This is a genomic window from Nocardia sp. NPDC023852 (genome assembly GCF_040639505.1).
GTDB lineage: Bacteria > Actinomycetota > Actinomycetes > Mycobacteriales > Mycobacteriaceae > Nocardia.
On the sequence record NZ_JBFAAB010000015.1, the window covers coordinates 52,373 to 167,460 of the forward strand.

The following is a 115,088-nucleotide window of genomic DNA, read 5'->3' on the forward strand; positions in this document are numbered from 1 at the left end:
CAGGACACAGGAGGCGCGGTGAGGCACAATCGCGCAGCGCTTATCGGGCCGACGGGGTGCGGGAACTCCCGCAGGACACAGGAGGCGCGGTGAGGCACAATCGCGCAGCGCTTATCGGGCCGACGGGGTGCGGGAACTCCCGCAGGACACAGGAGGCGCGGTGAGGCCAGGAATGCCGAGTCCCGGTGCACCGGACGCCAAGGCGAAGTCGTTCGGTCCTTCGCTGCGGCGCTTGCTGCGCAGGCTCGCTCCCGAACGGTTCAACGTCGGGCTGATCATCCTGCTCGTCGTCGTATCGGTGGTACTGAACACGCTGGGCCCGTACATTCTCGGAAAGGCGACCAACCTCGTCTTCGACGGCGTGGTCGGCAAGCAACTACCGTCCGGCGTCACCAAGGATCAGGCGATCGAGGCGCTGCGGTCCAAGGGCGACAACACTCTTGCCGACATGCTCGGCGCGATGAACGTGATCCCGGGCGTAGGAGTGGATTTCGCCGCGGTCGCCAAGGTTCTCATCCTCGTGCTCGTCCTCTACCTCGGCGCCGCGCTGTTCGGCTGGTTGCAGGGCTATCTGCTCAACATCGTCATCAATCGGACAGTGAAGCGGCTGCGCAGCGACATCGAGGACAAGATCCACCGGCTTCCGTTGCGCTACTTCGATTCCGCGCCACGCGGTGACGTGCTCAGCCGCGTCACCAACGACGTGGACAACATCTCCCAGAGCCTGCAGCAGACCATGAGCCAACTGCTGACTTCGGTGTTCTCGGTGCTCGGCATCCTGATCATGATGTTCTGGATCTCGCCGCTGCTGGCGGTGATCGCACTGCTCACCGTGCCCGCCGCCGTCGTGATCACCGCGCAGATCGCGAAACGTTCCAAGCCGCACTTCGTCAACCAGTGGAAGTACACCGGCCTGGTCAACGCTCAGGTCGAGGAGGCGTACACCGGGCATGAGGTGGTCACCGCATTCGGCCGCAACCGCGAGGTCGGCAAGGAGTTCGACGAGCGCAACCAGGAGCTCTACCAGGCCAGCTTCGCGGCGCAGTACATCTCCGGTCTGATCATGCCCGCGATCATGTTCCTCGGGAACGTGAATTTCGTGCTGGTCGCGCTGGTCGGCGGCTTGCGGGTGGCGACAGGCAACCTGTCGCTCGGCGAGGTGCAGGCGTTCATCCAGTACTCCCGCCAGTTCAGCCAGCCGCTGACCCAGATCGGCGCAATGGCCAACCTGTTGCAGTCCGGCGTCGCCTCGGCCGAGCGGATCTTCGAGATTCTCGACGCCGAGGAGCAGAGCCCGGACCCGGCGATGGCCGACACCCGCCCGGTGGATCGCGGCCGGGTGGAATTCGAGGCCGTCTCATTCCGCTACGAACCGGACAAGCCGGTGATCGAGCGGCTCTCGCTGCTGGTCGAGCCAGGTCATGTGGTCGCCATCGTCGGCCCGACCGGCGCGGGCAAGACCACACTGGTGAATTTGGTCATGCGGTTCTACGAGCTCGACGCGGGCACCATCACCGTCGACGGCGTCGACATCACCGAGATCACCCGCGACCACCTGCGCTCCCGCATCGGCATGGTGTTGCAGGACACCTGGCTGTTCCGCGGCACCATCCGGGAGAACATCGCCTACGGCAACCCGAACGCGAGCGAACAGGAGATCATCGCGGCCGCGCGCGCCGCGTACGTGGACCGTTTCGTGCACGCGCTGCCCGACGGTTACGACACGATCATCGACGAGGAGGGCTCCGGCGTCAGCGCGGGCGAAAAGCAGCTGATCACCATCGCGCGAGCGTTCCTGGCCAAGCCGTCCATCCTCATCCTCGACGAGGCGACCAGCTCGGTAGACACCCGTACCGAGCTGCTGGTGCAACACGCCACCGCCGCGCTGCGCCGGGACCGGACCAGTTTCGTCATCGCCCACCGCCTCTCCACCATCCGTGACGCCGATTTGATCGTCGTCATGGAGGCGGGCCGGATCGTGGAACACGGCACGCACGAACGCCTGCTCGGGGAGCGCGGGGCGTACTACCGTCTGTACAACGCCCAGTTCGCCGCGGCTCTGTGATGTTGGCAATGCTCGGTCTCGCTTCGCTCGGAAGTGGGGGTCGGGCGAGTGGTTGGGTTGGGAGGCGATCGCTGTGGGGATTTCTGGCCTGCGACGTGGCGGTGTTCGCGGCGGGCCGGGCCGTGAACGGGCAATGCTCGGTCTCACTCCGCTCGAAAGCCGCGAGGTTCGTGTGGTGCGCCGGGTGGTAACCGGGGAATCGACCGACGATGTCGGCACTGCGCAGACGGCGCGGGCAATGCCGGCCGAGGGATCGGTGGCCTGCTGCGGTCGGCGTGCGCTGGACTGGGAGGATGGCTGGGTGTCCGGTCCTGAATCCTTCTCTTTTACCGTCGGTACTCGCCTGGACGGGCGGCACGGCCGGTCCGGCATGGTCTGCACGCCGCACGGCCCTATCGCCACGCCGGCGTTCATCCCGGTGGGCACAAAGGCGACAGTGAAGGCGGTGCTGCCGGAGACCATGAAGGATATCGGCGCGCAGGCGCTGCTGGCCAACGCCTACCACCTGTACCTGCAGCCCGGCGCCGATATCGTGGACGAGGCGGGCGGACTCGGCATATTCATGAACTGGCCCGGGCCCACCTTCACCGACAGCGGCGGGTTCCAGGTGATGTCGCTGGGCGTCGGATTCAAGAAGGTGCTGGCGATGGAGGCGGTCGACGTCCGCAGCGACGACGTGATCGCTGCGGGCAAGGAACGGCTCGCCACCGTAGACGACGACGGCGTCACCTTCCGCTCACACCTGGACGGCTCCGAGCACCGGTTCACCCCCGAGGTCTCGATGGGCATCCAGCACGAGTTGGGCGCCGACATCATGTTCGCCTTCGACGAGCTCACCACGTTGCTCAACACCCGCGCCTACCAGGAGAAGTCGTTGCAGCGCACGCACGAGTGGGCGCAGCGCTGCATCGATGCGCACGAACGGCTGACCGCCGCGCGCACACACCGCCCGTACCAGGCACTGTTCGCCGTCATCCAGGGCGCGCAGTATGAGGACTTGCGGCGCAAGGCATGTCGAGGACTCGAATCGATCCGGGGAAGTGCGGGAACATCGTTCGACGGCTACGGTATCGGCGGTGCGCTGGAGAAACACAACCTGGGCGCTATCGTCGGCTGGTGCTCGGACGAGCTGCCCGAGGACAAGCCGCGTCACATGCTCGGCATCAGCGAGCCGGAGGACATTTTCACCGCCGTCGAGAACGGTGCGGACACCTTCGATTGCGTGAACCCGTCACGGGTCGCCCGCAACGCCGCGATCTACGTCGACGAAGGCCGGTTCAATATCAACACCAGCCGCTTCCGCCGCGACTTCACCCCGATCGACGAGACCTGCGACTGCTACACCTGCGCCAACTACAGCCGCGCCTATATCCACCACCTGTTCAAGGCCAAAGAGATGCTCGCGGCCATGCTGTGCACGATCCACAACGAGCGGTTCACGGTGCGGCTCGTCGACCGCATCCGGCACAGTATCGACGGCGGCTACTTCGACGAGCACAAAGCCGAGGTCCTGGGTCGCTGGCGGGGCCGGATCCGGACGCCATAGAGCCTGCTGGACCACATCGTGGATTCCGCTGACCCACGACATCTTTCATCGGAGCAGAGCGGGAACCTCGCTCGGTGCGTAGCTGGGTTCGTGCTTCTTGAGCCACGTGATCACCCGATAGGTGATCGGCAGCACGATGACTTCCGCCAGTGTCTTCCAGAGGAAGCCGACGATCACGAAATTGATGAACTGTCCCCAGGAGTCGATGCCGATCGCGGTGGCCGCGATCGAACAGAAGATCAGCGTGTCGCCGAACTCGCCGACCACGGTCGATCCGATCAGGCGCGCCCACAGGTGCTTCTCTTTGGTCCGCTCCTTGATCAGCACCAGTGTCGCCGAATTCAGCATTTCGCCGACGAAATAACCGGCCAGACCGGCGGCGACGAGCTGCGGGGTTGTTCCGATGACGGTACGGAAGGCGTCCTGGTTCTCGTAGAAGGTCGCGGCGGGTAGTTCGACGGCGATCTTGAAGCACACCACGGTCAGCAGCAGCATGGCGAAGCCGTAGTAAATTGCCCGGCGCGCGGCGCGGAAGCCATAGATCTCACTCAACACGTCGCCGACGATGTAGGCGAGGGGAAAGAGGAACCAGGCGCCGTCGGTGGTGATCGGCAGAATCTCCAGCGGCCCCAGCTTCACCGAATGGTCGGTGAAGAACTGCACGCCCTTGGTCGCGCAGATGTTGGAGATGATCAGCGTCGCGGTGAACACCGCCACGATCGGTGTGTAATACCCCCGCGCTACCTGGGCGAATGCCGCATGCTCTGGCGCGGGGTGTCCAGGTCCGTGTTCTTCGGTTGTCTTCGGCTCACTCACCTGCATCATCCAACCAGGTTGTGGAATACGCTGTAGCAATGACGAATCCCGGCGATTCCGACGAGTGGTGGAAGCAGTATGGCGGCCAAGGTGTGTCGCCGGAGTCCGGTGGGCAGAGTTCGGTCCCGCAGTACCCGAACGCCGAGGCGCCTTCGGGTTATCCGTCGGCGCCGCAGCACCCGGTGCAACCGCCGTCGCAGCCGATGACGCCGCCTCCGCAGCCGCAGTACCCGTCCTACCAGCAGCCCGCGCAGCCCTATCCGCAGCCGAACTACGCCTACCAGAGCCCCTACCAGCCCTATGGTGCTCCGGTGCAGGGCACCAACGGCATGGCGATCGGCGCGCTGATCTCGTCGCTGGTCGGGTTCGTCACCTGCGGAATCGGCTCGCTCGTCGGCATCATCCTCGGCGCGGTCGCGTTGAACCAGATCAAGCAGTCCGGGCAGGAGGGGCGCGGCATGGCGCTCGCCGGCATCTGGATCGGTGTCGGCGCGATCGTGCTCGTCATCTTGTGGTTCGTCGTCGTGATCATCGTGGGCTCGACGAGTTCGTAGCGGCAAGGGCCGGGAAAGCAGCAGGGGCGCACCCGAATCGGGTGCGCCCCTTGTGCTTCGTACCGCTGTCGCGTGTCAGGCCTTGACGACCTGGGTGCCGCCGGCGAACTTGTCGTGCCAGCCCTGCTTGTTCGGGTCCTGCGAGATGGTGACCATGATGTAGATCGCCAGCCCCAGTGCGACGAGGCCGCCGACGCACGGGATGATGTTCGCCGCGAGGAAGAGATTGCGCTTCAGCGAGGTGCCCGGGTCGATCTTGGCGGCGCCGCCGGGGGCGAGCACCTTCAGGCCGAGAATCTTCTTGCCCAGCGTGGTGCCCTGCGTGGTTTCCATTCCGACGAAGTAGCCGACCTCCACAAGGGTCCAGACCAGGCCGAGGCCGATGGTCAGGCCGAGTGAGTTGTTGACCAGGATGTACAAGATGAAATACGGGATCATCAAGATGAGCCCGTCGATGACGCGGGCCCCGATGCGGGTGCCGAGGTCACCCGGCTGACCGCCGTAGCCGAAGTTGCCCGGCTGCTGCGGGTACGGCTGCTGACCGTAGGGGTCCTGCCCGTACTGCGGCTGCTGGCCGTACTGGGGCTGCTGCTGCCCGTACTGGGGGGGCTGCTGGCCGTACTGCTGCTGCCCGTACTGCGGCTGCTGCTGGCCGTACTGGGGAGGCTGCTGCTGGCCGTACTGGTCGCCGCCTTGCGGGTACGGCTGCCCGTACGGCTGCCCGCCCTGCGGATACTGGTTGGGGTCGTACCCACCGCTTGTCATAGTTGTTTGTCCTCGTCGCGTGATCGGTAGTTCGGACGTTGCGTACGTTACGGACATCGACTGCGTTGCAACAACCCACTCACGTCGAGTATCCAAGGTTCCCAGGGCAGAAGCCCGGCGTCGAAATGTGCGAGTAGCTCGGATGACGATGTCGCGGAGCGGGCGAGTGAGGCGGCGAGGGGCGCCACGACCTGTTCGACCGTGTTGCCGAACGCCCGTTGGTCGGCCAGAGTCACCGCGCCGTCTCGCTTCGCCAGCCGATTCCCGTTCGCATCGAGCACAAGCGGGACATGGGCATAGCGGGGGACCGGGAGACCGAGCAGCGTCGCGAGATAGGCCTGTCGCGGTGTCGAGGGCAACAGGTCGTCGCCGCGCACTACCTGGTCGATGCCCTGCGCCGCGTCGTCCACGACGACCGCGAGGTTGTAGGCCGGAACACCGTCGCCGCGGCGCAGCACCAGATCATCGACCGGTCCGCGGTAAAGCCCGTGCAGTTCGTCGACCACCTCGAAATCGGTCGCCTTCGCGCGCAAGCGCAGAGCGGCCGGGCGGCCACTGGTACGCAGCCTGTCGCGCGCCTGTGCGGTCAGTGTGCGGCAGGTGCCGGGATAGGCGCCCATCGGTCCGTGCGGCGCAGTCGCGGCCTGCTGAATTTCCCTTCGGGTGCAATAGCATTCGTAAGTCAGTCCGGCGGCGGTGAGGCGTTCGATCGCGGCCTCGTAATGTGGCAGCCGCTCGGATTGCCGCACCACCGGTCCGTCCCAGTCCAGGCCGATCGCGGCGAGGTCGTCCAACTGCCGCTGCTCCGCGCCGGGTCGAACCCGGTCCAGATCCTCGATCCTGAGGAGGAAGCGCCGACCCGTGGAGCGGGCGAACGCCCAAGCGAGCAGGGCGGTGCGGAGGTTGCCTAGGTGCAGGTCCCCGGACGGTGTCGGCGCATACCGGCCCGCGCCGACCTCAGACACGAGACCGGCTGGAGAACGATGAGGTGCGCACGGTGGCCATGGTAGGGGTGTGCGATCAGCCGCGGAGGCGGGGCTTGAGGTTGTCGGCGGCCGGTTCGACCCCTGCGTCGAGTGCGGCGAGCAGCGATTCGGCGTGGGCGATCAGTCCGACACGGTCGATGCCGTAGGGCACTTGGCCGGCTTCCGGCCGATACGCGGTCAGCCGGGTCACGGCCCGGTCGAGCAGTGTACGCGCCCCTTTGGGATTTCCGCGTTGTATGTGGGTAAGGCCGACAGCGAACTGCGCAAGCGCCTGCCACAGCATCCGCTCAGCGAACGGACCGTTCTTCCATGCCGCCTCTAATACCTCATGTGCATTGAATGCGAAACCTTCGTCCAGCAGTTGCTGGGCGAAGGTGAGGGTTTGCTGCGGCGGCAGGTTCAGATCGTCCGGAATTCGGGCAACTCCGGCGCTTCCCGGCGGCAGCGGGCGCCCGAGGCGATCGCGCGGACGGGAGCTACGGGCACGACCTGCATCGTCGCGATCGCGTTCCACCATAGGTTCCATGATGCACGGCTGTGGTGGCGGCGTCGACGGGGCACTGCTCGTCGGCGAATTGTCCGAGTGATAACGGAGTAATTACATCCGTTTAAAAGATTGTGGCACGCCGGTGTTTGGAATGAATGTCTCGGGCTGGCAATGCTCCCGCAACTCTCCTCCTTCGCAAACCTGCGTGGTTGCGACGATTGAATAGGCAAGAGACGGGCAAACTTTCGATGGACCTGCTAGTGTTTACCGCACGGGGACAACCCCGCACGAGGTGAATTCCTCTCGAACTCGATGTGCGATATCGACGCACCGGGAAAGTGCGCTCTCCCGAAGAGCGTTCTACGGGATTCGGCGGCTCCGCCGGGTGCCGATGCTAGCTAGAACGATGTCAGGAGAAATCTCGTTCTCGACGCAGCAAAGGAGCTAGTGCCGTGAAGGTTGATCTGACGGACGCTGTGTGGCGCAAGAGCAGTTACAGCGGTCCGGATGGGAACTGCGTGGAAGTTGCCTTTCTCACCGACGGCAATGTAGCGGTTCGTGATACCAAGGACAGACGTGGACCGGCCTTGGCCTTCGCGCCGGGCGAGTGGGATACATTCCTAACGGAGCTCTCGGCGGGAGGGTTCCGGCGCAGTTGAACTGTTCTGGAAACGCCTGAATAAGGCAAGCGGGCCCCGGGGCGGGATGGACTCGGGGCCTTCGCGGTACTCGGGTACATGCGATGCGATCCCGAATCATCAACCGGAGGAGCCGTTTCCGCGGCCGTTCGTCCGCTCCTGATATCTGCGCAGCACGGCAAGCTGCTTGCGTTCTTCTTCGTGCTCCAGTGATCGGTTCCGCTCCGACTCCTGCCGCGGGTCCGCGCGCAGGAAGCTACCCGTGCCCGGCTTGCCCGCCGCACCCAACTTGCTCATCTTCTTCGGCACCGGGGCACCCTGATACTCCAGCGGAATCGGATGGCCGTGCTCGTCGACCGGGCCGAGCGGCTGGTGCACCTCGATGTACTCGCCGTGCGGAAGACGCTTGACCACACCGGTTTCCACGCCGTGCTCGAGCACCGCACGATCACTGCGCTGCAGGCCGATGCAGAACCGGTAGGCGAGGAAGTACGCGATCGGCGGCGCAAGGAGGAGCCCGATCCGGCCGACCCACGTGGTGGCGTTCAATGAGATGTCGAATTTGTAGGCGATGATGTCGTTGACGCATGAGAGCGTGAGTACCACGTAGAACGCGATGGACATGGCGCCGATGGCGGTGCGCACCGGCACGTCGCGGGGACGCTGCAGCAGGTTGTGGTGCGCGCTGGTGTCGCCGGTGAGCCGTTTCTCGATCCATGGGTAGGCGATCAACACGGTGAACACCAACCCCATGATCAACGCGACCCAGAACGCCGCGGGCACCGTGTAGCGACCCAGATACAGCTCCCATGGCGGCATCAGACGCGCCAGACCGTCGGTCCACATCATGTAGAAGTCCGGCTGCGATCCCGCCGACACCTGCGACGGGTTGTACGGGCCGAGGTTCCAGATCGGATTGATCTGCAACACCCCGCCCATGATGCCGACGATTCCGAGGGTGAAGGCGAAGAACGCACCCTGATCCGCGGCGAACACCGGCACGATACGGGCGCCGACCACATTGTTCTCGGTGCGTCCCGGCCCGGGGAACTGGGTGTGCTTCTGGTACCAGACCAGCGCCACATGCGCGGCGATCAACGCCAGGATGATGCCAGGGAACAGCAGCACATGCGCGATGTAGAGGCGCGGGATGATGATCTCGCCCGGGAAGTCACCGTCGAAGATCAGCCAATGCATCCATGTGCCGATGATCGGAATACTCATCGTGATGCCCGAGAACGCCGCACGCAGACCGGTGCCGGACAGCAGATCATCCGGCAGCGAGTAGCCGAAGAACCCCTCGAACATCGCCAAGATCAACAACAGCGATCCGAGTACCCAGTTCGCCTCCCGCGGCTTGCGGAACGCGCCGGTGAAGAAGATGCGGAACAGATGCACGATGATCGACGCCGCGAACAGCAGCGCGGCCCAATGGTGGACCTGGCGGACGAACAGACCACCACGCACCTCGAAGGAGAGGTCCAACGCGGTCTCGTACGCGCGCGACATGGTCACCCCACGCAGCGGCTGGTAGGCCCCGTTGTAGACCACCTCGGCCATCGACGGATCGAAGAACAAGGTGAGATACACACCCGACAGCAACAAGATGATGAAGCTGTAGAGCGCGATCTCACCCAGCAGGAACGACCAATGGGTCGGGAAGACCTTGTTGATCGACCGCTTCAGAAACGCGGCGGCGCGATAGCGTTCGTCCGCCTCGTTGGCTTGCGCGCCTATTGTGCGAACCAGTTGTGTAGCCATGGCCGACACCCCGCCCTTGGTGAGAGTGGTATCTGTTCCTACTACGGACGGTAGCAGACAGGATGCGCGGAATCGAGGGGGGTTTCTGTCTCGATTGTGGAACAAGATCATTCACATTTGTTCGACGTCACCGATGCCGTCGCAATCAGAGCCGATATCGTTCCATCTGTGAGCGCGATGGCACCGCAGGACGCGACGATGTATTGGTTGTCGAAGCGCACGCGCAACGACTTGTTTCTCTTGTATTGCTTCCATGACGAAGGGCGCTCGACCGAGGAACTGCGTGCCTCGGTCGCCGAACGCAGTGCGCGAATCGACGATCTGCGGGTCCGCCTGCGCGAACTGCCCGCGGACATCGATTACCCATCCTGGATGCCCTGCGAATTCGCTGCCGAGCAATTCGTCGTGCATCGACTGGTGGAGCCGAATTGGATGAATCTGCTGGACGCTCTCGGGGAGGTGCTCGGGACTGGCGTGGATGCCGCCGTACGTCCCTGGCGGGTGCACGTGTTCCGGGGGATCGTCGATGCGCCAGGGCCGGCAGAGGGGCCCGCACTGGTGGCTGTGTTGCAGATGTCGCATGCGCTGGCGGATGGGCGGCGGGCGGCGGCCATCGCGCGTTCGCTGTTCATCGAGTCCGATGCACGGAACGGGGATGTTCCGTCTCCGAGCTGTCACCGAGCGGGTCCGGTGGCGCTGAGCGGCCGCGGTGCCGGCGGTACCGGAGTGGTGGATGGGTTCGCCGATGCGGGGGTGAGCGGTGTCGGCCGCAGTGAGATTGCGGGTGGCGGGCCACGGGCGTTGTCCACCCTGCTCGCTCGGGGGCGTGAGGTCGGATGGGCGGTGGCCACCGGGGGGCTGTCGATCGGTTCTGCGGTGGCGGCCCGCGGGCAGATGGTCGCGGGCCGGCGGATACTCACCGGGACACTGGTCGATTCGGCGCTTGGTCTGCTGTGCCTTCCGGTTCGGCTGGCTTCGACCGCGCTGCGCGGTTATCGAGCCTTTCAGGCGCAGCAGCAGCTGGCGCACTTGACCGATACCGGTCAAGTGCCGCCGCCCGGCGTCGGTTTTCTGCCAAGCCAGGTGAATCGAACTGTCGCAGAGGGCGTCTCGCTACACCAAGTGCGTATGCTCGTGTGCGCTGGCGAACGTCTTCGGGCCCCTGGTGACACCGTGACCGTAGTGGTCCTGACCGCGGTGTCACTGGCGCTCGCACGGTATCTGGCCGACCGGGGTGAATCCGTCGAGCGTCTCGGCGCACAGGTTCCGATGGCGCTGCCCGAGCTGTCCGCCGGAAGCGAGAGCGATCCGCGCAACAACTACCGCAGCGTTGGCGTCGACCTGTTCGCCGACGAACCGGACCTGCGCCTGCGCGCCGACAAGATCGCCGCGGCACTCGCCGACCGCCGTCTCCGGGCGCGGCACCCTTTGCTGTCGGCCCAGGACCGGGTCACCGCGACCGTCCCTGCCCCGCTCCTACGCCGCGACGTCGACCGCTATCCCCTCGACACCGTCCCCGACTCGATCGCGGGCCACACCATTGTCTCCAGCGTCGATCGCGGGCCCGCCGACCTCACCTTCGGTGGCGGCCGTGTCCGCTTCACCGCCGGCTTTCCCGCCCTCGGCTCGGTCATGCACCTGACCCACGGCGTACACGGCCTCGGTGACACCATCACCCTCTCGCTGCACGCCGATCCCGCGGTTCTCCCTGACCTCGACACCTACGCGTCCCTACTCCGCTCCGCGATAGACGAGGTCATCGCTGCCCTCTGAACCTGCGAGCCACCGGGTACATCCGGCAAACGCTGACTCTCCACACCGGAGGCGCGCTTCGCACGGCTCACACACAACCTGCGTGCGGAGCGTCCTGTGGTGGCGAAGAGGAACCGGTGGATCAGGTTCGGTTGAGAGCCAGTTCGGGCGAAGCCGAGTGGAGGTCGGTGGAGATTTTGATCTCGAGCTCGACGCGGGTGGCGTTGATGACCGAGCGTTCTTCCTCGACGGTGTTCTCGATCGCCCTCGACCACAGCGCTCGAATTTCGGAGATCTCCTCACCGGTCGCCTCGGGGTCCATTTCGATCCTGCGCCGCTGCAAAGAAATGTTCAGCGCCGCGGTGAGGGTCCGCGCCAGGTCCTCGCAGCGATTCGGGATCTTCCGATGCGCCAGGACGCGCAGGTTGCTGATGTATTCCCTTGTCCCAGAGATGTTTTGGATCACGTCCTCGCCGATCTCGTCCAGCTCGTCGGCCTCCCAGCGGTCACAGTACAACAACTGCTGACGGACATCGGTGGAGATCGCCAGCACGGAAGCCACTGCGGCCAGCACGGATTCACGCCGCCACTTATCGTGCTCGCGGCGTTCCGCGGCCGCGTTCGTCAACTCCACATTCCGCTGCGCCGCGTCGAGCGTGACCCGGTTGCGCTCGTCCGCAGCGGTCACCGCCGCGCGATTAGTGCGGTTGTTGAGAAGAACGCCGACCACCGCCGCAATGGCGACGACGAGGGAACCGAGGAGTGGAAGCCACTGAGTCACCGGGAAATCATCGCATCGCGATCGTGGCTCGCACAGCCGACGAAGTGCGAATCCTTCTGGATTCCGCTGGATGCTTCCATGGCGTGCAAGCGGGGCAGATGCGCTACTCGGTCGGCTTGTTCGCTGAGTCGGGTCGTGTGGGACTGGGCTCATGGGGCTACTACGCCCATTTTCGCAGGTGAACTCTTTGTCCAGTGGATCGACAATGGTGGTATGGCCACGGTCCTGCTCGGTGGCGACGTCATGCTGGGCCGCGGTGTGGACCAGATCCTGCCGCATCCCGGCGATCCAACGCTGCGCGAACGCTATGTCGAGGATGCGCGGACATATGTCGAGTTGGCCGAACGCGTGCATGGCGAATTTGCCCGTCCGGTGGATTTCCGCCGACCATGGGGTGATGTCCTGTCGATCCTCGGGCAGGTCCACCCCGAGGTGCGATTGATCAACCTGGAGACCGCCATCACCGCCGACGGTGCGTTCGCCCCTGCGAAGGGCATCCACTACCGGATGAACCCCGACAACCTGCCGGTGTTGACCGCGATCGCACCGGTCGTTTGTGCGCTGGCCAACAACCACATCCTCGATTTCGGTATCCACGGGCTGGCGGACACCCTCGAAGCACTCGATACCGCGGGCGTCTGCGGCGCCGGAGCGGGCGTGGATCTCGACGCCGCCCAGGCACCGGCGATATCGGAACTCGACGACGGACGCCGGGTGGTGATCGTCTCGGTAGCCGCGGGCTCGAGCGGGGTTCCGGAATTCTGGGCAGCGCGTCGCGATCGGCCCGGGTTGTGGCGGGTCGGCGATGCACCGACGGTTCGTGCCGCCGACGAGGTGGCGGCAGAAGTGCTGGCCCACAAACGCGACAACGATATCGCGATCGTCTCCGTACATTGGGGGCCCAACTGGGGTTACGGGGTGACACGGAGCGAAACACAGTTCGCTCATCGGTTGGTCGATGCCGGCGTCGACCTGGTGCATGGTCATTCCGCGCATCATCCGCGGCCGATCGAGATCTACCGGGGCAAACCGATTCTGTACGGGTGTGGCGACGTTATCGACGACTACGAGGGCATCCGCGGTTACGAGCGGTACCGCCCCGATCTTCATCTGCTGTATCTCGTGTCCATCGATCCCGGTGCGGTGGAGGTACGAATGATTCCGCTACGGGTACGGCGCATGCGCCTCGAATCGGCGGCGCAGAGCGAATCCCGATGGCTGTGCGAGACGATCGAGCAGGTCAGCCGCCGCTTCGGTACCCGAGTCGCATCCCGGCCCGACGACCTACCAGTGGTGTTCAACGCCACACAACGCTGAGATGGCGGCGGAACCAGTCGCTGGCCAGATCCGCCACTTGCTCGAGTGCGCCGGGTTCCTCGAACAGGTGGGTCGCACCAGGGACGACGTCGATCTCGCTCGGACACGGCATCCGCAGCCGTGCCTCCCGATTGAGCTCGAGCACCTGTTGGTCGTTCCCACCGACGATGAGCAGCGTCGGTGCGTGGACCAGCGCCAGCCGGGGACCGGCCAGGTCGGGGCGGCCGCCGCGAGAGACGACGGCCGCGATCTCGGTTCCGGGTTCGGTGGCCGCCCATAGCGCGGCACCGGCACCGGTGCTCGCGCCGAAATATCCGGTAGGAAGGCCGTTCAGATCCGATCGGGTGCGCAGCCAGCGGGTCACTTCGACGAGACGATGGGCAAGCAGCTCGATATCGAAGACGCGCCTACGGTCGCCCTCCTCGTCCGCGACCAGCAGATCGACCAGCATTGTCGCGAGTCCCGCCCGATTGAGTACGTCGGCGACAAACCGATTCCTCGGACTGTGCCGGCCACTTCCGCTCCCGTGCGCGAAGACGATCAGGGCGGTGGAGTTCTCCGGGACGGCCAGTACCCCCGCCAGCCGGATCGACTCCGACGGCACGATGACCTCGTCTGTCCGCGTCATGGGATCGGGTGTGGAGGACGGCATCGAACACCTCCTGATATCCGGCATACCCGATCGTTTCGGTCATATGCAAGAGGCCCGGAGCCTCCGTAGGTACGGCCGATGACGATCTACAACTACGTCAACGGGCGAGGGGACTCGAGCAGCTGGTCACCGGGCCCGTGATGCCGCGTGGACGGTCGAACCAGCCGGCCACTGGACCGAGGAGATCCTCGCGGTGGCCGAAGGCATGTAGTGCGCCATTCGGGCCCACCCTTGCACGCCATACCCTCCTTACGCACGCGCCGCAGCCTCGACCTGCCCACCTTCGTCGATCGCGGAGACGGGCTGAAACGGGCGCGCAATCATCGAGGGGTAGTCATTCGATCTGAGTCAGCGGTGGCAGATACCCTGCGGTACGCATGCCAAATGCGGCGCCTGACAGCGGTTTCGACGCCATGCCTCGAGTGCCGTCTGCTCCAGTCCGGATACGACCTCCTCGCTCTGTGCGCCGATCAGCCGCGCACGATCCGCCAATGGGCCAACCGGGCATGCCTGGCTGCCGGCCTGCCCTGGGTGGTTCCCCAGCGCCGGTATCAGATGACTCGGGTCGATCAGCGATGACAAGCTCTTCCGCGGATTGCCTTGTCGGTCTGCTGAACGCGGCTGGCGTCGACCGTCAACAGACGGCGGCAGGCCATGACAAAACCCTGCGACCAGCCGGTTGGAAACTCGTGTTCGATGACAAACGCATTTCGTGGCTCGGGCTGATCACCAGACGATCAGGGTTGGATGGATTACCGCGGTGCTTTGTGCGCGAGATGTCGGCTCAGCAGGCGAGTAGCGGTCGCCGCCACGGGGTGAAATGCCTCGAGCTCGAATCTATACGCCAAGGCCTGCTTTCAGGGTAGGCCAGGATTTGGGCAGGGCTGCCTTCCAATACGGCCACGAGTGGACGCCGATGGCGGCCCAGTCGGTTGAGACATCGGCACCGGCGAGTCCCATGGCGGTCCCGGTGACGCCGGTGCAGTCATGGGAGACATGTTCGATCTCGCTCGCCCGAAGCGGGTCCTCGGGCCATGACCAGTTTCCGTCGAACAGGGCATCATCGGGGCCGGGCACGCCGGTGCCGACGTACAGGTGGACTGGTTTGCCGCGCAGCGCGTCGAGGTGTTTCATCGGGTCGTGCGCGTCCCACTCCGGATTGCCTGCGGTACCCCACATATTGTCCGGGTTTCCGCCTTTCGCTTCGACCACGGGGCGTACCGAGAGTTGCCCGATACCGTCGGCAGAGTAGCAACCGCTGAAGGCTGCCAGGGCCCGGAACATGCCGGGGTGTCGTGCGGCCAGAATGGCCGCCGCTCCCGCTCCCATCGACAGCCCGCCAACAGCGTAGGTCCCGTTGCCTTTCAACTCGCGGTCGATCAACGGCGGCAGCTCCTCGGTGAGGAAGGTCTCCCACTTCTGGTGTCCGAGTACGGGGTCGTCTTTCAACCAGTCGGTGTAGTACGTTCCTCCACCGCCGACTGGCATCACCACATTGACCGGCTTGTCGGCGAAGAACTCCTTGGCGCCTCCGCGTAGCGTCCAGGTGCTTTTGGGCTGGGATTCCTTCGCCCCGTTTCCGTCCAGCAGCAGCACCGTCGGCCGGGATTTCGACTGATTCGCCGGCACCAGCACGTCGAGGTGAATGGTCCGCTTCATCGCCGGGGAGCGGATGTACATCTGCCATTGCTGCCCATCGCGGTCGATCCGCTCGACGACGGCCGCCGCGTTCGCCTGCGGAGTCGCGATGAACATCGGTGCGACAGCGACCACTGCGGCTGCTGCGACAGATCCCATCAGTCGGTACCCCCGGCGTCCTCGCAACACCGACATGCGCAAAACCATGATACGAACCTCATCGACGTTTGACCTCCACCGGAGGTCGTGACTGTTTCCCGTCGACAATGCCATGAAACTCGTTGACCGTCGCGCCAAGGCAACGCAATGCCATAGTGACTAGCTGGTAGAGGACTTGGAATTAGGAACCGCCGCGGGCTTGGTGTGTTCGCGAATGCTCGACACTCGTCACCTCGAGGGGTAGCGCCAAACATGGTGCGCCGTAACCCTCAGATCCCGCGGTTTGTCGACCGCTAGTCGGAGGCGGTGCAAAAACCGCCCCCGACCCGCAGGCTCTCTGCGGAGGATAGGGGACTGGAGATGCGCATCACCTACTGGCTGGCGCCGGGGCGGCGGGTGGTGCTGCTGACGGTCTTTCGCAAGACGCGAATGCGGGAAACTTTGGAAGTCGATCGTGCGAAAGTGCTGCGCAAGGTGTGCGAAGTGGAGCATGAGCACGCCAGAATCAGCTTTGTCGCCCGGTTCGAGAAGCCTGACGCAGCATGAACAGCGCGGTGCACACCTGCGGAGATCATCGCCGCCAACCTTGAAAACCTGAATGCGTGATCGCGGCTTTTCGCACCCGTCTGGCAGCGCTACCCCGTCCGAATTCAGCGTCGCGGCCAACTTCCGCGCACTGTCTGGAAGCCCGAAGCGGGTCACCGCTCGCCAGTACAGATTGTCCTCCGCCTGGGTGAGCGCCAGTGACTGGGCTCCGAGCCCCTTCGACGCTGGCGATGCAAACGTTAGGCTCAGGTGTTGACTCGGTCAACACCTGGCAGATGATGTTGCCGTCGGACTGCACGCTGCCGTCGGCTCAGCTCAGCCTGCTGGAGCGGAAGGCCGAGTAGATGGAATGTCCTGCGGCGGAGGCTTTCCACCGTTCGCACACACAGTTCGGCCAGCAGTGTCATGTTCGTCCGGTAGGCACCCGGCAGCGCGGCCATCGGGACGCGCACTATCGACTCGGTGGCCATCGTCGGATCGTGTCCACAGGCGGTCAGCACTCATCGGCCGCCTCGAGCGCGGTACTCGGTGGCGTCGTACAACAGCCTGAGTGACTGGATCTTCCCGCCGTCGAGTTGGAAGAACTCGGCGAATCGGACGGTACCATCGGGCATCTCGGCGTCGTAGAGTGTGGCCGCCGTGCTCTCGGCACGCAGCTGATGCAGCATCGTCAGGCTCCGCATTGTGTCGATGAATCCGAAGACTCCTTTGATGAACGGTTCCGCTCCGACGACGTGGCCGGCGATCGGACCCTCGAAAACGAGGTCATCGGCCAGTATTGCGCGCAGCCGCCCCTCGTCGAATTCCGTCGGGCCTGCGGTCAGAATGTTGTAGTAGGCCTGCACAGGCTGGCTGACGGTGTCATTGGTGTCGATCATGGGACCCTCCTCTAGCAGTTGCTAGTAGTTAAGACACCAACTGGCTGGCGAACGGAACGGTCGTGGTCGGGTAAACGAGGACAGTGGCATGATCGGACGCCATGAGTTCCTCGGTGCTTCAGCTCGCACGATCGGGTGACGAACAAGCCTTCGCCGAGCTGATGGAACCGCATCGTCGCGAGCTTCACCTGCACTGCTACCGGATGCTGGGGTCGATCACCGACGCCGATGAACTCCTGCAAGAGACGATGATCGCCGCATGGCGGGGCCTCGGCGGCTTTACGGGCCGCTCGTCGCTGCGGACATGGTTGTACCGGATTGCCACCAACCGCTGCCTCAACTACATCCGTGACGGCAAGCGCCGTCCCCCACCCGTGCCAGTTCCGCCGTTCGCGGTGCCCGAACCCTCCCGCCGAGAGGAGGTCACTTGGCTGCAGCCCTATCCCGACGCGTGGCTCGACCCGGCGCCGGGCCCCTCGGCCCGTTACGAGGCCCGGGAGGCCGTCCGGCTGGCGTTCGTCGGCGCGTTGCAGCGGCTTCCGCCCCGGCAGACAGCAGTACTGGTCCTCTGCGACGTACTCGACTTCTCCCTCGCGGAGGTGGCGACGATGCTGGAGGCGACTCCTGCGGCGATCAAGGGCTTGCTGCAACGGGCCCGGACATCGCTCGCGCGAGGGCATTTCACCCGCGCGGACCGCGAGTCCGGTTCTCACACCGAGGCGGACCTGGCGCAACGTTTTGCCGACGCCTTTTGCGTCGACAACGTCGACGCAGTGGTCGCACTACTTACCGACGACGCCTGGCTGGCCATGCCGCCCGCCCCGCACGAGTACCGTGGAGCGGAGGCCATCGCCGAGTTCCTCCGGGCGACCGCGGCTGGACGAGCTGAGCGGCGCTTCAGGCTTTTGCCCACCCGGGCCAACGCCCAACCCGCCTTCGCGTGCTATCTCGGACAACCGAACGATCCTGCGGCTCAACCATCCGGTCTGATCGTCCTCACCCTCTCGGGAGACCAGATCGCAGGTATCACCCATTTCCTAAATCCCGAACTGCCCTCGATCTTCGGCTTCAGGAACTCCCCGGCTGGCTCTGTCAACTGAAAACGTGACCAGGAAACGCCTGTCGTCCCACACCCTCGGAACATCTGAGACCGATCAGGCTGCATGTCGGCTGCCCGGTAGCAATAATGCGACAGTCGTGGCGCTGCCTACGGGCGCCGACTGCGCCTTTTGTGGCGGACGCCGCAGAGGATAGAGGAGCGAACCCCTATCCCGAGGCATGTTGACGCGGTCAACACGGCCTCTACCTGCGGAAATAACTGTAAGCGGCCCTGAACAGGCCTTATGGTCATCAACACTGGGCGTTTGCCAGAATAGATGGGATATTACGAAAAACGCCCCTGACTAGCCATTGAGATCCAGTCAGAGGCGTTTGCCGTGGCGGAGGATAGGGGATTTGAACCCCTGAGGGCGTTAACCCAACCCGCGTTCCAGGCGAGCGCCATAGGCCACTAGGCGAATCCTCCGTGCAGCAGCATACCGGTAGCCCCCGGTGAGTCGCCAAATGGCCCCGGTCGATCGGGCGAAGTGCCTGGTGGGCCACGGTTGGTCGACCCGAAGATCGGCTTTCGCGCGGGAGCCGCTACACTGGCCTACGGATCCCGCGCGGCGCGCATCCTGTGAACCCCCCCAGGGCCGGAAGGCAGCAAGGGTCAACGGGCTCTGCCGGGTGCGCGGGGTCCCCTTTCAGAGGGATCGCGCGGACGGATGTCCGGCTGTCGAATAACGCCTCCAATTCCGAGCAACGCACGGGTAACGTGAACAGCGTCCGCGGACGCGCGTGCGTCCGCACGGACAAATGATCGGTCGCGGCCACACATCGGCCCGGCCTTCCACGTCCCTTGCTGCTTCGAAAGGCTGTCCAGGATGCCCCGGCAAACGCAGATCGGTTTGATGAGCCACGAGGAGCTCGTGTCCGAACACGAGACCCAGTCCGCGAACTACGCGACGCTCCGGACCGAGAAGCTCACGCTGGATTTGACACGGGGAAAACCTTCACCGGAACAACTCGACCTGTCCGCCGAACTGCTGACCCTGCCCGGCGAGGGCGATTTCCGCGATGGCACCGGCACCGACTGCCGCAATTACGGTGGTCTGCATGGTCTCCCGGAGCTCCGCGCGATCTTCGGTGAACTGCTCGGTATTCCGGTGGACAATCTGCTCGCCGGCAACAATGCGAGCCTCGAGCTGATGCACGACGTGATCGCCTACGCGATGCTCTACGGCACTAACGACTCCGAGCGCCGCTGGGCCGCCGAGGACACACTGAAGTTCCTGTGTCCCGCCCCCGGCTACGACCGGCATTTCTCGATCACCGAGGCGCTCGGCTTCGAGATGATCCCCGTCCCGATGCGCCACGACGGCCCGGACACCCACGCCATCGCCGAACTGCTGGCGAACGATCCGCAGATCAAGGGTCTGTGGGCGGTGCCGAACTACTCCAACCCGACCGGTGTCGTCTTCTCCGAAGATGTTGTCCGGGAGCTGGTTTCGATGCCCACCGCTGCGCCCGACTTCCGGCTGTTCTGGGACAACGCCTACGCGGTGCATCCGCTGACCGACACGGCGGCGCCGGTGCTCGACGTGCTCGGCCTGGCCGCCGCGGCTGGAAACCCGAACCGCCCCTTGGTGTTCGCTTCCACCTCGAAAATCACCTTCGCGGGCTCGGGTGTCAGCTTCATCGGCGGCTCCACGGCGAATCTGGACTGGTACCTGAGCCACGCGTCGAAGAAGAGCATCGGCCCGGACAAGATCAACCAGCTGCGTCACCTGCGTTTCTTCAAGAATGCCGACGGCGTGCGCGCGCACATGCAGAAGCATCGCGCCATCCTGGAGCCCAAGTTCGCCCTGGTGCTGAAGATCCTGGAAGACCGGCTCAGCGCGTCCAAGGTGGCGTCCTGGACCGAGCCGAAGGGCGGCTACTTCATCAGCCTGGACGTGCTCGAGGGCACCGCGGCACGCGTGATCGCGTTGGCCGAGGAGGCGGGCATCGCGCTGACCGCGGCGGGCTCGGCCTTTCCGTACCGAAACGACCCGGAGGACAAAAACATTCGGATCGCACCGAGCTTCCCGAAGCTGCCCGAGCTGGAGAAGGCGATGGACGGCCTGGCCACCTGCGTCCTCCTCGCGGCCACCGAGAAGCTGCTCGGCAAGTAACGAGAAGCTGCTCGGCAAGCAATTGGACACAACGCGAGCGCCCGGCACGAATTTCATGCCGGGCGCTCGGCTACGCGGCTGCCTCGCCGTCGCTCGGCCCGGCGCATAAGCGGCTGCCTCGAGCCGTCGCTCGGCCCGGCGCATAAGCGGCTGCCTCGAGCCGTCGCTCGGCCCGGCGCAGTCGGAGGGCGGACTGGGTTCCGGCTGTGCCGGCTACCGCGTCTCCAATAGCGTCTTCAGCCGTGCGAGGTCGGCGTGATTGGCCCGTCGGATCGCGGCTTCCAGTATGGGTGCGGCGATTTTGCCGAATCCGCTCGGTTCGCCGCGGTTGCGCAGTGTCATGCGTGTGCCGCCCTCCGGGGTATCCACCCAGGTGTACGTCGTCTCCATCGGAAAAGGACCCGCAGGGGTTCGCATCACCAGCCGCTCGCCGGGTGCGTAGTCGATCACCTCGTAGGTGTAGGCCAGCCGCCTGCCGAGGAAATGCGCGACGAAGTCCATCTGCGAGCCCACTCGCAGCGGTGGTGCCGTGCGCCAGTCGACGCCGCGGATTCTGGCGTACCAGGCGGGAGCGTTCGTCGGGTCGCCCGCGAACGCCGCGACCAACTCGCGCGACCGGTCGATCACCACCTCCGTCAGCACGTCGACGGACACCGGCAGCCTCAGCGCGGCTTGTGCGCGAGAATCGCGAACATGGTGACCGAGAGGTGGATGTCGCCGCTGTCGGCGCCCGCCTGCAGGTCGGCGATCAGCTGATCCCGCTGTGCCTCGCTGATCACGCCGCGCGCGACCGCCATCGCCGATATCCTGTTGACCAGCGAGCCTGCGCCCACACTGCGCTCCTGCACCAGGGCTTGCGAGCCGATATCGTCGATCACCAGACCGGCCTTGGTGAGCAGGCCGGGGATGCGGCGCCCGGCGAGCGGATTCGTGGTCGCCGACACCAACGTGTCGATTACCTCGCGCACAACCTGCCGGTTGCCGGGGTGCACGATCGCGGTGCCCCAGTCGCTGTCCACCACAACGACGCGGCCGCCGGGGCGCAGCACGCGCGCGATCTCGTTCGCGGCGCGGGCAGGGGCGGTCAGGTGCTGGAACACCCGCTCGCACAGGGCAGCATCGAAGCTGTCCGCGCCGAATGGCAGGCCGTAGGCGTCGCCGGAGTGGAATTTAGCGGTGGAGCCGGCCTGGGTCGCGCGGCGTTCGGCGGCGGCGAGCAGGTGCGGGTCGGGCTCGACACCGACCGCGCTGCCGTCCGGGCCGACCGCTTCGGCGAAGGCCATGACCTCGGAGCCGGTGCCGGAACCGATATCCACCGCGTTCTCGCCCGGTTGCAGCGCGAGGGCTTCGTGTGCCCAGGTTCGCAGTCGGCGGATGCCGGGGAGCGCGGCCTGGAGGTCGCGCACGTCGACGAGCTGATCCTGGCCTGCTCGGTCGAACCGATCGGGGCGCAAAGTGTAGGTGTGCATGGGCCCGTGTCCATCCGTGGCCGTTGTGGGTGTCGCCGTCGTCTGAGGCATAGCCAGGAGCCTACGCGGGGCGCCATCTACCCGCGCGTAAGATCTGTGACTCGAGTCACTGTGTGGAGCGCTGGCGGGTGCCCATGTCGTCGGCGCCGATGAGATGATCGAACCCGGCAGGAGCACACACCGTGGGAGCAGGAGGTAGGCGATGAGTCGCAAGCTTTGCCTCGCACAGGACGTCGAGGCGGACGAACTACTGACCGAGGACCACTTCGCCACCCTGCTCGGGATGCTTCTGGACCAGCAGTATCCGATGGAGCACGCGTTCCGCGGCCCGAAGAAGATCGCCGACCGGATGGGTGGCTTCGACATCCACCGCATCGCCGAGGCTGATCCGCAGGAGTTCGAGGATCTCGCCGCGACCCCACCCGCCATTCACCGCTACGGCCGCTCGATGGCCCGGCGGGCCCAAGAGTTGGCGCGCTACGTCATCGAGAACTACGACGGCGAGACCGAGAACATCTGGATCAAGGGCGACCCGGATGGCGCCGAGGTGCTGCGCCGACTGAAGGACCTGCCCGGCTACGGCGAACAGAAGGCCAAGATCTTCCTCGCCCTGCTCGGCAAGCAGCGCGGCGTGCGGCCGGAGGGTTGGCGCGCGGCGGCGGGCGCGTACGGCGAGGAGGGGTCACAGCGGTCCGTTGCCGACGTCACCGACGCCGAATCCCTGACTCGAGTACGGGAATTCAAGAAGCAAGCGAAAGCCGCTGCGAAAGCGAAATAGCGAGCGGCTGACGCCCAGTGAAATCTACCAGCGTTTTCCCTCGTTTCCGGTCGCGATCGGGGCTACTTCACGACGATCAATCGGCCGTTCGTCGCGCCGAAGTAATCCTTCGCAGCGAAAAGACCTCGCCCAGTCGGCTTGTCCACCGGGCGAGATTCTTGTGCCTGTCACCTGGGGAAACTATGTGCGCATGCACACAACGGCGCGTCGGGGCTTGGTGCGTCGCGGAAATCGGTGTTAACTTTATCGACATGTCTGCTGGCCGATCGAACTCGCTGCGGGTCACTTATGTGACTGCCGCACTGGGTCTGCGGCTGCCATTGACACGGGAACTGTGTTGTACCTCTTGCTGCGGCTGAGCCGGTTTTCCAGCTCGTTTGCTGCTTCGTCGCCCATGTAGGCACGTCCCGTTCGGTTGCGGGACTTCGGCAAGGATCTGCACAATGTCCCTCCCTACCCTCGAACGATCCGTCCCCAGGGTTGCCGCCGGTCGTACTCGTGTTCAGCGTCCGGTGGTCGCTCCCGAACTACGGATCGCCGACAACCCGGCGGCAGCGGTTATCCGCGCCGCGACCGGTGGTCCCGTTTCGCGTGACAATGCCGCGCGCACAACGGGTTTGAGCATCGCGACGGTCAACCGTCAGGTGTCCGCACTACTCGCCGCCGGTTTGCTGCGTGAGCGCCCGGACCTGACGGCCTCGGGTGCGGTCGGACGTCCCCGGGTGCCGTTCGAACTCGACCACGAGGCCTACCTGACCATCGGTATCCACATCGGTGCCGCGGTCACCAAGATCGTCGCGGCCGACCTGCGCGGCCGCATCCTAGGTGGCCTCGCCATCGCTACCCCGCAGACCGGACAGGAGTTCGCCACCACCACCGTCGCCCGCAGCGCCAAGGCGTTCCTGCAGCGCTGGCATCGGCGCAAGGCGCTATGGGCAGGCGTCGCGATCGGCGGCCGGGTCGATCCGCTCACCGGCGTCGTCGACCACCCCAAGCTGGATTGGCGTGGTGCGCAAGTCGGTTCGGTGCTCGGCGAGGTGCTCGAGCTGCCCGTCTCGGTGGCGCCGCACGTCGAGGCGATGGCCGGCTCGGAGCTGTTGCTGCGCACCGTCGAACCGCGCGACCAAGCTCGCGTGGAGCGTGGCAGCAGCCTGTACTTCTACGTCCGCGAAACCGCCGGTGTAGCTGTGACTTTGGATGGCCGCGTGCACACGCCGAGCAACGGCCCCGGCTCGATCGCGCATCTTCCCACCGGCTCGGACGTCGAATGCGCCTGCGGACGGCGCGGCTGCCTGGAGGTAACCGTGGGTGATCGGTCACTGCACTCCAGGGCCGTCGGTCGCGGAATCATCCCAGCGCACAACGGAACCGCGGGATCGACCATCGCGGACCTGTACCGGGCTGCGGAGTCGGGCTCGGAGCCCGCGCGTGAACTGCTCGCCGAGCGCGCCACCATCCTCGGCCACACCGTGGCGATGGTGCGCGACATGCTCAACCCTGATCGCGTGATTCTGGGTGGCCAAGCCTTCACCGGCTACCGGCCCGCGGTCGGGCATGTAGCGCGTGCGTTCAACCAGGGTTCGACCCTGCCTCCGACCGATATCCGAATCAGCGGATTCGGCGGCAAGGTGCAGGAATTCGCCGCCGTGGTCACCTCGCTGAGCGTGCTGTACGCCGATCCGCTCGCCGCGATCCGGCGCACCACACTGGGCGACTGAGAGATCGAGAGAGGGCGACCGGCCGCTGTCGCTGGTCGCCCTCTCCTCATCGGCGTGCGGCACTACCGATGTGGATGTCCGGTGGCGAACAGACCTTCCAGCGCGGTGATGAAGAATGGGAAGTGTCCCGCGAAGCGCTGCAGGTTGCGGTCGTGTTCGAAGCCACCGAACCAGTAGAGGCCGGGCTGCGAGTCGGCCGACGGGTCGAGGTCGCGGAAGGCACGAATCCAGTTGTCGGCGCGTCCGCCGATCACCATGAACGGCAGGGCACGGGAGAACACCGTCTCTTGGTCGAGCGGTGGGATCTGGTCGCGTCGAGTCGCTTCCAGGCCGCGCTGCAGCGCGCGGATCTGCCTGGTGAGCTCCACTCCGCGCGCGGTCCTGACCGGCAGGTACTTCGGAAGCAGGACGGTCGCGACACCGGCGAGCGCGATGGCGACGCCGACCAGGGCATGCCCGGAGGTGAGCGCGAGCGCGACGGTCGCGGCGATGCCCGCGACGATCAGCGCACCGCCCAGCCATACCGCGAGGCCGGGGCGGCGGCGGTCGGTGAAGCTACCGCGGGTGACGGCGTCGGCCAGCAAGGCGGTGCGCACCGGACCGGATTGCACGCGGCCCGGGTTGCGTAGGTCGGTGACGGTCACCGTGTCGGTGCCGTCGGGCAGCAACGCCCGGTAGACCGCCTTCTCGTAATCCCGCAGCTGGTCGTCGGGGGCGTTCACCCGGTTGATCCGCCAGTCGGTGTCGCCGAGCGGGGTGATCCAGATATACCGGCGCACTGCGAGATCCACCACTGTCGCGGCGATATCGACCGGATCGACGTGCCCGTCCAGCAGCAGGCCCGCCTCCCCGGGCAGCGCTCCGTCGGGCGAGATGAACTGCACACGGTCACCCTCGCGCAGCAGCGGATCGATCGTGTCCGAACCACCGCCTGCTGCGACGTCGCGGCGCCGGGCCCGCAGCGCGAAGGCGATCACGCCCGCCAGTGCGAGCAGCAGCACACCGAACGCGACCAGCGCAGGCATGGTGATCGTGAACGGGCCCGCGTCGCCGCTGCCGCGCACGTCGGCGTTGCTCGGCACGGTGCCAGGCGGCAGTTGCAGGGTCAGATCGATGACGTCGCCCTTGTGCAGATCGGTCTGCTCGAGGAAGAGCACACCGTCGGTCTCGATCTTGACGTCCGCGCATGGCCGGGCGTTGCCGGGCGGGCCGAGTTTGCAGTCGACGATGCCCATCTCGAAGCTCGGGCTGATCAACGAAGCGCTGATCGAGGCGATGTCGGTGTTCAGTACGCCGAGCCAATGGAAAACCTGGGTACCCGGCGCTTCGCTGACGGTGTTGCGCACCGAGTACTTGAAGGTGGATTCGCCGGGTCGCGCCTCGATGGTGAACTGGTCGCCGGCCACCGTCGCCGTGCCCGTGCCCTCGGTGTTCACGTCGGTGACCTGGAAAACCCGCTCGACGTCGTCGCTCACCTGCAGCCGCAGTGGAAGTGACATCCGGAAGGCGCCGTCCGGTGGCACCGCCACCTGCTCTACTACCTCGAGGACGCCTTCGCGGCTGAGTTTCAGGTCGGCGGTGATGGTCACACCGCTCGGTGCGGGCTCCGTGTGGGCGACCGGGGCGGTCGCGAGCATCCCCGCGGTGGCGAGAAGAAGCGCGCCCACGGCGCCCCCCCGAAAAGTCAGCATGGCTGCCTACTCTAGACAGCTTGCTATCCTGCGTCAGCGGCTGTCGGCGATCATGAGATGAGGGGGTACGGGGGCGTGACACAACCACCGTACGGATACGGACCGGTTCCGCATGGCGGGCGCCCGATTCCTCCCCAGCCAGGCTACGGTCCGCCGCCTGCTTATGGTTCACCACCGGCGTACGGTCCGCCGCCGGGTTATGGTCCGCCGCCCGGTTATTCGCCTCCCGCTTACGGTCCACCACCGGGTTATCGCCCGCAGATGCCGCCGCCGATGCCGTACGGTCCGCCCGGTCGACCGCCGTATCCGCCGCCACGCAAACGAGGTAGCGGTGGATGGGTGGCGCTGTTGATCGTCGTCGTGTTCCTCGTCGCCGGAGGGCTGGTGCGCAACGCGATCTCGGTCGGACGGAACAACAGCGGCCCGTCCGGTCCGCAGCCCACCTTCACTTTCGCTCCTCGACCAGACGGCTCGGCGGGTCCGGCCGAGACGGGCAGCAACCCGCTGCTCACAGACCCGAACGCGACGCTGCTCCCGGCGCGGTGCGCCTACTCCCCGTGGGGCACGCAGGTCGACGCCGCGCGCAAGTTCTTCGAAAGCGCCGCGTCATGCCTGGAGGTGGCGTGGAAACCGGTGTTGCGAAAGGCGAATCTGCCGTTCCAGCCGCCCGCGCTGAATGTCAGCGCGACCACGACGGGCATCACGACGCCGTGTACCGGGTCGACGAGCAATTTCGCCGCATTCTACTGCCCGGCGAACAAAACCATCTATATGCCGATCAGCCAGCTGCAGACCGACTACTTCAAGGACAACTGGGTGGTTTACCTGTCGGTCTTCGCACACGAGTACGGACACCACGTGCAGGCGATGTCCGGCATTCTGCGCAAGGCCAACAGTGATCGGGCCGACGTGGGCCCGCGCAGCCCCAAGGGGCTGGAGTTGTCCCGCCGAGTCGAATTGCAGGCCAACTGCTTCGACGGCATGTACCTCGCGTCCTCGGCCAGAGGTGGCTCGCTGACCAACCCGCAACTCACCTTGGCGCGTAAGGACGCGTACGGTCGTGGTGACCAGGCAGGTGACATGCGCGACCACGGCACGTCTGAGAACGGCGGCCAGTGGTTCGAGACAGGGTTGGACAAAAACCTTGCGGCCCAGTGCAATACGTTCACCGCATCCCCGGGCGAGGTGAACTGAGATGATGGCGCCACCCGTCCGCGCCGAGCGCAATCACGGCCTTCCGGCAACCACATAAACCGCCGCTCCGCGGTGATCAACGCTCCTGGATCGTCCTCGGCGTGGTGTGGACGGTCGGTGGGTAGGCGGCCGAAGTGACCCCCACGCCGATCCGGCGCGGCCCGAACGGTCACCTACGGCCGTCCCGTCGAGCGGCGGCTGGTCAGGTGGGGGAACCGTGGTGCCGTAGACGGCCGAGCCAGGCGGTAACCGTTTCCGGTGTCGGCAGGTCCTCGCCGATCAGGTCGAGCACGCTGTATCCGATGCACGCGGCGCCCATCACGCGCGACGCGGCCGCTTCCGCGTCGCCCCAGGGCAGGTAGGGCTTGGCGATCAGCAAGGAAGCGATGCCGTGGGCGACGGACCAGAGTTCCAGCACGACGGGCAGCGGATCGCGCGGTGCCATCGTCCCCTCGTCCATGCACTTGTGCACAGTTGCCGCGAAATGCTGGAACGCTCCACTGGTGAGCACTTGATCGACCGCGCCTCCGCTCTTCGTGGCCGCGGTCGCCAGCCGGTACTGCTCGGGATGCGCGAGGGCGAACCGTACGTAGGCCATACCCTGGTCACGCAGCTGGGTCATCGGCGGGCTCGCCGGATCGGTGGCCGTCCGCAACGCCTCGGCGAGGTCCTCGAAGACCTGGGCAACGACGGCTTCGATGAGCTCGTCCTTGTCCGCGAAGTGCCTATATATCGACGGCGCGCTCACCCCGACCAGCTCGCTCACCGCGCGGATCGACACCGCCTCGGCGGCACCGGTGCGTGCGAGCAGGTCGGCTGTGGCGCGCAGGATCTCCTCGCGTAGCCGGGCTCCGGAGCCGCGCGGCGACCGCGGCCGGTGCGAGCCGATCACGGGCGATCCGCGGTTTCGAACTCGGGTGTCGCGGACGTGTGGTCGCTCTCGGTCAGCCCGATCTTGGCGTGCAGGCGGGCAAGCGGTTGCGGCGCCCACCAATTCGCCGGGCCGAGCAGCCGCATGAGCGCCGGTGCGAGCAGGCCGCGAATGATTGTCGCGTCAGCGAGCACGGTCAGTGTGAGGCCGAGCCCCATCAGCTGCATGAACGACACCTTGGAGGTGATAAGGGCACCCAGCACGATGGCCATCAGCACGGCGGCCGCAGTGAAGATGCGGCCGGTGCGGGCGACGCCGATCGCGACCGCGCGGGTGTTGTCGTGCCCGGCCAACCACTCCTCACGCACGCGCGAGAGCAGGAACACCTCGTAGTCCATCGACAGGCCGAAGGCCAAGCAGAACATCAGGATCGGCATGGTCGGCACCAGATAGCCGACCGGGGTGAAGCCCAGTAGCCCGGACAGGTGGCCATCCTGGAACACCCATACCATCGCACCGAACGCGGCGGCGAGCGAAAGAGTATTCAACACAAGCGCTTTGAGTGGAAGCACGACGCTTCCAGTGAACAGGAACAGCACGACGAAGGTGGTCAGCGCGATCAGCGCGCCCGCGAGCGGCAGCCGGGCGGCCAGTGCGTCCAGCGAGTCGGCGTTGATCGCCGCGGCGCCGCCGTAGAGCGCGGGGCCAGGCGCGGGTACCGCCCTGATCGCTTGCAGCTGCCGCTCACCCGCGGGGGAGAATGGGTCGAGCTCGGTGGCGACGTTGAGGTAGGTCCCCGTGTCATTGGCCATACCGGGCGTGGCCGTCGCGAGACGCAATCCAGAGACGTAGATCCCGGCGCTGGACTGCACCGCGGGCACGCCGTCCACCTCGGATAGCTCGGCGGCGTACGCGCCGATCGCCGCGGTATCGCCGCGGTAGCCGTCCAACACGATCGTTGTAGTGGCAGCCGGGTCCGCCTGTGGGAACTGGCTGCGCAATGCGTCACCGACCTGACGGCTGGCCGCGCTGACCGGGAGCACCCGGTCGTCGGGGTAGCCGAACTTCACCGAGAGGAACGGTGCGCCGAGCGCGAGCAACACCACGATGAGCACGACCGCGACCGGCGCCGCATGCCGCATCACCGCGGTGACCGTTCGGTACCAGCGGGTCTCCTCCGGCGCAGGCGTGGCCGGCGCCGGAGTGCCGGGACGGAACAGCCGACGCAGGGGAACTCGCAGATCGAGGGCGTTGACCCGATGGCCGAGCAGCACGAGCGCGGCGGGCAGGATCAGGATCGAGGCGGCCGCGGCCGCGACGACCACGGCGACGCCCGAATAGGCGAAAGACTTGAGGAAGTACAGGTCGAACACGCTCAGCACGGCCATCGAGAGGGCGACGGTGAGCGCGGAGAACAGCACGGTTCGTCCCGCGGTTTGTACGGCGCGGATGGTGGCCGCGGTCGGGTCGAGACCGTTGCCCAGTTCCTCCCGGTAGCGGCTCACAATGAACAAGCTGTAGTCGATGGCCAGCGCGAGCCCCATGGCAGTCGTCATGTTCAGCGCGTAGATCGAGACATCGGTGAACTGCGTGCACAAGCGCAGAATGGCCAGCGTCGCCGCGATCGCGAACAAGCCGATCGCCAGCGGTAGCGCGGCGGCGATCACGCTGCCGAACACGAGGATCAGCACGATCATCACCAGCGGCAACGCCACGCCTTCGGCAAGGGCGAGGTCTTGTGTGGTCTGCTTGGTCACATCGTGGTAGATCGCGGCGATGCCGCCTTGGCGGACCGTGACGCCGTCGGAGGTTCCGGCGAGCTGATCGGTCAGCTCGCCCGCGGTCTGTTGGACGTGGGATTCGTCTCCGGTGAGGAAGGCGACCACCAGGGCGCTCTTGCCGTCGCCGCTGCGCAAAGCGGTGGACAGCGGCGGCGCGGCGGTCCAGTAGGACTGGACGCCCTGCACGTCAGCGCGCGCTTTCAGGGTGTCGGTCAGCCCGATTCCCGCTGCCTTGGTAGCGGGATCGTTCGCGCCGGCGTCGGAGCTGACCAGCAGCACGAAATTGGGCGCGGCGCCGCCGAAGTTGTCGGCGATCAGCTGGACCACCCGTACGGACTCGGCGTCCTCAGAGGTGAATCCGCCGGACTTCAGATGCGCGGCCGCGGTTGCGCCGAAGATGCCGCACAGCACGGCGAGAGCGAACGCGGCTGCGAGCACGGCACGGGGGAATCGGGTGGTGAATCGGGCTATCCGGGTCAGCATCGGGGCGCGCTCCGCTCGATAGGTTAACGGCGTTAGACTAACGCCGTTAACCTATGGGTGTCGAGAGATCGGGATGCGCCGCAGGTCAGCTGCGGGACTTGCGGATTGCCCGAATTCCCCTGCGACCGGGGACGGGGGAGTCGTCGTGCATCGTGACCCACTCCGCCGTGGTCAACCAGAGTTGCTGAGCGCGGGCGTCGGCGGTGTTGTGGAAGATCCGGCGGCCTCGGTCGTCGCGCAATTCCTGCGTGACCACCGACCAGCGTGGCGGGTGTCCGTGCTCGGCCAGGTAGTCGTTGAGATAGGCCGCGACCGCGGTGCCGATGGTGTTGACCGGGCGCAGCGATACTCGGTTGCCGTACTGCGCGGCATGGAAACGCCTTGCGGCACAGAGGGATCCGGGATTTGCATTGGAAGCGATCCAGCCTGCGCGCTGCGCCCGCTCGATCAGCCAGAGGTGCTTCACGGCCGATGGTGCGATATCGCCGATGCGGGTGCGGATCAGGGTCATGATCTGCTCGGAGCACAGCACGTCGCGGCGCGTCGGCCCGATGCCGTGCGAGGTCCAGTGCGCGTCCGCCAGTCTGGCGAGTACCCGGCCGAAGTCGTCGATGCTGCGCTGGGCGCGCCGCCCGAGCCGCTCGATGCGCTCGGCCTCGCGGCGCATCTCGTTCTGGGTGGTCAGGGTGCGGATCGCGGCGATGGTGGGCACCTGACCGCGTTCCAGGAGTTCGAGAATGGCGGCGGCGGTGGCCGGGTCGGCCGCGGCGGTCACCGGCAGTGAATCGCGCCTGATCGCGAAGTCCTGCGGGCTGATCGCCCGGCTCAACAAGGCGACGGCGGAGTGATCGCCTGCGAAATCGGTACTGGACAGCCAGGCGGCGGCGATGTCGTCACACGACGGCACGGTGGAATTTCCTCCGGTGGAAGTGTGGGAATTGGTTCTGGTCACCGTGGGCCGAACTCGGTGGTTGTGCCCCGGTCGGGATGAGGGACCGGCCGGGGTCACCAACCTGATGAAGGTTTGGCTACCGAAGTTGCCGACTGCCACGTTAGCCAGACGATTGCGCTTATGTCACCAACGGTGACTTTTTCGTTATGTCCACAAACTTGCGGCGTAGCGGGGTGTGAGTACATGTTTTCGCGCTAGGAGGGAGGGCGTGATGATAAACGCCCCGGTTCGGTTAGCGGCGATGGGTGATTGCTGACACATTGCCGTCTATATCGCCGGAGAGTGGGGTAGAAGAAGTCACGACGTATTCTGTGATCTATATCACATATGCTGTGGGCAATGTACCCATGCCGGGCCGCTCCGGGCGCGAATGTTCTTTGTCGGCGCTCGCCGGTAACCTCTGGCCGTGGCTCTGTACCGAAAGTACCGACCGGCAACATTCGCTGAGGTGGTGGGTCAGGAGCACGTTACCGACCCGCTGAGTATCGCGCTCGACACGGGACGAATCAGTCATGCCTACCTGTTCTCTGGTCCGCGGGGCTGTGGCAAGACCTCTTCGGCGCGCATTCTCGCCCGGTCGCTGAACTGTGTGCAGGGTCCCACCTCGACGCCATGCGGTGTCTGCCCGTCCTGCGTGGCGCTCGGTCCCGGTGGTCCGGGCAACCTGGATGTGATCGAGCTCGACGCCGCGAGCCACGGCGGTGTCGACGACACCCGCGAACTGCGCGACCGCGCCTTCTATGCCCCCGCCGAGTCCCGGTACCGGGTGTTCATCGTGGACGAGGCACACATGGTCACCACCGCGGGCTTCAACGCGCTGCTGAAGATCGTCGAGGAGCCGCCCGCCCACCTGATCTTCATCTTCGCGACCACCGAGCCGGACAAGGTGCTGCCCACCATCCGCTCGCGCACGCACCACTATCCGTTCCGGCTGTTGCCACCGGCGACCATGCGCGGGCTGCTGGGCCGGATCTGCGAGCAGGAGCACGTGCCGGTCGAAGAAGCGGTATATCCCTTGGTGATTCGCGCGGGCGGTGGTTCGCCGCGCGACAGCCTGAGTGTGCTCGACCAGCTCGTGGCCGGCGCGGGCCCGGAGGGCGTCACCTACTCCCGCGCGGTGTCTCTGCTCGGCGTCACCGACGTGGTGCTGATCGACGACGCCGTCGAGGCGTTGGCCACCGACGACGGGGCGGCGCTGTTCGGCACGGTGGATCGGGTGATGGAGGCGGGACACGACCCGCGCCGTTTCGCCGTCGACCTGCTCGACCGCTTCCGTGACCTGATCCTGCTGCGCGCGGTGCCCGATGCCACCGATCGCGGTTTGGTCACCGGCCCCGGCGACGTGCTCGACCGCATGCGCGATCAGGCCGAGCGTCTCGGTTCGGCCACCTTGACCCGCTACGCCGAGCTGTTGCACGAAGGGCTCGGTGAGATGCGCGGTGCCACCGCGCCCCGACTTCTGCTCGAGGTCGTCTGCGCTCGCATGCTGCTGCCCTCGGTCTCCGACGCCGAATCCGCCACGCTGCAGCGCCTGGAACGATTGGAGCGGGGGGTCGCGAGCGGCGCCCTCGCGGCCGCGTCTCCGGCACCTGCCCGGCCCGCGCCTGCGAGCGCATCGCCGTCCGATCCGACGCGGCGCCGCGGCGCGGAGGCACTGGCTGCTATTCGCCGGGAGAACCAAGGCGGCAGCTCGCCTGCCGGTACGGCCTCGGCTGCCGGGTCCGCCGCATCTGCGGATGCTACTGGAACCGATGGTGCCGCGTCGGTTGGCGATAGCCCGCCCATCGGTGCTGCGGTGCCTACGAGCGGTACGGCACAGTCCGAGGGTCCTGGTGGTGCGGCGTCTGTCGATACCGGACCTGTCGATCGCGCAGTGCATATCGCCGGCGAGGATTCCGCAGAGGGTGGGACGCATCTCGGATCCGCCGGTCGTGGTGCGTCCGGCGTGTCCTCGGCTGGTGGCGAGTCCGCCACCGGGGAGCCGGCCGGCAGCGCGTCTGACGTTCGAAGTGATGGTCCCGAGCAGGAAGACGGTCGATCCGCACAGGTCGGTGTATCCCCGTCGTCGGTCGTAGGAGCGGAGGGTGGTCGGAATGCCGCCGCTACCACCGGACCGGGTTCGTCGGGTGCCGCGCCGGACGCATCGGATGGCTCATTCGGAAGTAGCGCGGCGCTTTCGTCGCCAGGCGGACCCGCCATGTCCACCGAGTCGAGACCTGTAGCCGCCCACCCGGGCTCGGTGGCCGACTCCGCGAACGCTCCAGGTGGTTCCGCGGCAGCAGCCGAACGATCCGGTTCGGCACCCGCCGGCGCCGAATCGGGCGCGAGTCGCCGTCCTCCCGCTGTACAGAACCCGGACTCCGCGGCGGTGCAGCCTATTTCCGCAGGCGATGCGGCTGAGGGTCCTTCGTCCGCCGCGAACGCCCAGCCGACGGGTACGTCCGCTGCGCAGGCCTCGGAGGCGAATACCGCATCGGCGGATCGGGCCACGCCGTCGACTGCCGGGTCCGCGTATACCGCACCTGCGGAAGCTCGCTCGACGCACGAACCCGGACAACCGGAACCCGGCGCGCAGAGCGGTGACCTGCTGCGCGAGGTGGAAGCCGCCTGGGCGGAGATCCGCACCACGGTGCGCGAGTTCGGCGCGGCCGTGCAGGCGATGCTGGCAGGCGCGTCGGTGTCGCGCGTCGAGGGCGATGTCATCGTGCTCACACATCAGCACGCCCCACTGGCGCAGCGATTGTCTGATCCGCGGAATGTGGAAGCGGTGCGGTCGGCGGTGCGTGCTGTGCTCGGTCGCGACCATGAGGTGCGCTGGGAAGCGGGCGGTGCGGCGCCGCGTCCCGCCGCGGCGCCCCGGTCCGGCGGTGGGGGGAACCGGCAGCGCGGATCGGCGGGCAACCAAGCCTCTGGACGTGAATCGGGCAATGTGTCGGGACGTGGTTCGGATGCCGCCGCGCCGCCACGTTATTCGCGCCCGAGTCAGGCCAGGAACGCAGGCGGGGACCAGCCGGCCGGTGCCGGCAGGTCGCGCCCCGGTCGCTCCGACTCGCGTCCGTTCGGCGGAGATGACGATATTCCACCGCCCGACTACCCCGATCTGCCGGACGATCCCGGCCCCGCGGACTCCGCGCCATTCGATGCCGCTGCGAGCGGAAACGAAGTCCGGGCCAGCAGCGGATGGGACAACGACGGGGTCGTTCCCGCCTCGACGCCGGAGGAGGAGCAAGAGATGCTGGCCGCCGCGGCGGATCCGGTGGCTCCCGGCGACCGGCGTGATCCGGACGAGGTCGCTCTCGAATTGCTGAAGAGTGAGCTCGGTGCCACACGGTTGGATGGTTGACAACCACCGCTCAGACGACGTTAAGTTAACCGCAGTTCGCACATCGCCGGTAGTATGAACGGGTGGCCGTGAGCTTCGGTATGACGAGGTTCTATGGTGGGCGCAGGCGTACGGGCGACCGGGAGCATGCGTTCGCTATTGCTTGCCCTGTTTTGTACAGCGTCAGGACGGTCGGTCGCACGACCGGTCGATGAGGTCAGCCGCAGCCATGCCGCAGCACGCGGTGTTGCCGCACAGAGCGCCCGGACGGACGAGGGTCCGGCCGCGCACCTTTAAGGAAGGAACACTCCGATATGACCACAGAGGCCTACATTTACGAGGCCATCCGCACTCCGCGCGGCCGCGGCAAGAAGAACGGCTCGCTGCACTCGGTCAAGCCGATCGACTTGACTGTTGGTCTGATCCAGGAGCTGCGCGGCCGCTTCCCGAACCTCGACGAGGATCGGATCTCCGACTTGATTCTCGGCGTGGTCGCGCCGGTCGGTGACCAGGGCGCCGACATCGCCCGCACGGCGGTGACCGTGGCCGGACTGCCCGACACCGTCGGCGGCTTCCAGCTCAACCGCTTCTGCGCCTCCGGGCTCGAGGCGGTCAACCTGGCCGCGCAGAAGGTGCGCTCCGGCTTCGACGATCTGGTCCTGGCCGGCGGCGTCGAGTCCATGTCCCGCGTGCCCATGGGTTCGGATGGCGGCGCGTGGGCGCTCGACCCGGCCACCAACTACGACACCTACTTCGTTCCACAGGGTGTGTCCGCCGACCTGATCGCCACCATCGAAGGCTTCGACCGCGACGACGTCGACGCCTACGCGGTGCGCTCGCAGGAACTGGCCGCCAAGGCCACCACCGGCGGCTACTTCGCCAAGTCGATCGTTCCGGTCAAGGACCAGAACGGCATCATCGTGCTGGACAAGGACGAGCACATGCGTCCCGGTACCACGGCCGAGGACCTGGCAAAGCTACAGCCGTCCTTCGCCGTGATCGGTGAGATGGGTGGCTTCGACGCGGTGGCGCTGCAGAAGTACTACTTCGTCGAGAAGATCAACCACGTGCACCACGGCGGTAACAGCTCCGGCATCGTCGACGGTGCCGCGCTCGTGCTCGTCGGTAGCAAGGAAGCGGGAGAGGCGTCCGGTCTCACCCCGCGCGCGCGTGTTGTCGCGACCGCCACCAGCGGCGCCGACTCGACCATCATGCTGACCGGTCCGACCCCGGCCGCCAAGAAGGCGCTGGCAAAGGCCGGCCTGACGCTAGATGACATCGACCTGGTCGAGATCAACGAGGCGTTCGCGTCCGTGGTGCTGAAATTCCAGAAGGACCTGAAGGTCCCGGACGAGAAGCTGAACGTGAACGGCGGCGCGATCGCGATGGGCCACCCGCTCGGTGCGACCGGCGCGATGATCACCGGCACCATGGTCGACGAGCTGGAGCGCCGCAACGGCCGCTACGCGCTGATCACCCTGTGCATCGGCGGCGGCATGGGCGTGGCCACCATCATCGAGCGGGTCTGATCCCCAACCGGCAGCTGAGATTCACAGCGGCGTGAGCGATGGGGCCCGGAGGCGGCAGCCTGCGTAACCACGGAGGGCTCGCGAAGGCCGCTAATCGACACGCGGCGTGAGCGATGGGCCCGGAGGCGGCAGCCTGCGTAACCACGGAGGGCTCGCGAAGGCCGCTAATCAACACGCGGCGTGAGCGATGGGCCGGAGGCGGCAGCCTGCGTAACCACGGAGGGCTCGCGAAGGCCGCTAATCAACAAGGAGACATAGAGCTGTGAGTGAAACCAACATGATCGGTTGGGAGCAGGATTCGGACGGCATCGTGACGCTGACGATGGACGACCCGAACCAGAGCGCCAACACGATGAACGAGCTGTACAAGAAGTCGATGGCCGCCACCGTCGACCGGCTCGAGGCGGAGAAGGACACCATCACCGGTGTCGTCGTGACCTCCGCGAAGAAGACCTTCTTCGCCGGCGGCGATCTGAAGAACATGATGAAGGTCGGCCCGGACGACGCACAGGCCCTGATGGCGGAGCTCAGCGAGATCAAGGGACCGCTGCGGCGCCTGGAGCAGCTGGGTAAGCCGGTCGTCGCCGCCATCAACGGCGCCGCGCTGGGCGGTGGCCTGGAGATCGCGCTGGCCACGCACCACCGCATCGCCGCCGACGTGCCGGGTTCGCAGATCGGTCTGCCGGAGGCCACCCTCGGCCTGCTGCCCGCCGGTGGCGGTGTCATCCGCACCGTGCGCATGCTGGGTCTGCAGAACGCCCTGATGCAGGTGCTGCTGCAGGGCCAGCGCAACAAGCCGGCCAAGGCCAAGGAGATCGGCTTGGTCGACGAGCTCGTCGGTTCCGTCGATGAGCTGGTGCCTGCCGCCAAGGCGTGGATCAAGGCCAACCCGGACAAGGGTGTGCAGCCCTGGGACGTCAAGGGCTTCAAGATCCCCGGCGGCACCCCGTCCTCGCCCGCGTTCGCGGCGAATCTGCCGGCCTTCCCGGCCAACTTGCGCAAGCAGATCAAGGGCGCGAACATGCCCGCCCCGCGTGCCATCATGTCGGCCGCGGTCGAGGGCGCGCAGGTCGACATCGACAACGCCTCGCTGATCGAGTCCCGCTACTTCGTGCACCTGCTCACCGGCCCGGTCGCGAAGAACATGATCCAGGCGTTCTTCTTCGACCTGCAGACCATCAACAACGGTGGTTCGCGGCCGAAGGACGTGCCGAAGAAGGAGATCAAGAAGGTCGGCGTGCTCGGCGCGGGCATGATGGGCGCAGGTATCGCGTACGTCTCCGCCAAGGCGGGCTACCAGGTCGTGCTGAAGGATGTCTCGATCGAGGCGGCCGAGCGCGGCAAGAACTACTCCGAGAAGATCGAGGCCAAGGCACTCTCCCGCGGCAAGACCACCGAGGAGAAGTCCAAGGCGCTGCTGGACCGGATCAAGCCGACCGCGGACGCGGCCGACTTCGCCGGTGTCGACTTCGTCATCGAGGCCGTCTTCGAGAACACCGAGCTGAAGCACAAGGTGTTCCAGGAGATCGAGGACGTCGTCACCCCCGATGCGCTGCTCGGCTCGAACACCTCCACCCTGCCGATCACCGGTCTCGCGGCCGGCGTCCAGCGCCAGCAGGACTTCATCGGCATCCACTTCTTCTCGCCGGTCGACAAGATGCCGCTGGTGGAGATCATCAGGGGTGAGAAGACCTCGGACGAAGCGTTGGCCAGGGTGTTCGACTACACACTCGCGATCAAGAAGACCCCGATCGTGGTCAACGACAGCCGCGGATTCTTCACCTCGCGTGTGATCGGCACCTTCGTCAACGAGGCGATCGCCATGCTCAACGAGGGCATCGAGCCCGCGACCATCGAGCAGGCCGGGCTGCAGGCGGGGTACCCTGCTGCGCCGCTGCAGCTGTCGGACGAGTTGAACATGAAGCTCATGCAGAAGATCGCCAAGGAGACCCAGGAGGCCGCCGAGTCGGGCGACACCACCATGGGCGCGAAGCGTCACCCGGCGCAGGACGTCATCGACTACATGGTGTCCGAGGGGCGTCCGGGCCGTCTGGAGAAGGCGGGCTTCTACGAGTACGACGAGAACGGCAAGCGCACCGGTCTGTGGCCCGGGCTGCGTGAGCACTTCAAGACCACGGCGGACTTCAGCGTCCCGCTGCAGGATCTGATCGACCGCATGCTGTTTGCGGAGGCGATCGAGACCCAGAAGTGCTTCGACGAGGGTGTGCTGACCTCGACCGCCGACGCCAACATCGGCTCGATCCTCGGCATCGGCTTCCCGGCCTGGACCGGCGGAGTGCATCAGTACATCGTCGGTTATCCGGGCGGGCAGGAGGCCTTCGTGGCCCGCGCCGACTACCTCGCCAAGACCTACGGCGAGCGCTTCGAGGTCCCTGCCTCGCTGCGCAAGTAGTCTTCGCGCGAACCAGACGTCAAAAGTCCGCCATCGCTTTTCGCGGTGGCGGGCTTTCGCCGTTCTCCGGGTGGGTGATCGGCGGATTTTCCGCCGGGTGCGCCCTTGCGGATACGTTGAGAGCCGTGTCGAGTCGTAGCCGCCGCATCCTGGTCGCCAGTTGTGCCCTCGCGTTCGTGTCCGCCCCCGCCGTGACGGTGCCGCAGGCCGCCGCCGATCCGGCGGTGGGCCCGTCGGTGCGGCTGCTCGGCGAGCAGGTGATCGAGCACGATCTGAACATCGCGGGAACCACGGTGGGTGGCCTGTCCGGGATCGACTACCAGGAGCGTACCGGCGAGTATGTCCTGATCAGCGATGACGGGTCCGAGAAAGACCCGGCGCGGTACTACACCGCACACGTCACGGTCGGCGAGAACGGGGTGGGCCCGGTGACGATCACCGGCACACGCCCGCTCTTGACATCGACAGGGACTCCCTACGCCCCGAAGTCGGTGGATCCGGAGGAGATCCGGGTCGATCCGTGGACCGGCGACTACTTCTGGACGCAGGAGGGCGTACGGACCGAAACTGTCCGCGCGGACCCTTCGGTGCGGATCGCGCGGCCCGACGGCACGTTCGCGGGTGACTTGCCGATCCCGGGCGACGAACGGATGCTGCCGAATGCGGGGCCGCGGCAGAACCTGGCGTTGGAGGGCGCGACCTTCGCCGCCGGGGGTGCACTGTTCTTGACGTCGGTGGAGGGTCCGCTGCTGGGGGACGGACCGGTGGCGACCACGACCAGTGGCGCGCTCGCCCGGATCACCGTCCAGGCGCGCTTCGGACCGCCGCTCGCCCAATACGTGTATCCGCTGGATCCGGTGTTCGCCGAGTCGCGTCCCGAGCCCGGCCTCGGCACGAACGGGATCTCGTCCATCTTGGCCGCCGACCCGCTGGACCCGACCGAACTCCTTGTGCTCGAAAGGGCCTACGTCAAGGGCGTCGGCAACAAAATCCGTATCTACGAGGCGGATCTGGGCGCGGCGACCAACGTCCTCGACGCGCCGGTCGGCGCCGCACGTCCGGTGGCCAAGCGGTTGCTCGTCGACCTTGCCGACGTCGGGCTCGCCGCGATCGACAACATCGAGGGCATGACCTGGGGTCCGCGCCTGCCCTCCGGCGAGCGGACCCTGGTGTTGGTGAGCGACAACAACTTCGCCGCTGGCCAGATCACCCAGGTCATCGCCCTTGCTGTCGGATAGACGCTCCGGCGCGGGTCTTCGGCGTCGGCCTGGTAGGCGGCTGTCGCGCGAGTGAATCAGTCGAACAGCACCTCGCACTGTTCGAGGGAATAGCCGGTGTGGTGTTCGCGCCGGACCCCAAGCCCTCCGCACGGCGCTGACCAGCTCGAACATCCTGGTCAGCCAACATGAATTTGTCCTATTTCGAAACATCTCCCACGAAATCCCGCGCCGCGCTACGTTGGAGTATGCGCAGACAAATCGGACACCAAAGGGTTGCCCGGGCTGTCCGACGTCGGCGCGGAGCTGGTCGCCGGCGACACCGATTCGATGTGAGTTCGAGGTGATCACATGAATCCACAGATGCGGTCGGGCAGGGTGGGCACGGGATCGACTGCGGGCGAAGCGAATACGCAAAGTCAGGAGCCCGTCGATATGGGCGACGAGCTCGAAGCGATGGGTCTGACCGGTGCGGTGGAGATCGGCCACGGCGGGTTCGGAGTGGTATATCGCTGTATCCAGACCTCGCTGAACCGTGTGGTCGCGGTGAAGGTGCTCTCCTCGGAGATCGACCAAGAGAGCAGGGAGCGCTTTCTCCGCGAGGAGCAAGCGATGGGCAGGCTGTCCGGTCATCCGAACATCGTCGACATCCTCCAGGTGGACGTCACCGCGACCGGAATGCCGCTGATCGTGATGCCGTACTTCAACCGCGGGTCGTTGGAACAGCTCATCCGGGATCAGGGCCCGCTCACCTGGGCCGACTCGCTGCGGGCCGGGGTGAAGCTGTCGGGTGCGATCGAGAGCGCGCATCGAGCCGAAATACTGCACCGGGACGTGAAACCGGCCAACGTCCTGCTCAGCGGCTACGGCGAGCCGCAGCTCACCGATTTCGGCATCGCCCGCATTCCCGGTGGGTTCCGCACGTCCAGCAGTCTGATCACCGGCTCGCCCGCGTTCACCGCGCCGGAGGTGCTCAAGGGCGACGAACCGACCGTCCGCTCCGACATCTACGGCCTCGGCTCCACGTTGTTCGCGCTGCTCACCGGGCATGCGGCCTTCGAAAGGCAGGCGGGGGAGAGGGTGGTCGCGCAGTTTCTGCGAATCACCACCCAGCCGGTGCCCGACCTGCGCGACCAGGACATTCCCTCGGACGTGGCCGCCGTCATCGAACATGCCATGTCCCAGAATCCGCGCGACCGCCCGTCCACCGCCTACGAGTTCGGCGAACTGCTGCGGACCGTGCAACGTGACCACGACCAGCTGCCCGACGAGATGGCGCTGCTGGACACCACGCCCGAACCCGAGCCCACCTCTGTCGGCGAGCCAACGGCAACGTTGACCCGTACCCGTCCCGCCGTCACGGCGCGGCGCAGCTGGCCACTGACGCTGCGGCCTGCGGTCTCGCAGCATTCCGGCGCCACCGGCACGTCGTCGATCACGATGCCGCCGACGCCCGCGACGAAATTCCGTCCGCCGACACCCACTCGCGAGCCGGTGCCGCGACCGCGCCTGCTCGGCATTCTGCGTGCGGGAGGTCGTCGCAGGCTCGCGATGATCCACGCCCCCGCCGGATTCGGCAAGAGCACGGTGGCCGCGCAATGGCGGGCCGAGCTCGCCGAGCAAGACGTGGCCGTCGCCTGGATCGGCGTGGACCACGACGACAACAACGAGATCTGGTTTCTCGCCCACCTCATCGAAGCGATCCGCCGGGTCCGCCCCGACATCGGCGACGGCCTGCTCCAAGTGCTGGAGGAACGCCCTGCCGACGCCTCCGCGTTCGTGATCTCCACGCTGATCGACGAGATCCACGCGAATGGCAAGTCGATCGTGGTGATCGTCGACGACTGGCATCGGGTCAGTGACGCGGGCGCGCACCGCGCGATGAACGCCCTGCTGGACAATGGCTGCCATCATCTGCGCTTTGTTGTCACCAGCAGGGAGCAGTCCGGGCTGCCGACGAGCCGGATGCGGGTGCAGGACGAGCTGGTCGAGATCTCCTCGGCCGCGCTGCGCATGACCGAGGACGAGACGTGGCAGATCCTGGTGCAGCGCAACGGATTCGCGCTCACCGCCGAGCAGGTGACCGAGATCCACACGGCCACCGACGGTTGGCCCGCGGCCATCCAGCTGGTGAGTCTGTCGTTGCGCGGCAACGCCGATCCAGCGCAGCTGATCGCTACCCTCTCCGCGGGCGACCACGGCATCCGTGAGTATCTCGCCGAGAACGTCCTCGACGCCCTGGAACCGAAGATGCTCGAGTTCCTGATGTCGATCGCGGTGACCGAGCGGGTATCCGCTTCGCTCGCCGCGGCACTGTCCGGCGAGGCGGACGCCGAACAGCTGTTGGAGCAGGCCGAACAGCGCGAGTTGTTCGTGCGGCGCATCGAGCACGACCCCGAATGGTTCCGGATGCAGCCGCTGTTCGCCGAGCACCTGCGGGCCCGGCTGGACCGCGTCCACCCGGGAAGGCTGAAGGCACTGCACCGCAAGGCTTGCCGCTGGTACGCCGAGCATCAGTTGCTGCGCAAGTCGGTCGATCACGCGCTGGCCGCGACCGATCTGAAGATGGCGCTCGACCTGCTCGAGAGCGTCGGCATGGATCTGATCGACGGATCCCGCCTGGCCACACTGCTCGGCAGCGTGTCGAAATTGCCGATGCAGCAGGTGGCTTCGCGCTCCAAACTGCTGATGGCGGTCGCAAGGGCCAACGTGAACCTGCAGCAGTCCGGCGCCGCGCGCAACGCGCTCGGCAGGCTGTCGAACATTCTGGCCCGCGGTTCGTCCACCGACGCCGACGTGCATATCCAGCGCTGTGAGGCGATGGTCCTGGCCGCGACAGACCAGATCGCCCGCGACCACACCGAGGGAGTGCTGGATCGGGTAGCCGACTGCCTGGAGCGTCCGGAGGAGCTGCCCGCCTGGACGGTGTCGACCGCGGCGAACGTGTCCTCGTTCGTGCGGCTATGCGAGTTCGACTTCGAGGGTGCACGGCAGATACAGGTATGGGCGGATGAATACCACGTGCGCTCGAAAGACGTGCTGGGCATGGTCTTCGGTCTTTGCTGCCAAGGAGACGCCGCCTATGAACAGCTCGACATCAAGACGGCCACGCAGTGCTTCCGACAGGCATGGGAGACCGCGCGGGCGCGTTCTGGCCCGCACTCACACTCGGCGCGCGTCGCCGCTGCCCTGTTCGGCGAAGTGACCTACCGGCGTGGCGACCTCGACACCGCGGATCGGCTGCTCGATGAGAGCCACGAGCTGGTCACCCGGGTGGGCACCGTGGACTTTCTCGTCTCCACCTTTGTCGTCGGTGCCAGGGTCAAGGCGGTGCGTGGCGACCTTTACACCGCGGCCGCCAGGCTGGACGAGGGCGCCCGCATCGCCGTCGACAATCGGCTGGTCCGGCTCGGCGCGCACATTCGCGCCGAACGGCTGCGGCTGGGTCTCCCGCTGGACGCCGCCGACCGGCAGTACGCGGACATCACCGAGTCGGCGCCACTGCCGGCGATCCACCGCATGACCGGTGCGGCCGTGCTCGCTGCCGAGGCGGAGGAGATCGCCGCGATCAGGGCGCTGCTCGCCCAACGGCGGGTCGGCTCCGATGACCGGGCGGTACGCAGAGCTCGCGCGCTGCACGGTCATATGCTCGAAAAACACCGGCCGCGCGCACAATTGGATGCCGCGTTGCTCCTCACCGAATGTCTGGCCGCCTCCGGTTGGGTCGGTGAGGCCACCAACCTGCTGCTTCCCGTCGTGGCGACCTGCGCCCGCCTCGGCTGGACCAGGCCGCTGCTGGACGCGGGGTCCGGTGTGGTCGGCATCCTGCGTGTGCTGCGCAGCGATCTGCCTGCGGCGGCGACCCACGTCGGTGACACCGAACTGCCCGCCCTGTTCCTGGATGAAGTCCTGAACGGGGCGGGCAGCGGGGCCTACTGAATTACGGCCGCCACCATGGGCGTAGCGGCACGGTCCAGTCACCGTCCTCGGGCAGCTTCACGCCGAGCACCTGGTGCAGCTGAACCACGTTGCGCTGGAAGCCGAGTCGGCAACCGGCCATGTAGAGACCCCAGACCTTCGCGGTTCCCTCGCCGACCTCGTCGACGCAGATGTCCCAGTTGGCGACCAGGTTCTTGCACCATTCGTGCAGGGTCAGCGCGTAGTGCTCGCGCAGGTTCTCCTCGTGCAGCACCTCGAGCCCGATGTTCTGGATCTCGGAGATGATCCGGCCGGAGCCGATCAGCTCGCCGTCCGGGAACACGTAGCGGTCGATGAAGTCACCGGCCTTTGTGGCGCGCGTGTTGTCCGGGCGGGTGATGGAGTGGTTCAGGAACAGGCCGCCGTCCCGCAGCTTGCTCTTGATGTAGTCGAAGTAGTACGGGTAGTTGTGCACGCCGATGTGCTCGGTGAGACCGATCGAGGACACCGCGTCGAAATTGCCCTCCGGCACGTCGCGGTAGTCGGAGTGGCGCACCTCGGCGAGGTCGGACAGGCCGTCCTCGGCGATCTTCTGCCGCGCCCAGTCCGCCTGCTCGGCCGACAGCGTCGCGCCGATGACCCGGACGCCGCGTGCGGCCGCGTAGCGCACCATGCCGCCCCAGCCGCATCCGATGTCGAGCAGTCGGTCGCCCTCCTTCAGCCGCAGCTTCTCGAAGACCAGGCGGTACTTGTTCTCCTGCGCCTCCTCCAGCGACCAGCTCTCGTCGCCGTAGACTGCGCAGGTGTAGGTCATGGACGGGCCGAGCACGTGCTCGTAGAAGGTGTTCGAGACGTCGTAGTGGTGGTGGATGGCCTCAGCGTCGCGAGTCTTGGAGTGGCGCAGACCTTCCATGGCGATGCGGCGCCAGCGCGGCAGGGTCTCCTGTGGGGGCGGGGCTATCGGCTTCAGCCGCTCCCAGCCCAGCGAGCGCGCGATGGCCACCAGCGCCAACGCGGACGGTCGGCGAAATTTCAGCTCGTCCAACGCCCTCAGGATCTCGTACGGGTCGCCGGGATGCGTGCCGCTGGCGGTCATGTCGCCCGAGATGTAGGCACGGGCCATGCCGAGATCGCCCGGGGCGGTCGCCAGGTAGTTGATGCCGCGGGGCGTCTTGATGTCCAGCGCGAACTTCGAATCCTCCGGTCCGGTCGCGCTGCCGTCGTAGGCCGTCAGCCGGATCGGTATCGTGCCCTCGATCAAGGTCTCGAAGATCTCGGCAATGCTGAGCTTGGCTCCGAGGTCCGCGAAGACGTCGGAACGGTCCTTGAATGTCGTCATTTGCGTTGCACCGCCTTCGAATACAAATCCAGCAAACGTTGGTCTGGGTCGTAGCGTTTCTTCAGTTCGGTGTAGGTGTTTCCGCCGTACAGCGCCGCGAACTCATCCTCGTCGTAGAAGGAATCCGAGTACAGCGACTTGTGCCCGTCGAAGTCGTTCACCGTGCGCTCGATCGCGCGGTTGGCCGCTCCTTCTCGCTGGCCGGGGACGGTGGGAACGGTCGACCAGAACCCGACGTTCACGTAGGTCCGGTTCGGCTCCAAGGGATACAGCGGCCACGTCCGCGAAGTGGACACATCCAGCGCAGCGCGGCCTTCCGCGGATTTTCCGGTGTCGCGCAACCGCAGCGGGCACAGCCAGATCGGCTCGATCGGAATCTCGCGAAGGAACCATTCCACGAAGTCGGCAGTACGCTCCACCGGCACCTCGATGTCCTGCACCACTCGCTCACGCGGCGGATTGCCCTTCCGGGCCTCCAGCCTGTCGCCGATGTTGTACCTGCGGTCCAGCGCCACCAGCTTCCAGTAGAAGCTGCTGCGCCGGTAGCGCTTCGGCCAGAACCGGCGGATCTTCGGGTTCTGCGCGCCGAAGGCGCGTGAGCACCAAAACCAGTCGGTGTCCCAGCGCCACAGGTAATCATGGATGGTCAGCCGGTCGTGTTCGATGCTTGTGGAGCCGCCGGAAGACGCAGCGGCGTCGTGCCGTATCGATTGGTAGAAGATCTCCATTCCGGTGTAATCGCTGACCGGGCCGGGCTCGTCGGTCTGCCGACCGAGCGTCAGGTAGCTCTCGTCGGCGGTGAACACCACGCCGTCCAGGTAATCGACCTGTTCGCCGTCGTAGGACCTGTCCGTGACGATCGCCGCGAGACTCGCCTCCAGCTCGCGTAGATCGTGAAAGCGCACGTGCCGCAAGGCGACGTACGGCCGCACCTGCTCCAGTTGGATCTTCAGCCGGACGGTGTAGCCCAGCGTGCCGTAGGAGTTCGGGAAACCGCGGAACAGATCGGCGTGTTCGTTGTCCGGCGTGGCGGTGAGGATTTCGCCCGCCCCGGTCAGCACATCCATTTCCAGCACCGACTCGTGCGGCAGGCCGTTGCGGAACGAGGTGGACTCGATGCCTAGTCCGGTGACCGCACCGCCCAGCGTGATCGTCTTGAGCTGCGGAACGACCAGCGGCGCCAGCCCGTACGGGACGGTGGCCGCCACCAGTTCCTCGTAGGTGGTCATGCCCGCCACGTCGGCGGTCTTCGCGATCGGGTCCACCGCGATGACCTTGGTCAGGCCCGATACATCAAGTCCGGGTGCGGTGTTCTTTGTTCTGGCCCGAAAAAGGTTCGAAGTCTTTTTCGCCAGCCGGATGTTGGCGTGCTCGGGTATGGCGCGGTAACTCGCCAAAAGGCGGTCTACGCCCGCTCGATGCGCGGCAAATCCTGATTCGCGTGCGGCCGGTGCGTGTCCGGCCTTCCCCAACAGACTCACTGCCACCCCTCGACGCTAGTACGGACCATATGGCGGGGCTACAACTAGGGCACGCTCCCGGGAGAAATGTCACGCATATGTTGCGAAATGGAATACGAATTGTCCGGATAAGTTCGCCACGAGGCGTGCCCTACGTGCTTTCCTTCGGCGTGGACAGGGCAGGATGGAGACCGGTCGAGACACCGCATCCGGACAAGGAGCTCATTGTGGGACAGGTCAGCGCCAGTAGTTCGCTCGTCGTCGCGGCGGATCCGCAGCGCGTACTCGAGGCCATCGTCGACTACGACACGGTACGCCCGCGCATTCTCTCCGCGCACTACCGCGACTACAAGGTGGTCGAGGGCGGAAAGGGTGCGGGCACCGTCGCGGAGTGGACGTTGCAGGCTACCGAGAAGCGTTCGCGCAACGTGCACGCGGTGGTATCGGTGTCGGATTCCGTTGTCACCGAGCGTGATTCGAACTCGACGTTGGTGAACACCTGGACCGTCACCCCGGACGGCCCCGGCGCGCAGGTCACCTTGCGTACCACCTGGAAGGGCGCGGGCGGCGTCGCGGGCATCTTCGAGGGGATCTTCGCGCCGCTGGGTCTGAAGAAGATTCAGGCCGAGGTGCTCGCGAACCTGCAACGCGAACTGGCCTGATCCACCGAGTACGTCAACAGCCCGGCGCCGCGATGGCGCCGGGCTGTCCTGCGCCGCGCCAGAGGCTCTCGTTCGATCACCGCAGGCCGATCGGCCAGCAGATTTCGGTCCGGTAGGTAGCCGGATCGTCGGAATGGTCCGGGCCGTGCAGATAGAGCTCCCTGATCGGCTCCGGCAGCATGATGTCGTGTTCGGCAACATGACTGCCAAGCGCCCCGTAGGTGCGGTCGAAATCGACGAACGGCCCGTCGTGCACGGCGACGGCGAAACGGCGAGTCGGCAAGTCGACCACCGAAAGTCCGCGTAGCAGGGCAGTATCCGCGTCGGCGATCGGGATGAATGCGACGACCTCGCCTTCGTCTTCCTCGAAGAACTCCGTGGAATACGTCGCGCCGGCGACGCCGACAGGCGCGATATCCGCCGCGGCCAGCTTGTGATACAGCATCGGGAACGTCGAGGCGCACCAGTCGCCGATCCGGGCCTGTGGCACCACGGCGCCGACGGCGGCGGCGCGGAAGGCGGGGACAGTGCGGTACCCCACGGCGATCGGCGGTGACGGCGTCAGCAGCGCACGCAACGACGCCACTACCACGCGAGTGCGGGCCAGTTCCGCCTCCATCCGCGCCAGATGCGCCCGCAGCGCTTCGTCGCGGACGCCCTCGTTCGGCGCGGCGAGCACGGCCCGGATCTCCGGAAGCGGCATGTCCAACCCTCGCAGCCGCCGGATCAGCTGCGCCTGCGCCACCTGCGCCGTCGAGTACCGCCGGTAGCCCGAACTCGTGTCGACGTCGATCGGCGTGAGCAAATCGATCTCGTGGTAATACCGCAACGTCTTCACTGTGAGTTGACTCAGCCTGGAGAACTCCCCGATCGGGACGATCGCTGTCATGGCCCAGCCAACACCCTTCCCCCGGGATGATCGAGAACGGCGGTTCGCTAGGCGAGGGCGAAAGTGAGCAACCGGGTGGTCTGGAGTCCGCCGCGCCACCATGAGTAGCCGAACCAGACGCCGGGTGTGACCTCGCGGATCTCGTCGTAGACCGGCGGCGTGGGCGACGGGGAGTAGTCGAGCGCCCAGGCCGGTTGGCCGTCGGTCAGGGCGGGCGCGCTGTAGACGTCGGCCTGCCAGGCCTCGATGCCCGCGCTCGTGACGCGGTTCGTCAGGTAACCACCATCGGGGCCGGTGTAGAAGATCTTGCCGAGCCACAGCCCAGGCGCGATGTCCTCCATGACCGGCGGGCTGGTCACCCAGCCGTCCTTCCTACCCATCGGGACGGCGCCGAGGGGCGCGTCGCGGAATATGAGCTGCTGCTGGTCGGCCGAGCACCGGAAGCGCAGCGAGTCGACGGTCATAGCCTTGTCGTCCGGGTAGAGCACGCAGCCGTCGCCGTAGTCCACGGCGGCCTGAGTGATAGCCGGGTCGGCGGAGGCCGCGGGGCCGCTGACGCCGAGGAAGATGGTGGGCGCGCCCAGCGTGAGCACCAGAGTGCTCAGCAGACGTGCTCGGTATGTGCTCATCGCTTTGTCTCCACAATTGCCAAACTGGTCTCCCGACCCACCTTTCGATCGTAGAGACGATCTTGGTCGGGCATAACCCGGACTACCCAATCTGTTACCAGGCGTTGCGCGGAAGAAACCAGGACCGTGCGGGTCTTCGACCGGCGGGCCGGCGCGGCCGATGCCGCGCCGAAGACCCGGTGCGGCAGGACTAGGCTGGCCGATAACCCATCCGCAGAGAGGAACATCCCGTGCAGCCCGGTGGTCAATTCGATATGCAGCAGTTACTCGCCCAGGCGCAGCAGATGCAGCAGGCGGTGATGGAAGCGCAGGCCGATATCGCGGCGACCGAGGTGGAGGGCGCGTCGGGCGGTGGCCTGGTGCAGGTCACCATCAAGGCGACCGGTGAGGTGGTGTCGCTGACCATCGACCCGAAGGCGGTCGACCCCGACGATGTGGAGACCCTGCAGGATCTGGTGATCGGCGCGATCAACGACGCGATGGCCAACGCGCAGCAGCTCGCGTCCGAACGGCTCGGGCCGCTCTCGGGCGGCCTCGGCGGCGGTTCGCTGCCCGGTTTCTGAGCGAGGACACAGCAGTTGTACGAGGGTCCGGTTCAGGATCTGATCGACGAGTTGGGCAAACTGCCCGGCGTCGGTCCGAAGAGCGCGCAACGCATCGCCTTCCATCTCCTACAAGTGGAGCCGCCGGAGATCGATCGATTGCAGGCCGCGCTGCAGAAGGTGCGCGACGGCGTGCAGTTCTGCGTGGTGTGCGGCACGGTCTCCGACGGCGAGCTGTGCCGTATCTGCGCCGACCCGCGCCGTGACCGCACCATGATCTGCGTGGTCGAGGAGCCCAAGGACGTGCAGGCGATCGAGCGCACCCGGGAGTTTCGTGGTCGTTACCATGTGCTCGGCGGCGCGCTCGATCCGCTCAGCGGCGTCGGACCCGACCAGCTACGGATCCGGGAGTTGTTGGCGCGTATCGGAAATCAGGAGGACGGCGTCGACGTCACCGAAGTGATCATCGCCACCGACCCGAATACCGAGGGTGAGGCCACCGCCACCTACCTGGTCCGGATGTTGCGCGACTTCCCCGGACTGAGCGTGACCAGGTTGGCCTCCGGCCTGCCGATGGGCGGTGATCTGGAGTTCGCCGACGAGCTGACGCTCGGTCGTGCGCTGTCGGGGCGCCGCGCGCTGTAACCCGCGGAACCTGGGCTCGGGCCCGCCGCCACGCCTTCGCCGACCGCCTGGCCGTACGGAACCGTGAGCGGCAGGTAGAAGGCGCCGTTCACGGCCGAGTCGTAGCGGATCGAAGCCGAAGCGGTCTCGCACCGTTGCTCGGGGAAGCCCTGATCAGGGGTGTAGTGCCGAGCAACGGTGGCGGCGATGTGTCACAGGTCGAGGCGGGTCCAGGGGAGGGTTTGCAGGCGAGTGCGGTCGTCGTTGGCCCAGCCCCAGATGAGGCCGGCTACGGTAGCCGGGTCGGGGACGGTGGTGCCGAAATGCTTGTCGGGGGACCCGTCGCGGTATTCGAGGGTGTACGCGCCCGACTTCTCTCGGTAGGTCTGGATGTAGAACTGCTCGCCGCGTTCGACGACCAGGTAGGGGTTCGGCGGGTCGAGTTCGGAAACCCACTGGTCGACGAGCGCTTTGGTGAGGTAGGGAAACTCGCCCGCGCCCCCGTGGGTGACGGTGGCAGGCACGTGACCCGCGGGATCCATCAGCCAGGCCAGCTGCGGGTCGTAGACGGCATAGCCACGCGGCGTCGCGAGTTCGAACAGGAGGTGGCGGACGAAGCCGATGGCGTCGTATGGGCACGGCACGTACAACACTGCTCCAGTCGGGGTGCCGCCCACCGGAACAGTGCTGAGGAAACCGTCCTCATCCGGTAGTTCCGCGTTGCGTCTGTTCAGCTCGGCCGCGATCTGGGCGACCACTCCCGACTCGGGGACCCCCTGCTGGGTGCTCAGGTAGGCGTCGACCTCAGCGATCGACGACGCGACACCGGATGGCAGCAAGACGTGGTCATAACTCACCCGGCACAGGGTACGGAACTGCTCAGCTGGGCCGGCTGGCCACGTCGGCCCTTATGCACCGGCAGCTGCCCGCAAGGGCCCCGCAATCGACGACGAAGGTGTGTCGGGCGTGGTTCAGATCGATGCACTCCTCGTCAGTGCATTCGGCGATCCGGTTGACGTGCACGATCAGAGTGCCGTGGCAGTGGTCGATGGTGGATTCACAGGACAAGCAACTTGACTTTCGCATATCACCTCCCGGACGAGATCGGTTCGTTATCCGGTCATACCACCCTTCTTGCCCAAGTGGTGTGACCTGCGCCCGCGTGTCATGGCAAATATCTGGCGATCGGCGCCTGCAGGACCTTTCTGGCTACGTGCGAAAATGGCGACACATACACCGACGCAGGTGCAGCTGGCATTCTCGATTCGTGCCGGGCTCAGACGACCTGGTCGACGATCTAGAGGCACGTCTAGTAGCGGAAGTGAGGTCGGCGCGGTGACAATGCGCGAGGACGCGCTTCGGGGGCGGGAAACCGGTCCGAGTGTGCGCGAGCAAGTGGCCCAGCAATTTGTGCGCTACCGTGCCGAGGGCGACGACACCGCCGCCTACGACGAATGTGGTCTTCCCACCGACGGCTACTACGACGAACTGGTCGATCCCAGTGGCAAGGTGCGGACCATGTGGTCGGAGCTGTCCGCCGATTTCGTCGAACTAGGCATCAGCGGCCTCGGCAGGCTGGACAACAGAGTGCGCAGGCTGATCGAGGACGACGGCATCACCTACACCGAAGTCGGGGCGGTGGAGAACGCCACGCCGACGCCGTGGCGGCTCGATCCGATCCCGCTGCTGGTCTCCGCGGATGATTGGGCCCGGCTGGAAGCCGGGCTGGTGCAGCGTTCCCAAGTGCTCGACGAGGTGCTCACCGACATCTACGGGCCGCGCAGGACAGTCGCCTCGGGGCTGCTTCCACCGGAGGTGGTGTTCGGCCACGCCGGTTACGTGCGGGCCGCGCACGGCATCACGGTCCCGGGACGACATCAGCTGTTCCTGCACGCCTGCGATATCAGCCGTTGGAGCGACGGGCAGTTCCGTGCGATCGCCGATTGGGCGCAGGCGCCGTCCGGAGTCGGTTACGCGCTGGCGGATCGCCATGTCGTTTCGACGGCGGTCCCGGAAGCGTTCGAGCATTCCAATCCACGCCCCCTGACACCCTTCGCCAGGGCCATGCGATCGATGCTGATCGAGTCGGCACAGACCGACGACGACCCGGTGGTAGTGGTGCTCAGCCCCGGTGTGCATTCCGAGACCGCGTTCGATCATGCCCATCTCGCGTCGGTGCTGGGCTTTCCGATGGTGGAGAGCGTGGATCTGGTGGTGCGCGACGGGGCGCTGTGGATGCGATCACTCGGTACGCTCGAGCGGGTCGACGTGGTATTGCGGCGGGTGGACGCCGAGTTCTCCGATCCGCTCGACCTGCGATCGGATTCGCGGCTCGGCGTGGCGGGACTCGTCGAGGTGCTGCGTCGCGGGTCGGCGACCGTAGTGAACACGCTCGGCAGCGGACTGCTGGAGAATCCGGCGCTGGCCGGCTTCCTGCCCGGGCTGTCGCGCGCGCTGCTCGGCGAGGATCTGTTGCTGGAGAGCGCGCCGTCGTACTGGGGCGGCGCCGACAGCGAGCGTACCCATCTGATCGCGAACATGGACAAGTTGATCATCCGCTCGGCGGTCGACGGCACCACCGTCTTCGGGCCGGGGCTGAACCGGGATCAGCGTGACGAACTGAAGGCCAGGATCGAGGAGCGCGGGTGGCAGTGGGTCGGCCGGGAACCGGCGCAGTTCTCCGTCGCTCCGGCGGTGCGGGGCTACGGTGGACTCGCTGCGGCGCCGGTCGCCATGCGGCTGTTCTCGCTGGCCCGCCGTGCCGGCTACACGGCGATGTCCGGCGGTCTCGGCCGGTTGCGGCAGCGCACGATTCCCGACCGTGCGGTGCTCGAGATCGCCGCCAAGGACATCTGGGTCCGGGCCGCGCCCACGCCCGCCGCCGCGATCGGCATCGAGCCACCACACGAGGAACGCGAACGGCGCGGCGTACCGGTCGTGGAGGCGGTCCGCTCCCCGCGCGTCCTCAACGACCTGTTCTGGATGGGCCGCTACGGCGAACGCGCCGAGGCCGCCGCTCGCCTCCTGATCGCCACCCACAACTGCTACCAGGACTTTCATTACCGGCCCTGGCTGGAGGGCGCGGATGCGCTGCCGATCCTCCTGGCCGCCGTGGCACACACCACCGCCACCGTCGCGCCGACGAAGGACCGGTTCGGACCTGAGCCGAAAACACTTGCGGCGCAGCAGAATTCCGCGCGGCATAGCACTGGCTCCGTGGTGGGCGGCGCTGCCGCGGGAGCCTCGCGGGCGGGACATGACTACCTCGTTGCGCTGACGATCGATCGGGAGTTGCCCGGATCGCTGGCTTTCGCGATCGATCGGTACGGCAGCGCGGCGCGCGCCGTGCGTGACCAGCTGTCGGCGGACACCTGGATGATCCTCAGCGCTGTCGATCGGGCACTGGCCGAGTACCGCGCAGCGGCCGGCGATCAGGAGGCCGAGCTGTCGCAGGTGCATTCGCTGACCCTCGCCGCGCTGCTCGCTCTGTCCGGAATCGGCACCGAGTCGCTGGTGCGCGATACCGGGTGGTACGTCATGGACATAGGCAAGCGGATCGAGCGCGGGCTGGCCCTGACCTCCGTCCTGTCGGCCGCGCTCACCCGAACGTATCCGGAGGAGATCGAGCGGGTGGTCACCGAATGGGTGCTGCGCGCCACCGAGTCGTCGGTGAGTTACCGTCGGCGACATCGGGATTCGGTGCGGATCTCGGCGGTCGCCGGGCTGCTGCTATTCGATACCGGCAACCCGCGGTCGCTGGCCTACCAGCTGGACCGGATCGACGCCGGATTCCACGCGCTGCCCGGCACATCGACATCATCGCGCCCGCAGCGATTACTCACGGACGCGCAACGCATGCTGCGCCGCCTCGATCCCGACGACCTCGAGGTCACCGACGAGGACGGCAGACGAACCGAACTGGCCGAGCTCCTGGAGGGGGTGCACTTTCGGTTACGCAAGGTGGCCGAATCATTCGAAACCACGAGGCTGTCGCTACCGGTGGGCATCCAGCCGCTGTGGGGTAGCACGCGGGTCGTCGGATGATCGGCCGCGACGGTTCTCCCCGGCGCTACCTGGTGGAGCATCGCACCGCGTACTCGTATTCCGACGAGGTCGCCAGCTCCTACGGGCGTGCGTATCTGACGCCGCGTGATTTCCCCGGCCAGCGGGTCCTCGCGCACGACATCCACATCGACCCGGCGCCGTCGGATCGGTCGATCGGCGCGGACGTGTACGGCAACACCGCCTCCTATTTCCACGTGACCGCGGAACATCGCAACCTCGTCATCACCGGCGAGTCCCTCGTCGAGGTGGACGCGCCCGACCGCGACCCGACCGGACCTGCCGTCGAGCCGTGGGAGAAGGCCCGCCCAACCAGCGCGAACGGACCACTTGCCGTGGAATTCGCCCTCGACCTGCACCCGTCGGAGATCACGCATGAGGTCGTCGCGTACGCGGCCGAATCCCTCACTCCCGGCAGGCCGCTGCTAGCGGCGGTGGCTGAGCTGAACACCCGCGTCTACACCGATTTCAGCTACCGGTCCGGATCCACCACGGTGTCCACCAGGGTGACCGACGTGCTCGCGGCACGCTCGGGCGTCTGCCAGGACTTCGCGCGCATCGGCGTCGCCTGCCTGCGGTCGCATGGTCTCGCCGCCAGGTACGTCTCCGGCTATCTGGCCACCGACCCACCGCCGGGCAAGGAACGCATGATCGGCGCCGACGCCACGCACGCCTGGACGTCCGTGTGGGTGCCGGGCGACGACGAGCACGACCGTGCCGGCCGCTGGATCGACTTCGACCCAACCAACGACCAGTTCGGCGACGAGCGGTACATCACCGTCGCATGGGGTCGTGATTACGCCGATGTTCCTCCGCTGCGCGGGATCATCTACACCCACGCGAAAGACAGCACAATTGCCGTTTCGGTCGACGTCTCTCCGGTGGCGGTGTAGCCGGCATAGTGACCTGATTCGGGCCGTGCCGAAGGCTCACCGGTCCGGACGTCGCGGCTCAGGCGCGCAGGCGTTCGCGGCGCAGCTGGTCGACCTCAGGGAGCTCCAGCGGCGTTAGCTCGGTGACACCGAGCGCGCGCATCAGCAGCAGGTCGGCCAGTTCGGGGTTGCGGGCCAGCGCGGGGCCGTGCATGTAGGTACCGATCACCGATCCCTGCACGACGCCCTCTGTTCCATCGCCGACGCCGTTGCCGACGCCGCGGCTGACCCGGGCGAGAGCCGTCGCATCACCGCCGAGTTTCGTTCCGCCACGATGATTTTCGAAGCCGGTGAGCGAAGTGGTGAGCCCGGGCGGCAACGGAGTTGTGGTGACCTCGCCGATGGCGCGCTTGTGCTGCGGCGACGTGGTGACGTCGATCAGTCCGACGCCGTCCACCCGCTCACCCCCTGAGGTCTCGTACCAGTGGCCGAGCACCTGAATGGCCGCGCAGATCGCCAGCACCGGAGCACCTTTCGCGGCCGCCTGCTGCAAGCCGGGGTAGCGGCGCAGGTGCCGAGTGGCCAGACGCTGCGCGGAATCCTCAGCGCCGCCGAGGGTGTAGATGTCCAGCGATTCCGGAACCGGTTCGGGCAGCGTGATTTCGACGATCTCGGCGTCGTAGCCGCGCAGGCGCAGGCGCTGGCGCAGGACGAGTGCGTTGCCGCCGTCGCCGTAGGTGCCCATCACGTCCGGCAGCACCAGACCGATGCGAATTGTCGACTGGCTCATGCCGTCCGCTCCTCGAGGTCACGGTTGAGATCACGGAACGCGGTGTAGTTCGCCAGCACCTCGACATGGCCGGCGGGGCAGGAAGCGATGGCATGCAAGGGATCCGGCACCGTGGTGTGCTCGACGCCCGCGTAGGTGAGTCGGACCGCGAGGTCGGTGGCCCGCTCGCCGGCGGCGACCACGTGAACGCCTTCGAAGTGCTCGAACCGCACATCCCACAGCCAGGAAAGATCCTCGCCGTCGGGTACCTGCCCGTTCACCGCGATCACCAGGCCCGCCGAGGTCGGCTCGATCATCGACAGCGCCTCCTGCCAGCCCGCCGGGTTCTTCGCCAGCAGCAGACGAGCGTCGTGCTCGCCGACCTGCACCGTCCGGTATCGGCCCGCGATCTCGCGCACCGTGCCCGCGGCCGCCACGGCCTGCCCCGCATCGGCGCCGAGCGCGACGGCCGCGGCCACCGCCTGCGCCGCGTTGCCGCGGTTGGCCCGGCCGGGCAGGGCAAGGTGCAGCGGGAACCGCACGCCCGCCGGGCCGACAAGGTCCTGCTCGTCGAGCCACCAATCTGGTTGCGGCCGTTCGAAATCCGTTCCGGTGCTGCGCCAGTGCGCGCCCTCCCAGATGATCGGCTCACCGCTGCGCGGACAGCTGGTCGCGTCCATCGCCCATCCGCTGCCCGCGGCGACCCACACCACGTTGGGATGGTCGTAGGCGATAGAGGTGACCAGAACGTCGTCGCAGTTCGCGATCACCACTGTCGCGGGGTGCTTCGCCAGGCCCGCGCGTAGCCTGCGCTCGATCATGTTGATCTCGCCGACCCGGTCGAGTTGGTCGCGGCTGAGATTCAGCAGCACCACCGCCGAGGGGTTCAGCGAGTCGGTGACATGCGGCAGGTGCAGTTCGTCTACCTCGATGGCAGCCAGCGGCGCGCGCCGATGCGCGTTCAGTGCGGCGACGATGCCCGCATCCATGTTGGCGCCGTCGGCCTGGGTCGCGACCTCGCCGAGGGTGCTGAGCGCGGCAGTGGTCATCCTGGTGGTGGTGGACTTGCCGTTCGTGCCGGTCACCAGCACCGTGCGGCGCTGACGTCCGAGCTGGTCCATGACCGTCGGGTCGATCTTCAACGCGATCAGGCCGCCGATCATCGAACCCTTGCCGCGACCCGCCTTCTGCGACGCCCACGACGCCGCGGCCGCGGCCGTCAGCGCGAGTCGGCCGCGCACCGATATGTCTGCCACGTCGCGAGTCTATGTTCGCCCCGTGATCCGGGCGCGCCGCGGTCCGGTGGTTCGGTTTATGACGGCTCAGTCGGTAGAGCTCGGCCTCGTGATTCTCCGGCGCTCCAGCCCTCCCGACCGCCTCGGTGATGGTCGTCTGCACCTCTTCGACCAGGGAGTGATGGTGCGGTATCAGATCGGTATGTCGAACATGTTCGGCTGTCCCGCCGCGTACCGGTCGGCGTCGATCCCGCGCAGCGCTTCCAGTTCGGGCGCGCGGTAGAGCGTGAACATCCGGCAGCGTTCCGCGTTCGAGCCTGCCACGTCCAGCAGTGCGTTCACCGCCGCGCGTGCGGATTCGTTGGCGCCCTCCATCGTGGCCAGATCGACGTTCGTGCGCACGTAATCGCCTGCCAGGAACAGGTTTTCCAGCGCGCCGTGCGGTTCCGGCCGGTAGTCCCACGAACCGGCCGTGTTGATCAGCAGGGGGTCGGCGTTGGCGTTGCGCCGCTGCCCCTCCTGCCAGGTGATGCCCGGGTCGAGGAACCAGGAGTGCAGGTCGGTGTCACGGAGCACTTCGCCCCGGTCGTCGAGATGAACCTTTATCTGGGCCCAGGCCTCGCGGGCGACCTCCTCGTGCGTGCACTCCTTGGCCGTCTTGCCGAACAGCATGCCGGGGGAGTTCCAGTCGGAGATGTCCACGGAGAGGCAGTCCTGCACGGTGCCGTCGCCGAACTCGGTGAGTTTCCGGCTCCACAACTGATTCTGGGCGATCGAGGTGAGCGACCACGGCGCGTCGATGTAGGCGGTATGGCCGCGGGAGATATCGGCCGGTCGGCGCAGATAGAACTGGATGCCGTTCATCCAGTCGGTGAACAGGCCGTCCATCGCGGCCAATTCCGGCCACACGGCCAGCACCTGCGGTGACCACAGCGTGCGAGCCTGCTCGGCGGACAGCGCGACGACGAAGTAGTCGGCGTCGACGGTGCGCTGGACGCCTGTCTCGTCCACAATGCGTGCCGCGGTGATCCTGCGGTCACGCACCTCCAGCCCGCGGACCTCGGCGCCGAGCACGAATTGCCCGCCGAGATCGCGGACCCGCGCGACCCACGGATCGATCCAGACCGCGTTGGTCGGGCCGTTCAGCACCCGGTCCAAGGCGCCGTCGTTGCCGATCTGGAACGGATTGCCGAGGAACTGCTCACCCATGGTGCCGATGGTGCGGACGCTTGCCACGTCCTCCTTCGCGGCGACCATGATGCTGGTGAGAGTGCGCGAGAGCAATGCGCGGAACTCGTGCGAGCGCGCGTGTCCGCCGACGAAGTCGCGCCAGGACGTGTGCTCCCACTGGCCATGGCGGCGGGCATCACAGCTGGTGTTGAACACCAGCAGCCGGTCGGCGAAGTAGAGTCCCTCGTTGGCCGGCATTTTCAGCGCGGTGGCCAATGCCGCGCCGAGTGTTTCGCGGAAACTTTCGGGGCTGAACTCGGTGCGGGCGCGTGGACCGAGCGGGAGGCGGAAGTCGTCGCCGTCGCGCCGGGCGAATCGTGCCTCAGGTGCCGGGACAAGATTGTTCCAGACGCCGTTCGGGTTGCCCTGGAACGGGATTCGGCGCATGGTGTCCGGCACGTGCTGATAGAAACCGGGGAAGAAGCGAAAGCCGTGCTCGCCGGGCAGGTCCGGTCTTCCTCCCGACCCGGTGCCAGGTACCGGAACGCTGCGCGCTTTTCCGCCCCACGCGCGTCTGTCGTAGATCGTGACCTGGAATCCGCGCTCGACCAGCTCGTGCGCCGCGGTCAGTCCCGCGACTCCACCACCGAGGACCGCGACCCGCCTGCCGCTCGGACTCGCCTCGGCAAGGGTCGGCCTCAGCAGGCTTGCCGTCAGCGCCCCCGTTGTTGCCACCCCCGCCGCAACCGTTCCACGAAGCAGTGCCCTCCGCGATACGGGCCACCGATTTTCTGCCATGCGCTGATCTGCTGCCTAGCCTTTGGTACCAATTTCCACGCCGGCCACTACTGTAGGGCCGCGGGCTCCTCGGTTCATGTCGACCCCGCGAACCGGTAGCTGGGCATGTGGAATCGGTGTCGTGGACCACAACATCAGGATTTCGAGCCCGGATCCGGTCGCCCGCGCGACGCGAGGGCGCCTGCTCGGCCCGAAGCGACGAGAACTGCCGTCGGCGAGGGGGCCACCACCGCGGCGTGCTCCTCGGCGGTGCGCGGCTTGTTCGAGGTGGCGGCGAAGGCACCCGCGATGACGACACCGCCGCCGACCAGCGACAGCGGGGTCGGAACCTCGCCGAGGAAGACCCAGGCGGCGGCGATCCCGACGACCGGAACGAGCAGGGAGAAGGGCGCGACCATCCCGGCCGGATAGCGGCCCATCAGGTAGGTCCACAGCCCGGTGCCGACGACCGTGGCCAGGACGGCGATGTAGCTCAACGCCACCAGGGCCGGCAGACCCGCGACCGAGAACGAGTCGGCTAGTGCGCGCAGGCCGGTGGTCGGCCCTTCGGCGAACGCGGAAAGGGCGAACATGGGCAACGGAGGAACGGCGGTGGTCCACAGCATCAGGTGCAACGGGTTGACGCCGGGAGATTCGGTGCCGGCCAGGCGCGCGCCGATATTGCCGAATGCCCAGCCGAGCCCGCCGGCGAGGGTCAGCAGCACCGGCAGCAGGGTGGCGTGTTCCAGCCGATCCCAGCCGATCACGGCCATGCCCGCGACCGCGACGGCGATACCGGCGGTCTGCACCGGCCGGATCCGCTCACGCAGGAATAGCGCACCGAGCAGCACAGTGAACGGCGCGGAGGATTGCAGCACCAGCGAGGCGAGTCCGGTCGGCATTCCCACCCGCATAGCGGTGAACAGAAACGCGAACTGAAGGATGCCGAAACCGATGCCGTACAACATGATCCAGCGGACCCGGATGCGCGGGCGCGGGATGAACAGCAGCGCGGGGACCGCGAGTACCGCGAAGCGCAGTGCGGCGAAGAAGAACGGCGGGAAGTGGTCGAGCCCTACTCGGATGGCGAGGAAATTGAGCCCCCAGAGCAGGACGACAGTGAGTCCGAGCAGGCGGTCGTGATTGGTCACACCTTTTATGGTGGGTTCGACGAATCATCAGAACAATCGAATAAATGTGCATGATCAATGTAGCATCGCTTAATGGTTTCGTCAGCAGAACCGGCCGCGCCTGGGCCGCCGATGTCGCTGGAGCGGCTGCGTGTGCTGCGCGAGCTCGCCGATCGTGGAACCGTCGTCGCCGTCGCCGCCGCGCTGTCGATGACCCCGTCGGCGGTGTCGCAGCAGCTCAAGGTGCTGGCCGGGGAGGCGGGCGTTGCCCTGCTCGAACCCGACGGTAGGCGGGTCCGGCTCACCGACGCGGGCCGCGCGTTGGTGATGCGCGCCGACGAGGTGCTCGCGGCGATGGATCGTGCGGTCGCCGAAATGGCGCACTACCGCGGCTCGCCGCGTGGCCGGGTGCGCGTCGCGGTGTTTCCCTCGGGCGGCGCGCTGCTGCTGCCGCATGTACTGCCCGGCATGGCGGACAGCGGTGTCGACGTAATCGCACGGGACGAGGATGTGCCCCCGTCCGATGTGACGCGGCTACTCGCCGACTACGACGTCGTGCTGACCCATCGCGACGAGCGCGCCGCGCCGATCGCGGACCCGCGCGTCGCGACCCGGGTGCTCATGCGCGAACCCATCGATGTCGTCGCGGCGCCGACACATCGGCTCGCGGGCCGCACAGCCGTCGCGCCGGAGGAACTGGCCGACGAGACGTGGCTGAGCGTACGCGGCGGTTTCCCGGTCGACGACGTGCTCCGCTCGATCGCGACCATCACCGGAGTGCAACCGCGAATTGCACAGCGCCTCAACGATTTCCGTGTCATCGAAGCCATGGTGGCCACGGGCTACGGTGTCGCGCTGATGCCGCGCTACGCGGTGGGAGATCCGGATCTGTCGGTGCTGCGCCTCTCGGGTGTCCGCGCCGCCCGCAAGTACGAACTGGCGACCAGGCCGCGTGCCGACAGCCGTCCGGCCATCGCCACCGTGCTCGCGGCCTTCGAGTCGGCAGCCGCGATCGTGACGGCGGATGCTTGATGGACCCAGTCGAATGACGTCCTCCCGCAGCCTGCGCCGTGCCGAGCGAAGGCAACCACATATCAGACACAGCGGGACTGTCTCCGCCGGCAGACTCCTAGCCGTGCAGCGGTACTCGCGGCCTGAGGCTGGTCGGCCTGCTGGACGTCAGGTCAGCCCTGTGGCCGAGATCACATCCCCGGCGGCCCCTGATACCGGTAAGGATGCTGCGGCTGCGAGCCTATGTACTCGAAATCATCGGCGACCATCGCCGCCAGCTCCAGCAGCGCCCGCTGCGTCGGCTTGCTCACCAGCTCGAGATCGATCTCCGCGCCCTCGGCGAGGTGGTCGTCGAACGGCACTACCTGCACCGCGCGAGTGCGGTCGAGGAACAGCTTGCGCAGCTGGTCGAGGTCCACGGTGGACGCGCCACGCCGTGAGGCGTTCACCACCACGACGGTGCGCTCGACCAAGTTGCGGTACCCGTGGTGGTCGAGCCAGTCCAGCGTGGCCGATGCGCTACGCGCGCCATCGATCGCGGGCGAGGTGACCAGCACCAGCGAACTGGCCATGTCCAGCACGCCCGCCATCGCCGAGTGCATCAGGCCGGTGCCGCAGTCGGTCAGGATGATGTTGTAGAACGACTGCAGTACGCCGATCGCCTTGCGGTAGTCCGCCTCGCTGAACGCCTCGGAGACCGCCGGATCCTGTTCGCTGGCAAGCACTTCCAGTCGGCTCGGCGCCTGCGAGGTGTGTGCCCGCACGTCCGAGTACCTGCTGATGTGGTCGTCCTCGAGCAGGTTGCGCACGGTGGAGCGGGTCTGCCGCGGCACCCGGTGCGCAAGCGTGCCCAGGTCGGGGTTGGCGTCGATCGCGATGACCCGGTCACCGCGCAGCGACGCGAATGTGGAGCCGAGGCCGACCGTGGTGGTGGTCTTGCCGACGCCGCCCTTCAGCGAGAGGATCGCGATCCGGTAGTCACCGCGAACCGGCTGGTTCACCCGCTCGACGAGGTCGCGGTAGACGAGGTCGGCCGCCGACTCGCCCGGGTTGATCATGCCGCCGGAGGCCTTGTGTACTGCGCGACGCCACCCGCTGCGCGGCGCCCTGCGGGCCCGTTTGAGCAGGTTCAGATCATTCACCGAGTGTCCCGGCTGGCCGGGCTGCTGCACATGCTGTGGCTGGAACGGCTGCGCGGGCTGCTGCGGATTCGGACTGCCTTGTCCGCCTTGCCAACTCGGGCCCGGTGGCTGTCCGACCGGAGGTGGCGGCTGATAGGCGGGCGGCGGTGGCTGATGCGTCACCGGCGGAGGAGGCGGCGCCCAGCTGTAGATCGGACCGCTCGGCTGATCGGATTGTGGCGCAACGGCTTCCGGAGGTGGGGTGTCCTGGGGCACCCGCCGGACCAGGCCATCGTTACCGATCTCCTGCTGGAAGTACTCGTTGTAACCGGGGTTCGGTCCCTGCGGCTCCGCCGGCGGGGCACTGGGGTGGCTACCGCTCTGGCCGGACGGCTGGAAAGCGCCGGCCGCGTACGGCTCCGCCGGGAACGTCGGCTGCGTGTACGGACCGGAGCTCGGCTGGGCGTACTGGTCATAAGATTCGGGGCCGAGCAACGGGCCATAGCCCTGTGCGGGACCTGCCGCCTGCGGGTAGGCCGTGGTCTGATCCATCGAACCATGCGGCTCGGGCGGTCCCTGATCGGCGTCCGGCTGGTCGGGCGCATCCGCCACGTCGGTTTCCTTCACTTCCGCGCCGTCGGCTTGCTCGGTCGACGGGTCGGCAGTCGATGACTCCGCCCCGGTGACGTCGGCCGTATTCACGGAATGACTCTGCAGCCAGGGCGGAGAGGTTGGGTTCTGGTCGTCTGGTGTCACGGTTCCCCCATCTGCTCGGGAATTCGAGCAGAGAGCTCGGCGCTTGAGTGCGGATCCACGCTAGCACGGGGTTCGATGCCTCGTGTCGCGGTATCCGCGGCCGATGGGCGGACACCACGCGGCCCACATGTGGCCTCCGCCAGCACGATAGAGCCGGGTGCCGCGCAGTCGATCTGCCGCGGCACCCGGCTCTCGCGCCGGTCCAGCGATCAGTGGGCGCGGTTGACCGCGGACACCACCGCGCGCAGCGACGCGGTCGTGATCGAGGTGGCGATGCCGACGCCCCACACCACCTTGTCGCCGATCGCGCATTCCACGTAGGCCGCGGCCTGGGCGTCGTCGCCCGCGGACATGGCGTGCTCGGAGTAGTCCAACACCTGAACGTGGAAGCCGACGGCGGCGATCGCGTCGACGAATGCCGCGAGCGGTCCGTTGCCGTTGCCGGTGACCTCCTGCTCGACGCCGTGAACCTTCACCGCCGCCACGATCGAGTCGACCCCACCGTCGGTCTCCGACGCGGTGACCTTCTGGCGCATCCGCTCCAGTGGGCGGATCGGACTCAAGTACTCCTCGTGGAAGACGTCCCACATCTCCTTCGGTGTGACCTCGCCGCCCTCGCCGTCGGTGATCTGTTGGATCGCCTGGGAGAACTCGATCTGCAGCCGCCGCGGCAGAGCCAGCCCGTGGTCGGTCTTCATGATGTAGGCGACGCCGCCCTTGCCGGATTGCGAGTTGACCCGGATGACGGCCTCGTAGGTGCGGCCCACGTCCTTCGGGTCGATCGGCAGGTAGGGCACCTCCCAGACGACGTCGTCCACGTCCGACCCGGCGGCGTCCGCCGCGGTCTTCATCGTGTCCAAACCCTTGTTGATGGCGTCCTGATGACTGCCGGAGAAGGCGGTGTAGACCAGGTCGCCGCCGTACGGGTGGCGCTCGTGCACGGGCAGCTGGTTGCAGTACTCGACGGTGCGCCGGATCTCGTCGATATCGGAGAAATTGACCTGCGGGTCGACGCCGCGGGAGAACAGGTTCATCCCCAAGGTGACAAGGCAGACGTTGCCGGTGCGCTCACCGTTGCCGAACAGACAACCCTCGATCCGGTCGGCACCCGCCTGGTAACCCAGTTCGGCGGCGGCGACCGCGGTGCCGCGGTCGTTGTGCGGGTGCAGCGACAGCACGATGGAGTCGCGGCGGGCAAGGTTGCGGCTCATCCACTCGATCGAGTCGGCGTAGACGTTCGGGGTTGCCATCTCGACAGTGGCGGGCAGGTTGATGATCAGTGGCTTGTCCGGCGTCGGCGCGATGATTTCGGAGACCGCGTCGCAGACCTCCAGGGCATACTCCAGCTCGGTGCCGGTGTAGGACTCCGGGCTGTACTCATAGCGCCAGTTGGTGTCCGGGTAGCGCCGCTCGATCTCCAGGCACAGCGCCGCGGCATCCGTGGCGATCTTCTCGATAGCCGCCCGGTCGGCGCGGAACACCACTTTCCGCTGCAGGATCGAGGTGGAGTTGTAGAAGTGCACGATCACGTTCTGCGCGCCCGCGCATGCCTCGAAGGTGCGTTCGATCAGCTCGGCCCGACACTGAGTGAGCACCTGGATGGTCACGTCGTCGGGGATCGCGCCGTCCTCGATGATCTCGCGGACGAAGTCGAAATCGGTCTGGCTCGCCGAAGGGAAGCCGACCTCGATTTCCTTGTAGCCCATTCGCACCAGGAGGTCGAACATGCGCCGTTTGCGGGCCGGGCTCATCGGGTCGATCAGCGCCTGATTGCCGTCGCGCAGGTCGACGGCGCACCAGCCGGGCGCCCGGTCGATGATCTTGTTCGGCCAGGTGCGGTCGGGCAGCGTGACCGGCTCGACCTCCTCGGCGAACGGCCGATAGCGGAAGGTTGGCATCGACGAGTTCTTCTGCTTGTTCCAAGCAGGCTGGTCGGCGGGAGCGGGTTTGCCGGGCACGGTGATGGTGCGGGTGCTGGAAACGAAGGCGTCAGCAGGGGACATGGGCGATTTCTCCGGAGGGTGTGGTGTATCCCAAAGGATATTAGGGTCGACCGGCGCGGCAATACCCCGCGACGGGAGCCGGTCTGATCAGACCCCGTCGCGGCGGCTGAGAAGAAGTGCCCGCTGCATGATGCGGGTGAGTTTACCGTGCCGCCATACCGCCGGGAAGGGCGGTCCGGTCGTCGGGTCATCCGACAACACCGCTAGCGTTCGGTCCGATAGTGGGACGTCGGAGGATTTTGCTATGACCTGGCTGGAGCAACTGGCCGTCTTCGGTGCGGGCATCGCGGCGGGCGGTATCAACACGATCGTCGGCTCGGGCACCCTGATCACCTTTCCCATTCTGCTCGCGTTCGGCGTGCCGCCGGTCACCGCGAATGTCTCGAACACCATCGGTCTGGTCCCCGGCTCGCTCAGCGGTGTGCACGGCTACCGCCGCGAACTCGCCGGTCAGCGGGCCAGGCTGCTGCGGCTGGGTAGCGCGTCCTTGTTCGGCGGGATCACCGGGGCTGTGCTGCTGCTCGTGCTGCCCGCGGATGCGTTCAAGGCTATCGTGCCCATCCTGATCATCGCGGCACTAATGCTGGTCGTGGTGCAGCCGCGGCTGGCGCGCTGGGTCAAGCGACAGCGGGAGAACGACGACACCCCGGCCCCGGCACACGGCGGCCCGATCCTCTTCGCGGCGATCTACGCGACGGGCGTCTACGGCGGGTACTTCGGCGCCGCTCAGGGCGTGCTGCTGATCGGGTTGCTCGGCGTATTCGTGCACGAGGATATCCAGCGCCTCAATGGAGTGAAGAACGCGCTCGCGCTGATCGTGAACGGGATTTCCGCCTCGATCTTCATCGTGGTGGCGGACGTGAACTGGCGGGTGGCCGTGCTGATCGCGCTCGGTTCGATCATCGGCGGTCAGCTCGGTGCGAGGATGGGCAGGCGGATGCCGCCGACCGTGCTGCGCGCGGTCATCGTCGTGGTCGGCGTCATCGCGGTGGTCCGGTTGTTGTCGTCCTAGGAGGTGGTGTCGGAGATGCGCACCGCGTGCGAGCGGTGCGGTGCCGGCATCGCCGCTGACGGTCCGGCCCGCATCTGTAGCTACGAGTCCCCCTTCTGCGAACACTGTGGTGGCGAGCTGAACAGTGTGTGCCCGAACTGCGGAGGGGAACTGGTGCCGCGCCCGCGGCGGATGCCCGCATAGTGGGGATCTCAGGGTGCGATGTCAATCCTGAGGAGGACGACGGCTGCCATGGGCGGGGCCCAGAATATTCCCGTGCGTAGCTGGAAGATTGTCGTCGTCGCAGCGCTCGCCGGGTTGCTGCCCGCGCTGAGCGGGTGTGCTGGAACGCCGAGCCGACACGAGTCGGCGGTCGCGGATCTGGTCGCCCAGGCCGATGCCGCGCCGACGCCGCGGCTGGACTGGGCGCCGTGCGCGGAGCAGGAGCTGAGCAGATTCCAGTGCGCGACCGCGGTGGTGCCGCTGGATTACGCGCACCCGGAAGGGCCGACACTCTCGCTGGCGGTTCTGCGCCAGCCGGCCTCCGACCCCGAGCTCCGGATCGGCACGCTGTTCGCCGGGGTCGGTGGTCCCGGCGGGTCGGGATTCCGCTGGGCCGCCGGCGGCGAACTGCTCGGCGGTGAGATCGCGCGCCGGTTCGACGTGGTCACCTTCGACCAACGTGGCGTCGGCCGCAGCGCGCAGGTCCGATGCTTCGCGAATGCCGAAGAACAGCAACGATTCTGGTCCGTGGTGTCGATTCCGCCCGCGAATCCCGAACAGGAGCAGGATGCCGCGCGAGCCAGCCGTGAGCTTGCCGTGGGGTGTGCCGCGCACAGTGGCGCGCTGCTCGGACACTTGACCACTGTCGACGTCGCGCGCGATCTCGACCTGCTGCGGCGCGGGGTCGGCGACCCCAAGCTGAGCTACGAAGGCGGTTCCTACGCAAGCTATCTGGGTGAGGTGTACGGTGCGCTGTTCGGCGACAGGGTACGCGCGCTGCACCTCGGCTCGATGATGGATCCCGACGCGTACACCAACGACACCCGCGGCGCGATCGAGAGCATGGCGGCGGGCACCGAGGAGGTCCTCGGCGAATTCCTGCGGTTGTGTGCCGATGCGGGCCGACCACGCTGCGCCTTCGCCGCCGATGGGAGACCGAGTGCCACCGTGGGGCGGGAGGGCACCGGAGAACCGGACTTGCGTGCCCGAAATAATGCTGTGTTGCAACGTATTCGGAAGGAACCCTTGGTGGTCGGGGAAGGCGGGCGGGCACGGACGGTCACCTACTCGCAGGTGCTGCCGTCGCACGCGCTCCTGCTGTACGACCCGAAGGAGGGGTGGCCTGCGTTGGCCCAGCTGCTCGCCGAGTTGGAGCGCGGTCCGGCCGGCGATCCCGATATCGTCGGCGAGATCCTCGCGGCCACTACACAATCGTTCGATTTTCTCGACTCGTTCACCGCGATCTCCTGCGCGGACAACACATTTACTCGCGATCCGTACCAATGGCCGACGCTGGCCGCGGAACTCGCCCCCATCGCGCCGAATTACGGTGCCTTCTGGCTGTATCTGCGCCAAGCATGCGCCTCTTGGCCAACCCCGCCCGAGGGATACGCACAGCGCTATACCGGGCCATGGATCCTGCGCTCGGACACCCCAGCCCTGCTGTTCAACAACAAATTCGATCCAGTGACCCCAGTGGCCGCCGCGCGCCGTGCCCAGCAGGAGCTCGTGAACGCCAGGCTGGTCGTCGTGGAAGGTGGTTACGGGCACACCACGACTGGTGACTGTACCCGCCTGCTGCGCGAGCACTACCTCATTGACCTGCAACTTCCCGCCCCTGGCGCGACCTGCCGGGCCGACGAGCCGCCGTTCGGCGCATAGCGCCCGCGCGAATAATTGTTCACCGAACGGGAATGCCGGTAATCTGCGCACCGCTAGAACCTGATGACGGAGGTACCTGGGTTGCGTAGACGCGCCTTGTTCAAGGCGGCGGGCACGGCCGCGCTGCTCGGTGTCGGGGGATCGGCTTTCGGTACGAGCGTCGCGTCCGCTGACCCCATGTGGGAGGGGCTGTTTCGCACCTGGGTGCCGGAGATCTTCGCACCGCTTCCCGATCCGCCCGAGCACTCGCCCGCGATCGTGATCGGCTCCGGCTTCGGTGCCGCGGTGACGGCGCTGCGCCTCGCCCAGGCCGGGATCGCCAACACCGTCCTGGAACGTGGTTCGCGCTGGCCCAACGATCCGTGGCGGGAAATCTTCACCGGCGATGACTTGCCCGACGGCCGCGGCTTCTGGCATCGCACCCACTTCACCGGCGTCACCAAGATGCCGATCGGGTTCGCCGACTTCGGCGGCGTGCTGGATTGCACCGAATACCCGGGTATCGATGTGTGGCGGGCGGCTGCCGTCGGGGGCGGCTCGGTGATCTTCACCGGCGCCATGGTCGCCCCGGAACGGCGCTTCTTCGACCACGTCTTCGGCGGCACGGTCGACTACGGCGAGATGGACCGCGTGTACTACCCGCGGGTGCGGGAAATGTTGCGGCTGAGCCCGATGCCCGCGGACATCTACAATTCCTCGCCGTTCGCGCATTCCCGGGCCTGGGACGACCAGGTCCGCAGGGCCGGCTATGAGCCGCGGCCGAACGACTCGATCTTCACCTGGGACATCCTGCGCGCCGAACTCGCCGGAGCCAGCAGAGCCTCGGCCACGGCGGCACGGAGCAATCTGGGCAACTCCAATGGCGCCAAGTTCGACCTGAACCAGAACTACCTGAAGTATGCGCAGGACACCGGCCGCAGCATGGTTTACCCCGGCCACCGGGTCGACGCCATCGCGCAGGAGCCCGGCGGCCGCTACTCGGTCACCGTGACGAAACTGGCGCCCACCGGCGACGTGCTCGCCACACGGACGCTCACCTGCGATCGGCTCTTTCTGGGTGCGGGCTCGGTCGGTACCTCCGAGCTGCTGGTCCGTGCCCAGGCCACCGGTGCGCTGACGCATCTCAACGAACACATCGGCGACGGGTGGGGCACCAACGGCGACGTGGTGCTCGCCCGCGGCGCGAGTGCGCTGGCCGGCCATGGCCAGGGCGTGCCGAGTGCGAGTCGTGTCTTCGACGAATCAGGCGCGCCGCTGACCCTGGAGAGCTGGTACATCCCCGGCATCCCGTTCGAGACCGGCGCGCTCGCCTCCCTAGGTATGGTCCTGGACCCGACGCGCGCCAGGTTCGGCTACGACAGGGCCACGAACGGCGTGGGGCTCAGCTGGTCCACGAAGAACCGGGACGACATCGTGGGCGCGGCGAAAGCGGTCGACCACCGGATCGCCGAACGTGCCGGCGCGCTCCTCGAGTACAGTGCGCTCGGCTACGACGCGAACGCGCTGTTCACCGCGCACCCGCTCGGGGGGGCTGTGCTCGGAAGGGCCACCGACAACCACGGGCGCGTGCATGGCCATCCCGGCCTGTACGTGATGGATGGCGCCGCGGTGCCTGGCAGCACCGGAACGGTCAACCCGTCGCTCACCATCACCGCATTGGCCGAGCGCAATATCGAGGCGATCATCCGCGCGGGCCGCTGAGTCTGCCGGCGGCGGCGGCGCCGCGACCGCATCTACGGCCCGGAATTGCCAGCAGTGCCGAGCGGGCTGTCGGCGTACTACTGTCGGCGACACCGTTCGGCGTCGAAGGGATCCTCAGTGTCCGGCTCCACCAGCTCGCGCATAGATAGCTATGGTCTCCGGGAAATGCCGGAGCCACAGGAGTTTCCACGCAAGCCGCCTACGCTGTGGACCGATTTCCTGATGCTGACGCTGGCAGTGATTTCCGTGGTGTTGGTCGCCTGGATCACCTTCTTCCCGGTTTCCGGCCACATCTATCACACGATCGTGATTGTCGACTGGACGGTGTGCGCGGTGTTCGCCGCGGAGTTCCTGTGGCGCTGGCGGCGCGCGGGCTGGCCGTGGACCTTCCCGTTCGTCTACTGGTACGAGGTCCTCGGCATGATCCCGGTGACCAGCCCGTTCTTCCGCGGCTTCCGCCTGTTGCGGATCGTGGTGATCGCCGTCCGGCTCGGCCGGGTGGCGGACCGGGTCTTCGGCGACCGGGTGACCGCCGCGGTCGTGAACCGGTTCGTGGTGACCATCGTGGATACCATCCGCCGTCCGATGACGATCGCTGTGATGGACGAGGTGGTACAGGTCCTGCGCACCGGCCACTACACCCGCAATATCGCGGCCGCGCTGGAGGAGAACCGTGCTGAGCTGGACGAGATGATTCTCGACCTGATCAAGAAGGACCCGCAGGCAGGTCGGGTGCGCTACATCCCGTTCCATGACGAGATCATCCGGCTGATCGCCGACACGACGTTCCGCATCGTGTTCCAGGTTCTGGAGGATCCCCGCACCGACGAACTCGTCTCGGATATGTTGCGCGAGAACATCGATCAGATCCGTGAGGCGGTCCGCGACGGCGTTCGGGTGCCGCCGTCCGCGTATGGTCCGACGCCCGCGGAAAACGGCGTCCGGCACCAGCTCAGGCGTGTGTCGCGTGCCTGATCTCGTCCCTCCGCTGCGCGAATCGGACGGTTTCCCAAGCGATCAGCGCGATCAGCACCACGCACAGCAGCGCAAGTGATGCCAGCGCGGGCAGCGCACAGGCCGGTGGCACGAGCGCGAGCAGCACCACGACAGTGACCACTCGGGACACCGTGACGGTGCCCGTCGCGTAGTGCTTGAAACCGACCAGTGCGATCAGATACACCACGACACCGCCGTATAGCGCGTACAGCGGAATTCCGTACAGCGCGTCGGTCAGGGTGTGGTGCGACGAGTCTCCGACGTAGTAGAGCACTTTCTTCAGTCCGAGTGACAGTCCGATGATCCCGACGATCATCGGGAAATGCCAAAAGGTATAGGAGCCCCGCGCGATTTTGATCTGTCGCGCACCTTCGGCACGCACGAGTTCGTGTTCCACCGATAGGGCGGCCACGTCGAAATACGCCCACCACAGCAGTCCGGAGATAGCAAGACCCAGCATCGAGCCGACAGCGATCGGCCAGGAGATCGGCAGCCCGGCCACGCCGATGCCGATCGAGACGATCGATTCGCCCAGCGCGACGATGACGATCAATCCGTACCGCTCGGCGAAATGGGTGGCCGAATTCAACCGCCAGTCGGTGCCGGCGAACAGCGTCCACAGATAGTCACCCGCGATGGCGGCGATCCACAAGGCGATCTGCACGACGCCCGACGTCATCGCCGCGATGACCAGCAGTGTGGTGCCGAGGGTGATCGAGCCCAGCGCCCAGCGCAGCACCTGCTTGCGCAGTTGCGAGTCCTCGGAACTGGCCAGCAAGTACATACCGACGTGTACCAGTCGCACGATCAGGTAGGCGATCGCGAAAACCAGCGGGCCGAACCAGCCGCCGGGCAGGTCGCGGAATGCCTCGGGGATGGTGAGCGCGGCGATGAGCCCGGCGCCCATCGCGACGAACATCGCGAGCCGTGCGATGCCCTCGTCCGCGCGGACTGTGTTGCTAAGCCAGGAATAGGCGATCCACAGCCACCACATCAGGGCAAGCACGAGCAGCGCACGCAGCATGTTCTTCGCGCTGGTCTCCCCCGCGGCCAGGTCGGTGACCATGGTGAATGCGAAGACGAGCACCAGGTCGAAGAACAGCTCGAGCTGGGTTACCGAGGCGCCTTCGGCCACCGGCTGGAACCGAACTCGTTGGGAACCGATCATGGTGCACATGGTCGCACCCCGGTCGATTCGGCGCCGGTCCGATTCGCCGTGCGCCGCTCGATTTCACTCGAGGCACGCGCCCACCTTTTGTTATGTGCTACCGCTATAAAATTTCGTAGGCAGTCGATTCTAAGCTGACGCGTCCACGTGCCATTTATTCTCGAGATCGGCGACCGGCAAAGGTGACCGACTTCGAGAGGGAAGGTTCGACCGAAGTGGTCCGACCCAGCGACCATCCGCCTACCATCGGGAAGGAATCGGCGAACGGACGGTGCTATGCCGCCCGGCGGGGGAGGTTGTCATGAAATATGCCGAACTGCTGGGGCAGGCGCGAGACGCGATCACGGTGCGCCGGGTCTTCGGGGATCCGTACGAATCAGACGGGGCCGTGGTGATCCCCGCCGCCTCGGTCGGTGGCGGGGGTGGTGGAGGTGGTGGCACCGGCGACGGCGCCGATGGCCGAGGTGAGGGTGAAGGGCTGGCCTTCGGCATGGGCGCCGAGCCCGTCGGCGCGTTCGTCCTGCGCGACGGAAAGCTCACTTGGCACCCTGCCCTGGACGTCAACGCGATCATCGCGACGGTCGGCAAGGTGCTGATCGCCGGGATTGTTGCCTTCGCGGTGACGCGCCGCGGCAAGCGGCGCGATTAGTCCGACCCGTTGTGTTCGACGATCGCATCGGGTCCGGGATACACCAGCGACTCGTGGCCGTCGGTGAAGCGCACCACATAGGGTGGCGTCCCGTCCGGCCCGCGGACCTCGATGATCTCGCCCTGGCGGTCCCCTTCTCCCACAACGTGGCCGTGCACGCAGAGTCGGTCTCCGACATTCGCCATCATCGCCCTATTATCGAACGGAGTGAGGCCAGTCACAACCACCCTGAGGCAGGCGGCGTGGCGCGACTCAGGCATCGGGGCTGGTCACGCGCGCGACGGCGGCCTCGATCAGGTCCTGGCCTTGTTCCTCGGTGAACACCTCAGGCAGCGTCAGCCGATCGACTATCAGCCAGTTCGGGGCCAGGTAGAGCGCGCCCGGTGGTCTCCTTCATCAGTTCGGTGATGTTCGCGCGGGTCTTCGGCCCTTCGCTCAGCTTGGCCGTGGTGGCCGCGCTCGGCTGTAGCCGCTCACGTGAAAGGTCAGGCCCCGCGCACCGTCACGCGCGAGGACTTCGATCGCCGCGTCGAGGAGCGCCTGCCGCCGCTCCGGATGGTCCGCACTTGACACAACTCCATTCGTAGTACTACTTTCAGGCCACTACGGTTGGAGTACAACGGCATAGGCGGTACTGGTATGCGAAAGCTTGTCTACTTCGTCGGCCTCTCGCTCGACGGCTATATCGCCGGCCCGAATGGAGAGATCGACTTCTACCCCATCGCGGACGACATGTGGGAATGGATTCGCGCGGAGTATCCCGAGACGCTGCCCACGCACGTTCGCCCGCATATCGGCCTGGCCGTGGACGCCCCCAACCAGAAGTTCGACACGTTGGTCATGGGGCGCGGTACTTACGATCCGGCCCTGGCCATCGGGGTGACCAGCCCGTATGCGCATATGAAGCAGTACGTGGTCTCGAGCACACTGGGCCGGATCGACGATCCGGGCGTCGAGCTGGTCGATCGCGATCCGCTCGATCTGGTTCGCACGCTGAAGCAGCAGGACGGAATGGACATCTGGCTGGCAGGCGGCGGCAAGTTGGCCGCCGCGCTGCTGCCGGAGGTCGATGAGCTCGTGATCAAGAGCTACCCGGTCGTCGCGGGCACCGGCGTGCCCGGCATCGCGGGTGAGTTTCGCCCGACTATGTTCCGTCCGACCGAGCGCACGGAATTCAGCAACGGCGTCCAGGTCACCTGGTTGACCAGAGCCTGACACCGCGCCTTGTTCGCCTGCCGAGGCGACCATCGTCATAGGGCTTCGGCGGTCCGCTCGGGGCGGCGCGCCGAGCCCGTGGCCGTCAAAGCCGGTGCACCTCCACAGCCGCGTGGACCCAGTGCCAGTTGACCGGTGTCCACTGCTTCTTCAGGGCAGTGCGCTCCTTGGCGTACGTACGCACGGCGGCTTCCACAGCGGGCCCCAGCTCGCCGAGGTCGTCAGGTACGGGGACGCGCAGGATCAAGTGCTGTTTGTTGTGTACGAGAAGCAGTTCACCGGCAGGCGAGCATGCTGTCAGGCTGAACTGCGCCAGAGGCTTGAAGGTCTTCGTCTCGGTATCCAGTTTCGCCTGCAGTCGGCCGCCTTTGTTCCAGGCGTAGAGGCCGTGGCGGTTGAGGTGGAAGGCCCGGCCGCGGCGGGAGTCGGCCACCACGCTGAAGCAGAAGCCGGTGAAGGGGCTGTCCCGCCATAGATGCAACCCATCTAGACGCCCCCTCATCGCCCCCTGGTCGTCGACGAGAGCGAAAACGAAGGGCTGGCCCCTGCTGCCGCCACGGAAGGTCCGGGCGAATACCGGTACGACGAACAGATCGTCCGAGATCGGCGCCGGCCGGCCGAGTTCGGATTGGTCCCACATGTAGCGGTCCGTCTCCGGTGTCAAAAGCTCTGTCAGCGACGGCCTCGGCCGGTTCTTCAGACCCACCGGCTCCCCGCGGAACTGGACATGAGGCCGCAGGTCGTCCTCGGTCTGGCCGGCCGGCTCATGGTCGAGCGAGGCGATCGCCCGAACAGCGGGCTTCGAGCCAGGGGCCAGGGCGCCGTCCGCCACCCCGACGATGTTGGCGATGCTGTTGCCGTACCGATGTACCCCGTACTCAGCGGTCACGCACAGCAGACGGCCCGACGGCGTGACACTGATCGAACCGGCGAAGGGATCGCCCGGCACGAACTCCTCGAAGGCGCGCCGGCCAGTTGTCTCGAAGGTAGCCAGAGTAGTACTCAGGTCGGGCGCTATCAGGTGGTGCAGTCCGGGTGGGCGTTCACCGAGAGCGTGCCGTCCGGCAGGACGCACAGGGTCATGTCGTTGCCATCGGCCACGGCAGAGTGGGTGCCGTCCGGGTCGGACGGGCAGCAGAGCGCGGTGGCGAGTGGAACACCGTCCGGCGAATATCGGGTGATGATCCAGTATCCGAAGTTCGCTATGGCCGGGTCTTGTTCGTCTTTGGCGTCCCATTTGTAGCGGTACACGCCGTACAGCGCGAAGGTGTCACCGGAAGGGGCAGCCGCGACGTCGTACGCCTGGACTCCCCATCCCTTCGAGTAGAGCGCGGTCAGGTCGATGCGGTGGGTGTTCACCAGCGAGTCCGGCAGTAGCAGAGGAAGCGTTTGCGCCATGGAAGCCATTTTCTGCAGAGCCACTGACAAATAGTCCAGGCAGGACACTTCGATCCACGCAGACGTCAGCCCGCGTCGGCGAGGAACGACAGCCGCACTTGCCGGTCCGGATTGTCGACATTGAGATCGACCAGTGCGATCGACTGCCACGTGCCCAGCGCAAGCGTGCCTTCGAGTACCGGAATCGTCGCGTAGGGCGCGATCAGCGCGGGCATCACATGGGACCGACCGTGCCCGCGTGAGCCGTGGGCGTGCCGCCACCGGTCGTCGGCGGGTAATAGATCCCGCAGCGCCGCAAGCAGATCGTCGTCGCTGCGAGCGCCCAATTCCAGCACCGCGATCCCGGCGGTGGCATGCGGCACGAAGATGTGCAACAGCCCGTCGCCACCTGCCTCGCGGACGAATGTCGCGCACTGCGGAGTGATGTCCTGCACCACTTCGGTGTGGCCCGTTCGCACCTCGAGCAGCATGCTCTTCATCTGCACATCGTCCCTCATTTTCGGTGGCGCGGGCGGCGCCGTCGGGATCCGATGCGGCTGTGGTCTTCGCACAGGCCGGGCAGGTAGTAAGAAAACCGCTAGGCCCCGGCCGGTAGTCTGGGTGACTGTTACCTGCTGATTGTCGATCGGGGAGGACCCTGTCGTGGCTCTCGTTGTTCAGAAGTACGGAGGATCCTCGGTGGCGACCGCCGAGCGCATCCGGCGCGTCGCTGAGCGGATCGTGGAGACCAAGAAGCAGGGCCACGAGGTGGTGGTCGTCTGCTCGGCCATGGGCGACACCACTGACGAGCTGCTCGATCTCGCACAGCAGGTTGCGCCGGCGCCGCCCGCCCGCGAGATGGACATGCTGCTCACCTCCGGTGAGCGTATCTCCAACGCGCTGGTCGCCATGGCGATCCACTCCCTCGGCGCCGAGGCCCGCTCGTTCACCGGCTCGCAAGCGGGCGTCATCACCACGGGCGCGCACGGTAACGCGAAGATCATCGACGTGACCCCGGGCCGCGTCCGCGACGCGCTCGATGAGGGCCTCGTCGTGCTGGTCGCGGGCTTCCAGGGGGTGAGCCAGGACAGCAGGGACGTCACCACGCTGGGCCGCGGCGGTTCGGACACCACCGCCGTCGCGCTGGCCGCGGCGCTGCACGCGGACGTCTGCGAGATCTACACCGACGTGGACGGCGTCTTCACCGCCGACCCGAGGATCGTGCCCGACGCGCAGCGGCTCGAGCAGGTCTCCTACGAGGAGATGCTGGAACTCGCGGCCTGCGGCGCCAAAGTGCTGATGCTGCGCTGCGTCGAGTACGCCCGCCGCTACAACGTGCCCGTGCATGTGCGCTCGTCCTACACCGACAAGCAGGGCACCTACGTTTACGGATCGATGGAGGAAATCCCCTTGGAGCAAGCACTCCTCACCGGCGTCGCGCACGACCGCAGCGAGGCCAAGGTGACCGTCGTCGGGCTGCCGGACGAACCGGGCTTCGCCGCCAAGGTGTTCCGCGCCGTAGCCGACGCCGAGATCAACATCGACATGGTCCTGCAGAACATCTCGAAGGTCGAGACCGGCAAGACCGACATCACCTTCACCCTGCCGAAGAGCGAGGGCGCCCGCGCGGTCGAGATGCTGACCAAGCGCCAGGACGAGATCGGCTTCTCCCAGGTGCTCTACGACGACCACATCGGCAAGGTTTCCCTGGTCGGCGCGGGCATGAAGAGCCACCCCGGCGTCACCGCCACTTTCTGTGAGGCGCTGGCGAAGGCGGGTGTGAACATCGACCTCATTTCCACGTCGGAGATCAGGATCTCCGTGCTGGTAAAGGACACCGAACTGGACGAGGCGGTCAAGGTTTTGCACAAGGCCTTCGATCTGGGCGGCGACGAGGTGGCCGTGGTCCACGCGGGAACAGGACGGTAAGCCATGGGAATTCGAGTAGGTGTTGTCGGCGCGACCGGACAGGTCGGTGCCGTCATGCGGAAACTGCTGGAGGAGCGCAACTTCCCGGCCGACGAGGTACGGTTTTTCGCTTCCTCGCGTTCGGCGGGCAAGACGCTGCCCTGGCGCGGTCGCGAAATCGTCGTCGAGGACACCGAGACCGCCGATCCGTCCGGGCTGGACATCGCGCTGTTCTCCGCAGGTGCGACCATGTCCCGGGTGCAGGCCCCGCGCTTCGCCGCGGCGGGCGTCACGGTGATCGACAACTCCTCGGCCTGGCGCAAGGATCCCGAGGTCCCGCTGGTGGTCAGCGAGGTCAACCCCGAGCAGGCCCGCAACCTCGTCAAAGGCATCATCGCCAACCCCAACTGCACCACCATGGCTGCCATGCCGGTGCTCAAGCCGCTGCACGATATCGCGGGCCTGCGTCGTCTGATCGTGTCCAGCTATCAGGCGGTGTCCGGCAGCGGCCTTGCCGGTGTCGACGAGCTCGCGAGCCAGACACGCGCGGTGATCGGCGATGCCGAGAAGCTGACCCACGATGGTCGCGCCGTCGACTTTCCCGCACCGAACAAGTACGTCGCGCCGATCGCGTTCAACGTGCTTCCGTTGGCCGGGTCGCTGGTCGACGACGGTTCCGGCGAGACAGACGAGGACCAGAAGCTGCGCAACGAGAGCCGCAAGATTCTCCGCATCCCGGATCTCGCGGTGAGTGGCACTTGCGTGCGCGTCCCTGTCTTCACCGGACACTCGCTGTCGGTGAATGCGGAGTTCGCCGAGCCGCTTTCGGTCGAGCACGCCAAGGAGATCCTGGCGAAGGCCCCCGGCGTGAAGCTGGTCGACATTCCCACCCCGCTGGCCGCCGCGGGCATCGACGACTCCCTCGTCGGCCGTATCCGCCAGGACCCCGGTGTTCCTGAGGGCCGTGGCCTCGCGCTGTTCATCTCGGGCGACAACCTGCGAAAGGGTGCGGCTCTCAACACCATTCAGATCGCCGAGGTATTGCTCAGCGACCGCTGAGAACAAGGGCTATCAGGGCTGAGCCTGGTCGGCGCGATAGCCGACGGCCGGAGACGCTGTGTTCAGCGGGTACGCAGCCCGTCGAAGACGACCGCGAAAGTGCGGTTGCGTTGGGCAGGGGTGGCGCTGGTGCCGTGCGTGGCGAGGAAAGCGCCCTTGATTATTCGCATCAGATCGTCGGTTTCGATGTCGGTGCGGACCGCGCCGGCGTGCTGGGCGCGGGTCAGCAGCGTGCCGATTGCCGTACGAAGTTCATGTACCGGCCCCGGGTATTCGGGGGCGTCGGTGCTGCCCACGGCGTCGGCGAGGTCGCGTTTGACGCTGCCCTCCTCGACCAGGCGCGCGAGGAAATCGAAGAAGGCGCGGGCGGGGTCGGGCGAAGTGGTCAGCTCGCGGGCGAGCTCGATGATCCGGTCTACCCGGTCCACGATCGCCGCCTCGAAGAGCGCCTCTTTGGTCGGGAAATGCCGGTAGACGGTGCCCGCGCCGACACCTGCCCGGCGCGCGATCTCGTCCAGTGGCACGGAAATTCCTTCCGCGGCGAACGCTTCCTGCGCGGCGGCGAGTACTCGTTCGCGATTCCGGCGAGCGTCGGTGCGCAGGGTTCGACGCTGGGGCTCGGTCACGGTGATCGAGTCTACTGGGGCCTCTTGACAAGCGGGGCGCACGTTCCGGATGATAAGCGGGTTATACGTTCCGTTTACTTCGGAGGAGCGAATGGTGGCGACAGAGTGGGTGGAAACTTCGCGTGAGCTGGTCGAGAACTTGTTCGGTCGGCTCCGGCACCGTGATGCGGACGCGTTCGTCGAGCTGTTCGCGCCCGACGCGGTGTTCGAGATTCCCTTCGTAGTTCCGGGCATCCCAGCTCGGCTGGAGGGCCGCGACGCGATTCGCGACCACCTGGTGCAGCGGTGGTCGGGGCTGTCCGGCATCGAGGTGCACGGCGTCCATCCCCAGGTCTACGAGACCACTGACCCCGAAGTGTTCCTGGTGGAGAACGAGGTCGACATGACGCACCCTGGCGCCGAGCGAGCCCGCGTTCGCACATCGGTCAACGTGATTCGGGTCAGGGGCGGCAAGGTGGTGCTGTTCCGCGATTACCTGGACACCGCGCGGTTCGCAGGTCTCGCCGCGCGCTGCGCCGGTCGGAAATGCGCGTGCCCGGGCCCGGCTGCGCTGATAACGAGCCAGATCAATAGGAATCGGATCGCTGACGCGTGGAACCGGACGGGGCGGAAATCATCGCGCCCCGCGTCCGGGCGCATAGGGTGACGTGACTAGCCGATGCCGGGGGTCCGCGGGTCGGGTCCGAGGCAGGCGACGATGACGCAGCCCGGTGCGGTGTCGGCGAACGGTGGTGCCAGCGGGTAGTTCAGGCAGGCGACGACATTGCAGCCCGGATAGGCGGACGGTCCGATGCCGAACACCGCGAGCAAGATGTTCGCGTCTACGAAACGGCGGGGGTCCAGCCGGACCGGTGGTTCGATATATGGGCCTGGGTCCGGCACCGGTCGGTCGTAGAACGCGTCGAACAGCCTGCGGAAGAACTCGTAGGACAGTTCCTGGGCGTTCTGTACGACCCCACCGGCGCCATACCTGCTGACGTTTCCATAGGCGCCCGTCCACACCACGGTGAGATCGAGGCTCGGGATGATGAACACGTCCTGTAGGGCGAGCCCCGACATCGCATATACGTCGGTGGGTAGGAAGTCGGCAATCTCGATACAGCCAGGCCCGAGCCAGAACAGGTACCCGTAACACGGGTTCGCCGGCGAGGGTTCGCGGGCCTTCCGCAGGTAGGCGGCGGACACGATCTGCTGCGCGCCCCACTGCCCGTTGTTGCTCACCAGAAGCGCGAGCTTGGCGAAATCGTTCGGCGGAATCATCAGGTGCGCGTAGCCGTAGGTGTGTCCGGCGCGGTCGCGGGCCCAATAGTAGTCGCTGCGAAGAATACCCAGCGGATCGAACAGCTCGCGTTGTGCGAACTGTTGCAATGGTTCCCCGACAGCCAGTTCGATCACGTACGAGAGCAGGTCGACATCGCGCTGGCTGTAAGTGAAGACGGTGCCGGGCGGATGGTCCAGCGACACACCCAGTGCCTGCACCGCGCTGTTCGGGTCGACCGGAATCACGCCGGTGACGCCTTCCGTCAGCACCCCGACCCGCATGCCCGACGTCTCGGTGAGTAGGTTCTCCACGGTGATGGACCGGTGTTCCGCATCGCCGAGTCCCGCGGGCAGATAGCGATCGATCGGCACCTGAAGATCGAGTTTGCCTTGGTCCCAGGCTATTCCGGCGAGAACGGAGACGATGCTCTTGGTCGCGCTCCAGATGTTCCATGCGACGTTGCCGGTCTGATCGTTCGTCGGCCCCTCGCCGATCAGGCAATTGTGCCGGAAAACCTGCACATTGAGCCGATTTCGCTCGCCGGCGAACGTCAGCGCCTCCTGGAGCCGCTCGGCGTTCAACCCGACTTGTTCCGGCGCGGCCCGTTCCAGGTCGCGGCCCGAGGTGACCGCGCACCGGACCGGCTCCTCGGTCCCGGCGCGCGCGGTCCCGGCGAACACGTTGCCCGCCACCAGCGAAAACGTCGCGATTCCCACTAGGAGTCCACCGAAACGCCACATGCGCATGAGGCTAGCGCCCCTGAAGGTATTCACACGGGCGACAGGCTGGGTGTGGATTCCGGCGTCGGTCATCGTGGTCGTGCGGGCATCTGTCGAGCGAGGCAGGGGCGGGGCCGCGGCAGATGATCAGCGTGGAGGCGTTCCGAGAATCACTGCGAAGGGCAGCGGCGGCGACCGGGGTGTGTGGTAGGACCGGTTGTCACCAGGGACGGCAGCGGCCGTCCCAGTGGCCCCACGAGTCGTGTTCGTCGTTGTGCCACGCTCCGTGCCGGTCACAGTGCCAGTCGTTGCGGAAGGGGTCGCCCGGGTCGTGCCACCCTGGGCGATTCCAGCCGCCCCAGTCACGATCCCGATGGGCTGAGATGTGTGCATCCGGCACTGCGGCGGTGGCCGATCCGGCGAGCGGCCCGACCAATACGGCACTCGCGGCTGCGACTACCGCCAAGGTGCTGGCGAGTTTCATTTTCACGGCAGGAGCCTTCCTGAGGACGAAATACTTGCTGTGACGGAACCATTCCAGAACACCGATGGCGCGAAGACAACGGAGGTCAGCGGTTTCTCAGCACACTCCCACCGGCGTTCTCAGCAAACTCCCACAGGGAAAAATCTTCCGGAATACGCGGGCAAGGTCGTCGGGTCCATATGGGTGCCCCGGCCACCACCGCCGGCTCCCGGCCGCCACTGGGTTGAGATCTCGCCTGTCAGCAGGCCACATCCACTTCGTGCACCACGTCGACACTGAGGAACTCGGGAGCTTTGATCGCCTTGCGCAGCATGAAGCGGACGAACAGCGGCATGTCGGCCGCGTTAGCGTCACGGTAGACGCGAGGAGCGCCGACCTCGTAGTGCTTGCGTCTGGTTTCGAGTTCGCAGCCATCCGCGGCGAGGACATTGCGCACCCAGTCCGCATCCGGTCCATACGTCAGTGCGATCACGTAGCCGCCTCGGCGCCCGAAGGCCCACAGCGGTGTCCGGAAGATCCGGCCCGAGTTGCGTCCGCGATGGATCACCACCGCCCATCCCGGCGCCCAAGGGGCGATGAACTTGGTGACCCGATTGAGGCCGATCTTGTTGGCCTTGGTGACCCATCGTGGACGGTGCGGGACATCGCCGCCGCCGGCGTCGATCCCGCACTGATCCGGCACTATTTCGGCAATAAGGCCGAACTGTTCCGCGCCACCATGGGATGGCCATTCGACCCTGCGGATGTCGCCGCGCGGATTACCGAGGGTGCGCGCAGCTCGCCTCCGCCCTCCCCGGCCCGAAGGCCGAACTACGGATCGATTCGGCGATGGCCCAACTGTGGGGCATCGCCTACCTCCGCCATGTGCTGAAGGTCGAGCCGATCGGCTCGCAACCACTCGATGAACTCATCGCCCGCGTCGCGCCGGTGATCACCACTCATCTGAGCACTTAGTCCCGCGAAGTGCGAAGGCCGCCAGGTCGGGAACCTGGCGGCCTGATTCGCGCCGCACGGCTGGCGTCACGAGAGGTGCCGACGTCCCACAAGCGCCTCTCGGCGAGTGGTCGCTCGAAGCGACAAAAGGGGTGAGGCCCGGGGCTGTCCGGACGCCGACAGTGGGATGCAACGGCCCGCCGTTCCAAACTATTCCGGGGCGGATCGTCGTCGCCGGACAACCCGACCCCGGCCACCTCAAGCAGCGGCAACTGATGGTGGGATGGCGGCTGCGGGGGGTTGCTGGGTGGGCATGGCGGGTGGGGTGAGGGTGAGTTGGGTTGGGTCGGTGGTTGCGGTGCTGGTGTCTATTCCGGTGGGGTGGAAGAAGCCTTGGAAGGTGCCGTAGTCGCCCTGACCGTCCTCGAAGGGGTTGTTGGTGTCCAAGGGGACCATCTGCCCGCTGGTGATGAAGAACAGGCCGTCGTGGGTGACAATGGCGATGGCGGTGCGGTTCTCCCATTGGACGACGTCGCCGGTGCGGAGGTTCGCGGCGTCGACGACGGTCCAGGAGTGCGCCGGGGTGGATTCGCCGAGGGTACCGGCGTAGGCGGCGCGAGCATCGCTGCCGTTGGGATTGTTGATTGCCTTCTGGACGGCTTCGGCGACGGTGGCGGAGACTTTCTGGGTGGTTCCGTTGGGCAACGCGGCGTCGACCATGCCTGTGGTGCCGACGGTGGGTGCTGCTGCGGCAGGGGCAGGCGCGGTAACGGCAGGGTTGGCACCGGTCGGCTGGCCGGAGACGGGCTGTTGCTGCTGGTACTGCGCTTCCTGCTCGCGGCGTTCGCGGTCGCGCTCCCGCTCCGCGTACTCGGCGTCCTGCTGTCGTTTCTGCATAGCCTGCGTCATCGAAGCCATCATCGGCACCATCATCATCGGCATCATCATGTCCAGCACCGAGCCGCTGTCAGTGGCGGCGGGCGCCGCGGTTGGTGTTCCACCGCCGGATCCCGCGCTCTGCCCCGTGATGGCATTCAGCAGTCTTGTCAGGTCAAGGCCGGACGATCCGAGCGGGCCACTGAGTCCGCTGCGGTCGTCGGTCTCGGTGCCGAGCAGGTCGCTGTTATCGGTGTCGGTCCAGCCGGTTTCGGTTCCCGGTTCGGAGGGAGGGCTGTAATCCGCCGATGGATCGGGACCGGCCGGCAGCTGGTTACTCTGATAGTCGGGCGAATTCTCGTCGAGGCCGTTGCCGAGATCTTCCATAATGCTGGCTACCTCGTCCACTTTGCGTTCCACCTCGTCGAGGGCGTTGTGCAGGGCCTCCATCAGCTCCGATTCATTAGTGATGACCTCCGATCGGACCGTGACCGCCGGCGCAGTCATTCCGGGGTCTATGGGTTCATCGATCACCTGGTAGAGGGCGGCCTTTAGTTTCTCGTTGAGATCACCGACTCTCGCGCTTATGTAATTCATACCGCTCGAGACGTATTCGGCCGTTTGATCCGCCGTGGATCCGGCATATTCGTCATAGCTCTGTAGAGTGGATTTCACTCCGTCGAGTTCGTGCATCATGTTGCTGTAGGCGTCGCTCATGACGGAGCGGTTCCGCGAATCGTAGAAGCCGGTTTCCGCCAGCATGTCCCTGACATCTGGGGCTTGTTCCGGATGTCCGGCCCGCAGCGTGTCGGCCAGTGCGTCTATTCCACGTTCAATTGTGTCGATGAGTCTCTGTAACCCAGTCGACTCGCCACGTGGATGATACAGCGGAAACTCGATTTCACTTGTGGTATCGAGCTCGAAGGATGTACCGACCAGATCGTTCGACATGGGGTCTCGCCCCACGAGTCGGCCGTCTTCGGTCAGTTCCAGCATCAAGCCGGGCGAACACACGTCGGTCGCGGGGGCGGTGTAGGTAGCAATCCGGTGACCATCGCCGTTGGTGGCGTAGAGAGCGCCATTCGCCTGGTGGAGTTCCGCATTGCTGAGATCGACCCCGGGGGGCAGTTCGGGCGTAAATGTCTTCTCGACACCGCCGTCCGCGCTGTACAAAACGAGCTCGCCATTTTCGTGGAACGTAAGTGTGTAGTCACCGCTCCGCAATGATTCGCCGGGTGACAGCTTTTCGTCCGAGCCCAGTGTGGAGTTGCCCATCGTGACTTCCATCCTTCTCGGTCCGTGCCGGAGGTTCGCCGGATTCCCTACAAAGAGGATGCAACGTTCAGCGTTTACGCGCTGCGCAGCCGCGTCTTTCCGATAGTGCGGGCCGCGCTTATTCGATAAACAGTGACGACTCGGGCGGCGGCGTCGTTCATGGCTTTTCCCCGACATTCATGCGTCGATGGATGTGGTCGTTGGTGCGATCTTCAACGTTTCGCTAGGCCGCTCGCCGTACGCCATCCGGTAGGCCCTCGCGAAATCGCCCAAGTGCCTGAAACCCCACCTGAGTGCGATCGCGGATACGGTCGTCTCATGTGGGTCGGCCTTCTCCAGCTCGGTCCGGGCGTGTTCTAACCGCACCCGCCGCAGGTAGGCCATTGGAGTCGTGTCCAGGTCCCTGCGGAATCCTTCCTGTAATGCCCGTACACCGACGCCTGCCTCAGCGGCCAACTGCGTGACGGTCACTGGCTCGGCTGCGTGCACATGCATGAAATCCACGGCCTGTCTGACCGTTGAGCCCGCTGGTGTGGCACTGCTGTTGCGCAGTCGCTCGGAGTAAGAGTGGCGCGCGCTGAGCAGAAATCCGGTGGTCATCAGGTCTTGCAGATGGCGGACTGCGAGGGGATGTGTAGCGACCTGCTGGCCCTGGTCGAATTCGCGGACCACCAGTCTCACCTGATCCAACCAGGCCCGCATGGCTGGGGTCGTGAGATCTTGACCCAACTCGAACCGGAGCCCGGCTTTCATCCGCTGACCGATCATCTGCTCCAGCATCGACTCCATGGCCGACGCGTCGAACCAGACCAACAGCATCGGGCTGTCAGCGGGCCAATCCAGCACGAAGCGCTCACGCGGCTGGGCTATCGTCGCCGTCCATCGGGTTGCGGTTGTGTGCTCCCTACCGCTGAACGTGTCGATCGCTCCAGCCAACGGGATGTGGACCAGGTAAAAGTTGTCGGTGCGGTGCGGGGTGACCAGCACCTGTGCGCCACCGCCGTAGTCGAGCGCGGCCAGCGCGACCGGCCCCATCGGCACCGCGTTCTGCCGGGCGTCGAACCTGCCTGCCGCACCGAGGATCTTCACATCATGGGGCGCGCGCAGGACCTTGCCGATGACTTCACGGGCCTCGTCCACGTCACGGGACTGCAGCACGCTGTAGTTGGTCAGCGGCAGCGGCTTCCTGTTCACGTCTCACTCTCCTACGAAGGTTCAACCAGATCTTCTTGGGAAACCGGCGAACGCGAGCAGGTCGGCGCGGGCGGCGTCGAGGTGGCAGATGACGTCGGTAGCTTCTCCGGCCAAGGCGTCGAGCATTCGATTATATTGGGCAGCAACCGATTCGGTGGCGGCTTGATAAATCGATCGCATACCCGGTCCGCATCCCGTCGTCCTTGGGCCGCCACCGGCGGAACGCCCGCCACCCTGGCGGACCCAGCTGCCATCAGCCACATCAATTCCGACCACGGCTCGACGTCGAGTTGCCGCGAACTCGACGACCACGAACACGCGCCAGCCGCATACCGCATCTCCTGCCAGGAGATGCGGTATGCGATCCTGTCGCGGGGAGTTCCGGCGACAGGGTGGGGCATATAACGCCCGTCCAGGAGGAGCCGGTCGACCGGCCACGCATCGGCGGCGACCTCAACTGCCGAACGGCACGGCCTACAGCGCCTGTAGGGGTTGGCAATCCCAGCCGGGCGGTTTTGCAGAGAACGATTCTTGGAAACTCGAGCTCGGGCGCGCGACGCACGCACCCACGTGCGTGATCCGGCCCGGCGAAACCCTTCTCTCTTCCAAGCCGAACGGGAACTGGGTGTTCACCGATGAGCGAACCGTCTGGCCGTTGTGGTCGATGTAGGTATAGGCGGCCGACCCTAGCAGCCCGAACGGCGTCCGCAAGGTGACCACTTCCGACTTCGCGCCGGACACGCTGACCGCGACTCCTCGCCATTCGACAACGCGATCCGCCGCTGACGCAGGCCCGGCCGACCAGGCCAGCGCCGCGCCCGTAAATGCGAGTGCGGCAACCAGTTTCACTCCGGTGCCTTTGGCAATCAAGTGATTGGTCATGACAAATAGTCCCCTTACACGCGGATCGACGAGCCGCATCGGGCAGAGTCGCCGCTACAGATCCTGATACTGACGATGGGCTCAGCGGTGGTGATGACCTGAGACTGTCCTGGCGTCACCGAGATCCTCTGGCGATTCCTGGCCGCTTCGTCGTCCCCCTCGTGGGTGTAGAACACCGTAGCGCCGTCGGTGCCGTCTCCGGACCAGACCCACAGCCACATGTTGCCGTTGTCGACCTGAGCTTGACGGTGCTCGAACTCATACACCGCCGCGGCGGACGCGGACGCAGAGATACCGAATGTGGCAGCGGCGCCGAGCGCCAGACCGGTCAAGATTGCACGAATATTGGTCATTTCCACGCTTTCAGGTTTACGAGCCGTTCGGAAGGATGGCTTCCGATATCGGTGTTGTCATTACTCGTCAATGCCCGTCGTGACGACGATGGATTCGAACGTTTCAATTTCGCGCTGTTTGTATCGGATCTCGAAGCGCGGCTCGGCAAGAATGTGCCTCATATCGTGGGTGGCGCCTTCCTTTTCACGTCGCTTTCTCCATGCAAAAAGGATGCAATGTGTAACCATTGCACGCTACGCAGCTGCGCCTTTCCGATAGCGTGTCCGCGCTTATCCGATAGCGGGCCGGCGCGGGGTGGATCGCCGAGGAGTGTCTGGCCATCGCGCGGTGTACTGCGCCCTGTTCGCGGCCGCACGGCCTTCCTGCGCGCGCTCTGCGACCAGGCGAGCAGGTTGGACCGCTGGAAGACCGCGCTGAAGTAATTCAACTCGCCAGGGTGGGAGATCGGGGCCGGTCCAGTGCGGTTCTTCGAATCGCATACCTGGACAACGCCGCCGACGAACTGTTCGTGCCGCTTGTGAACCTCACGGGCGCAACACTCTTGAACATTGCATCTGTGCACCGTTCTCGGATATGTTGCACCGATTGGTGTGGTGCGGCGAGTACCTGACCGGCCAACCCTGTGTGCTGGTGGATTGCTCGACAAGGCGTCCAGGGCAACGATCTGGTTGCCCCAGGGCCATGCCAGGTGATGGTGAGTGAGGCGATATGGTGGCGTGGTACGACGAGGTTGTTGTCCCGATACCGCCAGGTGCGACGGTGACCTCGGCTGAGCTGCCTATTCGGGAGCGATTACGAGAACAGCGACCGTATACGGCACCGCAGTTGGCGGCACCGGTGCGATTGAATACGAACGAAAGCCCTTTTCCGCCATCCCAGAGACTGATCGACGATGTCACTGCGTCTGTACGAGCGGCACTCGATTCCCTGCACCGCTATCCCGACAGAGAAGCGATGGAATTGCGCGCTGAATTGGCGAGCTACGTCAGTCGGCGGGACCGCATAGCTGTGGCAACAGAGAATATATGGGCGGCGAACGGATCGCTCGAGATCTTGCAGCAACTCGTGCAGGTTTTCGGTGGCTTCGGACGCAGTGCGCTGAGTTTCGCGCCGACCTATTCCATGTACAAGATCATCGCCGACACCGCTGACCTCGAATGGCTGGAGGGTCGTCGCGGTGCGGACCTGTCGCTCGACATCGACTACGCAGTCGCCTTCATCATCGAAAGTCGTCCGGACGTCGTGTTCGTCACCAACCCGCACAACCCCAGCGGTCACAATTTTGCCATCGCGGATCTCGAACGGATTCTGGAGGCGGCGCCGGGCATCGTAGTGGTGGACGAGGCATACAGCGAATTTTCGTCCGCCCCCAGCGCGATCGGACTGATCGACCGATTCCCCGCAAAACTCGTCGTGACCAGGACGATGAGTAAGGCATTCGCGTTCGCCGGCGGACGAATCGGCTACCTCGTGGCCGCTCCCGCCGTAGTGGAGGCGATGAGACTGGTTCGCTTGCCCTATCACCTGTCGGTCGTGACCCAAGCTGCGGCGGTGGCCGCATTGCGTCACGCCGACCAGACGCTGGCGAAGGTCGCGGAAGTGATCGACGAGCGGGAACGGGTCGCGGGATCCTTGCGTGGGCTGGGATTCGAGGTGATCGACAGCGACGCGAATTTTCTGCTGTTCGGCCGGTTCGCCGACGCCGCACGTTCCTGGCAGCATTACCTCGACCACGGCGTCCTGATCCGCGATCTAGGAATGCCCCACTACCTTCGTATGAGTGTCGGCCAGGCCGAGGAGAACAATGCCTTTCTCGATGTCAGCGAAATACTCGCACCGGGATGACTGTCGAGGGGAACCTCGACTGTCGTGTTCTCGGCAACCGCGGTAGCCGGCCGGCAGGCCTACCGGCTCAGGCGGATTGGCGGACCAGGCGGATTATCGGTAGTTCGCGGTCGGTCTTCTGCTGGTATTGAGCGAAGCGGGGTGCGGCGGCGGTGATCTGCTGCCATGCTTCCTCGCGCTCGACGTCGTGGAGTTGCTCGGCGACCACGGCTACTTCGCGACCGGCCACCTCAATCCGAACCTTGTCCGGATTCGCGGCGATGTTGTAATACCACGCAGGGTTTTTCGGCGCTCCGGCCGCGGATGCCACGATCAGCCAGCTGCCGTCCTTTCCGGGGAAGTAGCCGACCGGTGTGCTGCGCTCTGCTCCGCTCTTGCGGCCGATGGTTGTCAGTATCAGTGCATTCATATCGCCCATGAACTTGCCGCTCTTACGGATTCGTTTCGCGGCCCAGTTGTTGAGATATCGCATCAGGCGCCCTCCGCTGGGCTGACGCGCGCCTTTGGTGCCGTTGGATGTGTCAAAACTCATTGTGGCCTCTCAGAGGTTGTGCTGACGGGCGGGTGCAGGTCTGCGGCGGCTGATCTCTGGACTCTCTGCGCTGTGGCGCGGATAAGGCTGTCCTCGATTTGTGCAAGGACGTCGATGGCCTCCGACTGCTCGTCCGTGGTCAGGTTGCCGGAGACGCTGTGCTCGAGTTCGGACCAGACGCGTTCGACCTCGTGGCGGAGAACGAGGCTGGCGGTCGTGGGTTCGATGATGCTGACGCGCTTGTCGTCGGCGCAGGGCAGGCGGCGGACGAAGCCGGCGTGTTCGAGACGCTTGATGGTGCGAGTCATCGTGGCGGCGTCCGAGCCGAGCAGGCGAACCAGGTCGGTCTGACGCTGCGGGCCGAGGTCCCACAGTTGCATCATGACCAGTTCCTGACCGGGATGGAGGCCGACACGGCGCAGTAGCTGCCCGGCCAGCATGCGGTGCAGTCGGGCGACGCGAAGAATCGCATGAGTCATGACCCCGGCTTGGACGGACGACGGCATCGGTACGCACGCAGCGTCGGCGACGGCCGGAGGGGCATCTGCCGTGTCCTTCCGCAGGAACGTTCCTTCCTCGCTGGTGGTCCGAAACGGCCATGAATCTCTGGCCTCTCAACGTGATACTACCTGCCCGGGCAGGTAATTACTCGAGCTCAGCGTAATCACGTATATATCGAGATCAATACGGGTATATGACCTTCGTCTCCATGATATATGGCATGCTTTGGCTGAAGTCACTGTTCGGACAAGTATGTACGCTATGCGGGCAATTCGACGATCCGCCCACCACGTGAGGCCGCACCACCGGGGGAGCGGGTCGTCGTATCCATCACCGGTCAACAATTGGAGAACGACCTTGGAGAACGATTCATGACCACAGCCTTCGATTCGATCGACGTCGCGGGCAGGCGCCTTGGCAACCGCATTGTGATGGCGCCCGATGACACGCCGCCGTGCCTATGGGGCGAGTCCGAGAGAGGCCACCAGGATGATCACCGACGAATCACGGCTGCGTCCGCTGCTCGACACCGCCGCGCCGCACGAACGCATCGATACCGCACGCGACCGGATCGCTGTGTTGGATGCCGCGGTGAGCTGATCACCGATCAGAACGCGGACAACTGGAAATCCGTCACTCGACGACTCGCCACCCATTGATCCGATAATCCGACCAGCGTGCCGGCGCACCGGTGCGCCCGTGACAGGAGAATGCACAGCATGAGCAGCTCACAGGACTGGAACACTGACATCATCGCCGAATTCCGGGCCAACCAGGGCCGGGTCGGCGGCCCGTTCGAGGGCGCCCCGGTGGTGCTGGTACACCATCGCGGCCGCAAAACCGGACGCGAACTGGTGAGCCCGATGATGTACCTGCCGGACGAGCAGGACCAAGATGTCATCTATGTCTTCGCCTCCAAGGCCGGAGCGCCCACCAATCCCGACTGGTACTACAACCTGGCTACGGCTGGCACGGGTGACGTGGAGCGCGGCACCGAGACCTACGCGGTGACCGTCACCGAGGTGACCGGAGCGGAACGGGACCGCATCTACGCCGAGCAGGCCCGCCGCTATCCCGGCTTCGCCGGTTACGCCGAGAAGACGAAAGGCATTCGCACAATCCCGGTCCTTGCGCTGCGCCGCCGCTGAAAGTCGTGGCTGCACGAGACCTGCTCCGTGCCGCTGAGCGCGCGCGGCGGTCTGTCCAGCCCGAGAGCCGGGCGCTTCGCGTCGATGTGACGAATCGCCGCATCGCACCTTCGGTAGTGCTTCAAGACTTCCATCTCGCGCATCCAGATCTGGACGTTGATGTCGTAACCCTGCTCGACAACAACCTCACCGGTGCGCTGACCGCGGTACAGTCCGGAGCTGTCGACGTCTCCTTCCGCGCCGTCACCGTGCCGGCCGAAGACAGGCCGGACGGGGTGAGCGCAGCCCGCGCAATCGATCATGAACTGGAGCTCCTGGTAGGCCCCACGCATCCCCTTGCCGCCGAGCCCAGCGTCGAACCGCACCGCCCGGCGAGGCACAGAATTTGGATCCCGGGCATCGTCCCCGGCACCGAATGGGCGAGATTCTATGAGGACTTTGCGGCAGCCTTCGACCTCACGATTGATGGCCGGGGACCGCACTTCGGTGACGAGGCTCTCCTGGAACGACTGTGCGAGGCCCCGGATATCGCCACCCTGGTAGGGAAGCGTGACCGCTACCTTTGGCCCGCGCGCTACGGATTGCGCCGCATACCGCTGCGCAATCCGACCCGATCTACCCGCACTCGCTGATCTGGCTGACCGCGAACCCACACCCCAGCCTGGCCGCCCTGTGCGACTACTTAGCCGCGGTTCGCCCGTCACAGTCGCAAGGGTCGAATGTCTGGGTGCCCGCATGGGCAATTGCCGATTCAGACGGGCTCGGTGTCATCATCGACAACGCAGGCATGCACCGTGGACGCCACCCGCTGTAGGCGAAGCGTCGAACGGCCCCGTCCATCTCTAGCTGCGCGCGGAAGAGGACAGTATTCAGGCGGCGCCTCAGGTCGGCGTCGCAGCTGAACCTGTTGTCGCGCAACGGATACGTTGCGCGACCGGACGGACGGCGCTAGGGACTTTGTCTGCGTGGCTCCGCCGCAGCAAAGCGATCGGGAAGTAGCCCTGGACAGGGCGGCCACCGGCGCGGCGAGCACGGCACAGTAGAACGCCATGGCCGCTGGCCAGAACAATGCGTAGGTCGAATAGGGCGAGTCAGCACCGTCAGGGCAGATCCAACACACTCGCCGGAACTCCATAGGGCAGAAACCGCACCCGACGGCGATCATCGGTGTTGTCGCGATGCGCGCGTAAGGCCTCGAGCTCGCTTGGAAAGACCTGGTCCACCCTAGCCTCGCCGGCGTCATCGATGCTGTAGATCGCCCACACCCCGCTGCCGGTCTCACCGGTGGTCTCACTCTCGGGTTTCGCTGGACGGGGCCGTTCCGGTTGAACGAACTGACCGAGCAGCGACGCCAGTGAGCTGACGCTCGCGTGATCTATTCGATCCAGGTATACGCCGGCTTTCCCGAGCAGGTCGCGGAGCTCGGTTCCCGCCCCCCGCAGTGCGCGTTCGAAATCTTCCGGATCAATGCCGAAAGGCCCGTTGGTTGGCATCGCATGTGCTCCTGGGGACGAGTTGGGCGCTACGTCCTCAGTGTCCTCGCGAAACGCCGACTTCGCCACGCCGACCTCGACCAGGTCCACCGATGTCGCCAGGTCGGCGGGGTTGTTCCGGGCGACCACGTGCGGCGCGGTGGCCGAGGTCGGTGCGGCAAGGACAGCGCGAGTCAGGCGTACCGGCGCCGGGAGCCGCCGAGTGTGGCGGTGGTGGAATTGCCCTGCGGCAGCCAGGCGCGGGCGGCGAAGGTGGCGGCGGCGAAAAACAGCGGCATGGCCCACTTGTCCGGGCCGTCACCGGCGGCCAGGTGGGATGTGGCGGCACCGCCGTAGACGAAGACCAACCCGGCGTATGCCCATTCCTTCGTTTGGGGATGGCCGGGAGTGAGGATCGCGGCGAGCGCGGCGGTCTTGGCGACGCCGAGGATGGTCGCGAAGTACATGGGGTAGCCGAGGTGGTCGAACGAGTCGCGGACATAGGAGATCCGGGCGAGGTCCCAGTACGCACCGACCGCGGTCTCGGCCAGTACGGCGGCCACGGGAACCCAGCGCGCAAGTTTCAGGCCACGGGAGCGGATTATCGAGGTGGTGCGAGTAGACATGGTCGTGTTGCTCCTGATGGGTGAAGAGGGTTGGTCGATGCAGAGGTCAGGCGGCCGACGCGATTGTGGTGCCGGTCGCGGCGCGGTGAACGACGGCGGCCAGCCGTGCGTTCTCGGGGGCGCTGAACGCGAATGCGGCGCGGCGGCGGGTGTAGCCGTAGGTGAGACCGCTGTGCGGATCGGCGAATCCATCCGAGCCCGCGGAGCCGGTGTGCCCGAACGCGTACGCGCCTAGGAACGGATGCAGCAGACCCTTGGCTTCGAAACCCAATGCGTAGGGCGCACGGTCCCCACGCACCAGATCCGCACCGCTGGAATGGATTGCGGAAATGGTGGTGATGGTTTCCAGGGACAGCAGCGGGGCCCGGCCGTCGAAACCGGTGATGGCCGCCGCGTACATCTGCGCCAGGCCGCGCGCGCTTCCGACGCCGCCGGCCGAACCTTGCCCGAGGCGGCGCAGTTTCGGGTCATTGGGCAGCGCCATGACGTCGGCGGCGGTGAAGCCGCGCGCGTTGAGGTTGTAGGAGATCCCGGCCATACTGTGCGGGTTTGGCGAATTCGCGGCGAAGGCCGCTTCCCTCTCCGCGCTCGCCCGCCACGGCCGGATCGGCAGGTATCGGTGATCCAGTTCCTTGGGCAGACCCAGGTACACTTCCAGCCCGTACGGGGCGCGGATGCGCTGCTCGAACAGCTCCTGGACAGTGCTTCCCGTGACAGCACGGACGACCTGTCCGAGGATCGCGTACATGACGAACCCGCCGTAGCCGTGCGCGGTGCGCGGTGCGAAGTAGGGCCGCTGCCCCACCAGTCGTTCGGCGATGACCTGCTCATCGGCAAGGTCGTCGATGGTGAAACCACCGTCGACGCCGATGATTCCCGCACGGTGCACGAGCACGTCCCGAACGGTGATGTGCTCCTTGCCCGCTGCGGCGAACCGCGGCCAATAGTGGGCGACCGGCCGGTCGATGTCGACAACACTGTCCTGGATCAGCAGCGCCATCACCAGGCCCGCGGCGCCTTTGGTCGACGAGTGCAGGCCGGTCAGTGTGGTAGCGGTGACCTCTTCGCCCGCCCACAGATCCACCACCTGACGGCCGCGGACGAACGCGGCCAGCTGCGCGCCCGATTCCCCGCCCTCCTCAGCGACGACAGCGGCGAACTCGGCACGCGCCTGTTCGAATCCGTCGGCGACAGTGCCGTGTACTTCGATCGCATTCATAGTGACGTTTCCCTTCGACAGCAGCTCCAACGGCCCGGGCGGTGCGAGCTTCCGGCTCCGGCGGCCACCGCGGATCGTGTTCTGGTGCATTGACGTACGGCGGGAACACAACGTGACCGCAGCATGAAAACTGCTGTTCGAAGCGTCGACAAGCAGTTTTCGCCGCCTCCGGCTCCGCCTCTCGCGAACGCGGCCGCCAGGCGATCCGGACGGCGCAGGACGAACCAGCGAAGGGATAGGGTCACGTTTCCCGCCGCCGGTTCGTCATCGATGCGGGACGAAATCGAGGAGGACCCCGTGGACGATGAGCAGTTGCTGGCCGACCGGTTCGAAGAGCACCGCACCCACCTGCAGGCGGTCGCCTACCGGATGCTCGGCTCGCTCACCGAAGCCGACGACGCAGTACAAGAGGCGTGGCTGCGCCTGGCCCGCACCGACACCACCGACGTCGGCAACCTCGGCGGCTGGCTGACCACCGTCGTCGGACGGGTCTGCCTGGACATGCTGCGCACACGCAAGAGCCGCCACGAAGAACCCCTCGACACCGACCACTTGCCCGACCCGGTGATTACCAGCGAAACCACACCCGACCCGGAACGCGAAGCGTTGCTCGCCGACTCGGTAGGCCTGGCGCTACTGGTAGTGCTGGAATCGCTGAGCCCGGCCGAACGACTCGCATTCGTCCTGCACGACATGTTCGCAATGCCGTACGAGCAGATCGCACCGATCGTGGACCGCACCCCGCAGACCGCCAAGAAACTGGCCAGCCAGGCGCGGCGCCGGGTCCAGGGTGCGACACCGAGCACCGAACCGGACCTGCCCCGTCAACGCCGCGCCGTCGACGCCTTCCTCACCGCCGCACGCGGCGGCGACTTCGACGAATTACTCCGCATGCTCGACCCCGACGTGGTGTTGCGCGCTGATGCCGGCGAAGCGATGCGTGTCATCTGCGGCGCCGACGCCGTCGCCGGGCAAGCCGAAACTTTCCAGCGCATGGCCACCCTCTGCACCATCCACCCCGCAGTCGTCAACGGCAGCGCCGGACTGGTCAACACCATCGACGGCACCCCGTTCTCGATCATCAGCTTCACCGTCGCCGACGACCGAATCACCGTCATCGACATCCTCTCCGACCACAACCGCCTCACACACCTCGACCTGACCGCAATCCTCGGATAAAGCGACCCCGGAAACCAGACACGACGCCAGGCCCAGGACCCCGCGCTACGACTGTTGCGAACGCACAGACGGCGTGCGATCCGGCGATTCCGATCGCCAGATCGGCGATGATCCCGAATAGGGCCAGCGTAATTCGGTGTAAGCGGAACCGGGAGCGAGTGTCCGGCCGCACTGCGGGCTACTGAGCCATGGCGACTCGCCGGTCGGCGCAGTGCGCGTTCGACTCGAGCAATCTACGACTGATTGTAGTAGACCTGGCCGGGGTCGGCCAGGTCGGATTCCTACAGCAGGCCCCACCAGTAGAACAGGCTGGCCAGTATCCAGACCACCACGGTTTCCATCGTCGCTTCCGATCTTCTCGGCGCCCCTGTTTCCATCATCCCGCGAACCAGGGCCGCGTGGTGCGACTCGATGGGATCCACCCATAAAAGGACCCTACCTGCGGATTTGATCTTGCAAGGTGTTCTTAAGCGCGCGCCAAGCCCGCGCTTGCATTGTTGTTTGCGTCAACGCGGAACGACACCGGGAAGGACACCAAGCCACCACCGGGAGTGAAGACCCGGCGTGACCTGTCTCGAGAGGTGACAGGCTGCGTCGCAGGGGTGCCGCCGGGCCGGTCCACGAGGGGTGATCGGCCCGGCGGGCAATGGGGCGCGGACTCGTGTCACTTGCGCTGGCTCTTCCTGGAACTGACTGGCAACGAGAGGTGTTGCCAGCTGCCGAAGGTAACCACGGGTATGCGGCGAAAGTCTCCACCAGGACAGAGTTGGCCGGGTCCGTTTCGGAGGGGCCGCGGCCGGTCAGCGTCACAGTGAAACGGGTTTGTCAGTCTGACGGGCATTAGCGGCCTAACGTCACAGTGCCGTCCGACGACATCGACGGGGTGTCGGGACCGGTCCGTGACGAAGGTGTTTTGTTCAGCGCTGCGGCCACGTCTGCAGCGACATGCCGAGCGAGTTTCTCGGCGACGTCAGGCGAGTAGAAGGCCGCGTGCGGTGTGATCACGAGGTTCGGAAACGTAAGGATCGGATCGTCCGGCGCGGGCGGCTCCTGCGGGAGTACGTCGACCGCAGCGCCCGCAAGCCGGCCGCTGCGCAACGCTGCGCCGAGAGCATCGTGGTCGATCAGTTCTCCCCGGGAGACATTCACGAGATACGCGCCGAGTGACATGGCCGACAGTGCCGTGGCATCGACGATGCCTCGGGTCTCATCAGTCAGTGGAACGTGCAGACTTAGCACGTCGGCTCGACGCAGCAGCTCTGGCCAGTCGACCACGCCGAGTCCCTCGGCAACCAATTCCGGTGTGCGCGGATCGAGCGAACGCCCGCACACCAGCACGTCGATACCCAGTGCACGCGCCCGGCGCGCCACGGCCGCGCCGATCCGACCGAATCCGTAGAGGCCCAATACTGTTCCGGCGATCCGGCGCGGTGGTGACGCCGTGACGTCCCACCGTCCTGCCCGCACCGCCGAATCGAGCGACGCGGTCGAGCGGAGTAGGCCGAGAACGCTCGCCAGGGTGTGGTCGGCAACCTCCTCGGTGCAGTAGTCCACCGCGCGCGTGACCTGGATTCCGCGCGCCCGGGCCGCCCGCAGCGGAAGATGTTCGCATCCGGCCGATGTGGCGGACAGGACTCGCAGATCCGGCAACGCGGCAAGGTGCGGGTCACCGAGTCCCACAGTTTCCGGACCGACGAGCAAAGCGACAATCCCTGTGCCCGTCGGAATCTCCTTCGTCACGATCACGTCAACGGCAAGTCCCTCGGCGGCGAGGCACTCCGCGAACACTGGAGCGTAAATGAAATCGTCGAGCACGACGATCTTTTCGGCCATGGTGCTATCCGCCTATCGGTTGTGAGACGGCCTCGTCCTTTCCCGTGGTTCGGGCACCCCAGACGGACAGGACGCTCGCAGGCGTCTGCGGGGTCACCAGGCTGACTCCGACGAACACCACTGCCGCGCTCGCCAGTCCGACATAGACAGGTTCGTTGGCAAGTGCATCGCCGACCGTGTACATGGTCGACAAGGTAGCGACGATGCCCACGCCCATCGCGGCCATCGCGGCGGCTCCCGTCGCCCTCTTCCAGGCCAGACCGCCGAGGATGGGTACGAGTAGTCCGCCGACCAGAATGTCGTATGCGATGGTCAAGGCTGAGACAATGTCGTGGATCAGGGCGGCGAGTACGACGCAGACCACACCAATCCCGATGACGTACCAGCGATTGCCGCGGAGGTCGGCTTCCGTCGTCCCGGTGTCCAGTTCTCGCTTCGGGCGCCCAGTGATCCGCGTGAGCATCGGCATTACATCCTGGCGTGCGACCGTCGCAGTCGCTATCAGGGCGCCCGAGGACGTCGACATCATCGCCGCCACTGCCGCCGCGAGCACAATGCCGCTGAGTCCAACCGGCACGCTGTGCTGGGCTACCTCGGCATAGACGTCGTCCTTGGCCGCGATGCCGGGAAACGCCGCGGACGCGGCAAGACCGATTGCGGCGCCCGCGACACCGTAGAGCAGGCAGTAGACTCCGGCCGTGACGCCACCCCAACGGGCCACCCTCGGAGACTTCGCGGTGAATACCCGCTGCCAGATGTCCTGTCCGATAAGGATTCCCAGGGTGTACACGACGAAGAAGGTGACGATCTTCCCGACGCCTATAGTTCCGATTCCGAATGCTGCATCGCCCACCCGTTCGCGGATTCCCGCATAGCCGCCTGCTTTGTGCCATGTGAAGGGGAGCATCAAGACGAAGATTCCGGTCGTCTTGACAACGAACTGGACGATGTCGGTCAGCGTGATCGACCACATGCCACCCATCGCCGAGTATGCGACGACGACAAGGCCGCCGACGACAACGGATGCCGTCCGATCGGCTCCGAAGACAACGGTGAAGACGCTCGCGTAGGCAATCGTCGATGTCACTGTGACCATCAGCGTGTAAGACATCATCACAATGCCGGACGCCGCGGTGAGGTCGACACCGTATCGCAGCGTGAGCATTTCCGACACGGTGTACACACGCAGGCGTTGGATACGGGACGCGAAGAGCAGACCGAGCAGCAATACACCCGTACCGATCGATACCACCAGCCACATGCCGGAGATGCCGTATCGATAACCGAGGCCGACACCACCGACCGTGCATGCGCCACCGAGAACCACGGCGCACATCGTGCTGGTATAGAACACGCCTCCCAGCCTGCGGCCTGCAACAAGATAATCACTGGTGTTCCGGGCACGGCGTTTTCCCCACCAACCGACGCCGAGCATCGCCGCCAGATAGATCAGAATGATCGAGAGGTTCAAGCGCAGGCTCCTCCGCCGCGATCCAGAGCGGCTTTCTCAGTTGCCGCGCTGGTCCGATAGCCCCAGAGCCTAATGTCAACCGCGCCGATCGGGACATACTTCGCCGCGTCCCATCGGCACCACAGGGCATGAAACCGCCAGCAGCGCAACGCAGCTCGCGATTAGCTCGAACCTGTTGGACCAGCCCTCGTGCTGATGCCGGCGATGGCGACCGGCACGGCAGGCACACTCGGCGTTCAGCTCAATGTGATTGACTGCCAGTGTATTCCGGCCATACGGCCTTCATGGCAGCCGCCCCGTCGACCGAGTACCAACCGATGCATAGTGCCGCATATTCTGTGCACCGTTCGACAGCAGGATGTTGACCGGGCCTTGCGGAGACGGCCCGGTCGATGCCCTAGCGGCCGACGTTCAGTTCTGCGTAGTCGGGCAGGTCGTAGGACTCGGTCTCGGCGAGCATTCTCATCATGACCGGTCGCATCGGCTTCGAAGTCATCAGCTTGCTGAAGGTCTGACCGGCGCGAATACCGAAGCGTGACTTGGGGGTCATGGCCCGCACGCCGCCCGGCTGTAGCTTCTGCGCGGCCTTGACGAAGGGGCGCAGCACCTCTTCGTAGCGGGCCAGAGCCTGCTTCGGATCGCTGATGTGCGCGGCGATCTCACCGGCGAGGACGTACGCACCGACCAGTGCCATGGCGGTGCCGTGGCCGGTGAGCGGCGAGCCGCAGTAGCCCGCGTCGCCGAGTAGCGTCACCCGGCCCTCGACCCAGGTCGGCATGTCGATCCGGGCGAGCTCGTCGAAGTAGAAGTCCGGTGCGTCGGCCATCGCGGCGACGATGCGGGCCGACTCCCAGCCGCCGCCGGCCAACCGCTCACGGATCAAGTTCTGCTGAGCCGTAATGTCCCGGCGCAGTGCGGGATCCGCCGGGCAGCGCAGCACGACCAGCGCCTTGCAGGTGGCCGGGTCGGCGTCCGGTCGCAGGCCGAGCCCGGTGGCGCCGACCAGCGAGTGCATCGTGAACCAGTGCGGCTCCAGATCTTTCGGCCGCGCCAGGGTGAAGAAGGACATGTATCCGCCCAGATAGGTGGCGAATCGCTCCTCGGGACCGAACACCATCCGGCGGGTAGCGGAGTGCAGACCGTCCGCGCCGATCACGATGTCGAACCGCCCGGCGGCGCCGGAGGCGAACGTCACGTCCACGCCCGCGTCATCCTGCCGGACCTCGGTGATCCATTCGCCGTAGCGGTAGTCGACGCCTCCCTCGGCGGCGACCAGATCGAGCAGTACCTGGTTGAGATCGCCACGGGTGATCTCGATTTCGGCGACGCCGCCCCTGCCTTCGAAGAGTTCGGCGGACATGCGCAGGATCTCGCGACCCTCGGCATCGACATAACGCATGCCGCGCTCATCCAGCTGACAGTCACGGATCCCCGGCATCAGCCCCATCCGCTCGGCCACCTCGCGGCTCGGACCGCGCAGGTCGACGGCCTGTCCGCCGGGGCGCGGTGCCGTGGCCCGCTCCACGACCGTGACCGGGATACCGGCCCGAAGCAGTTGCAGCGCAACGGCGTTACCGCCGATACCGCCGCCGGCAACAAGAACACGGGGCTGAACGCTCATTGCTGAATTCCTCCGACTCACACTTCATCCAAATGTCTTAGACATATGTCTAACACAGTCTGGTACAGGTGTCTAGCACAAATGTCTAAGAATGAGTGTCGCATGGTTTACGCGACCATGTGCCACTCGCGGCGGGAGAACGGTTATCGGTGGTGTTGGAGGTAGATGGGCCAGCTTTCCGTGGCCATCCAGCTGGGATGCGGATACGCAAGATGCAGCGGGTACTACCGCGATGCACCATGATTCAAGGAGTTGTGCCGCGCTCGGCGGTCGAACACGCTGGCGGCGCTGTGTTTTATGCGGGGACAGATCGAAACAGAATCCGGCGTTGGTTCGACAGAGTTGTCGGGTCGGTTGTCTACATCAGCGATTTCACCGAGGAGATGGCATGAAGCGCAGTATGAAGTTCGCCGGGATCCTGGCCGCCGCAGCAGTGGCGCCGATCATCCCGGCCGGCAACGCCGGAGCCGACGATGGCACGCTCTATTTCTCGGCAGGCAGCATGAACTGCGCGATTTTCGGTGACGGGAGCGTCGGGTGTGATCTGGGATCTCCCCTTCGCCTGAGCTACACTGTCGGCACCGCCTACCTTCCGCTGTCGATTCCGATCAACGAGATCCTGATCGACCAGCCTTGGCTGCCCGCGCATCCCACCTTCGATGGGGGCACGCCGTACACGCTGGCCGGCGGCAATCCCAGCATCTACGACCTGAAAACCGGCCAAGACATGTGGGGGCCGGTCGTCGAGCACGCGGGGTCGTCGTGCCGAATCGGTTTCCACGGGAGTTTCACCTGCAACGCGAAGGGGCGGGGATTCAGCGCATACAGCGGCATCATCTCCGCCGCGATCCCGTAATTCGAGTGTGAGATAAGGGCATGTCATCGGCGGTGAGCCGGTGCTCGGGACGCGGAGTATTGCACCGCCGCCGTCACGCGTCGGCCGCTGGTGAATCTGTTTACCGCCCGCGGGTTTTCGTGCCCTGCGGATGAGCGAACATCGCCTGACCGGGCACCGCCGCCTCTGCCCGGATCTACCGCGGCGCCTCGGCGGCTCGGCCGGCGACGTCGAGACGGATGGCCTGCGCGGTCACCGCGCTCGCCGCCGCGCTTGCCAGGTAGGCGACCACCTCCGCGGGCTGGCTCATCGCCGCGACGACCGCCCCGAGCTCCGCGTTCCCGGTCTCGGCGACACCGTGGCTGACCGTGTTGACGGTGATCCGCCGCGGCGCGAAGTCCGGTGCCACAGCCTGACCGAGCTGTTCGACGGCGCCGCGGGTGGCGTCGTAGAGCGCGCCGCGTGGGCTTGCGGAGTCGCAGACGGTGATGATCCGGCCGTCGTCGGCCAGGTGCTGCGAGGCCAGCTGCATGCCGTGGAACACGCCCCGCACCATCATCGCGAAGCCGAGGTCGAACGACTCCCCGCTGATCTTCGCGAACGGTTCGGCATCGGGCACCGTCGCGGTGCTCACCAGAAGGTCCCACTGACCGCAGTCCTCGAGCAGCACCTGTACCAGCTCCTCGTATTCCGCGCGGTCGCCGATATCCGCCGCGAGCCCGAGCGCGGTGCCGTCGGCGGCCGTGATCTCCTTGATCACGTCCGCCGCCGGTTCCGGGAAATGCGGATGATGGACAACAACTTTCGCCCCTTGCGCGGCAAGCGTTTTCGCGATCGTTCGTCCGATCCCGGTGTAGGCCCCAGTGACAAGTGCCGTCTTCCCGGACAGCGGTTTGTCTGTGCGGACACCATCGACGGGCTTGCTCATGTGCCGACCTTTCGCCGATTGCGGAAACAATGTCTCAGGATGGTATTCGTCGCGCGGCGGACGATGTCGCCGACAGCCCGCGTACCTGATCGGGCGCGTCGTGCGCCGGACCGGCTTGCTTGTTCCGCGCCGCATCGAACACTAGCCGCCGATCGTATTCGCGTCAGGAACATCGGAAATGGCAGGCGATTGCAGTAGCTGTGGTGCGGGAAGCGTGGTCATAATGCCCAGGTCGGGTCGCGCGGATGCGTAGAAGCGGTCCCTGGCATCCGACGCCCGGATCAGAGCCTGGCGGATGACCTCGGCGGACACCGCGGTGTCGTTGTGTAGCACGCGCAGTTCCCAGACCTTCTGCTGCCAGTCCCGCGCTGCCTCGACCGTCAAACCGTCGGCGAGCAGCAGGATCGACTCGAGTAGATCAGCGCGCGCGTCTTCCGCGGCTGCCAAGAGTGGCCAGCCTTCGGACATGGACAACGTCTCATGGCCAGGCCATAGCGGCGACATCACCCGACTCATGAGTCGCCCACTTCTTGGGGTTCGAGCGTTCGTTTGTGGGGACTATGCTCCCGTATGTGCACGCTAGGCGTCGGGAACGCGTAGTTCCCGTCCCCACACACAGCTTCGTCGGCCGAGACCGTGAGCTGGAAAAGATCAACACTCTCCTGCTCGGCCCGGCCCGGTTGATCACGCTCACCGGGGCGGGCGGGATCGGGAAAACCCACTTGGCTGCTGAAGCGGTGCGCCGGTTCGGGCAAGCCGACGCCGGCGGGAGGCGAGTGTTCTGGGTGCGGCTTGCGCGGCTGGCCACAGGCTCGGACACAGCCGCGGTCGAAGAAGAAGTTGCCCGTGCGGTGATCGAGGCCGACTTCTCCGGACGATCGGCAGGAGATGCTCTCGTCGACACCCTCACCCGCCCAGACCCGAGCGGGCGCTTTCCACGCACCGTGCTGGTACTGGACAACTGCGAGCACGTCCTCGGCGGGTGTACTCGCGTGGTCAGCAACCTCCTCGACGCGGTGCCGGATCTGACTGTCGTAGCCACCAGTCGTGAACCCCTCGGCTGGGTCGACGAATACCTGATCGCAGTCCCGCCTCTGTCGGACGGTCACGCCCTGGCGCTGTTTCGACACCGCGCCGAACTCACCGAGCACCCCGTCACCGGCATGGGCCAGACCGCGACGGCCGCCGAAATATGCCGCCGCATAGACAACCATCCGCTCTACATTCAGTTGGCGGCCGCACGGCTGCGTCATCAATCTCTGGCGATGATCCTGAACGGACTCACCGGCCACGCCGACGACACCCGCCTGCGCTGGTCGCATGGCCCCGACACGGGCGCCGACCCGCGACATCGAGCGGTCACCGACGTCATCTCCTGGTCCTACAACCTGTGCAGCGACAAAGAGCGGCTGCTCTTCGAACGCCTGTCCGTCTTCGCCGCAGGCTTGGCCACCAACCCTGACGACATCGATGGCAACGTGGCTTGGGAAGTGGGAGCCGACCTCGACGCCATCGAAACCATCTGTGCCGACGATGAGAACACCGACGGCGAGGGTAGTGCCACAGACGCCGACAGCCCTGGTGTGGTCCTGGCCCGGCGGGAGATCGAACCCTTGCTCGAACGTCTAGTCGATCGCTCGCTGGTGTCGGTGCACATGACACCGACTACAGTGCGGTATTCCCTGGTGGAGAGCCTGCGGGTGTTCGCGCAGGACCGACTACGTCGTGGCGTCACCCCAGAAACGGACGAACCGACTCGGTTGGTCGGCCGACACCTCCGCTACTACCACGACAAAATCGCCTACGTCGCAGCCAACTGGTTCAGCCCGGAAGGGCACCGCCTGCTGGAGTGGACGCGAGCAGCCTGGGCCAATATTTTGACAGCGATCGAGGCCAGCATCGCCACCCCGGGCCAGGCCGCTGTCGGTCTGGAAATCTGTCTCGGGCTCACTGCGCCGCAATCGGCCGGCGCAGGGGGCGTGGTAGGAGAGATGTGTCGCTGGACTCAACGTTGCCTCGATGCCACCCGGGCCTTGTCCCCGCAGCCCACCGAACTCCAGATCGGGGCCATGGCCGCCATCGCATTGCTCGCATTGCTCCAAGGCTGTCACGACGATGCTGAGCGGATGCTCGAGGACTGTGTCGCCGCCTGCCTCCCCGACGCGGAGGCCAGGCGGAACTGGCGGCACACCACCGAAACCGATATCGGCCTGCCCGCGCCCATCGAATACGCGTGGGGGTTCGAGCTGCTGGTCATACACCGCGATGTCCGTGCCACCGCCGTCTTCACTCGCGCTCGGGACAAATTCGCGGCCCTCGGTGACTACGGCGCTGCGTCAAGGGGTGAAGCGGCCGCGGCTGTGACCGCGGGCCTGTTGGGAACTGCGCAACAGGCTCACGAGATCACCCGGCGTTACTTCGACCGCGCGAGCGTATCCGGGTCGCCGTGGGAAAAATCCTTGGCCGAATTCGCCTTGGCGATCGCCTTGACCAGAGGCAGCGGCAACCCCACCGAAGCGCTGGCCCTCGAACGGGCCTCGCTGGTCTATCAACTCACCGCCGGTGACCAGTGGGCCGGGTGGCTGGTGGTGGAGTCTCGAACCTGGTCGTTGGCGCGCCTCATCGCCGACGCGCTCACCGCCGGCAACCGGGACCGCGACACACTGATCGCCCTTGCCACCGAAATCGCCCACCTGGCCGGCGGAGCCGGAACTTTACGAACCAGGCTCGGCATCACCCTCGAAAAGAATGCGCCGTTCGCCGCCGAATCCGCCAAAGCCGTCGCCGTCGCTCGCCAGGTGCTCGGATCCGACGAATTCGCAGCCGCGGAAACCCGGGGTAGCCTTTTGCGTCCGGAACTCGACGAGGTGCAGCGGTTGGCCCTGGGCGCATTGACCATCGCCACCCAACCGGGCAAGGCCACCGCATCGCACTGGCACGAGCTGAGCTCTGCCGAACAGCAGGTCGCGATCCTGGCTACGGCCGGATGGACCAACTCCGCCATCGCCGCCCGCCGCGGAAAATCGGTCAGAACCATCGATGCCCAAGTGGGCGCGATCCTCCAGAAACTAGCCATCGCCTCACGTGGGGACATCATCGACCACATCCCCGAAGGCATCATCGACCAGGTCCGAACCGAGACCATACGACGGCCACAGCGAAATCATCGGAAATCATCGGAAAGCACCCACCAGCCCGATAAAGACTGACCTCACCGCGACTCGGGCGCAGGAATTCGGGTAGGTGGGATGCCGCCCGCACAAGGTCGCGGTGGTACTCGGTCGCGAGAACGCCCGCACGGTAATGCACGTACTACGTGCGCCGGTTCGAGGATTCGGACTCGGTGCGCCAGATGATGGGTGACCTCGACAGTGACGGTGATGGCTCGGAAGGCGTGCTGGTGAGATGATTCCGAGCGGATGCTGGCCTACGAACGTCGGGTCGTTGTCTTCGTTCTCGGCAACAAAGAAGACCCCTGACTATGCGTACTGGTCAGGGGTCTTCTTGTCGTCTCAACCACGAGTCGGGGTGACAGGATTTGAACCTGCGACCTCTTCGTCCCGAACGAAGCGCGCTACCAAGCTGCGCCACACCCCGTGAATCGAACCTGCAGTAGCTTACAACAGGGTGGGGTGAGACGTTAAACCGGCAGGTCAGTCAGCCTTCGTGGGGCCGGATGCTGGTGAAGATTCGCTTGGCGGTCTCGGCGTCCAGGGCGTTGGGGACGCCGGTGTCGGCGACGATCACCATGACGAAGTTTCCGTTGTCACTGGGAAATGCGACGGTATATACGGAGTACGCCGTGGCGCAACCGGGCTTGACCTGGCTGGCGGTGCCCTTGGTTTCCACGAACATGCCGTGCTGTGATCCGTCCAGCGACGCCAACGGTACGGGCGCGCTCGGGGTGCCGCCGGGGGATTCCTTGTAGGCGAGCTTGGCTGTCTTCGTGCCGAGTTCGGTTGCCGCTCTTGCCGAATCGGCGTCGTTCGAGCCGGTGAGGAACGCGACGGTTCGGGTCGAGCCAGGGCAGTAGCCCTTGCCCTCGCTGGCGTAACCCTTGCCCCCGACTGCGTTGGGCGGCTCGCCGAAGCCGCCGACGGTGCCCCGCGGAGCGACGGTCCAGTCGGCGGGCACGTCGTAGGCCGCGCCGCGGTCCGGTGCGACGACCACCTGGTAGCCCGGGATGAGCGGGGTCTCATTGCCCGCGGCGCCCACGGTTGTCGTCGGCGCAGGTGTAGTCGTCGTCGGTGCGGAGCTGTGTGCGGCCCCCGTGGTGGTCAGTGCGCTCACCATCGATGGTGAGGTCTCCTGCGCGGAATCCGATCCGCGCTTGGCCAGCACCACCGCCGTTACCGCGACACCGGCCACCAGCAGCACGACCAGCCCGACCAGCAGCACGGTCTTGCCTCGGCCGCCGGAGTTCGGCCCATACCCTGAAAACCCGGCCTGCGGAGGGTACTGGGCGCCGCCGTAGCCGGATCGGTATCGCTCGAGCGGGATCACCTCGCCGTACTGCTCCGGCCCGCTGTGAGCTGGTTGCCATTGCAAGTTCGGATCCGGCTGCCCGAACCGGTCGGCGCTCGGAAATCCGAGCACGGTCGGTGTGCTGTTCTCCGGACCACCTGGCCCCGGATTTCCGGCGTTCTGCTGCCAGCCACCGGACGACGCGGGCTGGTCGAGCGGACCTAGCGGTTGCCCGAGCATGGCCGGCATCGTCTCGTCGGTTCGGCCGGTCGCGCCCTGCCCGGGCTGCTTGTGAGCGGCGAGTGGCTGCGCCAGTAGAGTCGGGTCGGCCTGGCCGGACGTGGGTTGCGGGCTCGATGTCCACTGTCCGGCGCGCGGTCCGCCGAGCGACTGGGCCGGGAGCGTCGGGTCGGCTGGTGCGGCCGAGCCAGCACTGGGCGGCCACGAAGGCACGGCAGGCTCCGCGGAGTGGGGTTGCCACTGGAGCGTGGGCGCGGCTTGACCGCCCATTCCCGGCTGCCTTTGCATGGTGGGGTCGGGTTGAGCCGTCGGTCCGGACGCGGGTTGGTTCAGCTGGCCCAGTTGTTGCACGTCAGGCGTCTGTCCCGCCTGCCACGGAGAGAGCGGAGCGTCCCCTTCGCGTGATGGGTCGGGCGCACCGATCCCCGGCTGCCACTGCGAGGTCGGAGCGTACCGGTCATACCGCAGTTCCGCCTGTTGATGCCCTCCCGTGTTCGGATGCCCCTGCGGCGCGGGCTGAGCTGCATCACTTTCATCCGCTTGCTCATTCGAGCTTCGCCGCCATGGTGTGGTGGGACGGCCGGGCTCGTTCGCCGCGGGTTGCTCGGTCGCGCCAGGCCACCAGTGTGCGGAAGGAGTCGAGTGTCCTTCGGGGATCGGACTGCCCGACCATGCAGTGCCCGAAAAGTATTGTCCCTGTGGTGCTTCGGACGGCCCGGGTGCCACCGGATGCGCCCCGGAGTTCGGCAGGCCCGTGGGATCGGAATCGTCACGCGTCGAGTCAGGATCGAACTGTGCTGCCCCGAACGGCTGTTGCTGAGGAAGTCGCGGCGCACCGGGCCGTCCCAGAACCGTCGGGTCGTCGCGCCGGTCGTCGAATTCGCTCACGTTTCCCTACCTGACACTCGTCTCGGCAGGGGACCTTAGCGGGCGACGGCCTCCGACGCCGACACACCCTGGCCCGCCCCGGCTCCTGGACGTCTCGGCGGCGCGGCGACCAGCGTCAACAGGGTTGCCTCTGGGCGGCAGCAAAATCGGTACGGTGCCCACGGCGAGGTGCCGATGCCAGCGGAGACATGCAGCTGGGTGCGCCCACCCCACTTGGAGGGGCCCTTCACCCGGGACCGGTCGATGCCGCAGTTGGTGACGAGTGCGCCGTATCCGGGCAGGCATAGTTGGCCGCCGTGCGTGTGCCCTGCCAGCACCAGGTCGTAGCCGTCCTCGGCGAAGCGGTCCAGTACCCGCGGCTCCGGCGAATGGGTGAGACCGATCCGCAGTTCGGCCAACGGGTTCGGAGCGCCCGCGATGGTGTCGTAACGGTCGCGCTGCAGGTGTGGATCGTCCACGCCGGCGGTGGCGATCCGGATGCCCGCCACCTCGAGGTCGCGGCGGACGTGGGTCAGGTCGAGCCAGCCGCGCTCGGTGAAGGCCGCGCGCAGGTCCTTCCATGGCAGCGGAGCGCCGAAGGTGCGGCGGTGGTCCTTTTTGAAGTATTTCAGCGGGTTCTTCGCCACCGGCGCGAAGTAGTCGTTGCTGCCGAAGATGAAAAGGCCTGGACGCGAAAGCAATCCGCCAAGGGCCTGGACAACCGCGGGCACCGACTTCTGGTGCGAGAGGTTGTCGCCGGTGTTGACCACCAAATCGGGCTCCAGGCGGTCCAGCTCGCGCAGCCACTGCTGCTTGAGCTTCTGGCCCGGCATCATGTGCAGATCGCTGATGTGTAGTACTCGCAGCGATGACGACCCCGGCGCCAACACGGGCATGGTCGCCTCCCGCAGAACGAAGGCGTTGCGTTCGACCAGCGAGGCGTAGCCGATTCCGGCCACCGCGGCCCCGGCGGCTCCCAGCGCGGTGGTGCGTACAGCAGAGGTCGAGATCACGGGCATTTGCCCAGCATAGGTGACCCCGTGCGGGAGCGCCGGGTGTGTTTCCGCACAAGCTCGGGTTCGGACGCCGGGAAATCCGACAGCGGTGCAAATGTGGTGGGCCGGCCGCGACGGACCGGCTACCGTGAGCTGCATGTCGGAACTCAAATCGCAGCTGCGGACGGATCTGACCGTCGCGATGAAAGCCAAGGACACGCTGCGCCTTTCCACGTTGCGGATGCTGCTCGCGGCCATCCAGACCGCCGAGGTCGCAGGCTCGGAGGCACGTGAGCTCTCCGACGCCGAGGTCGTCGCCGTGCTGCAAAAGGAGTCGAAGAAACGCAACGAGTCCGCCGAGGTATACACGCAGGCTGGGCGCGGCGAACTGGCGGCGAACGAGCATGCCGAGGCGCGCATCATCGACGAATACCTGCCGACCCAACTGACCGACGCTGAAGTCGCCGACCTCGCCGACACCGCGATCGCGCAGGTGGCCGAGGAAATCGGTGAGCGGCCCGGCAAGCGCCAGATGGGCCAGGTCATGAAGATCGCCACTGGGCTCGCGGCAGGAAAGGCCGATGGTTCCCGTATTTCGGCTGCGGTGAAGGCACGGCTGTAGCGTCGCGTGAACCGCGAAAGGGGCCGCGAACCGGATGGTTCGCGGCCCCTTTCGGTCACTCAGCGCGGGAGCGGGATCGGAATCGGGATCGGTGGCAGCCGCGGTATCGGCAGCCCAGGCGGCCCCGGTGGCGGTCCCGGTGGCGGCCCGGGCGGCGGCGCTTCCCGCACGGTGCCATCGCTGATATAGAGAGTGATCACCGAACCTGGGATCGCCGAGCCGTTCGGCGCGGTTCCCATCACGGTGCCCTTGGGCTGCGACCCGGCGCCGGTCACCGACGTCACCTGGAAGCCGGCGGCGACCAGCGCGGAGGTGGCCTCGCCCTGGGTCTTGCCTGCGACGTCGGGCACCTGGGCGTTGTTCGAGCCGCGCACGTACTTGTCGTCCAGCGGCGGCAGCCCGGGTGCCGGGAACAGGGGTACCACCGGCTTGATCGCGTTGAACCAGGTGCGCGCCGGTTCATTACCGCCGAACAGATTGCCGTCGCCGCAACTGTGCAGCGGGAACGAGCAGATTTCGCCGGGTGTCGGGCTGTCGCCGTAGATGTAGGCCGCGGCGGCCAGCGAGTTGGTGAATCCGAGGAAGGCCGACGAACGGTGGCTCTCGGTGGTGCCCGTCTTGCCGGAGAGCGGGAAGTTCCAGCCCGCCGATCGAGCCGCACCCGCGGCCGTGCCGCTGGTGTCGTCCTTGCTCATCGCGTTGGCCAGGGTGTTCGCCAAACCTGGCTCGACGACCTGTTCGCACGCCTGCTGGGTCAGCGGCACCTGCCTGCCTTGGCGGTCGACGACATCCTTGATCGGGTTCGGCGGGCACCACCGGCCACCCGAGCCCAGCGTCGCGGCGACATTGGACAGCTCGAGCGGGTTGATCGCGACCGGGCCGAGAGTGAAGGAGCCGAGATTCTGGTCCTTGACCATGTCCGCCAGGCTTTGGTTGCCGTGGCCGGATGTGCCCGCCTCGGTGTAAGTGCGCATACCGAGCCGGATCGCCATGTCGACGGTCGGGGTGACCCCGACCGCCTGGATCAGTTTGACGAAGGCGGTGTTCGGTGAGGTGGCCAGCGCCTCGGTCACCGACATCGGCGACTTGTACTTGCCCGCGTTCTCGACGCAGTAAGTGGCCGGCGGGCAGCCGCGCGCACCACCGTTACCCATACCCTTGGCCTCGAATCGGCCGGGCACGTCGAGCTCGGCGTTGATGCCGAGGCCCTTTTCCATGGCCGCGGCGGCCGTGAAGATTTTGAAGATCGAGCCGGCGCCGTCACCGACCAGCGAGTACGGCTGGGGCTGCACGGTCTCGCTCGCGTCCCGGTTCAGGCCGTAGGTGCGACTGCTGGCCATCGCGAGCACCGGATGGGAGTCCGGCCCCGGTGCGACCACGGACATGACCTGTGCGATGTCGTCGAGGTTCGGGTTGGCTGCCTCCGTCACCGACCGTTTCACCGAGTCCTGCACGGCCGGGTCGAGCGTGGTCTTGATGAGATAGCCGCCCTTGTCGATCTGGTCGCGGCTGATGCCCGCGTTGGCGAGGTACTGCAGCGCGTAGTCGCAGAAGAAGCCGCGGTCGTTGGCCGCGATGCAGCCGCGCGGCAGGCCCTTGGGCTCCGGCAGCACCCCCAGCGGCTTGGCCTTGGCCTCACGGAACTCGTTGGCGCGGCTCGGGATGTTCTGGATCAGGGTGTCCAGCACCGTGTTGCGCCGGGCCAGCACGCCATCGGCGTTGGTGTACGGGTTGAGCTTCGAGGAGCTCTGCACCATGCCCGCCAGCATCGCGGCCTGCCAGATGTTCAGCTCCGCCGCGTCGACACCGAAGTAGGTCTGCGCGGCGTCTTGGATGCCGTAGGAGGAATTACCGAACGGGACGAGGTTGAGGTACCGAGTGAGGATCTCGTCTTTGGTCAGCTCCCGGTCCAGCGTGAGCGCCATCCGGATCTCACGGATCTTGCGGGCCGGGGTGGTCTCGATCGCGGCGCGGCGCTCGGCATCGGTCTTGGCGACCACGAGCAGCTGGAAGTTCTTCACATACTGCTGATCCAGCGTCGACGCGCCCTGCTGGACCTCGCCGCTGCTCGTGTTGGTGAGGAACGCGCGCAGCGTGCCCTGCCAGTCCACGCCCTCGTGTTCGGCAAAACGCCGGTCCTCGATGGACACGATCGCCAGTTTCATGTCGTTGGAGATCTTGTCGCTGGGGACCTCGAACCGGCGCTGCTCGTACAGCCAGGCGATCGGATTGCCCGCCGCGTCGACCATGGTCGAGACCGCGGGCACCGTTCCTTCCACCAACTCCGCGGAGACGTTGTCGACGGCGTCGGCGGCGCGGTTGGATACGAATCCGAAACCGCCTGCGAGCGGGAACAACAACCCGGCGACGAGCACGGCGGCCAGCGCACAGCTGCCAGCCAGCCTCGCGAGCGTATGTGTGATCGGCACGACCCCAAGACTACGGGGTGCCGTTCGCGTCTTCTTGGCGGCATTTGTCCGATGGCCGGAACTGGTGATCCGCGAACCGGCATGGGCGTGTCGTGGATTCAGCTCTGGCGTGTCGGGGAACGGCACATCCGGAATCTGCCTGACCGTCCTGTGTGAGCCCGACTTTGCAGGGACGGACGTACCAAAAAATCTCGGGACGGTCTTGCGCAAGCGCTATACCTTTACCTAGATTGAGAACCCAGTGTGATAGAGCTAACACTCAAATGTGGAATGTGGTGCACTGCGCAGCGGGGTTGGGTTGCTGCGGTGGTGACACGCGATTCTGGAGCGCCGTTGACCCGGTGTTCGGACTGCAAAGGGGCACACCAAATGCACATGACAACCCCCATCGCTCGATTGGACGTGGAGCAGGCCGAAGCAAGAATCGCCTGGGTAGCCCAGGCCCGATGCAAAGAAGTAGATCCCGATCAGCTGTTCGTCCGCGGTGCGGCGCAGCGCAAAGCGGCGACGATCTGCAGGCACTGTCCGGTGCTCATGCAGTGTGGTGCCGACGCCCTCGACAATCGCGTCGAGTTCGGCGTGTGGGGCGGCATGACCGAACGGCAGCGCCGCGCGCTGTTGAAGCAGCATCCGGAGGTGACATCCTGGGCCGATTTCTTCCAGGCCCAGCGGCAGCATCAGGTGGCGATGTAGCCCTAGCAGAACAACGAAACGGAGCCCGCGGAAGCGGGCTCGGTTTGGTTCGAAGGCGGTTGAACCGATAGCGGATACGCCTGAGTATCAGGTGGTTGCCTGGACGGTGCGGGTGAGCTGATCGCCGACGGCGCGCAGTGCGTCGAGATCGGACACCTCGAACGGAAGCGTGGTCACCGTGACGATCGGCACGCGGGGATGCGCGCCGGTGAAGCGGTGCAGCAGGTGCTGTTCCCGCTTGTCGGTGGCAACCCGTCGCGCATGGACGCGCAACACCGCCGCCGTGAGCGGATCGGACTCCGCGAGCTGGTCGGCGGCGGTCAGCGCGTGATCGGCCGACAGCGAGCTGAGCGCCGGATGCGTCCGATTCAGCACCAGCCCGGCCAGCGGCATGCGCTCGGTGGAGAGCCGATCGACGAAGAACGAGGCTTCGCGCAGAGCGTCCGGTTCCGGTGCCGCGACCACCAGGAAGTGCGTGCCGGGCTTCGACAGCATCGCGTAGGTGCGGTCGGCGCGGTCCTGGAAGCCACCGAACAGAGAATCCAGCGACTGTAGGAAGTTCGACGCGTCCTTGAGCATCTGCCCGCCGACGATGGTGGACACCGCACGCACGGCCAGGCTCATCGCACCGGTCACCAGCCGGGTGACGCCGCGGCCCGGCGCCATGATCACCCGGATCATGCGGCCGTTGAGGAAGTTGTTCAGACGCTTCGGCGCGTCCAGGAAGTCGAGGGCGTTGCGCGAGGGTGGGGTGTCCACCACGATCAGGTCCCACTCGCGCCGGTGGGCCAGCTGGCCCAGCTTCTCCATAGCCATGTATTCCTGCGTGCCCCCGAAGGACGACGCGACGGTCTGATAGAAGGGGTTGGCGAAGATCTGCTCCGCCTTCTCGGGGCTGGTGTGCTCGAGCACCATGTCGTCGAACGTGCGACGCATGTTGAGCATCATGGCGTGTAGCTCGCCCTTGGCTTCCGGGCCCAGTGCGACTCGCTGGGGGCTGTTGTCCAGGTCGGCGACGCCGAGTGACTGGGCTAGCCGGCGGGCCGGGTCGATCGTGAGCACCACGACCTTGCGCCCCTGCTCGGCCGCACGCAACGCGATCGCCGCGGCGGTGGTTGTCTTCCCGACGCCGCCGGAGCCGCAGCAGACCACCACGCGCGCCGACGGGTCGGCGAGGATTTTCGACATGTCCAGCGGGGCCGCGACGGAGGGGCTCGGCGTGCTCATCGGACTCCCTGCGCGCTGAGATGGTCGGCTAGTTCGTACAGTCCGCCCAGGTCCATCCCGTCTGCGAGAGCGGGCAGGTAGAGCCGGGTCACGTCGACCTTGGCCAGCTCCGCCGCGCTGTCGTCTTGTGCGCGCAAAATGGCCGAGTGTTCGGCGGTTTCGGTGATCAAGCCCTGGAAATCATTGTCCGACAATGTGATTCCTGCGGAGCTCAGGCCGGCGCGGATGGCGTCGGAGTCGAGATCGCCCTGCGCGGCCCGTGCACGCAGGGCGGGCGGCAGCTGGCCCTCGGTCGCGCGATTCACGATCACCGCGCCGATGCGCAGGTCGGCGGCCGTCAGCTCAGCGACGGCGTCGGCGGTTTCCTGTACCGGCAGCGCCTCCAGCAGTGTGACCAGGTGAATCATGGTCTGATCCGAGTGCAGCAGCTTCGAAACGCCCTCGGCCTGCGAGGCGATCGGCCCGCCCTTGGCGACCTCTAGCATGGCCTGGGTGACGTCGAGGAAGCTTGCGATCCGCCCGGTCGGCGGCGCGTCGACCACGATTTCGTCGTAGACCCGCTTGCCGGACTTGTCCACGCGGACCGCGCATTCTTTGATCTTTCCGGTCAGGATGACGTCGCGAAGACCGGGCGCGATCGTGGTGACGAAATCGATGGCGCCCATCCTGCGCATCGCCCGTCCCGCGAAGCCCAGGTTGTAGAACATGTCGAGGTATTCGAGAAAGGCGTGCTCGATATCCAGTGCCAGCGCGGCCACCTCGCCGCCACCGTCGGCGGTGGCGATCCTGGTTTCGGTCGGCGGCAGCGGCGGCAGATCGAACAGTTGCGCGATCGACTGCCTGCTTTCCACCTCCACCAACAGCACCCGGCGGCCCCCCGCGGCGAGCGCGAGTGCCAGCGCCGCCGCCACCGTCGACTTGCCTGTGCCCCCTTTGCCGGAGACGTAGTGCAAGCGGGCCTTTTCCGCGCGCTTCGGCCACCCTGTGTCCAGCCCCGGCTCCGCCGAAAGCGGCACTACTGTTGGTACTCCCACGCTCGCGAGCCTATAACCCGTTCTGGGTTCCCGTCCGAGGGATCCGGCGAGTCTCGAGTCCAGGACCGGCAGCTGTATCAGACAATGCTGCTGGGGCACCGCTCCCCGAAACGGCACGACATAGGGACACGTCAGGGCTGGTGTGATGCGCGAACCGTCGCCGGATCGAGGACATACCGTCGTCGCTGGTGATCATGGGGCGCAGCGGGAATTGGTGCCATAGGGCCGACCCGGGTGTGACGTAGGAAACGCCAGCTTTGCCCATGCGCAAGGCCGCCGCCAGGGATCGGCGACAGAGCGATCCCAGTGTTCGGTGACGCACTGACGCAGCGCTGCAAAACGAACACAGTACGCTCTCGCACATGAGTGATGCGACCTTGTGGGAGTACGCGACCGTGCCGCTGCTGACGCACGCGACCAAGCAGATTCTCGACCAGTGGGGTGCCGACGGCTGGGAACTGGTCACCGTCCTGCCCGGCCCGACGGGCGAACAGCACGTTGCCTACCTCAAGCGGCCCAAGTAGAGAGGGGATGACGCAGTGACCCAGTGGGAGAAGAATCTCGCCGAGCTCGGATTGACCCTACCCCCGGTTGTGGCCCCGGTCGCCGCCTACATTCCTGCGATCCGCACGGGGTCGCTCGTCTACACCTCCGGCCAGTTGCCGTTCGTGGACGGTGAGTTGTCCGCGGTTGGCAAGGTCGGCGCCGAGGTCTCGATCGAGGCGGCCAAGGAAGCGGCGCGGCTGTGTGCGCTGAACGCGCTGGCCGCGGTGCACGATCTGGTCGGGCTGGACGCGGTGGTGCGGATTGTG

The 115,088-nt window shown here is 66.2% G+C and carries 98 protein-coding genes, 2 tRNA genes, 1 other RNA gene and 2 pseudogenes (1 of these 103 cut by a window edge); 46 read left to right on the forward strand and 57 right to left on the reverse strand.

Annotated elements, in window-relative coordinates; all coding sequences use genetic code 11:
- The first annotated feature begins 172 nt into the window (after nt 1-172).
- Both AB0H00_RS20270 and tgt read left to right on the forward strand, forming a co-directional pair.
- The gene (locus tag AB0H00_RS20270; RefSeq protein ID WP_357268423.1) at nt 173-2,065 is read left to right on the forward strand and encodes an ABC transporter ATP-binding protein; all 1,893 of its coding nucleotides are present in this window, start codon (nt 173-175) and stop codon (nt 2,063-2,065) included.
- 301 nt (nt 2,066-2,366) lie between these two features.
- A complete protein-coding gene (tgt, locus tag AB0H00_RS20275; protein WP_357268425.1) occupies nt 2,367-3,611 on the forward strand; it encodes a tRNA guanosine(34) transglycosylase Tgt in 1,245 nt (414 codons plus the stop codon).
- 45 nt (nt 3,612-3,656) lie between these two features.
- Here tgt and AB0H00_RS20280 read toward each other — a convergent pair whose 3' ends face one another.
- Nucleotides 3,657-4,433 carry a queuosine precursor transporter gene (locus AB0H00_RS20280; RefSeq protein ID WP_357268426.1) on the reverse strand — a complete coding sequence of 259 codons (777 nt, stop codon included), beginning with the start codon at nt 4,431-4,433 and terminating at the stop codon, nt 3,657-3,659.
- Between the two features lie 32 nt (nt 4,434-4,465).
- Between AB0H00_RS20280 and AB0H00_RS20285 the strand changes: the two genes are divergently transcribed.
- On the forward strand, nt 4,466-4,981 hold the full coding sequence (locus AB0H00_RS20285; RefSeq protein ID WP_357268234.1) for a DUF4190 domain-containing protein: 516 nt from the start codon (nt 4,466-4,468) through the stop codon (nt 4,979-4,981).
- A gap of 75 nt (nt 4,982-5,056) precedes the next feature.
- On the opposite strand, the gene AB0H00_RS20290 is transcribed toward AB0H00_RS20285, so the two are convergent.
- The 3 genes from AB0H00_RS20290 to AB0H00_RS20300 are packed head-to-tail and all read right to left on the reverse strand — an operon-like array spanning nt 5,057 to nt 7,249.
- On the reverse strand, nt 5,057-5,746 hold the full coding sequence (locus tag AB0H00_RS20290) for an RDD family protein (RefSeq protein WP_357268236.1): 690 nt from the start codon (nt 5,744-5,746) through the stop codon (nt 5,057-5,059).
- A 47-nt stretch (nt 5,747-5,793) separates the two neighbouring features.
- Nucleotides 5,794-6,711, reverse strand: coding sequence for a tRNA glutamyl-Q(34) synthetase GluQRS (gene gluQRS / locus AB0H00_RS20295; protein ID WP_357268238.1), 918 nt, complete (start codon nt 6,709-6,711; stop codon nt 5,794-5,796).
- A gap of 55 nt (nt 6,712-6,766) precedes the next feature.
- Entirely contained in the window at nt 6,767-7,249 is a 483-nt protein-coding gene (locus AB0H00_RS20300; protein WP_357268240.1) for a DUF309 domain-containing protein, read from the reverse strand.
- Between the two features lie 446 nt (nt 7,250-7,695).
- Between AB0H00_RS20300 and AB0H00_RS20305 the strand changes: the two genes are divergently transcribed.
- On the forward strand, nt 7,696-7,878 hold the full coding sequence (locus tag AB0H00_RS20305; RefSeq protein WP_357268428.1) for a DUF397 domain-containing protein: 183 nt from the start codon (nt 7,696-7,698) through the stop codon (nt 7,876-7,878).
- 99 nt (nt 7,879-7,977) lie between these two features.
- Here AB0H00_RS20305 and AB0H00_RS20310 read toward each other — a convergent pair whose 3' ends face one another.
- The gene (locus AB0H00_RS20310) at nt 7,978-9,618 is read right to left on the reverse strand and encodes a cytochrome bc complex cytochrome b subunit (protein WP_357268242.1); all 1,641 of its coding nucleotides are present in this window, start codon (nt 9,616-9,618) and stop codon (nt 7,978-7,980) included.
- Nucleotides 9,619-9,786: 168 nt separating this feature from the next.
- Here AB0H00_RS20310 and AB0H00_RS20315 point away from each other — a divergent pair, with 168 nt between their 5' ends.
- On the forward strand, nt 9,787-11,391 hold the full coding sequence (locus AB0H00_RS20315; RefSeq protein WP_357268244.1) for a hypothetical protein: 1,605 nt from the start codon (nt 9,787-9,789) through the stop codon (nt 11,389-11,391).
- A 121-nt stretch (nt 11,392-11,512) separates the two neighbouring features.
- On the opposite strand, the gene AB0H00_RS20320 is transcribed toward AB0H00_RS20315, so the two are convergent.
- A complete protein-coding gene (locus AB0H00_RS20320) occupies nt 11,513-12,151 on the reverse strand; it encodes a hypothetical protein (protein ID WP_357268246.1) in 639 nt (212 codons plus the stop codon).
- A 213-nt stretch (nt 12,152-12,364) separates the two neighbouring features.
- Here AB0H00_RS20320 and AB0H00_RS20325 point away from each other — a divergent pair, with 213 nt between their 5' ends.
- The gene (locus AB0H00_RS20325) at nt 12,365-13,468 is read left to right on the forward strand and encodes a CapA family protein (RefSeq protein WP_357268248.1); all 1,104 of its coding nucleotides are present in this window, start codon (nt 12,365-12,367) and stop codon (nt 13,466-13,468) included.
- Here the strand turns inward: AB0H00_RS20325 and AB0H00_RS20330 are convergent.
- Together AB0H00_RS20330 and AB0H00_RS20335 are read right to left on the reverse strand one after the other, a co-directional pair.
- A pseudogene (locus tag AB0H00_RS20330) lies at nt 13,449-14,102 on the reverse strand (phosphoribosyltransferase); the annotation flags it as partial. The gene AB0H00_RS20325 and the pseudogene AB0H00_RS20330 overlap by 20 nt on opposite strands.
- A gap of 855 nt (nt 14,103-14,957) precedes the next feature.
- Nucleotides 14,958-15,917, reverse strand: coding sequence for an alpha/beta hydrolase family protein (locus AB0H00_RS20335; protein WP_357268250.1), 960 nt, complete (start codon nt 15,915-15,917; stop codon nt 14,958-14,960).
- Between the two features lie 360 nt (nt 15,918-16,277).
- On the opposite strand from AB0H00_RS20335, the gene AB0H00_RS20340 reads away from it, so the two are divergent.
- A complete protein-coding gene (locus AB0H00_RS20340) occupies nt 16,278-16,463 on the forward strand; it encodes a hypothetical protein (RefSeq protein WP_357268252.1) in 186 nt (61 codons plus the stop codon).
- Between the two features lie 245 nt (nt 16,464-16,708).
- On the opposite strand, the gene AB0H00_RS20345 is transcribed toward AB0H00_RS20340, so the two are convergent.
- On the reverse strand, nt 16,709-16,933 hold the full coding sequence (locus tag AB0H00_RS20345; RefSeq protein WP_357268253.1) for a hypothetical protein: 225 nt from the start codon (nt 16,931-16,933) through the stop codon (nt 16,709-16,711).
- A 30-nt stretch (nt 16,934-16,963) separates the two neighbouring features.
- Entirely contained in the window at nt 16,964-17,341 is a 378-nt protein-coding gene (locus AB0H00_RS20350) for a nuclear transport factor 2 family protein (protein WP_357268255.1), read from the reverse strand.
- Nucleotides 17,342-17,442: 101 nt separating this feature from the next.
- On the opposite strand from AB0H00_RS20350, the gene AB0H00_RS20355 reads away from it, so the two are divergent.
- Nucleotides 17,443-18,441: an RNA polymerase subunit sigma-70 gene (locus tag AB0H00_RS20355; protein WP_357268257.1), complete on the forward strand. Its 999-nt coding sequence runs from the start codon at nt 17,443-17,445 to the stop codon at nt 18,439-18,441.
- A 337-nt stretch (nt 18,442-18,778) separates the two neighbouring features.
- Here AB0H00_RS20355 and AB0H00_RS20360 read toward each other — a convergent pair.
- Nucleotides 18,779-18,866 (reverse strand) — tRNA-Ser (locus tag AB0H00_RS20360).
- Nucleotides 18,867-18,993: 127 nt separating this feature from the next.
- Here AB0H00_RS20360 and ffs point away from each other — a divergent pair.
- An RNA gene (gene ffs, locus AB0H00_RS20365) (signal recognition particle sRNA small type) lies at nt 18,994-19,088 on the forward strand.
- 178 nt (nt 19,089-19,266) lie between these two features.
- Nucleotides 19,267-20,556: an aminotransferase class I/II-fold pyridoxal phosphate-dependent enzyme gene (locus AB0H00_RS20370; protein WP_357268259.1), complete on the forward strand. Its 1,290-nt coding sequence runs from the start codon at nt 19,267-19,269 to the stop codon at nt 20,554-20,556.
- Between the two features lie 213 nt (nt 20,557-20,769).
- Here AB0H00_RS20370 and AB0H00_RS20375 read toward each other — a convergent pair whose 3' ends face one another.
- Both AB0H00_RS20375 and AB0H00_RS20380 read right to left on the reverse strand, forming a co-directional pair.
- A complete protein-coding gene (locus tag AB0H00_RS20375; protein WP_357268261.1) occupies nt 20,770-21,210 on the reverse strand; it encodes an SRPBCC family protein in 441 nt (146 codons plus the stop codon).
- An 8-nt stretch (nt 21,211-21,218) separates the two neighbouring features.
- On the reverse strand, nt 21,219-22,025 hold the full coding sequence (locus tag AB0H00_RS20380) for a methyltransferase domain-containing protein (protein WP_357268263.1): 807 nt from the start codon (nt 22,023-22,025) through the stop codon (nt 21,219-21,221).
- A 202-nt stretch (nt 22,026-22,227) separates the two neighbouring features.
- Here AB0H00_RS20380 and AB0H00_RS20385 point away from each other — a divergent pair, with 202 nt between their 5' ends.
- Complete coding sequence (locus tag AB0H00_RS20385) at nt 22,228-22,803, forward strand: HhH-GPD-type base excision DNA repair protein (protein ID WP_357268265.1); 576 nt, start codon at nt 22,228-22,230, stop codon at nt 22,801-22,803.
- A 443-nt stretch (nt 22,804-23,246) separates the two neighbouring features.
- Nucleotides 23,247-24,521, forward strand: a complete 1,275-nt coding sequence (locus AB0H00_RS20390) for an ROK family protein (RefSeq protein ID WP_357268267.1) — start codon at nt 23,247-23,249, stop codon at nt 24,519-24,521.
- Between the two features lie 62 nt (nt 24,522-24,583).
- On the opposite strand, the gene AB0H00_RS20395 is transcribed toward AB0H00_RS20390, so the two are convergent.
- Nucleotides 24,584-26,212 (reverse strand): DUF2207 domain-containing protein, encoded by a 1,629-nt coding sequence (locus AB0H00_RS20395; RefSeq protein ID WP_357268269.1) that lies wholly within the window; start codon nt 26,210-26,212, stop codon nt 24,584-24,586.
- Nucleotides 26,213-26,551: 339 nt separating this feature from the next.
- Here AB0H00_RS20395 and AB0H00_RS20400 point away from each other — a divergent pair, with 339 nt between their 5' ends.
- Nucleotides 26,552-27,406 carry a neutral zinc metallopeptidase gene (locus AB0H00_RS20400; RefSeq protein WP_357268271.1) on the forward strand — a complete coding sequence of 285 codons (855 nt, stop codon included), beginning with the start codon at nt 26,552-26,554 and terminating at the stop codon, nt 27,404-27,406.
- Between the two features lie 202 nt (nt 27,407-27,608).
- Here AB0H00_RS20400 and AB0H00_RS20405 read toward each other — a convergent pair whose 3' ends face one another.
- The 3 genes from AB0H00_RS20405 to AB0H00_RS20415 form a co-directional block, all read right to left on the reverse strand.
- Nucleotides 27,609-28,298, reverse strand: coding sequence for a TetR/AcrR family transcriptional regulator (locus tag AB0H00_RS20405; protein WP_357268273.1), 690 nt, complete (start codon nt 28,296-28,298; stop codon nt 27,609-27,611).
- Nucleotides 28,295-30,541, reverse strand: a complete 2,247-nt coding sequence (locus AB0H00_RS20410) for an MMPL family transporter (protein WP_357268275.1) — start codon at nt 30,539-30,541, stop codon at nt 28,295-28,297. Before AB0H00_RS20410 ends, AB0H00_RS20405 begins: the two co-directional genes overlap by 4 nt.
- Before the next feature lie 85 nt (nt 30,542-30,626).
- Entirely contained in the window at nt 30,627-31,448 is an 822-nt protein-coding gene (locus tag AB0H00_RS20415) for a hypothetical protein (RefSeq protein WP_357268277.1), read from the reverse strand.
- Between the two features lie 451 nt (nt 31,449-31,899).
- Here AB0H00_RS20415 and AB0H00_RS20420 point away from each other — a divergent pair, with 451 nt between their 5' ends.
- From AB0H00_RS20420 to AB0H00_RS20440, 5 genes are all read left to right on the forward strand, one after another.
- Nucleotides 31,900-34,836, forward strand: coding sequence for a DNA polymerase III subunit gamma and tau (locus tag AB0H00_RS20420; protein ID WP_357268278.1), 2,937 nt, complete (start codon nt 31,900-31,902; stop codon nt 34,834-34,836).
- A 293-nt stretch (nt 34,837-35,129) separates the two neighbouring features.
- The gene (locus AB0H00_RS20425) at nt 35,130-36,344 is read left to right on the forward strand and encodes an acetyl-CoA C-acetyltransferase (RefSeq protein ID WP_357268280.1); all 1,215 of its coding nucleotides are present in this window, start codon (nt 35,130-35,132) and stop codon (nt 36,342-36,344) included.
- A 262-nt stretch (nt 36,345-36,606) separates the two neighbouring features.
- Nucleotides 36,607-38,757 (forward strand): 3-hydroxyacyl-CoA dehydrogenase NAD-binding domain-containing protein, encoded by a 2,151-nt coding sequence (locus tag AB0H00_RS20430; protein ID WP_357268282.1) that lies wholly within the window; start codon nt 36,607-36,609, stop codon nt 38,755-38,757.
- 125 nt (nt 38,758-38,882) lie between these two features.
- Nucleotides 38,883-39,995 (forward strand): esterase-like activity of phytase family protein, encoded by a 1,113-nt coding sequence (locus AB0H00_RS20435; protein ID WP_357268284.1) that lies wholly within the window; start codon nt 38,883-38,885, stop codon nt 39,993-39,995.
- A gap of 414 nt (nt 39,996-40,409) precedes the next feature.
- Nucleotides 40,410-43,913, forward strand: a complete 3,504-nt coding sequence (locus AB0H00_RS20440; protein WP_357268286.1) for a protein kinase — start codon at nt 40,410-40,412, stop codon at nt 43,911-43,913.
- A gap of 1 nt (nt 43,914) precedes the next feature.
- On the opposite strand, the gene AB0H00_RS20445 is transcribed toward AB0H00_RS20440, so the two are convergent.
- Nucleotides 43,915-45,231 carry a class I SAM-dependent methyltransferase gene (locus tag AB0H00_RS20445; protein ID WP_357268288.1) on the reverse strand — a complete coding sequence of 439 codons (1,317 nt, stop codon included), beginning with the start codon at nt 45,229-45,231 and terminating at the stop codon, nt 43,915-43,917.
- The gene (locus AB0H00_RS20450) at nt 45,228-46,712 is read right to left on the reverse strand and encodes an FAD-binding oxidoreductase (RefSeq protein WP_357268430.1); all 1,485 of its coding nucleotides are present in this window, start codon (nt 46,710-46,712) and stop codon (nt 45,228-45,230) included. The genes AB0H00_RS20445 and AB0H00_RS20450 overlap by 4 nt, the downstream gene beginning before the upstream one ends.
- Before the next feature lie 206 nt (nt 46,713-46,918).
- Between AB0H00_RS20450 and AB0H00_RS20455 the strand changes: the two genes are divergently transcribed.
- Nucleotides 46,919-47,353 (forward strand): SRPBCC family protein, encoded by a 435-nt coding sequence (locus AB0H00_RS20455; RefSeq protein WP_357268290.1) that lies wholly within the window; start codon nt 46,919-46,921, stop codon nt 47,351-47,353.
- Between the two features lie 76 nt (nt 47,354-47,429).
- On the opposite strand, the gene AB0H00_RS20460 is transcribed toward AB0H00_RS20455, so the two are convergent.
- Together AB0H00_RS20460 and AB0H00_RS20465 are read right to left on the reverse strand one after the other, a co-directional pair.
- Nucleotides 47,430-48,242, reverse strand: coding sequence for a MerR family transcriptional regulator (locus AB0H00_RS20460; protein ID WP_357268292.1), 813 nt, complete (start codon nt 48,240-48,242; stop codon nt 47,430-47,432).
- A 47-nt stretch (nt 48,243-48,289) separates the two neighbouring features.
- Nucleotides 48,290-48,871, reverse strand: coding sequence for a hypothetical protein (locus AB0H00_RS20465; RefSeq protein WP_357268293.1), 582 nt, complete (start codon nt 48,869-48,871; stop codon nt 48,290-48,292).
- Between the two features lie 230 nt (nt 48,872-49,101).
- Here AB0H00_RS20465 and AB0H00_RS20470 point away from each other — a divergent pair, with 230 nt between their 5' ends.
- Nucleotides 49,102-49,434: a YbaB/EbfC family nucleoid-associated protein gene (locus AB0H00_RS20470; RefSeq protein WP_357268295.1), complete on the forward strand. Its 333-nt coding sequence runs from the start codon at nt 49,102-49,104 to the stop codon at nt 49,432-49,434.
- 15 nt (nt 49,435-49,449) lie between these two features.
- Nucleotides 49,450-50,058, forward strand: coding sequence for a recombination mediator RecR (gene recR, locus AB0H00_RS20475; RefSeq protein ID WP_357268297.1), 609 nt, complete (start codon nt 49,450-49,452; stop codon nt 50,056-50,058).
- 191 nt (nt 50,059-50,249) lie between these two features.
- Here recR and AB0H00_RS20480 read toward each other — a convergent pair whose 3' ends face one another.
- The gene (locus tag AB0H00_RS20480) at nt 50,250-50,894 is read right to left on the reverse strand and encodes a hypothetical protein (RefSeq protein WP_357268299.1); all 645 of its coding nucleotides are present in this window, start codon (nt 50,892-50,894) and stop codon (nt 50,250-50,252) included.
- Nucleotides 50,895-51,378: 484 nt separating this feature from the next.
- Here AB0H00_RS20480 and AB0H00_RS20485 point away from each other — a divergent pair, with 484 nt between their 5' ends.
- Nucleotides 51,379-54,081: a circularly permuted type 2 ATP-grasp protein gene (locus AB0H00_RS20485; RefSeq protein ID WP_357268432.1), complete on the forward strand. Its 2,703-nt coding sequence runs from the start codon at nt 51,379-51,381 to the stop codon at nt 54,079-54,081.
- Nucleotides 54,078-54,992, forward strand: coding sequence for a transglutaminase family protein (locus AB0H00_RS20490; RefSeq protein ID WP_357268300.1), 915 nt, complete (start codon nt 54,078-54,080; stop codon nt 54,990-54,992). Before AB0H00_RS20485 ends, AB0H00_RS20490 begins: the two co-directional genes overlap by 4 nt.
- A gap of 58 nt (nt 54,993-55,050) precedes the next feature.
- Here AB0H00_RS20490 and AB0H00_RS20495 read toward each other — a convergent pair whose 3' ends face one another.
- From AB0H00_RS20495 to AB0H00_RS20510, 4 genes are all read right to left on the reverse strand, one after another.
- Entirely contained in the window at nt 55,051-55,761 is a 711-nt protein-coding gene (locus AB0H00_RS20495) for a glutamine amidotransferase (protein WP_357268302.1), read from the reverse strand.
- Entirely contained in the window at nt 55,758-56,996 is a 1,239-nt protein-coding gene (locus AB0H00_RS20500) for a MurT ligase domain-containing protein (RefSeq protein WP_357268304.1), read from the reverse strand. Before AB0H00_RS20500 ends, AB0H00_RS20495 begins: the two co-directional genes overlap by 4 nt.
- 171 nt (nt 56,997-57,167) lie before the next feature.
- Nucleotides 57,168-58,943: an FAD-dependent oxidoreductase gene (locus AB0H00_RS20505; protein WP_357268306.1), complete on the reverse strand. Its 1,776-nt coding sequence runs from the start codon at nt 58,941-58,943 to the stop codon at nt 57,168-57,170.
- A gap of 134 nt (nt 58,944-59,077) precedes the next feature.
- The gene (locus tag AB0H00_RS20510; protein ID WP_357268308.1) at nt 59,078-60,073 is read right to left on the reverse strand and encodes an EamA family transporter; all 996 of its coding nucleotides are present in this window, start codon (nt 60,071-60,073) and stop codon (nt 59,078-59,080) included.
- 111 nt (nt 60,074-60,184) lie between these two features.
- Here AB0H00_RS20510 and AB0H00_RS20515 point away from each other — a divergent pair, with 111 nt between their 5' ends.
- A complete protein-coding gene (locus tag AB0H00_RS20515; protein WP_357268433.1) occupies nt 60,185-61,084 on the forward strand; it encodes a LysR family transcriptional regulator in 900 nt (299 codons plus the stop codon).
- Nucleotides 61,085-61,254: 170 nt separating this feature from the next.
- Here the strand turns inward: AB0H00_RS20515 and AB0H00_RS20520 are convergent, their stop codons facing one another.
- Nucleotides 61,255-62,886 (reverse strand): AAA family ATPase, encoded by a 1,632-nt coding sequence (locus AB0H00_RS20520; protein ID WP_357268310.1) that lies wholly within the window; start codon nt 62,884-62,886, stop codon nt 61,255-61,257.
- A gap of 263 nt (nt 62,887-63,149) precedes the next feature.
- Nucleotides 63,150-64,943, reverse strand: a complete 1,794-nt coding sequence (gene leuA, locus AB0H00_RS20525) for a 2-isopropylmalate synthase (protein ID WP_357268312.1) — start codon at nt 64,941-64,943, stop codon at nt 63,150-63,152.
- A 244-nt stretch (nt 64,944-65,187) separates the two neighbouring features.
- On the opposite strand from leuA, the gene AB0H00_RS20530 reads away from it, so the two are divergent.
- The 5 genes from AB0H00_RS20530 (at nt 65,188) to AB0H00_RS20550 (ending at nt 70,494) form a co-directional block, all read left to right on the forward strand.
- A complete protein-coding gene (locus AB0H00_RS20530; protein ID WP_357268314.1) occupies nt 65,188-65,955 on the forward strand; it encodes a sulfite exporter TauE/SafE family protein in 768 nt (255 codons plus the stop codon).
- A 15-nt stretch (nt 65,956-65,970) separates the two neighbouring features.
- On the forward strand, nt 65,971-66,138 hold the full coding sequence (locus AB0H00_RS20535) for a DUF1272 domain-containing protein (protein WP_357268315.1): 168 nt from the start codon (nt 65,971-65,973) through the stop codon (nt 66,136-66,138).
- Nucleotides 66,139-66,210: 72 nt separating this feature from the next.
- Nucleotides 66,211-67,818, forward strand: a complete 1,608-nt coding sequence (locus tag AB0H00_RS20540; RefSeq protein ID WP_357268317.1) for an alpha/beta hydrolase — start codon at nt 66,211-66,213, stop codon at nt 67,816-67,818.
- Between the two features lie 81 nt (nt 67,819-67,899).
- A complete protein-coding gene (locus AB0H00_RS20545) occupies nt 67,900-69,519 on the forward strand; it encodes a GMC oxidoreductase (protein ID WP_357268318.1) in 1,620 nt (539 codons plus the stop codon).
- 165 nt (nt 69,520-69,684) lie between these two features.
- The gene (locus tag AB0H00_RS20550; protein WP_357268320.1) at nt 69,685-70,494 is read left to right on the forward strand and encodes an ion transporter; all 810 of its coding nucleotides are present in this window, start codon (nt 69,685-69,687) and stop codon (nt 70,492-70,494) included.
- Here the strand turns inward: AB0H00_RS20550 and AB0H00_RS20555 are convergent.
- Nucleotides 70,472-71,683, reverse strand: coding sequence for a low temperature requirement protein A (locus AB0H00_RS20555; RefSeq protein ID WP_357268322.1), 1,212 nt, complete (start codon nt 71,681-71,683; stop codon nt 70,472-70,474). The two genes, AB0H00_RS20550 and AB0H00_RS20555, sit on opposite strands and share 23 nt — an antisense overlap.
- Nucleotides 71,684-71,984: 301 nt before the next feature.
- Between AB0H00_RS20555 and AB0H00_RS20560 the strand changes: the two genes are divergently transcribed.
- Entirely contained in the window at nt 71,985-72,332 is a 348-nt protein-coding gene (locus tag AB0H00_RS20560) for a spore germination protein GerW family protein (RefSeq protein ID WP_357268324.1), read from the forward strand.
- Here AB0H00_RS20560 and AB0H00_RS20565 read toward each other — a convergent pair.
- On the reverse strand, nt 72,329-72,520 hold the full coding sequence (locus tag AB0H00_RS20565) for a DUF1918 domain-containing protein (protein WP_357268325.1): 192 nt from the start codon (nt 72,518-72,520) through the stop codon (nt 72,329-72,331). The two genes, AB0H00_RS20560 and AB0H00_RS20565, sit on opposite strands and share 4 nt — an antisense overlap.
- A 451-nt stretch (nt 72,521-72,971) precedes the next feature.
- On the opposite strand from AB0H00_RS20565, the gene AB0H00_RS20570 reads away from it, so the two are divergent.
- A complete protein-coding gene (locus AB0H00_RS20570; protein WP_357268327.1) occupies nt 72,972-73,547 on the forward strand; it encodes a dihydrofolate reductase family protein in 576 nt (191 codons plus the stop codon).
- Nucleotides 73,548-73,632: 85 nt separating this feature from the next.
- Here AB0H00_RS20570 and AB0H00_RS20575 read toward each other — a convergent pair whose 3' ends face one another.
- The 3 genes from AB0H00_RS20575 to AB0H00_RS20585 form a co-directional block, all read right to left on the reverse strand.
- Entirely contained in the window at nt 73,633-74,496 is an 864-nt protein-coding gene (locus tag AB0H00_RS20575; RefSeq protein ID WP_357268329.1) for a hypothetical protein, read from the reverse strand.
- A 68-nt stretch (nt 74,497-74,564) separates the two neighbouring features.
- Complete coding sequence (locus tag AB0H00_RS20580; RefSeq protein WP_357268331.1) at nt 74,565-74,945, reverse strand: hypothetical protein; 381 nt, start codon at nt 74,943-74,945, stop codon at nt 74,565-74,567.
- 65 nt (nt 74,946-75,010) lie between these two features.
- Nucleotides 75,011-75,424, reverse strand: coding sequence for a secondary thiamine-phosphate synthase enzyme YjbQ (locus tag AB0H00_RS20585; RefSeq protein WP_357268333.1), 414 nt, complete (start codon nt 75,422-75,424; stop codon nt 75,011-75,013).
- Between the two features lie 163 nt (nt 75,425-75,587).
- Here AB0H00_RS20585 and AB0H00_RS20590 point away from each other — a divergent pair, with 163 nt between their 5' ends.
- Both AB0H00_RS20590 and AB0H00_RS20595 read left to right on the forward strand, forming a co-directional pair.
- Nucleotides 75,588-76,853: an aspartate kinase gene (locus AB0H00_RS20590; protein ID WP_357268335.1), complete on the forward strand. Its 1,266-nt coding sequence runs from the start codon at nt 75,588-75,590 to the stop codon at nt 76,851-76,853.
- A 3-nt stretch (nt 76,854-76,856) separates the two neighbouring features.
- Nucleotides 76,857-77,891: an aspartate-semialdehyde dehydrogenase gene (locus AB0H00_RS20595; protein ID WP_357268337.1), complete on the forward strand. Its 1,035-nt coding sequence runs from the start codon at nt 76,857-76,859 to the stop codon at nt 77,889-77,891.
- A 62-nt stretch (nt 77,892-77,953) separates the two neighbouring features.
- Here the strand turns inward: AB0H00_RS20595 and AB0H00_RS20600 are convergent, their stop codons facing one another.
- Entirely contained in the window at nt 77,954-78,517 is a 564-nt protein-coding gene (locus tag AB0H00_RS20600; RefSeq protein WP_357268339.1) for a helix-turn-helix domain-containing protein, read from the reverse strand.
- Between the two features lie 91 nt (nt 78,518-78,608).
- Between AB0H00_RS20600 and AB0H00_RS20605 the strand changes: the two genes are divergently transcribed.
- On the forward strand, nt 78,609-79,163 hold the full coding sequence (locus AB0H00_RS20605; RefSeq protein WP_357268341.1) for a nuclear transport factor 2 family protein: 555 nt from the start codon (nt 78,609-78,611) through the stop codon (nt 79,161-79,163).
- A gap of 5 nt (nt 79,164-79,168) precedes the next feature.
- Here the strand turns inward: AB0H00_RS20605 and AB0H00_RS20610 are convergent, their stop codons facing one another.
- Nucleotides 79,169-80,518 carry a serine hydrolase gene (locus AB0H00_RS20610; protein ID WP_357268343.1) on the reverse strand — a complete coding sequence of 450 codons (1,350 nt, stop codon included), beginning with the start codon at nt 80,516-80,518 and terminating at the stop codon, nt 79,169-79,171.
- Between the two features lie 701 nt (nt 80,519-81,219).
- Nucleotides 81,220-81,663, reverse strand: coding sequence for a nitroreductase family deazaflavin-dependent oxidoreductase (locus AB0H00_RS20615; protein WP_357268345.1), 444 nt, complete (start codon nt 81,661-81,663; stop codon nt 81,220-81,222).
- On the opposite strand from AB0H00_RS20615, the pseudogene AB0H00_RS20620 reads away from it, so the two are divergent.
- Nucleotides 81,574-81,935 (forward strand): annotated as a pseudogene (locus tag AB0H00_RS20620) (TetR family transcriptional regulator). The gene AB0H00_RS20615 and the pseudogene AB0H00_RS20620 sit on opposite strands and share 90 nt — an antisense overlap.
- A 237-nt stretch (nt 81,936-82,172) precedes the next feature.
- On the opposite strand, the gene AB0H00_RS20625 reads toward AB0H00_RS20620, so the two are convergent.
- The 4 genes from AB0H00_RS20625 to AB0H00_RS20640 form a co-directional block, all read right to left on the reverse strand.
- Nucleotides 82,173-84,065 carry a hypothetical protein gene (locus AB0H00_RS20625; RefSeq protein WP_357268347.1) on the reverse strand — a complete coding sequence of 631 codons (1,893 nt, stop codon included), beginning with the start codon at nt 84,063-84,065 and terminating at the stop codon, nt 82,173-82,175.
- A gap of 177 nt (nt 84,066-84,242) precedes the next feature.
- The gene (locus AB0H00_RS20630; RefSeq protein ID WP_357268349.1) at nt 84,243-85,259 is read right to left on the reverse strand and encodes an AraC family transcriptional regulator; all 1,017 of its coding nucleotides are present in this window, start codon (nt 85,257-85,259) and stop codon (nt 84,243-84,245) included.
- Nucleotides 85,260-85,733: 474 nt separating this feature from the next.
- A complete protein-coding gene (locus AB0H00_RS20635) occupies nt 85,734-86,180 on the reverse strand; it encodes a hypothetical protein (RefSeq protein ID WP_357268350.1) in 447 nt (148 codons plus the stop codon).
- Entirely contained in the window at nt 86,156-86,494 is a 339-nt protein-coding gene (locus AB0H00_RS20640; protein WP_357268352.1) for a hypothetical protein, read from the reverse strand. Before AB0H00_RS20640 ends, AB0H00_RS20635 begins: the two co-directional genes overlap by 25 nt.
- Before the next feature lie 709 nt (nt 86,495-87,203).
- On the opposite strand from AB0H00_RS20640, the gene AB0H00_RS20645 reads away from it, so the two are divergent.
- Nucleotides 87,204-88,340 (forward strand): histidinol-phosphate transaminase, encoded by a 1,137-nt coding sequence (locus AB0H00_RS20645; protein ID WP_357268354.1) that lies wholly within the window; start codon nt 87,204-87,206, stop codon nt 88,338-88,340.
- 67 nt (nt 88,341-88,407) lie between these two features.
- Here AB0H00_RS20645 and AB0H00_RS20650 read toward each other — a convergent pair whose 3' ends face one another.
- Nucleotides 88,408-88,872, reverse strand: coding sequence for a nitroreductase/quinone reductase family protein (locus AB0H00_RS20650; protein ID WP_357268356.1), 465 nt, complete (start codon nt 88,870-88,872; stop codon nt 88,408-88,410).
- Nucleotides 88,869-89,312, reverse strand: a complete 444-nt coding sequence (locus tag AB0H00_RS20655) for a MarR family transcriptional regulator (RefSeq protein WP_357268358.1) — start codon at nt 89,310-89,312, stop codon at nt 88,869-88,871. Before AB0H00_RS20655 ends, AB0H00_RS20650 begins: the two co-directional genes overlap by 4 nt.
- A 502-nt stretch (nt 89,313-89,814) precedes the next feature.
- Here AB0H00_RS20655 and AB0H00_RS20660 point away from each other — a divergent pair.
- The 3 genes from AB0H00_RS20660 to AB0H00_RS20670 all read left to right on the forward strand — a co-directional run bounded on the left by AB0H00_RS20660 (nt 89,815) and on the right by AB0H00_RS20670 (nt 91,153).
- Nucleotides 89,815-89,973, forward strand: coding sequence for a hypothetical protein (locus AB0H00_RS20660; RefSeq protein ID WP_357268360.1), 159 nt, complete (start codon nt 89,815-89,817; stop codon nt 89,971-89,973).
- 119 nt (nt 89,974-90,092) lie between these two features.
- Nucleotides 90,093-90,521 (forward strand): nitroreductase family deazaflavin-dependent oxidoreductase, encoded by a 429-nt coding sequence (locus AB0H00_RS20665; protein WP_357268362.1) that lies wholly within the window; start codon nt 90,093-90,095, stop codon nt 90,519-90,521.
- A 116-nt stretch (nt 90,522-90,637) separates the two neighbouring features.
- Entirely contained in the window at nt 90,638-91,153 is a 516-nt protein-coding gene (locus AB0H00_RS20670; RefSeq protein ID WP_357268364.1) for a LysR substrate-binding domain-containing protein, read from the forward strand.
- A gap of 468 nt (nt 91,154-91,621) precedes the next feature.
- On the opposite strand, the gene AB0H00_RS20675 is transcribed toward AB0H00_RS20670, so the two are convergent.
- The 3 genes from AB0H00_RS20675 to AB0H00_RS20685 form a co-directional block, all read right to left on the reverse strand.
- Entirely contained in the window at nt 91,622-92,014 is a 393-nt protein-coding gene (locus AB0H00_RS20675; RefSeq protein ID WP_357268435.1) for a hypothetical protein, read from the reverse strand.
- 173 nt (nt 92,015-92,187) lie between these two features.
- Nucleotides 92,188-92,619 carry a DoxX family protein gene (locus AB0H00_RS20680; RefSeq protein ID WP_357268366.1) on the reverse strand — a complete coding sequence of 144 codons (432 nt, stop codon included), beginning with the start codon at nt 92,617-92,619 and terminating at the stop codon, nt 92,188-92,190.
- Between the two features lie 46 nt (nt 92,620-92,665).
- Complete coding sequence (locus tag AB0H00_RS20685; RefSeq protein WP_357268368.1) at nt 92,666-93,838, reverse strand: serine hydrolase domain-containing protein; 1,173 nt, start codon at nt 93,836-93,838, stop codon at nt 92,666-92,668.
- A gap of 297 nt (nt 93,839-94,135) precedes the next feature.
- Here AB0H00_RS20685 and AB0H00_RS20690 point away from each other — a divergent pair, with 297 nt between their 5' ends.
- Nucleotides 94,136-95,017 carry a sigma-70 family RNA polymerase sigma factor gene (locus tag AB0H00_RS20690; protein WP_357268370.1) on the forward strand — a complete coding sequence of 294 codons (882 nt, stop codon included), beginning with the start codon at nt 94,136-94,138 and terminating at the stop codon, nt 95,015-95,017.
- A gap of 281 nt (nt 95,018-95,298) precedes the next feature.
- Here AB0H00_RS20690 and AB0H00_RS20695 read toward each other — a convergent pair whose 3' ends face one another.
- The 4 genes from AB0H00_RS20695 to AB0H00_RS20710 form a co-directional block, all read right to left on the reverse strand.
- On the reverse strand, nt 95,299-95,439 hold the full coding sequence (locus AB0H00_RS20695) for a hypothetical protein (protein ID WP_357268371.1): 141 nt from the start codon (nt 95,437-95,439) through the stop codon (nt 95,299-95,301).
- Nucleotides 95,440-95,857: 418 nt separating this feature from the next.
- Complete coding sequence (locus AB0H00_RS20700) at nt 95,858-96,850, reverse strand: NAD(P)-dependent oxidoreductase (RefSeq protein WP_357268373.1); 993 nt, start codon at nt 96,848-96,850, stop codon at nt 95,858-95,860.
- Nucleotides 96,851-96,854: 4 nt separating this feature from the next.
- Nucleotides 96,855-98,321: a sodium:solute symporter gene (locus AB0H00_RS20705; protein ID WP_357268375.1), complete on the reverse strand. Its 1,467-nt coding sequence runs from the start codon at nt 98,319-98,321 to the stop codon at nt 96,855-96,857.
- A 397-nt stretch (nt 98,322-98,718) separates the two neighbouring features.
- The gene (locus AB0H00_RS20710; RefSeq protein ID WP_357268376.1) at nt 98,719-99,942 is read right to left on the reverse strand and encodes an FAD-dependent monooxygenase; all 1,224 of its coding nucleotides are present in this window, start codon (nt 99,940-99,942) and stop codon (nt 98,719-98,721) included.
- 388 nt (nt 99,943-100,330) lie between these two features.
- Here AB0H00_RS20710 and AB0H00_RS20715 point away from each other — a divergent pair, with 388 nt between their 5' ends.
- Entirely contained in the window at nt 100,331-100,798 is a 468-nt protein-coding gene (locus AB0H00_RS20715; protein WP_357268378.1) for a hypothetical protein, read from the forward strand.
- Between the two features lie 175 nt (nt 100,799-100,973).
- Here the strand turns inward: AB0H00_RS20715 and AB0H00_RS20720 are convergent, their stop codons facing one another.
- The gene (locus AB0H00_RS20720; protein WP_357268380.1) at nt 100,974-101,705 is read right to left on the reverse strand and encodes an SDR family NAD(P)-dependent oxidoreductase; all 732 of its coding nucleotides are present in this window, start codon (nt 101,703-101,705) and stop codon (nt 100,974-100,976) included.
- Nucleotides 101,706-101,846: 141 nt separating this feature from the next.
- Nucleotides 101,847-102,152: a hypothetical protein gene (locus tag AB0H00_RS20725; RefSeq protein ID WP_357268382.1), complete on the reverse strand. Its 306-nt coding sequence runs from the start codon at nt 102,150-102,152 to the stop codon at nt 101,847-101,849.
- Nucleotides 102,153-102,277: 125 nt separating this feature from the next.
- Between AB0H00_RS20725 and AB0H00_RS20730 the strand changes: the two genes are divergently transcribed.
- On the forward strand, nt 102,278-104,914 hold the full coding sequence (locus AB0H00_RS20730) for a hypothetical protein (protein ID WP_357268384.1): 2,637 nt from the start codon (nt 102,278-102,280) through the stop codon (nt 104,912-104,914).
- A gap of 314 nt (nt 104,915-105,228) precedes the next feature.
- On the opposite strand, the gene AB0H00_RS20735 is transcribed toward AB0H00_RS20730, so the two are convergent.
- The 3 genes from AB0H00_RS20735 to AB0H00_RS20745 all read right to left on the reverse strand — a co-directional run bounded on the left by AB0H00_RS20735 (nt 105,229) and on the right by AB0H00_RS20745 (nt 108,295).
- Nucleotides 105,229-105,302: transfer RNA gene (locus tag AB0H00_RS20735), tRNA-Pro, on the reverse strand.
- Nucleotides 105,303-105,362: 60 nt separating this feature from the next.
- Nucleotides 105,363-106,622 (reverse strand): hypothetical protein, encoded by a 1,260-nt coding sequence (locus AB0H00_RS20740; RefSeq protein WP_357268385.1) that lies wholly within the window; start codon nt 106,620-106,622, stop codon nt 105,363-105,365.
- 710 nt (nt 106,623-107,332) lie between these two features.
- Complete coding sequence (locus AB0H00_RS20745; protein ID WP_357268387.1) at nt 107,333-108,295, reverse strand: metallophosphoesterase; 963 nt, start codon at nt 108,293-108,295, stop codon at nt 107,333-107,335.
- 133 nt (nt 108,296-108,428) lie between these two features.
- On the opposite strand from AB0H00_RS20745, the gene AB0H00_RS20750 reads away from it, so the two are divergent.
- Nucleotides 108,429-108,893, forward strand: a complete 465-nt coding sequence (locus AB0H00_RS20750) for a GatB/YqeY domain-containing protein (RefSeq protein WP_357268389.1) — start codon at nt 108,429-108,431, stop codon at nt 108,891-108,893.
- A gap of 59 nt (nt 108,894-108,952) precedes the next feature.
- On the opposite strand, the gene AB0H00_RS20755 is transcribed toward AB0H00_RS20750, so the two are convergent.
- Nucleotides 108,953-111,322, reverse strand: coding sequence for a transglycosylase domain-containing protein (locus AB0H00_RS20755; protein ID WP_357268391.1), 2,370 nt, complete (start codon nt 111,320-111,322; stop codon nt 108,953-108,955).
- Nucleotides 111,323-111,691: 369 nt separating this feature from the next.
- On the opposite strand from AB0H00_RS20755, the gene AB0H00_RS20760 reads away from it, so the two are divergent.
- Nucleotides 111,692-112,015, forward strand: a complete 324-nt coding sequence (locus tag AB0H00_RS20760; RefSeq protein WP_014981178.1) for a WhiB family transcriptional regulator — start codon at nt 111,692-111,694, stop codon at nt 112,013-112,015.
- An 87-nt stretch (nt 112,016-112,102) separates the two neighbouring features.
- Here the strand turns inward: AB0H00_RS20760 and AB0H00_RS20765 are convergent, their stop codons facing one another.
- The gene (locus tag AB0H00_RS20765; protein WP_357268393.1) at nt 112,103-113,242 is read right to left on the reverse strand and encodes an ArsA family ATPase; all 1,140 of its coding nucleotides are present in this window, start codon (nt 113,240-113,242) and stop codon (nt 112,103-112,105) included.
- A complete protein-coding gene (locus AB0H00_RS20770) occupies nt 113,239-114,258 on the reverse strand; it encodes an ArsA-related P-loop ATPase (protein WP_357268437.1) in 1,020 nt (339 codons plus the stop codon). Before AB0H00_RS20770 ends, AB0H00_RS20765 begins: the two co-directional genes overlap by 4 nt.
- A gap of 380 nt (nt 114,259-114,638) precedes the next feature.
- Between AB0H00_RS20770 and AB0H00_RS20775 the strand changes: the two genes are divergently transcribed.
- Both AB0H00_RS20775 and AB0H00_RS20780 read left to right on the forward strand, forming a co-directional pair.
- A complete protein-coding gene (locus AB0H00_RS20775) occupies nt 114,639-114,800 on the forward strand; it encodes a DUF4177 domain-containing protein (RefSeq protein ID WP_327111756.1) in 162 nt (53 codons plus the stop codon).
- Nucleotides 114,801-114,815: 15 nt separating this feature from the next.
- On the forward strand, nt 114,816-115,088 hold the 5' portion of the coding sequence (locus AB0H00_RS20780) for a RidA family protein (RefSeq protein WP_357268395.1). Its footprint extends 186 nt past the window's final position; only the first 273 of its 459 coding nucleotides appear in the window; its start codon is at nt 114,816-114,818; the stop codon falls past the right edge of the window.

Excerpts from the sequence above, each read along its gene's own strand:
- AB0H00_RS20390 (WP_357268267.1), top strand. The coding sequence starts at position 23,247 with ATGTCCCTCCCTACCCTCGAACGATCCGTCCCCAGGGTTGCCGCCGGT.
- AB0H00_RS20685 (WP_357268368.1), bottom strand. The coding sequence starts at position 93,838 with ATGAATGCGATCGAAGTACACGGCACTGTCGCCGACGGATTCGAACAG.
- AB0H00_RS20750 (WP_357268389.1), top strand. The coding sequence starts at position 108,429 with ATGTCGGAACTCAAATCGCAGCTGCGGACGGATCTGACCGTCGCGATG.
- AB0H00_RS20605 (WP_357268341.1), top strand. The coding sequence starts at position 78,609 with ATGGTGGCGACAGAGTGGGTGGAAACTTCGCGTGAGCTGGTCGAGAAC.
- AB0H00_RS20350 (WP_357268255.1), bottom strand. The coding sequence starts at position 17,341 with ATGATCGACACCAATGACACCGTCAGCCAGCCTGTGCAGGCCTACTAC.
- AB0H00_RS20345 (WP_357268253.1), bottom strand. The coding sequence starts at position 16,933 with ATGGCCACCGAGTCGATAGTGCGCGTCCCGATGGCCGCGCTGCCGGGT.
- AB0H00_RS20595 (WP_357268337.1), top strand. The coding sequence starts at position 76,857 with ATGGGAATTCGAGTAGGTGTTGTCGGCGCGACCGGACAGGTCGGTGCC.
- AB0H00_RS20675 (WP_357268435.1), bottom strand. The coding sequence starts at position 92,014 with ATGCCAACCAACGGGCCTTTCGGCATTGATCCGGAAGATTTCGAACGC.
- AB0H00_RS20680 (WP_357268366.1), bottom strand. The coding sequence starts at position 92,619 with ATGTCTACTCGCACCACCTCGATAATCCGCTCCCGTGGCCTGAAACTT.
- AB0H00_RS20505 (WP_357268306.1), bottom strand. The coding sequence starts at position 58,943 with ATGGCAGAAAATCGGTGGCCCGTATCGCGGAGGGCACTGCTTCGTGGA.
- AB0H00_RS20580 (WP_357268331.1), bottom strand. The coding sequence starts at position 74,945 with ATGGCGCAAACGCTTCCTCTGCTACTGCCGGACTCGCTGGTGAACACC.
- AB0H00_RS20560 (WP_357268324.1), top strand. The coding sequence starts at position 71,985 with ATGAAATATGCCGAACTGCTGGGGCAGGCGCGAGACGCGATCACGGTG.
- AB0H00_RS20495 (WP_357268302.1), bottom strand. The coding sequence starts at position 55,761 with ATGAGCCAGTCGACAATTCGCATCGGTCTGGTGCTGCCGGACGTGATG.
- AB0H00_RS20715 (WP_357268378.1), top strand. The coding sequence starts at position 100,331 with ATGAAGCGCAGTATGAAGTTCGCCGGGATCCTGGCCGCCGCAGCAGTG.
- AB0H00_RS20380 (WP_357268263.1), bottom strand. The coding sequence starts at position 22,025 with ATGCACACCTACACTTTGCGCCCCGATCGGTTCGACCGAGCAGGCCAG.
- AB0H00_RS20515 (WP_357268433.1), top strand. The coding sequence starts at position 60,185 with ATGTCGCTGGAGCGGCTGCGTGTGCTGCGCGAGCTCGCCGATCGTGGA.
- AB0H00_RS20290 (WP_357268236.1), bottom strand. The coding sequence starts at position 5,746 with ATGACAAGCGGTGGGTACGACCCCAACCAGTATCCGCAGGGCGGGCAG.
- AB0H00_RS20625 (WP_357268347.1), bottom strand. The coding sequence starts at position 84,065 with ATGGGCAACTCCACACTGGGCTCGGACGAAAAGCTGTCACCCGGCGAA.
- AB0H00_RS20570 (WP_357268327.1), top strand. The coding sequence starts at position 72,972 with ATGCGAAAGCTTGTCTACTTCGTCGGCCTCTCGCTCGACGGCTATATC.
- AB0H00_RS20325 (WP_357268248.1), top strand. The coding sequence starts at position 12,365 with ATGGCCACGGTCCTGCTCGGTGGCGACGTCATGCTGGGCCGCGGTGTG.
- AB0H00_RS20720 (WP_357268380.1), bottom strand. The coding sequence starts at position 101,705 with ATGAGCAAGCCCGTCGATGGTGTCCGCACAGACAAACCGCTGTCCGGG.
- AB0H00_RS20425 (WP_357268280.1), top strand. The coding sequence starts at position 35,130 with ATGACCACAGAGGCCTACATTTACGAGGCCATCCGCACTCCGCGCGGC.
- AB0H00_RS20760 (WP_014981178.1), top strand. The coding sequence starts at position 111,692 with ATGCACATGACAACCCCCATCGCTCGATTGGACGTGGAGCAGGCCGAA.
- AB0H00_RS20280 (WP_357268426.1), bottom strand. The coding sequence starts at position 4,433 with ATGCAGGTGAGTGAGCCGAAGACAACCGAAGAACACGGACCTGGACAC.
- AB0H00_RS20775 (WP_327111756.1), top strand. The coding sequence starts at position 114,639 with ATGAGTGATGCGACCTTGTGGGAGTACGCGACCGTGCCGCTGCTGACG.
- AB0H00_RS20490 (WP_357268300.1), top strand. The coding sequence starts at position 54,078 with ATGATCGGCCGCGACGGTTCTCCCCGGCGCTACCTGGTGGAGCATCGC.
- AB0H00_RS20370 (WP_357268259.1), top strand. The coding sequence starts at position 19,267 with ATGCCCCGGCAAACGCAGATCGGTTTGATGAGCCACGAGGAGCTCGTG.
- AB0H00_RS20310 (WP_357268242.1), bottom strand. The coding sequence starts at position 9,618 with ATGGCTACACAACTGGTTCGCACAATAGGCGCGCAAGCCAACGAGGCG.
- leuA (WP_357268312.1), bottom strand. The coding sequence starts at position 64,943 with ATGTCCCCTGCTGACGCCTTCGTTTCCAGCACCCGCACCATCACCGTG.
- AB0H00_RS20635 (WP_357268350.1), bottom strand. The coding sequence starts at position 86,180 with ATGCGGCTCGTCGATCCGCGTGTAAGGGGACTATTTGTCATGACCAAT.
- AB0H00_RS20645 (WP_357268354.1), top strand. The coding sequence starts at position 87,204 with ATGGTGGCGTGGTACGACGAGGTTGTTGTCCCGATACCGCCAGGTGCG.
- AB0H00_RS20340 (WP_357268252.1), top strand. The coding sequence starts at position 16,278 with ATGCGCATCACCTACTGGCTGGCGCCGGGGCGGCGGGTGGTGCTGCTG.
- AB0H00_RS20335 (WP_357268250.1), bottom strand. The coding sequence starts at position 15,917 with ATGGGATCTGTCGCAGCAGCCGCAGTGGTCGCTGTCGCACCGATGTTC.
- AB0H00_RS20610 (WP_357268343.1), bottom strand. The coding sequence starts at position 80,518 with ATGTGGCGTTTCGGTGGACTCCTAGTGGGAATCGCGACGTTTTCGCTG.
- AB0H00_RS20550 (WP_357268320.1), top strand. The coding sequence starts at position 69,685 with ATGCCGGAGCCACAGGAGTTTCCACGCAAGCCGCCTACGCTGTGGACC.
- AB0H00_RS20440 (WP_357268286.1), top strand. The coding sequence starts at position 40,410 with ATGGGCGACGAGCTCGAAGCGATGGGTCTGACCGGTGCGGTGGAGATC.
- AB0H00_RS20355 (WP_357268257.1), top strand. The coding sequence starts at position 17,443 with ATGAGTTCCTCGGTGCTTCAGCTCGCACGATCGGGTGACGAACAAGCC.
- AB0H00_RS20565 (WP_357268325.1), bottom strand. The coding sequence starts at position 72,520 with ATGATGGCGAATGTCGGAGACCGACTCTGCGTGCACGGCCACGTTGTG.
- AB0H00_RS20385 (WP_357268265.1), top strand. The coding sequence starts at position 22,228 with ATGAGTCGCAAGCTTTGCCTCGCACAGGACGTCGAGGCGGACGAACTA.
- AB0H00_RS20660 (WP_357268360.1), top strand. The coding sequence starts at position 89,815 with ATGACACGCCGCCGTGCCTATGGGGCGAGTCCGAGAGAGGCCACCAGG.
- AB0H00_RS20485 (WP_357268432.1), top strand. The coding sequence starts at position 51,379 with ATGCGCGAGGACGCGCTTCGGGGGCGGGAAACCGGTCCGAGTGTGCGC.
- AB0H00_RS20665 (WP_357268362.1), top strand. The coding sequence starts at position 90,093 with ATGAGCAGCTCACAGGACTGGAACACTGACATCATCGCCGAATTCCGG.
- AB0H00_RS20270 (WP_357268423.1), top strand. The coding sequence starts at position 173 with ATGCCGAGTCCCGGTGCACCGGACGCCAAGGCGAAGTCGTTCGGTCCT.
- AB0H00_RS20285 (WP_357268234.1), top strand. The coding sequence starts at position 4,466 with ATGACGAATCCCGGCGATTCCGACGAGTGGTGGAAGCAGTATGGCGGC.
- AB0H00_RS20535 (WP_357268315.1), top strand. The coding sequence starts at position 65,971 with ATGCGCACCGCGTGCGAGCGGTGCGGTGCCGGCATCGCCGCTGACGGT.
- AB0H00_RS20555 (WP_357268322.1), bottom strand. The coding sequence starts at position 71,683 with ATGATCGGTTCCCAACGAGTTCGGTTCCAGCCGGTGGCCGAAGGCGCC.
- AB0H00_RS20410 (WP_357268275.1), bottom strand. The coding sequence starts at position 30,541 with ATGCTGACCCGGATAGCCCGATTCACCACCCGATTCCCCCGTGCCGTG.
- AB0H00_RS20465 (WP_357268293.1), bottom strand. The coding sequence starts at position 48,871 with ATGAGCACATACCGAGCACGTCTGCTGAGCACTCTGGTGCTCACGCTG.
- AB0H00_RS20585 (WP_357268333.1), bottom strand. The coding sequence starts at position 75,424 with ATGAAGAGCATGCTGCTCGAGGTGCGAACGGGCCACACCGAAGTGGTG.
- AB0H00_RS20650 (WP_357268356.1), bottom strand. The coding sequence starts at position 88,872 with ATGAGTTTTGACACATCCAACGGCACCAAAGGCGCGCGTCAGCCCAGC.
- AB0H00_RS20300 (WP_357268240.1), bottom strand. The coding sequence starts at position 7,249 with ATGGTGGAACGCGATCGCGACGATGCAGGTCGTGCCCGTAGCTCCCGT.
- AB0H00_RS20395 (WP_357268269.1), bottom strand. The coding sequence starts at position 26,212 with ATGCTGACTTTTCGGGGGGGCGCCGTGGGCGCGCTTCTTCTCGCCACC.
- AB0H00_RS20530 (WP_357268314.1), top strand. The coding sequence starts at position 65,188 with ATGACCTGGCTGGAGCAACTGGCCGTCTTCGGTGCGGGCATCGCGGCG.
- AB0H00_RS20710 (WP_357268376.1), bottom strand. The coding sequence starts at position 99,942 with ATGAGCGTTCAGCCCCGTGTTCTTGTTGCCGGCGGCGGTATCGGCGGT.
- AB0H00_RS20640 (WP_357268352.1), bottom strand. The coding sequence starts at position 86,494 with ATGACCAATATTCGTGCAATCTTGACCGGTCTGGCGCTCGGCGCCGCT.
- AB0H00_RS20655 (WP_357268358.1), bottom strand. The coding sequence starts at position 89,312 with ATGCTGGCCGGGCAGCTACTGCGCCGTGTCGGCCTCCATCCCGGTCAG.
- AB0H00_RS20460 (WP_357268292.1), bottom strand. The coding sequence starts at position 48,242 with ATGACAGCGATCGTCCCGATCGGGGAGTTCTCCAGGCTGAGTCAACTC.
- AB0H00_RS20765 (WP_357268393.1), bottom strand. The coding sequence starts at position 113,242 with ATGAGCACGCCGAGCCCCTCCGTCGCGGCCCCGCTGGACATGTCGAAA.
- AB0H00_RS20745 (WP_357268387.1), bottom strand. The coding sequence starts at position 108,295 with ATGCCCGTGATCTCGACCTCTGCTGTACGCACCACCGCGCTGGGAGCC.
- AB0H00_RS20700 (WP_357268373.1), bottom strand. The coding sequence starts at position 96,850 with ATGGCCGAAAAGATCGTCGTGCTCGACGATTTCATTTACGCTCCAGTG.
- AB0H00_RS20445 (WP_357268288.1), bottom strand. The coding sequence starts at position 45,231 with ATGACGACATTCAAGGACCGTTCCGACGTCTTCGCGGACCTCGGAGCC.